This is a genomic window from Arcobacter sp. CECT 8989 (genome assembly GCF_004116715.1).
Lineage (GTDB): Bacteria > Campylobacterota > Campylobacteria > Campylobacterales > Arcobacteraceae > Halarcobacter.
On the sequence record NZ_PDKE01000005.1, the window covers coordinates 57,672 to 173,014 of the forward strand.

Genomic DNA, 115,343 nt, shown 5'->3' on the forward strand with positions numbered 1-115,343 from the left:
TATTGTATTAATAGTAGTACTTGGATTAGTTATTCAAAATAGTCTTTAAGACTATTTTGAACTATTTCTGACAAGATTTACAAAGTCCAGAAAAAACTACATCTACATTTTGAATTTGAAATGCAGACTCTTCTTTAATTGAGCTTTGTAATATTGATGTATCTATTGTAATATCTTCTATCTTTCCACATGAAGAACATACTAAATGAGAATGCTCTTCTTTTGCTAACTCATAAACTGATTTAGCTTCAGGAATTTTTACTTCATTTAAAAATACCTTTTCTACCATAGCATTTACATTTTTGTAAATTGTTGCAAGAGAAATAGAAGGAAATTTTTCTAATAACTTCTTATAAAGTTCATCAATATTCATATGTCCATTAGAGTATAGTTCTTCAACGATTGCAACTCTTTGTGGAGTTACTTTTAAATTATACTCTTTTAATAATAGTGAACTATTCATCATCTTTTCAACCTTTCCTGCTTAGAATAATACTAAAAACTTTTTTAGTTTCTTATTTGCAGAGTTTTATATTGTGAATAATATACAAAAAATGTAAAATAGATTTTATTAATTAATTTTAGTAGAAGATAATAATTTTCCCTTAAGGTTTACTAGACTATAATTATCAAAAGAAAAAAATTATCCATAGGAGAATATTATGAAAAAACAAATTAAACAATTAAAAGTATTACAAGCAAGTTCGCTAGTTATATTCACAAAACTACATAACTATCACTGGAATATCAAAGGTATGCAATTTTTCCCAATCCATGAAATGACAGAAAAAATGTATGAACAATTTAGCACACTATATGATGATTGTGCAGAAAGAGTATTACAATTAGGAGATAAACCTTATGTATTACTAGGTGATTTACAGAAGAACTCATTAATTAAAGAAGATAAAAAAACTGACTTTACTGCTGAATATGTATTAAAAAATATTTTAGCTGATTTTGAAACTCTATTAAAAGAGTTTAAAAAACTATCTAAAATAGCAGATGAAAATGATGACACTACTACAGTTGCTTTTGCAGATGATAATGTTGCTCATTTAGAAAAAAATATTTGGATGATAAAAGCTACTCTATCTTAATATTCATTCTTAAGCTTAGGTGAACTATAATTTTCTCTAATAATAGTTCACCTTATAAATCTATTTAATATTAATATGCAAAGGAAAAAATTAATGAGACAATATGAATCATTCAAATGTAATAAATGTGGTAATGTAGTAGAAGTACAAAAAGTTGGTGGTGGAGAACTTCACTGTTGTGGTGAAAAAATGGAAATGATTACTGAAAACCTAACTGCTGTAAATCTTATGAAAGCCTTTGCTGGTGAGTCTATGGCAAGAAATAAATATGAATATTTTGCAAAAATTGCCCAAAAAGAAGGATACAGAGATATCGCTGCACATTTCCAAAGAGCAGCAGACAATGAAAAAATGCATGCTAAACTTGAATTAAGAGCCTGTAACGAGTTACTTACAGGAAAAGAGTTTGGAGATACAGCTGAAAACCTAAAGGTTGCAATTGCAGGTGAAAGTTATGAAAATGAAACTATGTACCCAGACTTTGCAAAAATTGCTAAAGATGATGGTCACAAACAAATCTCAACTATGTTAAAACTTATTGGAAATATTGAAGTTGAACATGAAAATATGTATAAAGAGCTACTTGCAAGACTTGAAGCTGGTGAAGAATTTGTAAGTGAAGATGAAGAGGAAGAGTGGATTTGTGAAGTTTGTGGACATGTTCATAGAGGTAAAAAAGCTTTAAAAATGTGCCCAGTTTGTAAGCATCCACAAGAGTACCAATCAAGATTAAATAGCAAAAAATAATTATTAAATCAATTCTTTGATAAAATATCTTCTTTTAGGAGATATTTTTGATAAGAGTTTTTACCTTTTTATTTTTCTTACCCATACTACTGTTAGCTAAAGAGTTTTCACTAGCTTCATATAATGTAGAAAACTTTTTTGATTTAAACTATAACAAAACAGAATATAAAGAGTACAAACCCAATACAAACACTAACTGGAATAAAAAAACCTTTCAAATAAAACTAAATAATATTGTAAAAGTTCTAAAGGATTTAGATGCAGATATTATTGCTTTGCAAGAGATTGAAAACAAAGAACTACTAAAAATCCTTCAAAAAAAACTTCCAAGCTATAAATATATATCTTTTAGTAAATATTCAAATGCAAGTGTTGGATTAGGCTTTTTAAGTAAAATTGAAACAGTAGATGAAAAAGCTATTAATATAAAATTTTCTAATAAAACATATAGACCAATTTTAGAAACAACCTTTAAATTAAACAACAATGAGTTCAAAATCTTTAATAATCACTGGCCATCAAAAAGAGTAGCAGAGAGTTTTCGTATAAAGTTTGCAAAAAAACTTTTTGATAGATTAGAAAATCTTCCAAGAGATTATGACTATATTTTATTAGGTGATTTTAACTCAAACTACAATGAATATGAAACAATTTTTTATGAAAAAAGATTAAATAATACAAATGGAGTAACTGGTATAAATCATGTTTTAAACAGCTTTATAAACAATCATTTAGTAACAGTAAATGACATGAAAGACTCTTCAAAGCTACTTCATTATAACCCTTGGCTTGAACTAAATATACCTGAAAGATTTTCAAGTAAATTTAGAGGAAGAAATATCACTGCTGATAATTTTTTACTTCCTTTTTCCATGTTTGATACAAAAGGATTTTCCTACAAAAAAAATAGTTTTAAAGTATTTAAACCAGAATATCTGTATAAAAACAAAAGAATAAACAGATGGCAAGTAAAAAATAGAGTCCATAAAGCAGTTGGCTATTCTGATCATCTTCCTATAATTGCAAAGTTCACTACAAAGGCTCAAGAAAAAACAAAAGCTCATAATATAAAAACCATAAGTGATTTATACAAAATAGAAAAACTCAATGAGTCAATTACTTTAAAAAACTGCATCGTTCTTTTAAAACACCAAGAGTTTGCAATCATCAAACAAAAAAACAATAGAGCAATCTTAATCTATAAAAATATCGAGAACTTAAGTGAAGGTTTTTCCTATGATTTAAAGATAGAACAAATAAAAACCTTTAAAGGATTAAAAGAAGTTATTGATTTTGAAATAGTAAATTATAATGGAAAAGTTTTAGAGTATAAACAACTTTATAAAAAAGACTTAGATTTATTTAATATAAAAAATCAAAATGAGATAGTAACAGATATAAAAGGTACCTACAAAAAAGGCTATTTATATTTTGATAATAAAAAAATAGCAATATATTTCAAAAATAAAAGTTTTATTCCTAAAAATGGCTCTTCTATTATTATAAAAAGAGCACAATTAGGATATTATGTCAACAAAATTCAATTAGTAGTATTTAATAAAAGTGATATAATATATGTTAATTAAGTCAATATTTACAAACAGTAGTGGTATTTTAGTTTCTAGGATTTTAGGATTTATAAGAGATTTACTAACTGCTTCAATCTTAGGTGCAAATATCTATTCAGATATCTTTTTTGTAGCCTTTAAATTACCAAACCTTTTTAGAAGAATATTTGCAGAAGGAGCTTTTACACAAGCTTTTATTCCTTCTTATGCAAAATCAAAATATAAAATTAGATTCTCTTCAATTATATTTTTACAACTGTTCGCATTTTTGATTTTCTTATCCCTTGTAGTAACTTTGTTTTCAACTCTTATTACAAAAGCTATTGCTTTAGGTTTTGATGAACAAACCATAAACCTAGCTGCGCCACTAGTAGCAATAAATTTTTACTATTTACCACTTATTTTTGTAGTAACATTTATGGCTGCACTTTTACAATATAAACACCATTTTGCAACTACAGCTTTTTCAACTGCCCTTTTAAACCTTGCACTTATTGCAGCACTTTTAATATCTAAAGATTTAGAGAAGTATGAAATCACTTTTTACCTTTCTTATGGTGTATTAGCAGGTGGATTTTTACAAGTATTAGTTCATCTTCTTGCTGTAAAAAAATATAATCTATGTAAAATATTCACTTTTAGAAAACACAAGAAAAAAGAAGAGAATAGATTTTATAAAAGCTTCTTTGGGGCAACACTTGGAAGTTCAACTGCTCATATTTCTGCATTTTTAGATACTTGGCTTGCTTCATTCTTAGTTAGTGGTTCAATTTCATATCTATATTATGCAAATAGAGTTTTTCAACTTCCCCTTGCTCTTTTTGCTATTGCAACATCAATTGCCCTATTTCCTATGATTGCAAAAGCAATAAAAAACAAAGATGAAAACAGAGCTTTAAAACTTATGAAAAAATCATCTATCATACTTATAGGACTTCTTTCTCTTGCAACTTTAATAGGAATAGTTTTTGACAATGAAATTATTTGGCTTTTATTTGAAAGAGGAGCTTTTAGTAGTACTGATACAACAAATACTGCACTTATTTTAACAATGTATTTAATTGGTCTTTTACCCTATGGTTTAGCAAAGATTTTTTCATTATGGTTATACTCTCATGAAAAGCAGTTTTTAGCTGCTAAAATCTCTATGAAAGCATTGGCTTTTAATATTGTATTTTCATTACTTCTTATCAAACCATATGGTGCAGCTGGACTTGCTTTTGCCAGTACACTTAGTGGTTTTATTCTTTTAATACTTACATTAAAAGAGTTTGGTTTAAAAAATCTTAAAACATTGTATTTTAGTAAAATTTAGATATAATATTAACTTTTTAAAACAAAATATAGGACTATAATGAAACAATTTTTTAAATATTACTTACCTTATTATAAAAACTACAAATTAAAAATATTTTTTGCTTTAATAGGTATTTTAGGGGTTGCAGGAGGAAGTGCTGGACTTGCTTATATTGTAAAACCTTTACTTGACCAAGTTTTCATTGAAAAAGACCAACAAATGCTTTATATAGTACCAATTTTATTAATTGTGGTACAAACGGCACAAGGTGTTGGTAAATATATTCAAATCTACTATACTTCATATATTGGACAAGATATAATTAGAGTTGTTAGAGATAAACTGCTTGCACATATTTTGACTTTAGATATAGACTTTTTCCAAAAGAAACATGGTGGAGAGCTTATTTCCAGAGTAACCAATGATATTAATAAAATCCAATCTGCAGTTTCAAGTCAAATTGCAGGTATGATTAGGGAAGTTCTTACTGTAATAGCTTTAATTGGTGTTGTTGTTTACCAAAGTGCAGAACTAGCATTTTATGGACTTGTAGTTATGCCTTTAGCTATTTATCCACTTACAATTTTAGCAAAAAAGATGAAAAAACTTTCATTTAGATCTCAAGAAAAAGCTTCTGATATTACATCACATTTAAGTGAGATTTTTAACAATGTTGAAATCATAAAAGCAAATTCAACAGAAAGAACAGAGCTTAATAAATTTGAAAAACACAATAAAAAGTTTTTTGATATCAATATAAAATCAGTTAAAACATCAGAGCTAACTTCTCCACTAATGGAATTTTTAGGTGCTATTGCAGCAGCTATTGTTATAGTTTATGGTGGTAGTTTGGTAATAGAAGGTGAAATGACAACTGGTACATTTATGTCATTCATTGCAGCACTTTTTATGCTTTATGCACCAATTAAAAGATTATCAACAATCTATAATAAACTTCAAAGTGCTATTGCTGCCCATGAAAGAATTCTTTCTGTTTATGAGATTAAACCTACTATTTTAACAGGTGAGAAAAATATTCCTTCAAAGGTTCAAACAATTGAATTTAAAGATGTAGAACTAAAGTATGATGATTTTGTTGCTTTAAAAAATATTAAACTAAATGCTAAAAGAGGTGAAAAAGTTGCCCTTGTTGGAGATAGTGGTGGAGGAAAATCTTCTTTAATCAATCTTCTAATTAGGTTCTATGATACAAGTAAAGGTCAAATTCTATTTAACGATACTTGCCTAAGAGACATCTGTATTAAAGATTTAAGAAAGAATATCTCTGTTGTTACACAAAGGGTTTATATCTTTAATGATACAGTAGCTTCAAATGTTGCATATGGTGAAGAGTTAGATGAAGAAAGAGTAATTGAAGCTTTAAAACAAGCTCATGCCTTTGATTTTGTAGAACAACTTGAAGATGGTATTCACACTACTTTAGATGAGTTTGGTACAAACTTAAGTGGTGGGCAAAGACAAAGAATTGCAATAGCAAGAGCTTTATATAAAAACCCACAAATTCTTATTTTAGATGAAGCAACTTCAGCCTTAGATAATGAGAGTGAATCTATTATTTCTGAAGTTATAGATGAAGTATCACAAGATAGATTTGTTTTTGTTATTGCCCATAGATTAAGTACTATTAAAAACGCTGATAAAATAGCCGTATTTAGAAAAGGTGAAATAGTTTGTGTAGGTAATGAAGAAGAGTTATTAAATAATTGTAAAGAGTATCAAAGACTTTACAATCTTGCAAATATCTAATATCAAGTTTTTTTCAATACTTTTTAGATAAAATGTTGAAATTTCATAAAAAAGGAAATATTTGTTTACCTATAACACATTAAAGAAAATATTATTTTTGTTTCAACCTGAAACTGCTCACCACTTGGGAGAGTATGGATTAAGAGTTTTACCTAACTGTAAATTGCTTAATAATTATATGGTAAAGAAAAATTTTGTGATGAGCCCAAAACTTACACAAGAAGTTTTTGGCATTGAATTTAAAAACCCAGTAGGACTTGCTGCAGGTTTTGATAAAAATGCAACTATGATTAAATCTATGCCTGCACTTGGATTTGGTTTTACTGAAATTGGAACAATGACTCCAAGAGCTCAAGATGGAAATCCTAAGCCTAGAATGTTTAGATACCCTGAGCAAAAATCAGTTCAAAATGCAATGGGATTTAACAATGAAGGTTCTGCAAAAGTATTAGAGAACTTAAAAAAAGTTTATCCTTTTACTATTCCTGTTGGTGCTAATATTGGTAAAAACAAAACAACACCAGAAGAGCATGCTCTTTTAGATTACAAAGCTTTAATTAGAAAGTTTAAAGACACAAGTGATTATTTAGTAATAAATATTTCTAGTCCAAATACTCCTAATTTAAGAGATTTACAAAATGAAAAGTTTATCAATGAGTTATTTGGTATGGCTAAAGAGCTTACAGATAAACCAATATTTCTAAAAATTGCTCCTGATATGGAAGTTGATGTAGCAATTGAATTATGTAATACAGCAGTAAATGCAGGAGCTGCAGGTATTATTGCTACAAATACAACAATTGATTATTCACTTGTACCAAACTGTCAAGACTTTGGTGGTTTAAGTGGTGAGTGCTTAAAAGAAAAATCAAGAGATTTATTTGCTGAAATTGCAAAAGAGTTATATGGAAAAACAGTTCTAATCTCTGTTGGTGGTATTTCAACAGGAGAAGAAGCATATAAAAGATTAAAGCTTGGAGCAACACTTGTTCAAGCTTATTCTGGACTTGTATTTGAAGGTCCTTCAATGGTTAGAAAAATCAATGAAGAGATTTTAGAACTTATGCAAAAAGATGGATTTAATAGCATTTCTGAAGTAATTGGTTCAGATTTAAAATAGAAAAAAATAGGAAAAGATATGAGTATAAAAAAGTTTAGATTATTTATAACATGCTTTTCACTATTCATTATTTTTACGGGAGAGTTAATGGCTAATAGTTTATTAAAATATCATACTAAAACATTAGATAATGGCCTAGAAATTGTTGCTATACCGATGGACAATGGTTCAAACGTAGTTTCTACAAATATTTTCTACAATGTAGGAAGTAGAAATGAAGTTATGGGTAAAAGTGGAATTGCTCATATGCTTGAACACTTAAACTTCAAATCTACAGAAAACCTAAAAGCGGGTGAATTTGATGAAGTTGTAAAAGGTTTTGGTGGAGTTAATAATGCTTCAACATCATTTGATTACACAAAATATTTCATCAAATCAAGTTCAAAAAACATGAACAAATCTTTAGAGCTTTTTGCTGAGTTAATGGAAAACTTAACATTAAAAGATGAAGAGTTTCAACCAGAAAGAGATGTAGTAGCAGAAGAGAGAAGATGGAGAACTGATAATAACCCAATGGGATATTTACAGTATAGACTATTTAATAACACATATATCTATCATCCATATCATTGGACTCCTATTGGATTTACACAAGATATCAAAAACTGGACAATTGAAGATATTAAAGATTTCCATTCTACATATTATCAACCAAAAAATGCAGTTATAGTTGTAGCTGGTGATATTAGTAAAGAAGAAGTTTTTGAATCAAGTGAAAAGTATTTTGCAAATATTAAAAATAAAAAAGAGATTCCTGAGACTATTCATACAGTAGAACCTGTACAAGATGGTGAGAAGAATATTACTATCTATAAAGATAGCCAAGTTGAAATGCTTGCTGTTTCATATCATATTCCAAACTATGAACATGAAGATCAAGTTGCACTAAGTGCATTAAGTGAACTTCTAAGTTCTGGGAAAAGCTCATATTTACAAAAAATACTTGTAGATGAAAAAAGATTAGTTAACTCTGTTTATGCTTATAACTTAGAATTAACAGACCCAGGTGTTTTTCTTTTTGTAGCTGTTTGTAATGAGGGAATCAAAGCAAAAGATGTAAAAAAAGAGATTGATACAATCATTCAAAACATCAAAGATGGAAAAATAACTAAAAAAGAAGTTGAAAGAATTAAGATAAATACAAAAGCCGATTTTATTTTCTCACTTGAAAATTCAAGCTCTGTAGCTTCACTTTATGGTAGTTATTTTGTAAGAGGAAATGTTAAACCTCTTTTTGAATATGAAGAGAATATTGAAAAGTTAAAAAGAAAAGATATTTCAAAAGTTGCAAAAAAATATTTAACAAAGAAAAATTCAACAACAGTTATATTAAAAAAAGAAAAATAATTTACGAAGGGAAGAAATATATGGAAATTATTACTGGTGCAATGACCGCTTTAATAACACCATTTAAAAATGGAAAAGTAGATTTAGAAAAATACGAATCTCTAATTAAAAGACAAATTGAACAAGGTATTGATGTAGTTGTTCCAGTGGGAACAACAGGAGAAAGTGCTACTTTATCACATGCTGAACACAAAGACTGTATCTCTGTAGCAGTTGCAACTTGTAAAGGAACAAACGCTAAGGTTATAGCTGGTGCTGGTTCAAATGCTACACATGAAGCTTGTGATATTGCAAAACACGCACAATCAGTGGGAGCAGATGGACTATTATCTGTTACACCATATTATAATAAACCAACACAAGAAGGTTTATACCAACACTATAAAGCAATTGCAAACTCTGTTGAGATTCCATTTATGCTTTATAATGTACCTGGAAGAACAGGTGTAGAAATTGAGACTGATACAATTGTAAGATTATATGATGATATTTCAAATATTTATGCAATCAAAGAAGCAAGTGGTTCAGTAGAAAAAATCGTTGAGCTACAATCTAAAAGAAAAGATTTAGTAATTGTATCAGGTGAAGATGGTATTGACTTCCCTATTTTAGCAAGTGGTGGTAAAGGTAATATTTCTGTAACAGCTAATATTTTACCTAATTTAAAATCTAAGCTTGTTCACTCTGTTTTTGACGGAGACTTTGCAACTGCAAAAAAAATCAATGAGGATTTATTTCCTCTAAACTCTGTACTTTTCTGTGAAAGTAATCCTATTCCAATTAAAGCAGCAATGTATATTGCAGGATTATTAGATACATTAGAGTATAGACTTCCTTTAACTGCACCAAGTGCAGAAACAATGAAAAAATTAGAAGAAACTTTAAAAAACTATGAGGTGATTAAATAATGAGTAACGAAATGAAAGGTAAAACTTTAGTAATTTCTGGTGGTACAAAAGGTATCGGTAAAGAGTGTGTATATAAATTTGCAAGTAATGGTGTAAATGTAGCTTTTACATATAACTCTAATTCGGAAATTGCTGAAAATATATGCAAAGATGTTGAAGAAAAATTTGGCGTTAAATGTAAAGCATATCCTTTTAATGTTTTAGAACCAGAAAAATATAAAGAATTATTTTTAGAAATTGATAAAGACTTTGATAGAGTTGACTTCTTTATTTCAAATGCAATGATTTATGGTAGAGCTGTTGTTGGTGGATATGGTAAATTTATGAAACTAAAACCTAGAGGATTAAATAATATCTATACTGCAACAGTAAATGCTTTTGTATGTGGTGCACAACAAGCAGCTAAAAGAATGGAAAAAGTTGGTGGAGGAGCTATTGTTTCTTTATCTTCTACTGGAAACTTAGTATATATTGAAAACTATTCAGGTCACGGTACAAATAAAGCAGCTGTAGAAGCTATGGTTAGATATGCTGCAACAGAACTTGGAGAGATGAATATTAGAGTAAATGCAGTATCTGGTGGTCCTATTGATACAGATGCTTTAAAAGCATTTACAAACTATGAAGAAGTTAAAGCTAAAACTGCTGAATATTCTCCATTAAATAGAATTGGTCAACCTGAAGACTTAGCACAATCTTGTTACTTCTTATGTACAAGTGATGCTTCATGGGTTACAGGTCATACACTAATCGTTGATGGTGGGACAACGTTTAAATAATGTCTAAAGCCTTAAACTTACCAAATACTTTGGCTCTTTTCAGAATAGCATTAGCTCCGCTAATGCTATGGTTCTTAGTGGAAAGAGACTTTTCTCTTTTTGCTTCTTGGCACCCTTCTTGGTTTGATTACTTTGCTGGTTTAATTTTTGTAATTGCATCTGTTACTGATTTCTTTGATGGTTTTATTGCTAGAAAATGGGATCAAATGACAAAACTTGGTGCAATTTTAGATCCACTTGCAGACAAAATGTTAATGCTTGCTGGATTTATTGGTCTTATGATTATTGATAGAGCTTCTGCTTGGGCAGTATTTTTAATACTTTCAAGGGAGTTTTTTATCACAGGACTTCGTGTTGTTGCTGTAAGTGAAGGTAAAAGTGTTGCTTCTACAATGGCAGGAAAAATTAAAACTGTTGTTCAAATGATTGCTATAGGGTTCTTAATTATGAACTGGCCATTTGCAACTGCACTTTTATGGATTGCAGTAATTTTAACTTTATATTCTGGATATGAATATTTAAGAGATTACTATAAGATATAACCATAAGGAAAACAATTGGGTACTATAACTTTTTTACTTGTACTTTCATTTTTAGTATTCTTTCATGAGTTAGGACATTTTTTAGCTGCAAGATACTTTGGAGTAACTGTAAATGTTTTTTCAATTGGATTTGGAAAACAAATTTACTCTAAAGTGTGGAGAGGAACAAGATGGCAAATTGCTTTAATTCCTCTTGGTGGTTATGTTCAAATGAAAGGTCAAGATGATACAAAACCTGGTCTTCATGAAGATGGAAGCGACTCATATAACAATAAAAAGCCTTGGCAAAGAATAGTTATACTTTTTGCAGGTCCTTTTGCAAACTTTATTCTTGCTGCTATTTTATACTTTGTAATTGCTCTAGCAGGTGCAAACTCTTTAAGCCCTACTGTAGGGAAAGTTCAAGAAAACTCTCCTGCTCTTAAAGCTGGAATTAAAGCTGGTGATGAAATCATTAGAATTAATGACACTGAAGTTAAAACATGGGAACAAATAGGTGAAACTATCACTTCTACAAATGGTGCCTTACAATTTTATATAAAAAGAGATGGACAACTTATTTCTAAAGTTATTAATCCTCATATCTCTGATGCACAAAATATGTTTAGAGAAAATATCAAAAAAAGAATGATTGGTATCTCTCCTGCTCCAAAAGTAGTAACAATTTACCATGACCCAATAAGTGCTATCTCTTTTGCTTGGGATAAAACAGTTGAGTCATCTAAAATGATTTTCCTAGGAGTTCAAAAACTAATTCAAGGAATAATTCCAAGTAGTGAAATTGGTGGAGTAATTACTATAGGAAAAGTTATTTCAGATGCAAGTGAATCATCAATAATTGCCCTACTTGCAATTACTGCTTTGATTTCTGTTAACCTAGGAGTATTAAACTTACTTCCTATTCCTGCACTTGATGGTGGACATATTATGTTTAACCTATATGAGATTATTGCAAGAAGAAAACCAAGTGATAGAGTATTTATGTATTTAACTATCATGGGATGGGTAATTTTAGCTTCACTAATGCTTCTTGGTATATATAACGATATTAATAGATTATTTTTAGGATAAATAAATGGATAAAACTAAAGCTGTAGAAAATTTAGACAAAGTTATTTCAAAAGTAGAAGCTGCAAGACTTAGAGTATCTGAACACCATATTGTAAAAATCATTGGTATTTCAAAATACTCTACTAGTGAAGATGTAGCAACTTTATATAGTGCTGGTCAAAGAGCTTTTGGGGAAAATAAAGTTCAAGATTTAAAACAAAAATCTACTGACTTAGAAGAACTTCCTCTTGAATGGCATTTTGTAGGAAGATTACAAAAAAATAAAATTAATAACCTTATTGATTTAAACCCTACTTTAGTACAATCACTTGACTCTTTAGAGTTAGCTCAAGAGTTAAATAAAAAACTTGAAGCTAAGAATAAAAAGATGTCATGTCTACTTCAAATAAACTCAGCAAAAGAAGATAGTAAAACAGGTGTTATGCCAGAAGATGCTATTGAAATATATGAGAAGATTTTAAATGAGTGTCCAAATATAAGACTTAAAGGTGTTATGAGTATTGGGGCACACGTTGAGGATAGAAATATTATAAAAGACTCTTTTACTACTACAAAGTCTATTTTCGACGAAGTAAAAAAACATGGAGCAAAATATTGTTCTATGGGAATGAGCTCAGATTTTGAACTAGCTATTGCTTGTGGTTCAAATATGATTAGAGTTGGTTCAACACTATTTAAATAAAAGATTTTTTCTTTTATTTAAATCTCCTTGTTCTAAAAATACATAAGATTCTCAAAATTCTATTGCTTCTTTAATCTTTTTCAAATAAAATCCATCAAAATTACATTTGAAGGAATATAATGAAAAAACTTACACTTTCACTACTATTATCTACTGCAACACTGTTTGCACACCAAATTACTGCACAAAAAGCAGAAAACAACACATATAAAGCAAGTTTCTGGGCTCATGGAGAGTTTCAAGAGTATAAATCAAGTCAACTAAAAAGTGCTTTAGCTTTTGATATTAACAACAAAGAGATTAATACAGGAATTGATTACTCGAAAAAACAACCTGTTTTATTAACTGCTAAAAAACCTGCAATGATGAGTTTAATCTTTGATGCTGGTTATTGGGTTAAAGGTGAAAATGGATATGAAAATGTTGACCCATCAAAATATGATGGTATCGTTTACAATACCCTAAAAAGTATTAAGTATGGAAAAAGATTTTTTGACTGGAACGAAAGTTTTCTAAAACCATCTGGACTTCCTCTTGAGGTTGTACCTTTAATTAATCCACTTACAATAAAAGCTGGTGATAAACTACCTGTACTTGTTATTAAAGATGGAAAAGCTTTAGAAGGTGCTGGTTTTGAAACATCTGATTATGAAGACTTAAATATCAAAACAAACAAATACGGTATTGCAAATATCCCTGTAAAATCAAAAGGTTTACAAATTATTGCAGCCCAATATTATACAAGTGAATTAAGTGACCCAAAAGTAAGTAATATCACTATTCAAAGTAGTATCTCATTTGAAGTTAAGTAATTATGTTGTTTAAAACTCTATTATTTACTTTTATCTTAAATATTTCACTATTTGCCCATGGTGTATTCTATGATATTGTTGATGGTGCAGTAGGAGTTAGAGTAACTGCACCAAACAATATAGCAATTGATAATGCAAAGGTTACTATTTATGCTCCTGAGAGTTCACTTCCATTTACAAAGGGTAAGACAGACCTAAATGGAAACTTTGCATTTATTCCAGATTCACATGGTAAATGGAGAGTTGATATTGATGTTCCTAGTGACCATGGTTCACACCTAAAAAGTTTTCATATTACAGTTGATGAGAACAAAAATGTAAAAGAGTTTGAAAAAACTCCATATGATAGATACCTAAATATGATTTCTGCTTTAGGTTTCTTATTTGGTATTTTTGGACTATTTACATTAATAAAATCAAGAAAAAAAGATACAAATTAATTTTTGTATCTTTTAAAAAATAACTATTTATATAACTTTCTTTTTTATTTATTCTAATTATTATTAAAGAACATTTTTCATATTTTCAGATAGCTCTTATACTCCTATATATAGCCTCTTCAGTAGTATTTTACATTTATAACAAAAAACTTTTAATTTGTAAATAAAAGTGTAAAATAAAATATGGTACAATCTTTATAATTTTAAGAATATTTATAAATATTTTAAAGGCACTTAATGGATAATGTAATTGATGTTAAAAAATGGTTGACTAAAAAAGGAATAGAAAATTTTACTATTTCAGAAGATTTATATATCACTGTTCACGGTAGTGTAAATCTTGAAGGAAAAATTGATGAACCAGAACTTCCTGTAAAATTTGATGTTGTAGATGGATATTTCAATGTGTCAAACAATAAATTAACAAGCCTAAAAGGTTCTCCAAAAAAAGTAGTAAGAGACTTTAACTGTTCACATAATCAATTAACATCACTTTTTGGTGCTCCAAATGAAGTTGGAGACTTTGACTGCTCAAATAATGAAATCAAAAATAACCTTTCATATGGACCAAAAGAAGTTGCTGGATATTATAACTGTTCGAATAATAGGCTAGAGTCTATTGAAGGTGCTCCAAGAAGTATTACAAACTACTTTAATTGTTCAAATAATGTAATTACATCTTTAGAAGGTGGACCAAAATATGTAGAAGGTACTTTTGACTGTTCTAAAAATAGATTAGAACTTTTAAGAGGTGGTCCAATTACTGTTGGCCAAGACTATGTTTGTTATTGGAATCAACTTAAAAACCTAAATGACATCGCAGATGAAATTTCATGGAATCTATTTACTGATATCTCTTTAAACCACATTTCTAGAAACTTTGATGAAGAAAAGAAAATGTGGAAATATAAAGGTGAAGAAGTTATTGGTCACATCTATAAACCACTTCTTGCCTTAACTACAAGAGATGAAGTAGAAAGATGGCTTCATAGAATGGGTATAAAAAAATATCATGTTTTACCAGATAACTCAGTAAGGGTTCATGGAGATGTAAGACTTGCAGGAAAGTTAGAAAACCTTTCAAAACTTCCCCTTAGATTTCATGAAGTTGAAGGTGACTTTGATGTAAGTGATAATGAACTTACAACACTTGAAGGAAGTCCCAAAAGAGTTGATGGAGACTTTTTAGCCTTTAAAAATGAATTAGTTTCACTAAAAGGTGGACCAATTGAAGTAAATAAAAACTTCATTGTATTAAGAAACAACATTACATCTTTAGAGTATGCACCAGTAAGAGTAAAAGAAGACTTTATTTGTTCACACAACCCTGTTAAATCTTTAGTTGGATTAGTTGCAGTTGGTGGATATGTATTTACAAATGTCTATGTTGAAGATGTAAAATCTCAAGAGTTTGTTTATAATACTGTTAAAACTTATAAATATAAAGGTGATAGCCTTATTGCCTATATTGAAAAAGAGTTTAAAGTATTAACAGAAGAAGAGCAAGTATTTGAAAGAACAAGAAAAAACCTTCAAACTGTTATTGGAAAAATGATAAATAACGATACTCTTAAAAAAGAGATGATTAACGATACTTTAATCAACAACCTTACAAAATATAACTTAGATGATTTAAAAGAGATGGTTCTTCTTATTAAAAACCCTCCTAAAACTGAGGTTAAAAAAGAACTTAGTGAAAGTGAAATTCTAAGTAAAGTATTTGAAGAAGAACTTTAATAGTTCTTCTTTTCTTCTAAAATATAACTAAAATAAATATATCTAATAGCTTCTTTTTGATAAAATAATTTCCTAAATCATTTAAAAGGAAATATATGAAAAAGAGTATTCTATATTCTTTAATTCTTTCATTATTAGCTTTACTGTTTGTTGGTTGCGGAATCAATAAAGTATATAATGTTGAGACAAAAAACTTCTCTACAAAACCTCAAAACCAAACTGTTTACAATGCAATTATCCAATCAGGAAAGTTTCTTGGATGGAGTATGAAAAAAACTGATGAAAATACGATTATTGGTAAACTTGTAATCAGAGACCATGTTGCAAAAGTATCTATCTCTTTTGATAAAGACTCTTACTCAATAAAACTTCTAGAAGCAGAAAATTTAAATTATGATAGCTCTAAAAACACTATTCATAAAAACTATAATGGATGGGTAAGAAACTTAGAAAATCAAATTGATGCTAAGTTAACTCCTTTAAAGATGACTTCTTCTTTAATTGCGGCAGAAAAATTATCTAATGAGTATAAGAAAAATCCCTTAGATGCGGGAAATAATAAATACAAACCTATTTATAATGTTGTAAATAAAAAAATTAATAAAAACTATAATTCACTATCGCAAATAGAAGAAAAAATTCTAAATGTAGGAGAAAAGATTAGCTGGGTTATGAGCAAACAAAAAGATGGCTTTATCTTAGCAAAAGTTGTAAGAAGAGTTCATACAGCCTTCGTTAGAATTGATTATAGTTTAGATAGTTATAGTATCACTTATATTACAAGTGAAAAGTTAGGTGCAGATACTCATTATAATATTCATAATAACTACAATATCTGGATTAAAGAACTAGAAGAAGAAATAGACTTCTCTCTACTGTAATATATAACTTGCTTTAGCGTAATCTTACGCTAAAGCATTTTTGAAACTTTTTAGTTCCTCTTCAATACTTGGAACTCTCATAAAGTGTTCCCCAATTAAAAAGGCATCGGCTCCTATTGAATTCAATCTTTTAATAGTCTCAATATTTGAAACCCCTGATTCAGCTACAATAATTTTTCCATTTGGAATCATTGGAATTAGTTCATCACAAAGATTCATATCCATCTCAAATGTTTCAAGATTTCTATGATTGATACCAATAATATTTGCACCACAATGCATAGCTTTTTTTAAGTCTTCTTTATCATGTATTTCAACTAATACTTCTAAACCTAAATGAAGTGCATACTCATAAAGCTCTTTTAAATCTTTTGTACTTAAACTTTTTGCAATAAGTAAAATAAAGTCAGCTCCATAAACTAAAGCTTCTACGATTTGATACTTATCTAAGATAAAATCTTTTCTAAGAACTGGTGTTGGAACATATCTTCTTATTTGAGTTAAATACTCTAAATTTCCTTGAAAATAGTGAGGTTCTGTTAAAACAGAGATTGCATTTGCTCCATTTGCTGAATACTCTTGTGCAATAGCTAAAGGATCAAAATCCTCTTTTATAACACCTTTACTTGGACTTGCTTTTTTAACTTCAGCAATAATTCTAATTGGTTCTTCTTTTGTAGATGTTAAATATGGCTTTACATCTCTTGGAGGAAAAGGATTAGCACTTAAACTTCTTCCTAACCAATCTAGCGAATACTCTTTTTTTCTTCTCTCAACATCTTCTAACGTTCTTCTATTAATTTCATCTAATATCACTTACTACACTCCTTAATTTTTTCCCAGTGAATTCTAATCTCATCATCATTTAATCCAGCACTATCAACAACTTTTTGCATATTGATTTTTGCATTCTTACAATCTTTCAATTTATACTGTCCCCATGCTAAAGAATCAATATATGCCAAATTATTTGGTGCTTTTTCCAAAGCTTTTTCAACTAATTTAAGTCCTTTTTTTACATCAATATCATAGTCAATTAAAATATAACCTAAATAGTTCTGATAAATGTGATTATCCAATACTGCTAAAACATCTTCAAATTTTTTAATAACGCTTTTTAAAACTTTTTCTCTATCTTTGGCAACTTCAAACTCTAACATTGCAACTTGTGCTAGATAGTCTAAATTCCCTGTTCTTTTATATAATTTTTGTACTAATTCATAAGCTTTATTTGACATTCTTGCATTTTGATATAGTGCTAAAAGCTTCTCATCATTTGCTTTTGTCTCTTCTAAGAAAGCAATTGCTTCGTTAATATCTTTCTTTTCTAAATAATACATTAGAAGTTTATAAACTTTGTCTACTGTATATTTATTTTTATCATCTTCTTTAAAACTTATATATGTTCTTTTTAAAACTGAGATAACTCCGTTAATATCTTTTTGTTCTTGATAAAAACCAAGTAGCTTTGAACATACTAAATTATCACATCCATAAACTTTTAAATGAGATTCTAAATAGTTTATTGCATCTTCTTTCTCATTTAAATATGTGTACATTACATCAACAAGATTTAATAAAGTATTTGAAGTTAAAGTTGACTCATAAACCTCTTCAAAAACATCTTTTGCTTTTTCATAATCTTTTTTTAATAAATAGATATTAGCTAATAACTCTTTATTGCTATCAGTATCATATTTTTTTAGTAAATCATCCAGTACAAATTTTGCTTTATCTACTTGTTTTGTTTGCATTAAAGACAAAATATAAATCTTTGAAACTTTATCTTCATTTTTTTTGATATGCTCTTTATTAGCTTCTACTATTGTAATAATATCTTGATAGTTTTTTATAGAAAAAGCTAATCTTGAGTATTCAAATAAATACTCATCATTTAATGTTTTATTAAAAAGATTTAAAAATAGTATACTTGCTTTTTGTCTATTTCCTTGTTTCATATACTCTAAAGCATGTAAAATTAGTTCATTCTCATTTTCATATGCTTTATATTTATACTTTACTAGGTTGCTGGTTTGAGGAACGCAACCAAAGAAAATAAATATAATTGGTAATAAAACTAAAGCTCTTTTATAGCTGGACACTCTTTTATAACCTCTTCTTTATTTGTTTTAAAATATTCCCAAAAAGGAAATGTTCTACACTGAGTAGGTCTTGCTTCGTAAATACCACACTGTTTCTTTTCTAAATCAAAAAAGATACAGGCATAATTGTTTTCTGCAAGTTTTTTCTCTTTGATACTATATCTATAACCTCTTTTTTCAATATACTTTGAAGCTAACTCTTCTATTGAAATATTTAGATGATTTTTTAAATACTCAATCTCTTGTCTTGAAATCCAAATATTTCCACTTTCACCAATACAGCAGTTACCCTCGCAAGAGTCACAACCTTTTGGATTAAATGCAAAATCATAGCCATCTTTTTTTATTAAACTCATACTTCTACTTTTATACTGTGTGTTGAAGACTTTTTATAAATCTCTTGTACTTCTTGGGTAAAATCTTCATCTTCAAAAACTACTACTGGTTTTAAAACACTAAGTAAAGACTTAGAGTTCTTTCTAGCATACACTAAAACCAAAGTAGCATCTTTATCCTTTTTTGGATGAACAAACTGCAATGACTCAATATTTAATTTATACTCTTTTAAATAAAAAATAATCTCATTTAACTGCTTAACATCATAGCAAAAAAAGAACTTACCATTACTTTTTAATATTTTTGAAACTTTTTTAATAAAATCTCTTAAAGGCATATTATCATTGTATCTTGCTATTCTTTTAATCTCATTTTCGCTTTTTATTACATCACTATGATAAAAAGGAGGATTAGAAACACAAATATCAAACTGTTTATCAAAGTTTAACTCTAAAAATGAACCCTTGTGCATCTTAGCTTCTATCTTATTGCAAGCTGCATTTCGTGAAGAAAACTCTTGAAATACATTTTGAATTTCACATTGGTTTAAACTTAATTTTTCATAATCCCTTGAAACTAAAAGACCTAAAATACCACTTCCACTTCCTATATCAAGCAAGTCACCTTTTATATTTTTAAATTTTTCTAAGTTTATTGAAATAAAATTATATAAAAAGTGTGTATCACTATTGTAACAATAACCATTACTAGGCTGATATAAAAGCAAATTTACCCCTAAGTATTTTTCTGAGATTATACCCAATAATAGATTTAATTTTAGTGATATACATCAGGATTGAAAAAATGATTTAAAAATTGAATGTAATTTTTACTTTTTAGCTTGTAACATATGGTAACAAGCCCATAAAATAAGGTTTTTATTGAAAGTTTAATTCTTTTTTATATATGAACTTTAGTTATCATACTTTAATATTAATTTAGGTTAACTAATTATATTTACAAAAAATTTAAAGGAGAGCATATGTCAATAATGAAAGCTCCTGAAAATACTCCTGTTTGGGTAGATGAAAGCAGATGCAAAGCATGTGATGTTTGTGTTTCAGTTTGTCCTGCGGGAGTCCTTGCTATGAGACAAGAACCTCATTCAACATTAGGTGCAATGGTAGAGATTATTGAAAAAGACTCATGTATTGGATGTATGGATTGTGAATTATCATGTCCCGACTTTGCCATTTATGTAGCTGATAAAAAAGAGTTTAAATTTGCAAAACTAACTGATGAAGCAAGGCAAAGAGGCGAAGCAATAAAAAAGAACAATTATAGAAAACTGTAGCCTTTAAGGAGAAATAATGGCAAGAGAATTAATTTCAACTGGTAACGACTTAGCAGCAATAGCAGCAGTTGATGCAGGGTGTGAATTCTTTGGTGGATATCCTATTACACCATCAAGTGAAGTTATGCATACTATTTCAGACCTTTTACCAAAAAATGGTGGTGCTGCAATTCAAATGGAAGATGAAATTGCAGGAATTTGTGCAGCTTTAGGTGCAGCTATGAGTGGTAAAAGATCACTTACTGCAACAAGTGGACCGGGTATTTCATTAAAAGCTGAAAACATTGGACTAGGATATATTGCAGAAGTTCCACTAGTTATTATAGATGTTATGAGAGGTGGACCATCAACTGGACTTCCTACAAGAGTTCAACAAGGTGATATCAACCAAGTAAAAGCTCCAACTCATGGTGACTTTAAATCAATCACTGTTTGTGCATCAACACTTGAAGAGTGTTATACTGAAACTGTAAGAGCGTTTAACCTTGCAGATAGATTTATGCAACCAGTATTTGTATTACTAGATGAAACAATTGGACATATGAGTGGAAAAGCAACTCTTCCAGATTTAGAAGAAGTTAAAAACTCTATTGTACCAAGAAGAGTATTTGAAGGTGATGCTAAAGATTATAGACCATATGATGTTCCAAATGATGAAGCAGCTATTTTAAATCCTATGTTCAAAGGTTATAGATATCACTATACTGGACTTCACCATGATGCAACAGGTCATCCAACAGAAGATGCAGATACATGTCAAAACCTTATGGATAGACTATTTAATAAAGTAGATGCACACTTAGATGAATTAGAATCTTATGAAGAGTATATGCTTGATGATGCAGAAATTATGATTATTGCATATGGTTCTGTTGCACTTTCAGCAAGAGAAGCAATCAACAGATTAAGAAAAGAAGGTGTTAAGATTGGAATGTTTAGACCAATTACACTTTGGCCAAGTCCAGATAAAAAAATCAATGAATGGTGTAGTAAAATTGAAAAGACACTAGTTATTGAACTTAATATGGGTCAATACATTCAAGAGATTGAAAGAGCAAGTGGAAGAAGAGATTTTGCAACTTTATTTAAATCAAATGGTAGACCAATTGCTCCTTTAGAAATCATTGAGAAAGTAAAAGGATTATAAGATGGCTTTTAATTATGATAACTATTTAAGAACTAATAAAATGCCAACTTTATGGTGTTGGGGTTGTGGTGATGGTGTTATTTTAAAAGCACTTATCCGTGCAATTGACAAACTTGGATGGGATATGGACGATGTTTGTGTTGTTTCTGGAATTGGATGTTCTGGAAGATTTTCATCATATATCAACTGTAATACAGTACATACAACTCATGGTAGAGCAATTGCCTATGCAACTGGAATTAAACTAGCAAACCCAGATAAAAAAGTTATCTGTGTAACTGGTGATGGTGATGGTTTAGCAATTGGTGGAAACCATACAATCCATGGTTGTAGAAGAAATATTGATATTAACCATATTGTTATTAACAACTTTATTTATGGATTAACTAACTCTCAAACTTCTCCAACAACTCCTCAAGGAATGTGGACAGTTACAGCAAAAAGAGGAAATATTGACCCTACTTTTAATGCTTGTGATTTAGCAATTGGAGCTGGTGCTTCATTTGTTGCAAGAGAGACAATGTTAGACCCTAAAAAGCTTGAAAGAATCTTTGTAAAAGGTTTTGAGCACAATGGTTATTCATTCTTCGATATTTTCTCTAACTGTCATGTTAACCTTGGTAGAAAAAATAAAATGGCTTCTGCTATGGAAAACTTAGAGTGGATTGATGAAATCACGATGGCTAAAACAAAGTTTGAAAAACTAGAAGAAGGTGAAGAGAAAGAGAAACTTTTCCCTACTGGTATTTTAAAACATGATAAAGAAGCTAGAGAGTATACAGACATGTATAAACTAGTTCAAGAAGCACATCAAAATAATACTAAAGTAGAGTTATAAGGAGACATCATGGCTAAAACATTAATGAGATTTACTGGTGTTGGTGGACAAGGTGTACTTCTTGCAGGTGCTATTTTTGCAGCTGCTAAAATCAAAGCTGGTGGATATGGTTTAAAAACTGCAACTTATACTTCTCAAGTAAGAGGTGGACCAACTGTTGTTGATATTACTTTAGAAGATGAAGAGATTTTATATCCATATGCAAATGATGGGGAAATTGATTTTATGTTATCAGTTGCACAAATTTCATATGATCAGTTTAAAAGTGGTGTAAAACCTGGTGGAACTATTGTTGTTGAACCAAACTTAGTTAAACCAACACAAGAAGATAGAGAGAAATGGAATATCTATGAAATTCCAATTATTACTATCGCAAAAGAAGAAGTAGGAAATGTAATTACTCAATCTGTACTTGCTTTATCTATTGCAAATCATATGACTGGTTATACAGTTGATAATGATACACTAAGACAAACAATGCTTTCTAAAGTTCCTGCAAAAGTACATGATATAAATAATAAGGCTTTTGATTTAGGGATTAAATATGCTAAGGAAGTAGCTATTTAGTATTTATAAGTATAACTTCTAAAATGGAAGTTATACTTTTTTAGATATAATATTTAACATTATAAAAAACAAGGTTAAATATGATTATCTCAAACTCTTTATCTGTAAATAAATCCTTTCAAAACCAAACCTCTCAAGTTAAATCAGAAGATAAAAAAGAAAATTATACTTGTTTTAAAAGTGAATTAGAAAACCACTTAGTAAAAGAGAAAAACACTTTTAATATAAATACAATAAATTATGACGATATCTATAAGCAGATGAAAGAGATTGAAGTAAATCTAAAAGATAGAAATCCAAATAATTTTAATAAAAAACTTTATAATGATATTAAAATAGGTTTAATTAAACCCTACGAAAACTATCATAATCTAAGTGAAGAAAAACAACAAGATATTAAAGAAATAGCAGTAACTATTTTTGGAGCAGAAAAAGCGATAGTAAAACTTATTACATCTACTACTTTATGCGAATTTAAATCTTCATCAGCAAGAAGTGCTTTAGGTGAAGTAATGTCATATATGTCTATGGAAGATAGTATTACTTTTGGGAATAATATTCAAAAATACATTGATAATGAAATGAAAAATAGTACACAAGTAATAAAAAATAAAGAAGGCGTAGTTTCACTAAATTTTAATAATAATCAATTTCTCGACTTTATTCATTCAATTATGAATAAGAACAAGATAGCAGAAGAAACTAAATCTGTAAATAGCCTTTATGATAAAGTATTAAAAGAGTGTGATTATAGAATTAATTTTATAAAAAACCTTACAAATAATGAAGTAAAAAAAGAGCAAGAAATAACATTTCCTCAAGAGAAAAAAAGAAGTGATTATGAAAGAACTCCTTCAACTAATGAAGCAATAATTAGAAGTAATAAAATACAAGAGTATTTTAAAAGTGTTGCAGAAGAGTTTACCTTTGCAAAATTAGAATATTGGGCAAATAAAGATAACCCTGATTATACTCCACCTAAAAAATATGAAAAATTTTTAGTTCAATTAAATGATGTAGATGCTAGAGATATAATCTTAGATGGTAAATTAGAAAGAATAAGTTTAGAGGAACACACTTTACATTATCAATTAAATCATTTAGATCAATTGGAATTTTGGACAGATGAACAATGCAAACAAGAAGAGTGGGCTTTTCAATTGTCTATACAAACACCTGAAAATAAATATGAAAATGCACCAGAGTTTGAAGCATTTGTAAAAAAATGGATGATAAAAGGATTAACAGAACAAGAAGCTCTATGGCGTGCTCAAGCTTATGCTCAAATGGGATTACTAAATTATGGAAATCAACGGGCAATAGATATTGGTGGCTTAAGTTTTTCAGATGAACAAAATCACGGACTACATTTAATTGATAATCCTATTTTAAAAGAAACATTACTAGAAACTGTTGATAAGTTAAATTATGATGAACTTTGGCCTTTTTTAGAAATTTTTACATTTGATTCAGAAAATAATCATTTAATACTAGAAGACCAATTTGATTTAGGAATTGAGAAATTTTTTGAACAGATTTCTTCGTTAAATAAAAAAGATGAAAGTACATCTAATTTAAATAGACTCTTAACTATTTCAAAAGAGATGTATCTTATGCATACAAATTCAATGTTTAATAATATAAATAGCTATTTTGAAGACTTGATTACTTATTTTAAATCACTTGAACCTACAAGTAACGAAGAGAAAGCTTACTTTCAGACAAGAGTAAAACTTATAGAAACCCTTAAAAATAATTTTAAAGATAATTGTGATAAATATAATACTGATTATTTAAATAACTCTTTAAAAAAAGAAATGATAATCAACTATAATCAGAATATCCAACTATTTACTAACCAGTTTAAGTCCTATAATTGAAGCAATCAAAGTAAATAAGAAAAATAGTCTTAAAATACTTGCTGGTTCTTTATAAAGAAGTATTCCTATAATAATTGTACCAAAGGCCCCTATTCCAGTCCATACTGCATAAGCTGTTCCCATTGGTATTTGCTCAACTGCTTTTGTTAGAAAGTAGAAACTCCCACTTGCAAAAACTAAAAATATAATAGTTGGTATTAATCTAGTAAAATTCTCTGTAAGCTTCAACATTGAAGCAAAACCAACCTCTAAAACACCTGCTAAAATTAAATACATCCATGCTGTCATTTTTATCCTTTTAAATATCTTTCCAAGAAAGATAAATGGAAATATAGCACGCAAAAACTTAATTTTATCTTTCCTAGAAAGATAAGTTTAAATCTGTTATAATGACTTATGGATATTAAACAATTTGAAACAAACTTAAAAAATATAAAAACACAAACTCCCCATGTATTTAAAGAATCAATGAATGTAACTATTCCTTTTTTTATACTACATAGAAAGCTTTTTGAACATGGAGATAAAGTCTTAAAAGAGAAGTTTTCCTTAAATCAAAGTGAGCTAGATGTTTTATCTTCTTTATTCTATATGACTAAAGAAACCTATACTATGAGTCCAACAGAACTTTATGATGTTATGGTTTTCTCTTCTGGGGGAATGACAAAAATATTAAAAAAGCTAGAGAGTAAAAACTATATTAAAAGAGTTGAAAACAGTTTAGATAAAAGAAGTAAGTTGGTTCAACTAAGCTCTTTAGGAAAAGAGATAACAGTAAAAGCAATAGAAGAGATTATCTCTTTTGAAGACAACTACTTCTCAAAGCTGGAAAAAGAAGAGCAAGAACTTTTCAAAAAGTTAATTTTTAAAGTTCTTAACTAAGACTTATCTATTTATATAGATAATATATTGATTGATTTTGTCTTCTAATCTTTTTGAAAGATGAATATTACAGTTTTTTAAACATGATAATATAAATTTTGCTTCTTTGTGATAATTTAATATTTTTAGATTATCCCAAGATGCTGGTGGTTCTTGCATATTTACAATTCTATCTGCAAGTTTTACCATCTGAACCTCATATGGCTGTGTTAGCAGGTTATTAATACTAGCTGCCATTTGTTCTTTTTTAGACTCTATTGTCTCATCTTTTGTTAAAGCATCTACAGCTTCAGCTACTTCAGCTCCAAACTCTTTGTAAATATCATCATAAGTAACATCAGTATCTTCAATAGTATCATGTAGCAATGCAACAGTAATCGCTAAATCTGTTTGCTCAAGTTTTAATTCACTCTTTGCACAAGCATGCATTACTTCCATAGCAACTGAGGCTAAATGAGTGATATAAGGAACTTCAGTTGGTGTTTTTTGTTCACCATGAGCTTTTGCTGCAAAGTTCATTGCTTTTTGGTATTTATCTTGTGTAAACATTATTTTTCCACCTTTTGTTTTTCTTCTTTTCTTCCATGATTTACTTTCATTCTAGGCATAACAGGTTTTGCGTTTTTAGAGTATGTAATTAAATCCTCTACTGTTACAACATTGTCATCTAAATGCTTTATAGCTTCTTTTAAAATATATGTTGTACTTAGTGCATCACTATAAGCTCTATGATGATTATCTATATCTATTTGAAGCACTTCTTTTAATGACTTTAGACCATATTTTTCAGCTTTTATTGTTCTTCTAGCTAAATCAATAGTACAAAGCTTTCTATTATGAAGTTTTCCTAAGTTACATTTTTCTAAAGAGTTTGAAATAAAGTTATAATCAAATTTTATATCATGGGCTACAAAAACATCATCTTCTAAAAATATTTTAAACTCTTCTAGTACTTTTTTAAGTAAAGGAGCATCTTCTAGCATAGAAGGAGTTATATTAGTCACTCCTTGAATATACTCAGGAATATCTTTAGCATAAACTAAAGACTCAAAAGAGTCTAAAATCTCTCCGTCTTTATATTTTACTGCCCCAATTTCTATTATTTGATGGCCTTTATTTACATGACCACCATTTGTCTCAATATCAACTATACAAAAAGTTTGTTCGCTTATTTTTGTTTTAGTAGTTTTTAAAAAGACTTTATCATCTTCAATATCAATGGGAAATCCATTTGAAAGTAGTAATTCAAACTCTAACTCTGGATTATCAAAAAACTTCTCTTTATGCCTTGAAAGAATATCTAAAAAATCATCAAATAAAATAGGAGATTTTTTTAGTTTATCTACAAGACTAGAATAGAAATTTTTATTGGATTTCATTTACAGCTTTTACAAAATTTATCATTTTTTGCTTGTCTTTTTTACCCTTGCTTTCTTCTACTCCAGAACTAACATCAACTCCATAAAAAGTATAACCTTTTAATTCAGCGATATTATCTTCTGTTAACCCACCAGCAAGAACAATTTTAGAACAATCAACACGGTTAAACCACTCCAATGCAACTCTTTTACCTGCTCCACCAAAAGAGTCAACAAAAGCATCAACTAAAACATAGTTATTGATGTTTTCAATAATATCTTTTTCGCTTTTTGCTCTTATTACTCTCATAGATTTAAATTTTAAAGCATCAAAATCAGTAAAGCTATCATCATCAATTATTTGTGCAAGTTGCATCTTTGCATTTGTACAAACTTGATTTATAAAACCACTGTTTTCATTTACAAAAAGACCTACAGTTTGAATAAAAGGAGGGATTTCATCTACAATTTTTCTAGCTTCAAAAGGTTCAATATATCTTGGACTTTTATCATAAAAAACAAAACCTAATGCATCAGCTCCTGCTTCAACAGCAGCTAAAGCATCCTCTAAATTTGTTATTCCACAAATCTTAATTTTCATATTAAACCTGAAGGCTCTTTATTGCTTTTGAGTAGTCTTCATTTCCAAAAACATATGACCCAGCAACAACCATATCTACACCAGCTTCTTTTAGTTCGTGAATATTCTTATCATTTACTCCACCGTCTACTTCAATTAAACAGGCAGGATTTCTTTTATTAATAAGTTCTTTTAATTTTTTAGTTTTTTCAACTACACTTGAAATAAACTTTTGACCACCAAAACCTGGATTTACTGACATTAATAAAACCATATCTAAATCTTCAAGTAAGTACTCAATTGCTTCTGGTGGCGTATGAGGATTTAAAACAATTGCAGGTTTAATTCCATAAGATCTAATTTTTTGAATAAGTCTATGAGGGTGTTTTTCACTCTCAATATGAAAAGATATAAACTCAGGTTTTAAAGGAGCAAAAAGCTCTACAAAAAAACTGTTGTTTTCAACCATTAAGTGTACATCTAAAGGTTTTGTTGCAACCTTTGCAACAGGATTAACTACAACTGGTCCAATAGTCATATTTGGAACAAAGTGTCCATCCATCACATCAACATGAATATAATCACAACCACCATCACAAATAGCTGTAATTTCTTCATTTAGTTTTCCAAAGTCTGCCGATAAAATCGAAGGTGCTACAAGCATAAATAATAACCTTTTTTAAATAATTGCGGGATTATACCATTGTTTTTCTTGCAAAAATATTTTAAAATTCCTATAGCTTTTCAAACTTAGGATTCCACTGCAACCACTCCTCTTCCACATCATCATATAAAGGGAACCTCATCATAGGTTTTGCTTTTTCTTTATATTCTGTAGGAGTTACTAAAGAAATTCCACCTGCAAGAAGTGTTTCTAAAGTCTCTGTTGTAACTTTTACTCCTAAAAGACTAATCTCCATTCCAAAGGCTGTTGCATTATAGAAAATTGAATCTTCTCTAACTAGATGTTTAAACTTTTCATCAATATAAAGTTGTAACTCTACTGAAGTTCCATCTTTAGCTAAGTTATATTTTTCTACAACTCCTATTTGAAGTTGTCTATAAAATATTGGAGAATTCTCTTTTAATGAGCTTTTACTCTTTGCAAGAACTACAATTCTTAAACCATTTTCATTAAATCTTTCTTCTTTTAAAATCTCATCTAAACTTTTGTAAAATTCAAACTTATGAAAGCTTTTTACCTCTTTTGCTTTTTCATCTAAAGAAATAAAAGAGATACCACCTTTTACTAGAGTATTTAAAGATTGAGTTTTTATATTTACTTTTTCTAGTGAAAATTCTACATCAAATCCACTTATAGAGTAAAACTTTGTGCTTTCGTTTATATATTTTGCATACTTTTCAAAAACAAAGATTTGAGCGTCAACTTTTTTTGTTTTTTCATTATACTTTTTACTTACTACTTTTCCAGCTTCTATTCCCTTATAATAAATAGAGTTAGACTTTAACACATTATTTGCATTATCAAGTGAAAGAGTATATCTTTCCCCCTTTTGTAAGAAATATTTTTGTTCTAACATCTTCTCATAACTTGGGAATAAGTAAAATCTATTTACTGTTCTTTTTTCTTTTAAATTTTTAGTTTCAAAGGCTATTGAAGAATTTATAAATCCACTTAAAGGAGCAGTTTTAAAAGAGATGTTTTCTAAACTAGCATTTATCTCCACAGGTGATTGAATATAAAAAATAGAACTATCATTTACTAAATAAGAGTACTCTTTAAATATCTCTACCTCAACTCTTAATTCATCAGATTTACTATGAAGTTTTTTGTTTTTTACTTGCCCTACTTTTATATCCTTAAAGAATACTGCTGAATCATTTGATACTTTTAAAGTGTCATCACTTTTTAAAACTATTTCTAATGTTTTTCTTTTGATTGGCTCATTATGTAAAGTATAAATATCTTTAATCTCTTCTTCTTTTGTAGACCTTTTAGTAAGATTTATATATGTACCTTTAATTACATTTGATAACTCATCTAGCTTTTCTAAAGAGATTGTAGGTTTTTTAAGTTCAAAGTATGGATTTTGTTTTAATAAAGATGCAAACTCTTTTTTTATCTTTATAAAAATAAAACTCTGTTTATCTTCAAGAACAAAACTCAAATCATGAACATATCCTATCTCAATTGCATTATAAAAAACTTTACTAAACTCTTTTTCCAAACCATGCTCAACTTCTGTTTTTAAAACTACATAATCAGCTAAATAATCAATATCCTCTTTGCTTGAATATAGATTGAAAATCTTATTTGTATCTTTTAGTGGTTCTTTTAAACTATTTGAATCAAAAGCAATTCCACCAGCTACTAAAGAAGCTAGAGTATTAACTTTAAATTTTATACCGCTTAAAGAGGCTTTTAAATCTATTGAACTTATATTCCAAAAAGAGCTATCTTCTTTTACTAAATCTTTATACTCTTCTTCTATGAATATTGTATAAAAGATACTGTTGTCTTTTAAATTCTTTTTAACAATCTTTCCAACTAAAAAGCTTTTATATAAAATAGGAGCCCCTACTTCTAGTGTCCCATTTGAAGATTTCAAATCTAAAAATAGACCATCTTGTAAATAGTTTATTGGCTTTTCTGATACTGCATTAAATGTATGCTGTTCTTCTAAAGCTTTTATTTGTTCAATATTTTGAGCACTTGGCATTGCTTCAATATAAATACCACTAAAGATTGTATTTAATCCAGATATTTCAGTTAAAGTAGCTTTAGGTTCAACTTTCCAAAACTTTGTACCCTTTTTTGCTACAAGAGTTAAAGCTTTTTTATCAACTGAGACTCTTACTAAAAATCGATTTATATTTTTTTCATCAACTTCGATACTTGATACTATACCTATCTTAATACCTTTGTATTTCAAAGGAGTTTTATCTACTACAAAACCTTCAGCATTATCAAAATATATTTCTATTTCTTCACCTTGTTTTTCAAAGTGTTTATATAACATTGAAGTAGAGATAAGTAATGCAATAAAAGGTAAAAGCCATATTAAAAATACAATTTTTTTACTCTTTTTTACACTTACATGTTCTATCTTTTCATCCATTTATTAATCCTTATCCCATAATAATCTTGTATCAAAACTCTCTGTTGCTAACATAGTAGAAACAACTACTATTGTAAAAGCTATTGCTGCTGGTCCTGCTATGATATTTGAAAGATTCCCAAACTGAACCATTACAATCATCAAGGCAACTACAAATATATCAATCATTGACCATTTACCAATAAATTTAATTATTCTATAATATTTTGTTGCATTTTTTGCTAAATAAGTTTTATTGTATTTTGTTGTATATAACAAATAAATCAATACTACTAATTTAAAAATAGGAACTAAAATACTTGCAACAAAAATAACTAGTGATATTAAATATGACTTTGTCTCAAAAAAATAAACTATCCCATCTAAAATAGTACTTGATTCAACTACACCTAAAGTTGTAACTTCCATCATTGGCAAAATATTTGCTGGAAATAAAAATATAATAGCAACTATTGTAAAACTAAGTGTTTTTACTAGGGAGTATTTATCCCTTTGTTTTAATTCACTCTTGCATTTAGTACATACTTTTTCTTCTGCTTTAAAAATACTATTACAGTGAGTACAAAGAACTAAATCTAAATCTTTATCACTTTTATAATTCATCATCATTCCAAACATCATAAGGATTAAATAAAGCCATTGTTAAAGACATCATTATTAAAAAGCCAAGGAAAAAGTAAAAACCTAATCCTATATCTAAAGTCGCCATTTTTTGTAACTTTATGATTGCAATAACAATACTAATCATATATATTTCACCCATTTGCCACTCTAAAAGATGTTCATAAAGTTTTAAAGGTTTTGAAACATACTTTGCGTTTTTTCCTAATCTTAATGGAATTAGTATTATTAAAATAAGAATTAACATAAATAAAGGAACAACTATCCCAATAAAAGTAATCAAAATAGAAATAGCTGTATAGCCATTTTTAAAGAAAATCAATAAAGTCTCTACTAAAGTTGTACTTTGCTTTAAATCCATAATTTCAAGACTCATTAAAGGCAAAGTAACAGCAGGAACAAAAAGTATAATTGAAGTAAAAACAAAAAGCAGAATTGTTAAATAGTCTTGTCCATATTTATATATTAAAGCATTACACCTTGGGCAATGAAATTGATGGTCATAGTCTAGATGTGGTTTATTTAAAACAAGACCACAATCTTTGCAAATAGTTAACTTTTTCAAGCTTTTGGACAATTTATTTCCTTCTTTTATTAAAACTATATTATAGTATATTATAAATAATTAATTTATCAAAGGCAGAAGTCATGAATTTAAAATCTATTATAGTTACTTGTATTTCAGTATTTACTTTAGTTTTTTTCACTGGTTGTAATGAAAAAAAAGAAGAAAAAAATAATATACCTACTACACAAAAAGTTAAAGTAGACGTACACACAATTAAAAAGCAGACCTACCCTATTTGGGTTAACTTCTCTGGTAAAACTCAAGCTTATAAAAATGTTGCTATTACTTCAAGGGTAACAGGAGAATTGGAGCAAAGACTATTTGAAGCAGGACAACTTGTAAAAAAAGAACAATTACTATTTAAAATAGATGATACAAAATATAAAAACATTGTAGAACAAAGAGAAGCATCTTTAGAAAAAGACAAAGCAAGTTTAAACCTTGCTATTGCAAATGTTAAAAGATATGCACCTTTAGTAGAAAAAGGACTAGCTCCAAAAGAGAAGCTAGACCAATTAGTTGCTGAACAAAAACAACTAAAAGCTGTAGTTGATGCGGATATTGCAGCATTAAATCAAGCAAAATTAGATGTTGAATATACACAAATTAAAGCAACTATTGATGGTGTTATTGGAAAACCTTTAGTTGATATTGGAAATATGATAAATGCTTCGTCTACTGAATTAGCAAAAATAGTTCAATCAAATCCTTTATATACAAACTTTAGTCCAAGTACAAATGAAGTATCACTTATAAAAAAATACAAATCTGAAGAAAAACCAAAGGTTGAAGTTATTCAGTCTCAAAGTGAATACAATACAGTTAAAACAACTGGTCATGTAGACTTTATCGATAATGTTACAAATGAAACAACAGGAACTGTTGCTATGAGAGCCATTATAAACAATGATGATAATCTTTTACTTCCCGGAACTTTTGTTGAGATAAACCTATTTATTACAGATCAAATTCCAGTAATAGCTGTTAGTCCAAATAACTTAGGACAAAACCAACTTGGAGCTTATGTATTAGTTGTAAATGAACAAAACAAAATTGAAACAAGACAATTAGAATTAAACTATAGCAATAATGATTTAGTAATTATCTCTGGTGGTTTACAAGAAGGAGATAAAGTTATTGTTAGTGATATTACAAAACTTAGAAATGGAATGAGTGTAGAGGCTACACAAGTAGCGAACCCAATTAAATTTTAGGAAGAAGATATGTTTTCAATATTTTTTATAAACCGTCCTATTTTTGCAAAAGTTATCTCTATTTTTATTATGATAGTTGGGCTTATTGCACTTTATTTACTTCCCGTAGCTCAGTTTCCACAAATCACACCTCCTACTATTCAAGTAAGTGCTACATATACAGGAGGTAGTGCACAAGTGGTTGAAACTTCTGTTACAACACCTATTGAAGAACAACTAAATGGTATTGAAGGTATGATTTATATGGATTCTACCTCTTCATCAGATGGTAATTCAACTATAAATTTATATTTTGAATCAGGATATGATTTAGATGTTGCAGCTATTGATGTACAAAATAGAGTTGCCCTTGCAACACCAATTTTACCAGATAGCGTAAAACAAAGAGGTGTTACAACAAAGAAAAAATCAACATCTATGGTTCAAATTTTAACTGTTGATTCAACAAACCCTCAACATGATGCACTATTTTTATCAAACTTTGCAAGTATTAATATTGCCGAAGAATTAAAACGAATTGATGGAGTTGGAGACGTTCAAAACTTAGGTGAAAGAAAATACTCTATGAGAATCTGGATAAACCCAGATAAACTATCAAATTTAAATATTAGCATTAATGAAGTTGTAGGAGCAATTAAAGAACAAAATGCCCAAGCAGCTTTAGGTTCTATTGGTTCAAGTCCAAACTCAACATCAAATAAATTTCAATACACACTTACAAGTAAAACAAAACTTGAATCAGCAAAAGAGTTTGAAGATATCATTGTAAGACATAATGACAATGGAAGTAAAGTTAGAATCAAAGATATTGCTAGAGTTGAGTTAGGAGCAGAAAACTATAGTTGGTCAGCAAAACTAAACAATAAACCAACTGCACTATTAGGTATCTATCAACTTCCAGGAGCAAATGCTTTAGAAGTAGCCGAACAAGTTGGTAAGAAAATAGAAGAGTTAAAACAAAGATTTCCAGACGGTGTTGTAGTAAAACCAACTTACGATACAACAAAGTTTGTTGAGATTTCTATTAAAGAAGTTATTGTAACTTTATTTGAAGCTTTACTTTTAGTTCTTCTAGTAGTTTACTTCTTTTTACAATCTTTTAGAACAACAATTATTCCAGCAATTGCAATTCCAGTATCTTTAATAGGTACTTTTGCCCTACTTTTAGCTATGGATTTTTCAATCAATACTTTAACTTTATTTGGTCTTATTCTAGCTATTGGTATTGTTGTTGATGATGCAATTATTGTAGTAGAAAATGTAGAAGCAAACTTAGAAAAGAATCCTGATTTAAGTGTAAAAGAGGCTACAAAAATAGCTATGAAAGAGGTTTTTACACCTGTTATTTCAACAACATTAGTTCTTTTAGCTGTTTTTGTACCAGTTACATTTATTCCTGGTATTTCAGGGGCACTTTACCAACAGTTTGCAACAACAATTGCCTTTGCAGTAATTATTTCTTCAATAAACGCACTTACTCTTTCCCCTGCACTTTGTGCTACTTTATTAAAAAGAAAACAAAAAAATGCACAAAATAAAGAGGAAAAGAAAAATATCATTTTTGAGAAATTTGATAATGCTTTAGAAAGCTTCAAAAAAGTATATAAAAAAGCTTTAGAAAAAATAATCAAATACTGGCAAGTTGCAGCTTTAGTTTACGTTTTACTTCTTGGGGCTACATTCTTTGCTTTTAAAACTTTACCAACAGGATTTATTCCAAATGAAGACCAAGGAACACTTGTGGCTTCAATATCTTTACAAGCAGGAACAACACTTAATAAAACAGAAGATACAACGGATAAAATTGTGGAGCTTATGAAAGAAACAAAAGGTGTTAAAGATGTAATTTCTGTTGCAGGGTTTAACATACTTACAGGAGCTTTAGACTCTTCAGCTGGAACTATTTTCCTAGTATTAGAAGATTGGGAACAAAGAACTACAAAAGATACTTCAGTTGAAGCAATTACAAATAATATAAACCAAAAAGCAAAAGAACAAATACAAACAGCAGATGTAAGAGTATTTAATATGCCTTCTATTCCAGGACTTTCAGCAGTTGGTGGATTTGAAGTAAAACTTCAAAATCTTCGTTCAATGGATATTAAAGATTTTGAGCAAAGAGCAAGTGAGTTTATTCAAAAACTAAATGAAGACAAATCAATTATGATGGCATATACTGGATTTAATAGTAATTATCCACAATACTATATTGATATAAACAGAGATAAAGTTGCTTCTTTAGATTTAAAACTAAATGATGTATTCTCTGTACTTCAAACATATCTTGGTTCTTTATACATCAATGATTTTAATAAATATGGAAAAACATATAGAGTATTTATTCAAGCAGACCAAAACTTTAGAGCAGAAAAGAACTCTATTAATAACTTCTTTGTAAAAAACTCTAAAGGAGATATTGTTCCACTAAGTGCAATTGTTGAAATAAAAAGAACAAGTGGAGTTAGTACAATCACACACTTTAACTCATATCAAAGTATTTCAATAAATGGTGTTCATAATATCAAAGAAGGCTATAGTTCAGGGGATGCAATTACAGCTATTGAAAAAATAGCTAAAGAGACTTTAGGAACTGATGTTGGTTATGAGTTTGCAGGTATGAGTTTACAAGAAAAAGAAGCAGGAAATGCAGCAATGTATATTTTCTTATTATCAATCTTAATGGTGTTTTTATTCCTTTCAGCACAATATGAATCTTGGATGATGCCACTTATGATTATGCTTCCAATTCCAACTGTTATGTTTGGAGCTTTAGGAGCAAATATGCTTGCAGGACTTTTAAACAATACTTATACTCAAATTGGACTTGTACTTTTAATTGGAATGAGTTCAAAAAATGCTATTTTAATTGTGGAGTTTGCAAAAGAGTTAAGAGACAAAGGTCAAAGCATAGTTGAAGCGGCTATAAATGCTTCACTTTTAAGACTTAGAGCTATTTTAATGACTATTTTTTCATTTTTACTTGGTATTTTACCTCTTGTATTTGCAAGTGGAGCAGGAGCTGTATCAAGACAATCTTTAGGTACTGCTGTATTTGGAGGAATGATAATGTCAACATTCTTAACTCTACTTTTAACTCCGGTACTATTTGTAGTACTTCAAAGACTAAGAGAAAAAAAAGGAAAAAACAATGAGTAAACTTTTTATATATTCTATTTGTTTTGTTTTTTTAACTATTAATTTAAATGCAAAAAGCCTAAGCCTAGAAGAACTTATTGAAATTGCATTAGAAAATAATACAAATATACAACTAAGTAAAAATCAAAAAGATGTTAGTGAACAAAGATTAAGACAATCACAAGCATCTTATCTTCCGTATGTAACATCAAGTGCAAATACAGGTGAGTATGACATCAAACAAAGTGGTGTAAAACAAGATGGAAATGCTACAAGTGTAAGTGTTAATGCAAATCAACTTATTTATGATTTTGGAAAAACTACAACAGCAATAAAAGCTTCAAAATATAATGTTGAAGCTAGCCAAGAAGATGTTACTTCTATTGAAAAACAAATCATTCTAGCAGTAAAAAAAGCTTACTTTGATATTTTAAATAGACATCAACAAATAGTAGTATCTAAAGAGGCTGTAAAGTTAGATGAACTTCAACTTTCACAGGCAAAAGAGTATTTTAAAGCAGGAATTAGAACTCAAATAGATATCACAAATGCCCAACTTCAATTATCTAATTCAAACCTAAAACTAATCCAAGCAAATTATGATTTAAAAAAAGCAAAAACAAATCTAATCTCTATTTTAGGTAAAGCCATAAGTGAAGACCTAAAAATACAACTTGATGAAGAAGATATTAAACTTTTAGCACAAAATGCAGAACTAAAGTATAAAAATGTAGAAGAGCTAATTGATATTGCTATAAAAAATAGAGCTGAAATGAAAAAATATGAATCACTAATCAAAGCAAACAAAGAGAGTGTAAAAAATGCAAACTATCAATACCTTCCAACTATTGATGTAAGTGCTTCTTATAATGAAAAAGATTCTGATGATATCTCTACATTAGACTCAAATCAAACAGCAGTTTTATTAAATGTAAAGTGGGATATTTTTACAGGTTTTTCTAGGGATGCAAATAAGAAAATAGCTCTTTCAAATCTTAGTTCATCATACAAACAAAAAGAGCAACAAGAGTTAGCAATAATTGAAGCTGTAACAAATGCACATTTAAATACTAAGCAAAGTTTTGAAAGTATTAAAATAAGTCTTTTATCATTAAATTTAGCTACTAAAAATCTTGATTTAGCATCACAAAGATACCAAGCTGGATTAAATGATTTATTAGAATTAAATGATGCAAAACTACAATATACACAAGCAAAATCAAATCTTGTAAACACTTACTACTCTCACCTTGTAAATAATGCAAATCTAGAGTATACATTAGGACTTATTAAATGAAAAAAATATTAAGTCTATTATCTATTTGTATTTTATTAAATGCACAAGACACACAAGAATTACTAAAACAAGCTAAAGAGTATGAAAAAGCAAATGATTATAAAAATGCAATGCTCATTTATAAAAAGCTTGCAAATGTTGAAACAATAGAGTTTCCAAAAGAAGAAGAGGTAAAAATAGTAAAAGAAAAAAAGATTGTAGAAAAAAAAGAGGTTACACCTTTAAAAAATGGATTAAATAGTTTTGATGATAAAGAGACAAAATCAACTATTGAACAAATGCTAGAATCCTCTTTTGATATCTATGCTTACCAAGAAAACTACTTCTTTCCAATCTCATATGATACAAAATCAAAAGAAGATAGAAAAAGAAATGAAGCTAAATTTCAACTAAGTATAAAAAAACCTATAATTCACGATTTCTTTGGCTTTGATGAAACTTTTTACTTTGGTTATACACAAACATCTTGGTGGCAACTATATGATGATTCATCTCCCTTTAGAGAAACAAACTATAAACCAGAAGTATTTGTAACAGTTCCATATGGAAAAAAAGATGAAACTGCATTAAAAGGTTTTAAAGCAGGTTTTCTACATGAATCAAATGGACAAAGTGAAGAAAAATCAAGGTCATGGAATAGAATCTATTTAGAAACATATTTCCAATATAAACATCTTTTTGTAGTTCCTAAAGTTTGGTATAGACTAAAAGAGGACAAAGATAGTGATGATAACCATGATATAGATGATTATTTAGGTTATGGGGACCTTACATTAATGTATCCATATAAAGATCATACTTTTAAACTATTACTTAGAAATAATCTTAAATCAAGTGATAACAGAAGTTATGGACAACTTGATTGGACTTTCCCTTTCTTTGGTTCAAAAAATACATTTGGGCATATTCAAATTTCAAGTGGATATGGAGAAAGTTTAATTGATTATAATGAAGATATCACAAGAATAAACTTTGGTATCTCTTTATCAAGATAGGAAGAAAAATGATAAATATTAAAAACCTAGACCACTTTGTTTTAACAGTAAAAGATATAGATAAAACAATTGAATTTTATACTAAAGCTTTAGGTATGGAAAAGGAAGTTTTCAAAGGCTCAAGAGTTGCATTAAAATTTGGAAACTCAAAAATAAATCTACATGAACTAGGAAAAGAGTTTGAGCCAAAAGCCTTTAATGTAAAAGAAGGAAGTGCTGATTTATGTTTTATTATTGAAACCTCTTTAGAAGAAGCAAAAAAACATCTTTCTAGTTTAGATATAAAATTAGAACAAGATATTATAAAAAGAACAGGTGCTTTAGGAGAGATTGAATCAATTTATCTAAGAGACCCAGATAAAAATCTTATTGAACTATCAAATTACATAAAAGCTTAGAAATCTAAGCTTTTATTATCGTCTTCTTCTTTTATTTCGTCTTTGGTTTATCTTATCTAGTAAACTACTTGTAAAGATACTTCCAGGGATTGCATAAAAAGCAATTCCTAATATACTAACTATTGTAGTTAAAATTCTACCTACTGTTGTTATTGGGTACATATCTCCATACCCAACAGTTGTAAAAGTTATCACAGCCCACCATAAAGTTGTACCCATACTTGAATACACTTCTGGCTGAGCTTTTGACTCAAAATAGTAAACTAAAGGAGTTAGAGTAAAAAGAAGAATAAAAAGAACTACAACTATATAAAATAACTCCTCTTTTTTCTCTTTTATTATATCTATAATCATTTTATCAAACTCATTAAACTTTGCTAGTCTAAAAAGCTTGAAAATCCTAAGTATTCTTAGTCCTCTTAAAAAACCTAAATCAATATTTAAAAATGATAGATAAAAAGGTATTAAAACTATTAAATCAATAATCATTAAAGGAGTTAACATATATTTTATTCGTTTTCTAGTTTTAGAATAAACTCTTAATAAATACTCAATAGTAAATAAAAATATATTTATCATATTAATAGTTTTAAAAAGTTCAAAATATTCACTTAAAGATTTTTCTGTCTCTAAAAACATCACTCCTATGCTAACTAGAATATTTAGATAAATTAAAACTTGAACATAATATCCATACTTATGCTTTGAAGGGTTTTCAAAGATTACATTTAATTCTTGTGCAAGCTTCATCTAGATTCTATTTTCCATAAACCACATAAATGCAAACATCAATCCAGGAGTTTTTGCTTTTGATTCATCATAAATAAACTCTTTGTACTCATTAAGTGGTAAATACATAAGTTCTATTTGCTCATCATGTATTCCTCCACCTTCATGAATTTTCATGCTGTCATTTATCTTTGAATAATAAAGATGTTGACAACCTCCACTTACTCCAACATTTGTATAAAAAGATGTGATTTTTTCAATACTCTCTACAGGAACATCAAAACCACACTCTTCATCTATCTCTTCTTTTGCAATTTGCTCTAAAGTAGTGTTTTTATCAACAAGTCCTGCACAAAGTTCATAGGTAAACTTCTTGCTTTCATCATTTAAATAAACTGCTGGTCTAAACTGTCTTACTAAAACAAAAGACTCTTTTTCTTCATGATAAAGTAAGATTGCTACTGAATCAAAATTCTTAACAGCTTCCCAAGTTTTATCTTTACCATTTTGTGTATATTTTATTTTTACGGGATGAACATACTCTGGTTCATCTAAAGGTTCTATTTTAAAGTTCTCTATTTTATTATTCATTTTTAGCCTTTGTGTCTAATTTTATATAGATTTAAATAAAATACTAGTAAATTAGTTTAATTATATACACTATAATTATTAAAGGTTTATTATGAAACTTAAGTATACTGGTCCAAAAGAGATTATTTCTCCCCATGGAGTTGATTTCAAGGATGGAAAAGAAGACAAATATGTATACATCTCTTTTGCAATGCAAATATTCTACGCAATTCACCATGAATATGAAAAAGATAGAATCTATACTCATACTATAGAAAGAGAGCTTTTAGAAGATACTCATATTTTAAATAAAATTTGCTCATTAAAACCGGATTTTGAAGAAGTTTGCAAAGAAAAAGTTAAACTTCTTGAAAAAGAGTTAGATAAAGAGATTGAAGAAGTTAAAGAGCATACTGAACTTGTAGAAGAAGAGTTATTAGCTTATAAAAACAATTTAATCATTATGAAAGAGTATAGATTACAAAGAGAAACAAATAAAGTAATCTACCAACAAGTTGTAGAACTAATTGTTGATGAGATTTTTGAACACAGATTAAAACAAATTAGTGCTCCTTTTAATGAAAAGTTTTGGCATGTATTGCAAACAATCCAAGGAGAACTATCTCACCATGAGAAAAGATCAATAGGTTCAACTCTGGATACAACAGAGACTGAACCTATAGTTATAACACTTAGAATCAATCCTATTGGCAAATAACAGATGTAAAATCAATACTAAAGGTTGAACCTTGATTCTCTTTAGAATCTAGGTTTATCTTTAGGTTATAAGATTTGCAAATTCTATTTACAATATCTAAACCTATACCAAAGCCACCCTCAATATTCTTACCTCTTTTAAAACGCTTAAATATCTCTTTTTGTTCATTTTCACTTATTCCAATACCAAAGTCTTTTACTTTAAAGATATTATTCTCTAAAGAGACTTTTATAGTAGAATTGTTTTTACTATATTTAATAGCATTTGATAAAAGATTATTTACAAGTTTTTGAGCCTTTGTTCTATCCATATAAACTTCAAGCTCTTCAATCTTTGCTTCTATATTAATATTTTTTGTAACTGAAATATCATTGAAAAACTCAACACTATCTTCTATTAAACTATTTAAAGCAAACTTCTCTTCCATGCTTTCATTTATATCATTAAAAGCAGAAAAATGAATATCATTGTATATCTGAGAAATCTGTTTTGAACTACTTAATATATACTTCATCATCTTTTCTGGATTTTTACCATTTTTTAGCATTGAAACAGAAGTCATTAGTACTGAAACAGGAGTATTTAACTCATGGGCTGAGTCTTTTATAAAATTATCCATATCAGTAACTTTTTCTCTAACAGGTTTTAATAAGAGTTTTGCAAGGAAAAAGGCTACAAAACCTATAAATACAGAACTTAATATAAAAATAATAGCTAGATAAATCTTTAGATTATTTATACTTTCTACACCACGGCACGTTTCCATAACTATATACCGAATAGGAATATTATTCTCTTGTAATTTTTGTACATAAAAATGTTGTTCAGCTTTTTCATAAAATTTCTTAGTAAAATCTACTGCATCTTTTCTATCTAAATTAGAGAATAAAAACTTTTTATCTTTGTCATATAAAGCATATCTTATTCTTTCATCTTTAAAAGCTTTTGGAACATATTTTTTCTCATGCATATAGGCATTTAAAATATCTGTTTTAATACTCATAGACGCATTAATTAGTTCCATACTACAGCTTTTTTGTAAAGACTTATATTGCTCTTGATAGTAAAAATAAAATAGTACAGCTAATAAAAGCATTGCTGAGCTAATATAAATTGCTAAAAAACTAAGTAGCGCATTTCTCTCATTTTTATTCAAATTTGTACCCTATTCCTCTTATTGTTTGAATTCTATCTTTTCCCAAAGTTTCCCTTAGGTTTTTGATATAAACTCTAATTGTTGCATCAGTTGGCATCTCTTCATATGCCCAAATATTTTGAAGTAACTCTTCACTTGAAACCACTCTATTTCTATGTTTACAAAAATAGCTTAGAATATCTCTCTCTTTTTGAGCAAGATGTTTTACTTCTCCATTTAAATTAATTTGACAAAGTTCTGGTAAAAATAGAATCTCATCACTAATTTTAACTTCACTCTCATTACCTAAATTAAACTGTTTACATAGTTTTTTAATTCTTTGGTCTAACTCTTCTAAATCAAAAGGCTTTTTAATATAATCATCAACTCCACTTTCAAAAGACTCTTTTAAATGTTTCATATCTTGAAAAGCTGTTAGGATTATCACAGGTGTTTGATTTTTATAATCAGTTCTAATTGTTTTTAAAACATCAATACCAGTCATGATTGGGGTATTTATATCAAGTAGTGCAAAATCAAAAACTTCATCAATTAAATACTCTAATGCCTCTTGTCCATTTGTACACAAAGTCACATCAAAGCCTTGGTCACAAAGGTGTTCATTTAATAAATCATTTAGTGCTGGGTCGTCTTCAAGAAGTAGAACTTTCAAATATAATCCTTTTATAAAGTTAAAAAATTATACTGAAAGTTTGTTTATTAAGTGTAAAGACTAATCTACGTAGGTATCTCTGATTTTTAAGAACTCATCTAAATTATCAAAGAATAGTTCAATTAGTTTAGGGTCAAAGTGTTTCCCTTTTTGCTCTTTAAATAGCTCTAGAATCTTATCAAGCTCCCAAGCTTTTTTATAACATCTATCACTTCCTAAAGCATCAAAAACATCAGCAATAGCAGTTATTCTTCCAAAAATATGAATCTCTTCTTCTTTTAATCCTTGAGGGTATCCACTTCCATTCCATTTTTCATGGTGATGATAAGAGATAATTGCAGCAGCTTTTAAAATCTCTCTTTTTGAGTTTTTTAGAATATTATATCCAAGCTCACTATGCTCTTTCATAATTTCCCATTCTTCTTCATTTAATTTTCCTGGTTTATTTAAAACACTATCAGGAATACCAACTTTTCCTATATCATGCATAGGTGAAGCCATAAAGATAATATCAATGTCATTTTGTTTTAAACCACAAAGTTTTCCTAAAAGTTTAGAATACTCTGCAACTCTTTTTACATGGTTTCCAGTCTCTTTTGACCTAGTTTCACCAATTTCACCCATTCTATAGATAATCTCTCGTTGAGTATCTTCTAACTCTTTATGTAACTCTATAATAGAAGTAATATTATGGCAAACAGAGATAAACTCAATAATTTCATTATTTTGATTGAAAATAGGAGAGATAACTGCGTCTAAATGAAAAGTCTTTCCTGTTTTTGACTTATTCATTAGTTTTCCACTCCAAGTCTTACCACTTTTTATAGTTTTCCACATTTGTCTTGAAGTTTCAATATTAGTCTTTTCATGTCTTATTAGTTTAAAAGTTTGACCAATAAGCTCATCTTTTGTGTACTCAATCAGCTGACAAAACCTATCATTTACATAAGTAATTTTACCTTGTAAATTAAATCTTGAAACTATATTTATTTGATTAATTACATTTTCATACTGCTCTTGATTTTTTAGAGCATCATTTAAGTTAGAGATTTTTTGAACATTTTGTTTTTGTAAAAACTTTCTTGTTTTTTCTTGGGGAGTGATGTCTTGTCTTATTGCAATATACTCAATAATATCACCGTTCATATCTAAAATTGGTTTTATCGTTGAACGTACATAATAAGACTTTCCTTGTTTAGAAAGGTTTTTTACAACCCCTTGCCATACCTTTTTCTTTTCAGAGATTGTTATCCACATTTTCTTAAAAATTTTTTCAGGAGTATCGGGATGTCTAATAATATTATGGTGTTGCCCAATTAACTCTTCTTTTGTGTATCCAGAAATATCAACAAATCTATCATTTACATAAGTTATTATTCCATGCTTATTTGTTTTAGAAACAATTGAATCTGCATCAACAATATTCTTATACTGTTCTAAAAGATTTGAGACACTATCTTTTTCACTCTTATTACAAATATTTTCTGCAAACTGCGTAATAACTTGTATTAAATCAGATATATTTAATGGTTTTAAAATAAATCTACTAATTCCTATTTCAATAGCTTCAATTAAAATATTGCTATCATTATGAGCACTAATTACTATAATTGGAATATCTCTATTATTTTTTCGTACATGTTTGGAAAATTCAATTCCACTCATGTTTGGCATAGTAATATCTGTAATAATAATATCGACACTGTTATTATCATAAAGTTCTACTGCTTCTTGTCCACAATTTGCTACATGAACTTTTTTTACTAAGTTCTGAAGTATGCCAAGTGTTTGTTTTTGAATTACTAAGTCATCTTCCGCATAAAGTATTGTAATTTGTTTTAAACACTCTAAATTTAAATTTTCCACTCTTTTCCCAAAATACTTTATTGATAATTGTAACAAAATTTTTTAAATATATTATATATTTTAGTAATAAAAAGATAGATTTTAAAAAGTTTTTTTCTTTGAAAATAGCTTTAAAATAGCAATTAGAGAGATTATTTATTATAGTACTCAAAAGAGTACTATTTGAAGTTATCATAAACTAAAGGAGACTTTAACTCTAAAGATTTTAAGTGTTTCATTATTGTTTGTAAATCATCAATATTTTTTCCAGTAACTCTAATTTCATCACCTTGATTTACAGCTTTTACTTTTAGCTTTAGTTTTTTGATTTCAACTTGAATCTGTTTTGCTTCATCTGCTTTTATAGAATCAACAATTGAATATACAAATCTTCTATTAGCACCAGAACTATCCTCTTTTCTTAACTCTTCTAAAGAGTTAATTGATAATCCTCGTTTATTCATCTTAGAGATTAAAATATCATACATTGCATCTATTTTATTATCACTTGAACTAACTAGTGTTAAAGTTTTTGCACCTTGATTAAAATCTATCTCTTTTTCGATACCTTTAAAGTCGTATCTATTATCTATCTCTTTTTGTGCTTGGATTACTGCATTTTTCATCTCTTGCATGTCTAATTTTGCAGAGATATCAAAACTATGTTCTTTTGCCATATCTAAGAACTCCTATTATTTTAAAATTTATGATTTATTATAAGAAATTTTTGATGTAGAAATAATTAAAAATTATTATATAGCTAGATTTCTCTAACTATATAATATGATCTTCTTTTCGTGGTTGAGGTAAAACTAAATTTAATAAAATACCAGTAATTGCACCAAGACCAATTCCTGAAAAAGGAACCCCACCAAAGTTAAATGTCATTCCACCAATTGAGAATACTAAAATCATTGATACAATGATTAAGTTTCTAGGACAGTTGAAATCTATATTTGCTCTTGTAAGTGTAGAAATACCAATACTTGCAATAATACCAAATAGTAAAAGCATAATTCCACCCATTACAGGAACTGGAATAGTTGCTAATAAACCACCTAACTTACCAATAAAGGCTAATAATATAGCTGCAATAGCTGCCCACGTCATGATTGCTGGGTTATATGCTTTTGTAACTGTAACTGCTCCTGTAACTTCTGAGTAAGTTGTATTTGGTGGACCACCAAATAGTGAAGCAACTGAAGTAGCTAAACCATCACCTAACAGTGTATTTTTAAGTCCTGGCTTTTTTAAATAGTCTTGTTTTGTAACATTTGAAATTGCTAACATATCACCAATATGTTCAATAGCAGGAGCAATTGCAATTGGTAAAATAAATAATATAGCTTGCCAGTTAAACTCTGGTGCTGTAAAACTAGGAATTGCAAACCAAGCTGCTTTTTCAACAGAAGAGAAGTCAACTACTCCATAAAAAAGTGCTGCAATATATCCTGCAATAATACCACCTAAAATAGGAACTAATTTAAAAATCCCTTTTCCTAAAAGTGAAATAAATACCATTGTAAATAGTGCTATCATTGAAATAACAATTGCTTTATCAAATGCAATTAACTCTATTGCACCATCACCTGTTTTTCCCATTGCCATATTTACTGCAACTGGTGAAAGAATAAGACCAATAGACATAATCACTGGACCTACTACAACTGGTGGTAAAAGTTTATGTAAAAACCCATCACCTTTTAGTCTAATTAAAAAGCTTAGAAAAATATATAATAAACCTGCTGCTACAAGTCCTGACATAGTAGCTGCAATACCCCAAGTTTTTACACCATGTGCAATTGGAGCAATAAATGCAAAAGATGATGCTAAGAAAATTGGAGGAATAGCACCTCTATTTACAAATTGAAAAACTAGTGTACCAATACCTGCTGTAAATAGTGCAACATTTGGGTCAAGTCCAGTTAGAATAGGAACTAAAACTAAAGCACCAAAAGCAACAAACAGAAACTGAATACCTAAAACTGAGTCTTTTACTCGAAAGTTATAATCCGTGGGTTTCATAAGTCCTCTTTAGTAGAAAATTAAGTTAATTATAATATCTAAGAATAGGTTAATTTTTAGTAAACTTATGTGCAACTTATAAGTAATTTTTAGCTATTATTAAACTTGAAAAACAAAAATAATCAGGAATTATATTATGTACAAAGAAAGCTCAAATGTGGTTGTAAAACACCTAGTAAATAGACTAAGAGATGTTAAAACTGCTTCAAATGAATTTAGACTTACAATAGAAGAAATCTCAAGAATTATTGCAGCTGAAGCTTTAGAAGATTTTGAAACTAAAACTACAAGTATTGAAACATGGCAAGGACCATTAGATGTTGAAATGCTTGAGGTTAATAAACTTGTTTTAGTTCCAATCTTAAGAGCTGGTGAACCAATGTTAACAGGTATTTTAAGAACTTTACCATATGCAAAAAGTGGATTTTTAGCAATGAAAAGAGATGAAGAAACTGCTTTATCTAAACTATTTTATGAAAATATTCCAAACTTAGATGGAAGAACTGTTTTATTATTAGACCCGATGATTGCTACAGGTGGTTCTTTAATTGATGGAATTGATTACTTAAAAGAAAAAGGTGCAAAAAGAATTATCTCTTTAAATATTTTAGGGGCTCCTGAAGGTGTTGAAGCAGTTCAAAATGCTCATCCTGATGTTGATATCTATATTGCTCAAATTGATGAGAGACTTGATGAAAATAAATATATTAGACCAGGTCTTGGAGATGCGGGAGATAGAGCATTTAACACTAACGGTTAATAATACTCATACTCCAAAGGGTTTGAATACTTATATTTAAACCCTTCTCTTTCAATTTTACTTCCATCTATTAGACGTTCTTTATACTCTTTTTTATTTTTAAAAATAGGTTTATCAAAACCAAACTTTGAAGCATTTTTAAAATATATCTCTTTTCTTGTTGGATGTTCACAGCTACAAAGATTATAAGTACCTTTTAAATCATTTTCTAGGGCAAATATTGTTGCACCAATTACATCATCAAGATGAACATAGTTTATCTTCACATCTTCACTATCAAGCTCTTTTCCTGCAAAGTATCTTCCAGAAATTCGACTAGCTCCCATAAGTCCAGCACATCTAAAAATAACATGTGTTTTCTCTTTTATTAACTTCTCTATATCATAAATTTTTTGTGATTTAGGCTTTGTAAACTCTTCATCTTCATTGAAAGTTTTTTCTTCATCTGGATAAATCGAAGTTGAACTAATAAATATGATTTTTTCTATGTTTTTTATATTTTCATGGGAATATATTTTTTCTAAAAAGGCTTTGAAGTCTTTAAATTTTGAGGGAGGAAAGTTTATAAATAAATAGTTTGTATCTAAAAGTTCATCTAAACCTTCTAATGAAGTTTCATTTAAAACAAAAGGAAGTAAGCCTTCTTTTTTAAAAGCTTCTTCCTTTTCTTTTGTTCTAATAGAGACCTTTACTTTATAGTTTTCTTTTAAACTTAGAGCTAAAGGGTGACCTAACCACCCTGTTCCTAAGATTGAAACTGTTTTTTTCATAGTTACTCTTTTTTCTTTAAGTCTTTTACTTCTTCTCTTAAAGTTTTAATCTCTTCTAATAAAATATCTAATTTTTTACTATCTTCATGTACTTCTTCATGGAAGTCTGCTTCTTGAATTTTTTGCATTTCACCAATAATAACTGCAACAAAAAGGTTAAAGAATACAAATGCTGCAATAATTACGAATGATACAAAATAAATCCAAGCCATAGGATATACTTCCATTGCCTCATACATAACATCTGTCCAGTCTTCAAAAGTAAGAACCCTAAACAGTGTAAGCATTGAAATTAAGAAGTCTTTCCATAATCCAGACTGTAAATCTTGGAAATAGAAGTTTCCAATAATTGCATAAATATAGAAAATAATAAACATTAAAATCACAATATCAATGATTGCTGGGATAGCCTTGATTAGCATATCAATAATTGCTTTTAGTTCAGGTCGAGCTGTAAACAATCGTAAAACTCTAAATACCCTTAACATCCTTGCAATAGCTGCAAAACCTGATTGCTCCAGTGGTAAAAGTGTAATTACAACAATAATAAAATCAAAAAGATTCCATCCTGATTTAAAGAAATTAATAAACTTCTTTTCTGCTACCATTTTAATAGCTATTTCAAAGATAAAATATATAGTTACAAAAATATCTGCAAACTGTAAAAATATTGCATAATTAGTCTCTACTTCATCAATTGTTTTAAATCCTAAAACTGAAGCATATGCTAAAATAATAAAAGTTGTAAGGTTAGAAAACCATTTTGCATCTCTAATATGCTCAATTCTCTCAATTACGTTCATCTACTATTTTTCCTTATAAAATGAAATTGCTAACATTATCCATGCGATAATTAATAGTGTTCCTCCAATAGGAGTGATTGCACCTAAAATAGGCATATTTAATAAAACTAAAGCGTATAATGAAAATGAAAAAATTATCATTCCAATTAAAATTAGCCAAGCTGCTATTTTTACACCTTTTGAGTCAGGCTTTAAATACATCATAAATGTTGCTGCAAAAAGCCCTAGTGTGTTATAAAAATGATATTCAACACCAGTATTATAAGTTACTAGTAACTGTGCTGAAACAATTGCTTTTAGACCGTGTGCTCCAAAAGCTCCAATTGCAATGGCAAGTGCCATCATAATAGAAGAAACTGTTAGAAAAAATCTAACGTTTTTATTTAGTGTCATTTACTTTTCCCAAAATTTTTTGGGAAGTATAGCTAAAAAAGATTAATCGTTTTCTTTATTTTTTTTATCTTTCTTTTTTGAAGAAAAACCAGCGCCTTTTTTCTCTTTTTTTGTTAAATCAAGGTCATTTATTAAAGTCTTATAATCCATACCTTCTTGATTCATTTTTGCAAAACAAGCTGCTACTGCTGCAATTGCATTTGGTACTTGTTCTTTTTTTTTGTAAGATTGAATGTTCTTTTCACTAACTTTAATTAAAGCTGTAAATTTAGGTATTGTAAGTTCTGCATCTAGTAAAAGTTTTTTAAATTCAATAAAAGTCATCTCGTCCTATTCCATAATTTAAATTTGTGAAAACATTATACAATAAAATGACTTGAAAGTTATCTGAAATAGTAAAGATTTATATAGAAAGTATATAATTTATAGAGAACAACAGTTTAGAATAATCTAAACTGTTATTTTACGTCAACTTCCCAAAAGAAGTCAATCCATTTGTCAGCTTCTTTTACAGAATAATCAGGTTGTAAAACAGCTGTTTCTTTTCTAAAAATTGTTGCTAATTTGAACTCTACTTCAGGAAATTTTTCGTGTAATACTTTTAAAATTTCTCTCATAGTTTCACCAGAGTCGACAATATCATCAATAATTAATACTCTTTTTGCATGAGATACATCAGGAATATTAAAAATATTGAATGTATCAAGTTTTAATTCACCTTCATAGTGAATAGAGTTTAATGCATATAGATTTCTCATATCCATAGCTTGCGCCATTAAGTGAGAAAGTGTTAAACCACCTCTTGCAACTGCTAAAAGAATGTCTGGCTCAAAACCTCTACATTTGTCAACTAAAACTTGAGTATCTTCTTTAAACTCTTCGTAACTGTAATAATATTTTTCCAAATAAAAACCCTTATAAAATAAATGCTAATAAACTTATGAATGTAATTACTAAAATTCCTAAGTTTAAGTCTTTGTATTCATTTCTAGCTAATTTAATAATAGTAAAAACTAGAAATCCTGCAGCAATACCATTTGTAATAGAAAAAGTTAATGGCATTAAAACTACAATGAAAAATGCACCTGCACTTGTTGCTAAATCTGTGTCTTCAAAGTTGATTTTACCTAACTCTGTAAACATTAATACGCCAACAACAACTAAAACAGGATAGATTGCATTTCCTGGAATTGATTTAAATAATGGTAGCATAAAAAGTGTACAAACGAAAAATGCCGCTGTAAATACAGCTGTTAAACCTGTTCTTCCACCCTCTTCTACTCCTGATGCACTTTCAATAAATGCAGTTGTTGTAGATACTCCAAGAAGTGATCCAGCAGTAGTTGCCATTGCATCAGCTTCTAATGTTTTTTGTAAAGATTTATCATCTTTATTATTCTCTTGGAATAATTTTGCTCTTGTTCCAACACCAGTTAAAGTACCTAAAGTATCGAACATATCAGTAATTAAGAATGTGATAATTACAGGTAATAAAGAAAGTGTTAGTGCACTTGCAATATCAAGCTCAAAAGCAATTGGTGCAATTGAAGCAGGAGCACTTAAAAGTTCAGTAGGTAATTCACCAAGTCCTGTTGACCAAGCAACAACAGATGTGATTCCAATAGAAAGAACAAAAGCTCCTTTTACTTTATATGAATAAAAAGCAAAAGATAAAACTAATCCTAGAACTCCAAGTAAAACATTTGAGTTAGAGAAGTCTCCTAAAGCAACTAATGTTGCTTCATTATCAACAATCATTCCCATTTGTTTTAAACCAATAAAGGCAATAAAAGTACCAATACCAGCAGAAATTGCACGTCTTAGGTTCATTGGAATTGAAGTCATAATCCAAACCCTAAAGTTTGTAAAAGATAAAATCACAAATAAAATACCTGATAGAAATACGATTCCTAAAGCTGTTTGCCATGGTATGTTCATACCTAATACTAATCCGTAAGAGAAGTATGCATTTAATCCCATACCAACTGACATTGCAATTGGAGTATTTGACCATAAACCACTAAATAGTGTTGCTAAAATAGTAATTAACGCAGTTGCTGTGATTACTGCTTCCATTGGAAGTCCCGCATCGGCTAAAATAAAACCATTTACAGGAACAATATACATCATTGTTAAAAATGTTGTAAATCCAGCAGATAATTCAGTAAAAACATTTGTTTTATGTTCGTTTAGCTTAAACATAAATATGTCCTTAAAATTTAAAATTAAGGGATAATTATACAAAAATTAAGCTCTATTTCTACTAAAAAAATGTATAAAATATGCAACTTACATATATAAAATAATTTTAGTCTTTATTTAGTATTTTTGCTATTGTTTTAATCCCTGCTTTCATCTGTGATTTAGAACTGTTTGTAAAATTGAATCTTGCATGTGTAGATTTTTCTTCATTTATATCAAATACACAAGAAGGAACAAAAGCTACATTTTTTTCTAAAGCTTTTTTTGCTAATTCTAAACTATCTTCTTCAAATTTTCCGTAGATAAACATTCCACCCTTTGGTTTTTCAAACTTAAAAGAAGGTAGATACTCTTCCATACATTTAGCCATATAATTCATCTTTGATTTATACTCTTTTCTAATCAATTTTATATGCTCAAATAAATCATTATCCTCTAAATATTGATTTATAATCATTTGACTTAAAGTAGAAGTATGTAAATCTAAAGACTCTTTTGCGATTAAAAGCTTTTCGATATTCTCTTTAGATGTTCTAATCCAACCAACTCTAAGCCCTGGTGCTACTATTTTTGAAAAAGAACCTAAATGAAAACTCTTTTCATATAATGAAGCGATTGGCTTTCTTGTTTTACCATTAAAACTTAATAAACCATATGCACCATCTTCAATTAAATATGCATCACTTTGTTTTAGTAAACTTGCAAAAATTAACCTTTCTTTTAATGACATACATTTAGATGTTGGGTTTGAAAAATCACTCATTAAATATAAAGTATCATCTTCACTCAGTTTATCCTTTAAATTCTGTGTATCAGTAAAGTCATTTAAACTTTTATTTAAAATTTTAAAAGCTCCTAATGCTCCAATATAAGTTGGTTTTTGAACAAATAGTTCTTTATGAATAAAAGTTTTACTAATGATGTCAAATGATTGTTGAGAACCAGTTGTTATTAATATTTCATCAGCTTGTGTTGGAAAATCAAACTTTTGAGTATATATTTTTGCAATCTTTTTTCTTAAAGCTTCATCTCCAATTGATTTACTATATTGCAAAGCATCAACTTTTTTTAAAACTTTGTTTGTTGCTTTTTTAATCTGTTTTAATGGAAATAGTTTTTCATTTGGTAATCCACCTGCAAATGAGATTGTATCTTCATTTGTAGCATCAAGAATTTCTCTTATATATGACCTTTTTAAATTGCTCATTTCTTTTCCTAATATTTTATTATTAGAACTTTACTATTTTTTTTAATTTTATTCTTTATCCTAAATTTCATTTTTTTTGTTCTATATTGCTATTTTTGATATAATAATCCTATGAAAAAAGATACAAAGATGATTCGCTCTAAAATTGTAAATGACACAATTTTTTATATCAATAAAAATATTGAATTAAACATTACATTAGATGAACTAGCAAAAAATAACTCTGTAAGTAAATATCACTTTCATAGAATCTTTAAAGAAGAGACAGGAATGAATCTTTTTGAGATGATTACTTCAATAAGACTACAAAAAGCTGCAAACCTTTTAATTGTAAATAAATATTCTACTATTAGTGAAATAGCAAATGCTTGTGGCTTTAACTCTCACTCTTCCTTTATAAAAGCTTTTAAAAAGAAGTTTAACTACACTCCTAAAGAGTGGAAAAAAGATGGTTATAAAAAATTTTCCCAAGAGATTATTAAAAGTTATGAAAGCTTAGAAATAAAAGAAAAAATAGAACCAACAATCAAATTCTGTGAAACAATCAAGTGTCTTTATATCAGACATAAAGGTTATGGAAAAAACATCACAAACACTTGGCAAAGACTTTTATCACTAAGCTTTGAATTAGGGATTAAAAACCCTATTCAAATAGGAATTCAACATGATAATCCAACTATTACTTTAAAAGAAGAAGCTTCATATATAGCTTGTATAAAAGTAGATGAAGAGAAGTTTCCAAACCTTCCTATTTTAGAACTTCCAAGTAGTATTTGTGCTGTATTTACTTTAAAGGGCAAATATGGTGATGTACTAAAATACATGGCTTATATATACAATGAATGGCTTCCTAACTCAGGATATGAAGCAAAAACAATCCCTTCTTATTCTATTTATAAGAAAAACCATTTTGTTGATAATAATGAATTTTTTGAACTAGACTTCTATCTTCCAATAAAAGTAATATATTAACATGTCACAAAAGTCATGTTTGTAATAAATGATAATGGCTATCAAATGCCTGTTATAGGGCATTTTATAAACACAACTTTATTTTAAATATAATTAAAAAATAGTATAATTATTTTGATAAAAGAAGAAAATAAAGGATAAATGATGATAAAAAATACTTCTATAAAAGTTAAACTTTTATCTACAGTAATTATTGCTATTTTAGTAGTAGCTCTTTATATGCTATTTGAGGTTGTTTCATCTTTAAAGAATGCTTCGACTTTAGTAGTTAATCAAACTGAAAAAACTGCCTATGCAAATAAAGAGAAGGAGCTTAAAAACTATGTTTCTTTAGCTTTTGAAACAGTTGAATCATATTATGAGAGAACTTCAAAAGACAAAGTAAAAAGTGAAGTTGAAGACTATATTACAGAACAGTCTGGATTTTTATTTTCTATTATTGAAGCAGAATATGAGAAAAATAAAAATATCTTAAGTGAACAAGCACTTAAAGAAAGAATCAAGTCAATCGTTGAAAATACTAGATATGGAACATCTGGATATTTTTGGATAAATGATTTTAACTATAAGATGGTTATGCATCCAATCAAAAAAGAATTAAGTGGGCAATACTTTAAAAATACTCCAAAAGTTCCTTTTGTTGAATTAGGTGTAGAAGCATTAAATAAAGATAAAAAAGATGTATCTTTTATCGAATACTCATTTTATAATCCAACTAGTAAAAAAACTGTATTTAAAGCATCTATTGTAAAAGTTTTTAAACCATATAACTGGATTATTGGTACTGGTGCTTATATTGATGATATTAGTGAAAAGATGAAACAAGAAGCATTAAAAGCTATTGGAACTATGAAGTATGGAAAAACTGGATACTTCTGGGTTAATGATTCTAATCATGTTGTTTTAGCTCATGGAGCAAAAGATTCATTAGTTGGAAAAGATATGACAGATTTACAAGATAAAAAAGGGAAATACCTTTATCAAGAAATTGTAAAAACTGCAAATACTTCTGAAAATGGTGGTTTAGTTAAATACTTCTGGTCAATTCCTGGAAAAACTGGTGACTTTGAAAAATTCTCTTATGTACAAAGATTTGAACCATGGGATATGATTATAGGAACTGGTGCATATATTATTGATACAGAAGAAGAGTTAAAAAAGCTAAATGACTTAACTGAAGAGAATATTGCATCTTCTATTGTTAGTTCAATTGTTGCTGTTTTAATTTTAATCATAATCTTAACAATTGCCGTTGTTATTATTCTTAATAGAGTTGTATTTAATCCATTAGAGTATTTCCAACATGGGTTACTTGACTTCTTTAAGTATGTAAATAAAGAGAAAGAAGATATTAATCCAATTGAAGTTACTGCAAATGATGAGATTGGAAAAATGGCTTCTCTTATCAATGAAAATATTGATAAAACAAAAGCAATTATAGAACAAGACAACAAAGTTATTTCAGAAGTAAAAGATATTGTTAACAGAGTTAGTGATGGATTATTAGATGAAAGAATTTCAACTTCAACAAATAATGAATCACTTGAAGAGTTGAAAAACTTACTTAACAATATGCTTGATAACTTAGAAAAACTTGTAGGTAAAAATATCAATAACCTAAGTGAAGTACTAGAACACTATGCAAGTAGAGACTTTACTAAATCACTTGATGAAGCAAGTAGCGGTAAAATTGGAAATGACATTCTAAACTTAAATAGAATGATAACAATTATGCTTCAAGACAATAAAGAAGATGGAGAGACTTTACAAGAGAAATCTTTAGAGTTAACAACTAATGTTAAAACATTAAGTGAAAATGCTACAAGTCAAGCTGCATCTTTAGAAGAGACTGCTGCTTCAATTGAAGAGATTACTGGTAATATTAGACAAACAAATGATAAAGCACAACAGATGTTAAAAATCTCTTCTGAGACTCAAAACTCTGCACATAAAGGTAAAGATTTAGCAACTAGAACTTCTGTTTCAATGGAAGAGATAAATGAGAAAGTAACTATGATTAATGAAGCAATTACAGTAATTGATCAAATTGCCTTCCAAACAAATATTCTGTCTCTTAATGCAGCTGTTGAGGCAGCTACTGCAGGTGAAGCTGGTAAAGGTTTCGCAGTTGTTGCAGCTGAAGTTAGAAACTTAGCATCTAGATCTGCTGAAGCGGCTAAAGAGATTAAAGACTTAGTTGAAGATGCAACAATTAAAGCAAATGATGGTAAAAATATTAGTTCTGAGATGATTGATGGTTTCCAAGAACTTGAAGAAAATATCAAACAAACTAATAATCTAATCAATGATGTTACAAATGCAGCTAATGAACAAAGTTCAGGAATGAATCAAATTAGTGATGCAGTAAATCAATTAGATAGATTTACTCAAGAGAATGCCTCAATTGCAGATAAAACAAACTTCATTGCACAAGAGACAAATTCTATTGCAAATGATATTGTAGAAGCAACAAATAAAAATAAGTTTACTCAAAAATAAAAAATGTCAAACTAGATGATTTTTTTCATTCTAGTTTGATTTCTAAACAAATTTAAACCTTAAGACTCTTTAGTTTTTTTTGGATAATATTCATCCATGAGACTTTTAGAACCAATAGAAAAAATATACCTCCTTGATGAAGATAATTTTGATTTTCCTACTTTAGAAATGATGAATAATGACCTAGTTGCAGTAGGAGGAGACTTTCATCCCCAAAGATTATTAAATGCCTATGAAAATGGACTTTTCCCTTGGTTCATGGATGAATACAATCACATACATTGGTTCTCACCTCAACAAAGAATGGTTTTATACCCAGATGAAATGAAGGTATCAAAAAGCCTTAGAAAAACAATCAAAAACAAAGGTTTCGTTGTAAAAACGAATGAAAACTTTGAAGAGGTTATGAAGAACTGTGCAAGTATCAAAAGAAAACATGAAGATGATACATGGATAAATGAGCACTTTATTCAAGCCTATATAAATCTACATAAACTAGGATATGCATACTCTATCGAAACATACTTAGATGATGAATTAGTTGGTGGTCTTTATGGAGTTTTGATTGATGATATCTTTTGTGGTGAAAGTATGTTTGCTAAAGTTAGTGATGCCTCTAAAGTTGCATTTTATCACCTTTGTAAACAAGCAAAAGAGAATGGTATAAACCTAATTGATTGTCAAGTACATAATGAGCATTTAGAAAGTTTAGGTGCAAAAGAGATTCCAAGAGAAAAGTACTTCAAGATACTAAAAAAGAAATAGCATTCAAAATGTCAAGAAAACGTAAAGAAAATATACCTTTCTAAATTGATAAATTTTAATTAAAATTTCGTTGACTTAATAAAATGACTCTAAGTACATGATATAGAACCTAAAACCAACTTCTATATCTTTATGTACTTAAAGTACGTTCACTAAACTAAAATCAAAGAACACTTTAAACTAAAAAACCATCTCTTTAAGATATTCACTTATTTTTGGTAGATAATCTTTTCTACATACCATACAAGTAGGAAAATATGCTATTGTTTTATCTAGCTTTGTAACTTTTAGTTCTTCTTTATATCCTAATTTGTCAACTAGTTTTAAAGGCAAAAGTGTTTTTCCCATACCAGCTTTTACACATGCAAGTATAGTTTCTAGGCTTCCAAAAGCTATTGATTTTTCTACTTCTATTCCATTTTTTTCATAATATTTTCTTAAGAAGTCATCGAAGATACTTCCCTCTTTGAAGGTTAGTAAAACATTTTGTGATTTATCATTTTTTTCTTCTAATATTGCAAGTTCTTCATCATATCTTTTTAATACTATAAGTTCATCATGGGTTGGTTCACCACTTATAAATGCCACATTTACTTTATATTCTAAAACCATTTTAGTAATTTCTTTTGTTGTTCCTGTTAAAAACTCTAATTGAATATTAGGATAATCCTCATGTAGCTTTGTAATAAAGGAAGAAATTCTTACTACTGCATTACAATCTGTTGAACCAATAATAAGTTTCTTTTGCTCTTGTTCATTTTGAACATCTAAGATAGCATCTTCTACTTTTCTTACAATCTGTATTGAATGTTTATAAAGCCTTTTACCTTCATCTGTTAAAACCACACCTTTTGGTATACGATGAAATAATGAACATTTCAAATTCTTTTCAAGTTGTTTTATTCTAAGTGTTACATTTGATTGAGTAAACCCGAGTTCATTTGCAGCTAAAGTTATACTTTCTTTATCTGCAACAGCAATAAATATTTTTAGAAGATTTGTATCCATTATTTTCCTTATTATGGCTAATAAATTATTCTACTATATTACCAAAAACAATATTACATATGATTATTAGTTATTTGACATACATAACTATCAGTTATATAATTCTAAAAAATATTATCTCTATAATCTAGTTAAAGAAAGAAGTAAAAATGAACTTATTAAATAAAAATAACAACATATCAATACTAATCGCAGGAATTATTGCTGTAATAATTGGACTTGGAATAACTAGATTTGCTTTTACTTCACTTCTTCCTCCTATGATTGAAGGCTTTCTTACAGTTAGTTTTGCAGGGATATTAGCATCTTTTAATTATATAGGTTATTTAAGTGGTTCAATTTTTTCTATGTTTATAAAGGACATAAATAAAAAAGTGATATTTTTTAGAATTGGAATTATTTTATGTTTACTAACAACTATTATTCTTGGTATCACAGAAAATCAAACTATCTGGTTTATAGCTAGACTTACTGCAGGAGTTTCAGGAGCTTTAGCATTTGTAGTAGGTTCAGCTATTGTTATGTGTAAATTAAACTTTCAAAATAAAACAAAAGCTATGGGAATACACTTTTCAGGAATTGGCTTTTCGATTTTTGTAACTGATATTATTGCAAGAGCAGTTCAAAACAGTGGTGGAAGCTGGAAAGATTCGTGGATAGTATTAACTATAGTTACAACTATTCTTGCATTATACTCTATGTATATTTTGTCATTTGATAAAAGTATTAAAGTAAAAAAAACATCAACAAACTTTGATAAATCTTTATTTACACCTTTTACTATTATCATAATCATTAGCTACTTTACTATGGGTATAGGATTTGTAGTACAAGCTACGTTTTTACCAGATATTATCAATTCTATAAAAGAGTTAGAAGGATATGGAAGTATGACTTGGACAATAGTTGGTTTAGCTGGTATTCCTTCTTGTATTATATGGATGAGTTTAGCTTCTAAGTACGGAAGTGTAAATATAATCATCATCACTATGAGTTTACTTGGTATAAGTATTTTAATACCAACTGTTACATCAAATATATATTTAAATCTTTTGTCAGGTGTACTTTATGGAGGAACTTTTATTGCTCTTGTGGGATTGTTTATGAATCTTGGAGGGAAATTAGCAGGGAAAAGCCCTGTAGTTTTAATGGGTGCATTTACAATAGCTAATGGCATAGGTCAAGTAATAGCTCCCCTTTATTCTGTCTATTTTATTGAAAAATTCTCATCATATAATTATGCTCTTTATCTTACTTCATTTATCGTTTATTGTGGTATTTTACTTTTGTTTTTTTCTAAAACAATTATGACAGAAGAACAAAAAAAGATTTAATAATGAAATATGTTTATTTCATAAAACTAAATCAATATCTCAGCTTGGCTTACAATACACTTACCACCATATTTATTAATAAATCTCTTTATTTCATCTTTTATTTCAGTAAATTTTTCTTCAGTACAAATAGTAAATATATAGTTATTACTAAATACATCAGTAATATCATCACTTGATTTTAAACCATGTCCCCCACAGCCTTCAATATCTTTTATTAAAGTATAACTAGTTATTTCATTTTTTTTCAAAACATCTAATAACCTATTAGTATATGTTGACTCAATAATAATTTCGACTTTTTTCAAAAATCACCCCCAAAATGTGTTTATTATAAAATAGTATAAAGGTATTCCCAGTGAAATATTAAAGGGGAATGTTATTGCTAAACTTAATGGTAAATAAAGTCCCGGATTTGCTTGTGGAACAGATAGTCTCATTGCGGCAGGAACAGCTATATATGAAGCACTACCACTTAAAAGAGCAAGTAAGAAAGCATCTCCTTTTGATAATTCAAAGATATATGCTAATAATATTCCTAATGAAGCATTAAAGATAGGCATTACTAGAGCAAAGGCTATTAAAAAAAATCCAACTTTTTTTAATTCATAAATTTTTCTTGCAGCCACTAATCCCATATCTAAGAGGAAAAATGCTAAAAAACCTTTAAACAAAGTTCCAAATAATGGCTCCATAGAATGCCAACCTTTTTCACCTGTACTCATTCCAATAATAAGTGCACCAATAAGTAAAAATACAGAAGGATTTAAAAAAGCTTCCCTTAAAATCTCTTTCCAATCAGTTTTTTCTTCCTTGGAGTCCTTTGCAAATAAAGCAGCAAATATTAGTCCTATAACAATTGCAGGAGATTCCATAAGGGTCATTGCAGCAACCATATAACCACCATATTCAACACCTATATTTTGTAAATATGTGATACCAGTAATAAATGTAACCGCACTAATTGAACCAAAAGTTGCTGCAATTGCAACTGCATTGTATGTATCAAGTTTTATTTTTAATATAAAGTAACTATATATTGGAACAATAACTGCCATTGCTATAGCTAATAATAAAGCTTTTAGTACACCTATATCCAAACCACTTTTAGAGAGTTCATAACCTCCATGTAGTCCAATAGCAATTAGTAAATACAATGAAAATAATTTTGGTAAAGGCTGGGGAATAGATAAATCAGATTTTAAAAATACTGCAAGCATTCCTAAAAAGAAAAACAAAATGGGTGGATTTAAAATATTTTGTAATACTAAATCAAAACTCATAAAAATTCCTAAGTTTTGATTTGGATTATACTTTGAGAGAAATAAAGTTGTTCTTAAAACTAAACTATAAATATGATTTCTAATTTTAAATGCAACTAAGTTGCATTTAAAAATCTTTAGTTAAGATTATTACTCAAAATATTATTGGATTCTTTTTTGAACAGACTTAACTTTATTTTTATCTTTATCATATTTATCTGTATAATTCTACTTTCAAGAGTTTATAGCTTGAGTATTAAGTCAAATAACTACTATGAAGAACTATCAAAAGAAAATTACATTAAAAAAATCTATTTAACTCCAAACAGAGGAATTATCAAAGATAGAAATGGTGAAATATTAGCCATGAATAAACTTGGTTTTTCAATAAATATTGAACCACATTTAAGTTTATCTAATAAAAAGAAAACATTAAACTCTATAATACAATTAGTGAATAAGTATTATCCTAAATTAGAAAAAGATACTTTATATAATAAATATATAAAGTATGATTCTAATTACAATCATGATTTTGTAAAAATAGTTGAATTTATACCTTATGAAGATTTTATCGATAAATATACAATTTTTAATTCCAATGAAAGTATTCAAATTAAATCAGAAGTTAAAAGAGTATATCCTCATGGAAAAAATGCTGCACATATAATAGGATATATAGGAAAAGCTTCTAAAGAGGATATAAAAAATAATAGATTTTCTAAATTTAGTAAAGTAATAGGTAAAAATGGTTTAGAAAAATTTTATAATGAGAGACTACAAGGTCATTTAGGATATAAAAAAGTTAAAGTAAATGCACTAAATAAAGAAATTGAAATTTTAGAAAAAAAAGAACCTTTCACTGAAAATAATTTAGATATTACAATAGATATAAACTTACAAAAATATGTTCAAAAACTATTTAAGAATAAAAGTGGTGCCGTTATAGTTATGGATGCACAAAATGGTGAGCTTTTAGTTGCTGGGTCATATCCTGAGTTTGATAATAATATTTTTGTTGATGGAGTATCAACAGAAAATTGGAATAAACTAAAAAATGACTTCAATCATCCTTTTACAAATAAATTAATTCAAGGTAAATATCCTCCTGGTTCAATTATAAAAATGGGTGTTGCTTTATCATTTTTAGAAAATGGATTAAGTCCAAAATATAAGGTTAACTCTATAGGAGCAATTAAAATTGGAAATAGAAGTTTTAGAGATTGGAAAAAAGACGGACATGGTATTGTTGGTTTTGAAAGAGCCTTAAGAGTTAGTAGTGATGAGTTTTTTTATCAAGGAAGTTTAGAAGTAGGTATAAACAAAATTTCTAAGACACTGTCAAAATATGGAATTGGTAAAAAAACAGGTATTGATTTATATAATGAACACTATGGAACAAATCCAAATAAAGAATGGAAATTAAAAAAGCATAATCTTCCGTGGTATGTAGGGGAAACAGTTATTACGGCAATAGGTCAAGGAGAGATGTTAGTTACACCAATGCAAATGGCTAGATATACTGCATTTCTAGCTACAGGGGAATTACCTTTCCCACACTTAGCAAAAGATGCCTATATTAAACCTATAGAAATTAAGACAGATAAAAAACATATAAATATTATTAGAAAAGGTATGAGACAAGTAGTTACTAAAAAGGAAGGAACTGCACATAAACACACGAAAAATAGTAAAATAGCAATTGCTGCAAAGACTGGTACTGCACAAGTTATTGCTATTCCTCAGACTGAAAAAGAAAGAATGAAAGAGAGTGAACTTGAATATTACCATAGGTCTCATGCTTGGCTTACAACTTATGGTCCATATAATGCCAACAAAAAATATGTAGTTACAGTTCTAGTAGAACATGGTGGACATGGAGGTAGTGCGGCAGGTGAAATTGTTAGTAAGATTTATAATAAACTTTTAGAAAAAGGCTATATAGAAAATAAATAAAACTATACATAGTTAATTAAAAAAAGTAAACAGCCTAAACCTAAAATAAGTACCCCTCCAATTATTTCTAAGATAAAACTCTTTTCCTCTAAGAAACCATTTGCTCTTTTATTAAGAACAATTGACAATATCCCAACTATAGAAATAGTAAGTCCCATACCTAAACTCATAGTAACAGCAGCTAATACACCTAAAAAATAGTTTTTAAGCATAGTACAAAATAGTACAATAGTCATTACACCAGGACAAGGAACAATACCTGCACTAAAAGCTAATGCAAACTTACTTCTGTTTTTATTAAGTTTTTCTTCCTTTTTTTTTCGAGAAAGATAAGAAGACACAATTATATATATACCTACACAAACTATCATAAAGGCACTTATCTGCATTGTTATTTTAGAAAAATGATCAAAATTTTGTCGAAACATAGTCTCTAATAAAAAAAAGATACCAAAAGTTAAAGTAAGTGCAGAGATTGCATGAATAATAGAGATTAAATAGCCTATTTTAAAAGCCTCTGTATAATCATTTTTATTTGTTGCAAAATAAAAACCTACTATTGCTTTACCATGTCCAGGTCCAGCTGCATGTATTAATCCATAAAGAAATGAAATTGCTAAAACAAAAAGTGAACTTGTAATCATATTTTCATCATTGATACTTTTTATTGTAGAAGAGATATAACTATTAAATTTAAACTGATATTGAATCAAACTATTTAAAAAACTTTCATATAAGCTCATACTATTTTACTCCAAAAATTTGTTTTTTTAATTGATTAACTTCTTTAGAATCAATACCTTCAATAGTGATATACTCTTTATCTATCATCATTCCAACAAACAATTCTTTATCAAAAAAAGAGATTTTTAACTCTTTTATCTCAAGTGTTTTATTGATATCAAAAGCATAAATTAATTTTCCATTTTTAATTGAAGCTTGAAAGTTTTGAGGAAAAAAAGAAAGCTTTTTTTTGTTATTTAGAATTTGCATATAAAAATCATATTTTGAAAGTGACAAAAAATAGTTTTCATAAATAAAAGCATTTTCATCTTCTTCAAATTTTCCATTTCCATTTGTGTCAAGTTCCATAATAAGTAACATTGATGTCATTTCATCAAGTACCCAATTAATACGCATTTTATTGATTTTAGAATCATTTATTTCGACTATTGGTTTAACTTCAATAAATGTATGGGGATGAGAAAAGCTAATAGTATAAAAAAGCAAAAGCAATATAAATAGTCTCATTTTAGAAAAAACTGAAATACTTCCAAAGTATTATTCCCCTCGATATATTATTTGAAGTCAATCATTTTTGCAACTAAGTTGCATTTTGCTATCATACCAAATGAATTTTAAATGCGACTTAGTTGCATTTATATACAAATAAGGAAATAAATTGAATAATAAAAATAGTTTTATAATTGATTCCCCACTTGATATGCATTTACATTTACGAGATGATGATATGCTAAAATTAGTTGCTCCATTAACTTCAAAATATTTTTCAGCTGCATTAGTTATGCCTAATATTGTTCCACCAATTACAACAAAAGAAGCACTGCTCTCTTATAAACAAAGAATCAAAGATGCCTGTAAAAATGATAGTTTTAGTCCTCAAGTTACTATATTTTTTCAAACAGATTACTCATATGAGTTTTTAAAAGATATTAAAGATGAGATTATTGCAGTTAAACTATATCCTTTTGGAGTAACTACAAACTCTGAAACAGGTGTAGCTTCAATGGATGTAGATATATTAAGACCAGTATTAGAATCAATGGAAAAGTTAGATATCCCTTTATGTGTTCATGGAGAGACAAAAGGCTTTATAATGGAGAGAGAAAAAGAGTTTTTGCCTATTTATGAATCCTTAGCTATAAACTTTCCAAAATTGAAGATAATTATGGAGCACATATCAAGTGAAGAATCTATTGCGTTATTAGAAAAATATGATAACTTATATGCAACAATTACAGTTCATCATCTTATGCTTACGTTAGATGATGTATTAGGAGGAATGTTAAATCCTCATACTTTTTGTAAACCCGTAGTTAAAAAGCCTACAGATAAAGAAGCTCTTAGAAAACTGGCCTTATCTGCTCATCCTAAAGTAATGTTTGGCTCAGATTCTGCTCCCCACCAAAAAGAGGCTAAAGAGTGCCATGATGGAGCAGCTGGTGTTTTTACTTCACCTATTGCACTTCAAGTATTAACTCAACTTTTTGAAGAGAATGGAAAACTTGAAAATTTAAATGCTTTTGTTAGTTTAAATGCTCAAAAAATATATAACTTAATACCCACAAAAAAACAAATTGAATTAAAAAAAGAAGAATTTCAAGTACCTCAATCATACCAATACAAAAATGAAGAAGTAGTACCTTTATTTGCAGGACAAACTCTTTCATGGAGCATAAAAAACGTTAAGGTTAAAGATGATTATTAGGAAAAAGTTTAAATTTGAAGGTGCACATATTGTAAGAAACTGCACAACTAATAGATGTAAAAAGTCCATTCATGGACACTCCTATGAAGTTGAAGTATTTTTCTCTTCAAATAAACTAGATAATGGATATATGGTTTTAGATTTTGGCTTAACAAAAAAACATATTAAAAATATAATAGACTCTTTTGATCATGCTTATTCACTTTGGTCAGAAGAGTCTGAAGAGTTCAAAAACTTCTTCAAAAAAAATAGTGAAAGATGGATAGAGATGCCTGTATCCCCAAGTGCAGAATCATATAGTCTATTGTTTTTAAAATTCATAAATCATATTTTAAAAAATACAGTTTTAGAAAATGCAGAAGGAGATGTAAAAGTATCTTCTGTAAGAGTTCATGAAACACAAACAGGTTATGCAGAGGCTTTTTTAGATGATATTGACATAATTGAGTTAGATTTAAAAAAAGTTAAATTCTCAAAACAAATTATTAATGAGTGGAAAGAAAAAGAAGAATTAAAAAAGATATTATCATCTTTATAAAGTTTTGCCTAACTTTATAAATAGATTAAAATTAAAACTTTATCAAATAATTTTTATTTTAATTAACTAACACTTAGGTAAATTTAAGAAGTAAGATTGCTATTCAGTCATATGAAGGAGTTAGCATGTTTTCTTTACTTCACTTACATATTATCGCTTTTTTTATAATTTTCATCAACGCATTAATCTTTAATAAAAATATATCAAACAATTTAGGCTCTAAATATTTTTTGATAAACTATATTTATCATCACCATAAACGAGTCAGTTGTTTTATTATAATCTACCCTTTTTTAATCATATTAATTTATTTTCTAGTTGAAAATATATTTCCTATAACTACTTTTTTTATTTCAATACTTCATGTTTATTTTTTACATGAAATTATTTCTAAAAAAGATATTGTAAAAAGAGAAGCTTATATACACTGGTACAAAAACAATGTAAAACATAGCTTCTCTATACATGCTCATGATATGCTAAAAAAAGACTTTAATTTTTTAAATGAAAGAATAAATAGAACTATTTTATTTAAATTTGAAATTATCTTCTTTATATCTCTTGTAATAGAAAGTGAAGTTTTATACGAACTTTTTATGATGCTTAACAAAATTTAATATCCTTTAGTCTTGACATTTATTTCATATGATGATAATATCATATGAAATATTTATCATATATAAAGGATTATCTTATGAAAAAAACATTTAAAGCAAACAATATAGCTTGTGGTAGTTGTTCAAATCTTATTAAAGGTTCATTAGAAGAAGAGTTTGGAGAGATTATTATAAATTTAAATACAGAACCAAAAGAAGTAACAGTTGAAATCAAAGATGAAATACAAGAAGTAAAGTTCAAAGATGAAATGAAAGAACTTGGATTTGAAATCATAGAAGAGTAATATGTGTGCTTGTGAAGAAAAAAAATTAATCAGGTCTTGTTGTGAAGATATTAGTTATATCTCTGATATAAATAAAATTCTTCCTTCACAGGAAACTTTAGTTGATATCTCAAATGTATTTAAAGCTCTTGCTGACCCAACTAGAGCAAAAATGTTATATGCACTAATAGATTATGAAATATGTGTAGGAGAGATGACAAACCTACTTGAGATACCTCAGTCTCATGTATCACACCAATTAAGAACACTAAAAAAATACGGAATAGTTGATTTTAAAAAAGATAAAAAAATGTCTTTTTATTATATAAAAGATGAGTATATAAAAGATTTACTCAAAGCAATCCTAAAAGAAAAGGAGTAGTCTTATGTCAAAAGAGAAAATAAATCTAAACATCTCAGGAATGACTTGTGTTAACTGCTCAAATGGAATTGAAAAGTTTTTAAACAAACAAAAAGGTGTACAAAGTACTAAAGTAAGCTTCGCTTCTAGTGAAGGAGAGTTTACTATTGATACTGAAAATATGTCAAAAGATACTCTTATAAAAAAAATTGAACTTCTTGGGTATAAAGTTGAAGAAGACTTTTCTCACCTAGAAAAAGCTCAAGAAAAAGAGTTCAAAAACCTTAAAAACCTTTTCTCTATTTCTATGACTATAACTGCATTTATGTTTGTAATCATGTTTTCAAGCATAGTTGATGTATCAGTTAAACAATATGCTATCTTCGCCCTTGCAACAGTCGTACAGTTCTTTTGTGGTGCTAGATTTTATAAATTAGCATATAAGGCTTTAAGTAACAAAAACTATGATATGAATGTTTTAGTTGCCCTAGGAACTAGTGCTGCATACTTTTATTCTACTTTTGTTGTATTCTTCCCAAGCTTATTTCCAGAGCATTTAAAATTCCTATATTTTGATGGGGCAGCTGTTATTATCTCTTTTGTTTTATTAGGAAGATTTTTAGAAGAACGTTCAAAACAAAAAGCTAGTGACTTTTTAAAGAGACTAATGACATTGGCTCCTAGCCTTGCAAATTTAATTGATGAAAAAGATAATATAAAAGAAGTACTTGCAAGCGAACTTAAAATAGACGATAAGATTTTAGTTAAAACGGGTGAAAAGATACCTGCTGATGGAGAGATTATAAAAGGTCGTGCAGATATAGATACTTCAATGATTACAGGTGAGTCGATGCCTGTTTTTAAAGAAGTAGGAGATGAAGTATTATCAGGAACATTAAACACAAATGGTGTAATCACAGTAAAAGTGACAAAACTAGCAAGTGATACAACTTTATCAAAGATAATCAACCTTCTAAAATCAGCTCAAAGTAAACAAATACCTATTAGTAGATTTGCAGATAAAATTGCAAATATCTTTGTACCTTCTGTAATTGTTATAGCTATCGCTACTTTTATTATATGGGCTTTAGTTGGAGATATGCAAAATGCTATTTTAGCAAGTATTTCTGTACTTATTATCTCTTGTCCTTGTGCTTTAGGACTTGCTACTCCAATTGCTATTGTAAGTTCTGTAAGTAAAGGAGCTAAAGAAGGTATTTTAATCAAAAACCCTGAAGTACTAGAGGTTATCAAAGACATACAATACGCAGTTTTTGATAAAACAGGAACTTTAACAAAAGGTGAAATAGCTGTAACTAAAACAGATATAGATGAAAAATATTTCTCTAAAATATTAGCTGTTGAGAGTTTAAGTGAGCACCCTATTTCTAAAGCTGTAGTAAACTATTTAAAAGATATAAAAAAACAAAACTATGAAATAGAAGACTTAGAAATCCTTGCAGGAAGAGGAATAAAAGCTAAAATAGATAAGCAACTAATTTTACTTGGAAACAAACAACTATTAGAAGAGAATAATATAGAAATCAAAACCTCTCACTTAGAGTTTTATAATGAAAGGTTAGAGTTAGCAAATGGTGTTATTTTAGCTTCTATTGAGAATGAAAGTATTGGTTCTTTTGCCCTTGAAGATGAACTAAAAGAGAATGCAAAAGAACTGATTGAAAATCTAAAAAAACAAAATATAAAGCCTATTTTATTAACAGGAGATAATAAAATCACTGCTTCTAAAATAGCCTCTAAGATTGGTATCGATGAAGTTTATAGTGAAGTTATTCCAACTGAGAAATATGATGTAATTAAAAAAGTTCAAGAAAAAGGTAAAGTTATGTTTGTAGGAGATGGAATAAATGATGCTCCATCAATCAAACAAGCAAACATTGGAGTAACTTTAAACTCAGGAGCTGATATTAGTAAAGATGCGGGAGATATAATTTTAGTAAATAATGAGCTTAACTCTATTTCTAAAAGTATTAAGCTATCAATTGAAACAATGAAAATTATAAAACAAAATCTTTTCTGGGCATTTATTTATAATGCAATAGGAATTCCACTGGCAGCAGGTGTTTTATATCCATTCTTTGGACTTATGTTATCACCAATGTACGCAGGTATAGCTATGAGTTTTAGTTCTGTGACAGTTGTTCTAAACTCTCTTAGATTAAAACTAAAAAAGCTTTAGATAGTAGTTTAAATAAAAGAGAAGAAAACTTCTCTTTTATTCTAGTTTGACTTAGTGTAAGTCAGCGTTTAATTTAACTTCTCTAGTTGATCTCATTGCAATTGTTTGACCAGTTTGAGAATTAACTCTAAAGTGTACTCCATTAACACCTAAGAAATCCATACCTTTCATAACAGTAGAAATCTCTTTACCTGGGTTAATCTCTTTTAATTGCTCAACAGCTTTTTCAGAAAGAGTGATTTTAGTACCTGGTAAGATTGTTACACCTGCATCTAAGATACAAGAGTCACCAATAGCAGTACCAGTACAAGAGTTAGCACCTAATAATGTGTTATCACCAATAGTTACAGGAACACCATCAGTACCAGAAAGAACACCAAGAATTGAAGCTCCTCCACCAACATCAGAACCAGCACCAACTTTAGCTGAAGAAGAAATTCTACCTTCAACCATTACAGCACCTTCAGTTCCAGCATTGAAGTTGATATATGCAGCACCAGGCATTACAGTAGTTCCAGCTGCTAATTGTGCACCCATTCTTACTTTGTTTGTATCTAAAATTCTTGTGTTATCAGCAGGGATTACATGGTCTAAGAATTGAGGGAATTTATCAACTTTTGTGATACTTGGGAATTTACCAGATAATTTTAATGAAATTTCATTCTCTCTTAACCAGTCTAATTCAATTGGTTGATTTCCAACCCAAGCACTGTTGTGTAATTGACCAAATGCACCATCAAGGTTTAAGCTTCTTAAAGCTGCTTTTCCAGTTGATAAAGCATAAAGTTTTAAATATACAGACTCTGCACTTGCTGGGTTTGTATCTTCAAAAATAAATACAACTCTATAATCATCAGCAGTAAGTCCTGAATCAATTGGTAATGAAGCTAAAGTAGAAATAACTTGAACATTTTTGTGCTCTTGTCCTTTTGCTTCTGGGATATATGGTCTAAAAGACTCAATACAAGTTGTTAAAAATTTGTCACTGATATTAAATACTAATTCTGATTTAGAAGTATCAATATTTTCACCTGCTTCTTTTAATGCATTTAAGAAAATTGCAGCACTACCATAGTTCTCTTCCCAGTTTACTACAGGATATGATGCTTGTAAAATTTTTTCAGGGTTTAATTGTCCTCTATCTACTTTTGCGATACCAAAACCAATTGGGTTTTTGTACCAGTCTTGAGATTGGATATTTGATACTAGTTCTTTAAAATCATCTTTTGTAAAAGCCATTATTTTTCCTTATTATTTTTAGGGGCGATTATACAATAAGAAGTCTAAAGATTAATTAATAAACTGTATCCATATCAATAGAAGCCATAGGAGAATCAATACTATGAAGGGCTTGAAGTAAGGCTTTTACATTTGAAGAACGTAAAATTATTTCATATCTATATTTATTTGCAACTTTAAATATTGCACACTGTCCGAAACCTACTACTTGAATATTCTCTTTTTGTTTTAAAAGCTTTACATATCTATCAAGTTCATCTTTTACTTTAAGTCCATTTGCATGGGCAAACATTACCTTTGCCATTTTCAAAAATGGAGGATAAAGTCCTTCTCTAAACTCTAATTCCTCTTGTAAAAACTCCCCATAATCATACTCTTGCAAATATTCTGCAAAGAAATCTTGGTTTTGGGTTTGAACAATAACTTCACCATCACCTTTTCTTCCACTTCTTCCTGCTATTTGAATAAGTAAAGATAGAGCTTTTTCCCTTGCTTTATAAGAGTTCATATTTAGGATTGAATCAATTCCAAGAACAACTGCAAGTTTTACATTATGGTAATCATGCCCTTTTGATAGCATTTGAGTACCAACTAAAATATCAATTTTATTGTTGTTAAAATCATTTAAAATAGTTTTTAATTTACTATCAGTTTTGATTTCATCCCTATCAAATCTTTTTACTACTTTATTAGGGAACATCTCATTTAGTTGTTCTTCAATTTGTGCTGTTCCAACTCTTAGGTTATGAATCACTCCATTATTACATGAAGGACAAGTTTCTGGTATCTTTTGAGCATATCCACAATAATGGCACTTTAAGGCTAAATCATTTTTATGTAAACTCATTGAAACAGAACAATAAGGACACTCTACTGACTTTCCACATGAAGTACAAATTTGGTATTTGTAGTTTGCCCTTGTAGGTAAAAATACAATTACTTGATTTTGATTATCTAAAGTTTGTTTTATTTTATTTAATACTTTTAAAGAGATATCTAAAGAAGAATCATCAAACTCTATTTTCTTTCTTGTATCATAAAAAGTCTGCTTTAATCTATAAAAAGGCAACTTTGAAAAAGAAGAGATAGAAGCTGTTGCACTTCCTAGAATCAATCTAATATCGTACTTTTTTGCAATATAAATACTTAAATCTTTTGCATGATATCTTGGTTTTGAATCACTTTTATAAGACTCATCATGCTCTTCATCTACAACTATTAACTGTAAGTTTTCAAAGGGTAAAAAAAGTGCTGACCTAGCCCCTGCTACAAGTTTGATACTTCCTTCTTGTAGGCCTTGAAGAATTGTCTCTTTTTTCTTTTTAGTAATTTTAGAGTGCCAAATAGCTACAGAAGTAGAAAAAACTTTTTCCAATCTTTTTTGCATTTGAGGAGTTAAAGAAATTTCAGGCATCAATAAAACTGCTTGCCCACCTTTATTTAATACCTCTTCAATAGTTTTAATATAAACTTCTGTTTTACCACTTCCAGTATTTGCAAAAAGTAAGGCTTGTTTTTTATCTTTACAAAAATCAAATGCCTCTTGCTGCTTAGGTGATAATTCTATTTGTGAGTCAAACTCTAGTTTTATATTTTTGTTTTCATACTCTTTATTAAAAGGAATAAAAATAGAAAGAGCCTCTCCAAAAGAGCACACATAATATTGAGAGATAAATTTTGCAATTTCAAGCATTTTATTATCATAAAAAGATTCTGTAATAACTTTTATATCACTACATTTAAAGCTTGGTTCTTCTACTTTTTTTACAACAACTGCATCACTATAGTTTTTTCTATTTCGTAAAGGAACTTCAACTTTTGTTCCAAGTTCTAAATCTTCTTCACTTTGAAAAGTTAAAGGCTCTAAGGGTGATTTTAAAAGTGAAACTTCATAATAGTTCATTATTCAAACTCTTTACAAAGTTTTAAATCACTAATACAAGAGAAACTATCATCTTTGAATCTATACTCTAAATACTCTTTTTTAGAGATATAAACTCTATATTTATCACTTGCAACTTTAATCCACTTACCAAGCTCTTTTTCTAACATATTCGTTGAAAGCAATGGTACTTGTAAAATATTATCAAAAATCTCTAATCCTTTTTGATTTGTTATTGCATTATCTAAATAAGTAATTTTTGATTTCTGTAGCAATATATTTTTTGAGTTTTTCTTTGATATAGCACTATTAATCAGTGCGATATCAGCTTTTACAGTAGTTTTTACTGTACTATTTATTGAAGTGGCATATTTACTTATTAGAAAACTCGCAATTATAGAGATAACTACAATTACAATAATAATTTCTATAAGTGAAAATGCCTTTTTCATAAGATTTATAGATTTGGTAATTTTTCTGTTACAGCCTCAACATCATCTTTTAGTCGTACATATTGCTGGGAAACTCTTATATAAGCCGCTAGCAACTCTTTTGTATCTAAATTCTTATCGGTAGATAGATATCTTGTAATCTCATCTTTGAGTTTATCATCTACTGTGATGGTATAAGCCATGTTATTTATATGAAATGTCACTTTATTTTCCACTACTCTTTGCCTCAACAAAAGTCAATGTACTATCGATTTTTAAAAGCATATCTTGGTTGTTTCTTTCCAATTCATCATTCTCATTTTTTAAATCATCAAGGTCACGTTTTAATATTTCATTCTCTTTTTTAAGAAGTTCATATTCATGTATAAGTTTTTCTATTTTTCCATTTAAGTTTTTGATGATATCCATAGCGATTATTTTATCCAAATAAACCAATTAAATTATTTAAAATGAAGAAAGTTTCATTTTAACTAGTCTATAAACAGCTTCCCTTGGGTATATAGTGCAGCTGCAGCTTTTCCCCATTGAGAATAAAACTCTATATCTTTTTGAGATAAATTGAAAATTTCATTTATTTGGAAGATAAGAGTTCTCTCTTCAAAATCAAATTTATCATCAGCATGAATTAAAATCATTAACTCCAAAATAACTATCTTCTTACTTCTTAAACTTTTAAAATCTTTTAAAGTAGCATGTAAATCAAAACTTTCTAACTCAAAGTCATCATCATTTTCAATTCCCATTTCTGCACAATATTCTAGAATAACCTCTTGTTCTTTTTCACCATAATCATTATCAATTCTCGCTAAATAGTGTGCTAATTGTAAGAATGAGAATTTTTCTTTTGTTTCTAATTTCATTAAAAGCATATTAATCCTAATAAAAATATTTGTATTTATAATTTAAAAATTGAATTGTAGTAAATAAAAGTTAATAATAGTTAAATAAAGTGTGTACTAAGTGGGTTTTACCCACCTAAGTACTTCTCTCTAATCTCATCAGAGTCGATAAGTTCAGCCCCAGTTCCTTCTAAAGCAATTTCTCCATTTTCTAAAACATAAGCATAATCAGAAATTTCTAAAGCAGCAAAAGCATTTTGCTCTACTAGTAAAATAGTAATTCCTTCATCTCTTAATCTTTCAATTGTTTTGAAAAGTTCACCAACTATCTTAGGAGCAAGACCTAATGAAGGTTCATCAAGCATAAGAAGTTTTGGAGAACTCATTAAAGCTCTTGCAATAGCAAGCATTTGTTGCTCTCCACCAGACATAGTTCCTGCTAATTGACCTTTTTTTGTAACAAGTCTTGGAAATAGTTCAAACATATGTTCTTGAAGTTTTTCATAGTTTTCATCATTATTAAAAGCACCCATTCTAAGGTTTTCTTCAATTGTTAAGTTCTGAAAACATCTTCTTCCTTCAGGAACTAAAGCAATATTACTCTTAATAATCTTATGAGTTTTCATTTTTGAAATATCATCATCTTTGAAAATAATCTCACCAGTTTTTTTAACATCATTTACAATTGACTGTAAAGTTGAAGTTTTTCCTGCACCATTACTTCCAATTAATGAAACAATTTGTCCCTCACCTACTTCAAACTCAACACCTTTTACAGCATTGATTAGTCCATAATAAACTTTTAAATCTTTTACTTTAAGCATGTTTAAAATCTCCAAGGTAAGCTTTAATTACTTCTTCATCTTTAATTGCATCTTTAATATGACCCTCAAAGATTGTTTTTCCATAGTCTAAAACCATAACTCTGTCACAAAGTTTATTTACAAACTTCATATCATGTTCAATTAATAAAATCGTTACATCAAACTCATCTCTAATTTTAAAGAAAAGTTCTGCTAACTCATGTGTCTCTTGTGGATTCATACCTGCTGCTGGTTCATCAAGAAGTAAAAGTTGAGGAGAAGCAGCTAATGCTCTTGCAATCTCAACTTTTCTTTGCTGTCCATAAGATAAGGCTGTAGCCATTTCATCTGCAAACTCAGCAATTCCTAAAACTTCCATAATCTCAAAAGCTCTTTTTTTAACTCTTTTTTCTTCTTTAAAAAACCTTGGCAATCTAAAAATTGCTTCAAGATATGAGTACTCTGCTTGATAATCAAAACCAATTAAAATATTATCTAATACAGACATAGAGTTAAAAAGTCTAATATTTTGGAATGTTCTTGCTATTCCTCTATGTACAATTTTATAAGGCTTTATTCCATCAATTCTTTGTCCATGAAACTTAACTGCACCTTCCGTTGGCTCATAATTTCCAGTAATAATATTAAACATTGTAGTTTTACCAGCACCATTTGGACCAATTAAACCATATATCTCTTTTGCATTTACATGGAAAGTTGTATCTTTTATAGCAGTAACTCCACCAAATTTTTTAGTTACATTTTGTACTTCTAAAATCATTTGTTACCACCTTTTTTCTTTTTAAACAACTTAAAGTCAAATAGCTCTTTTTTACCAACTAAACCTTCTCTTGCAAATAACATTACAATAATTAAGATTAGTGAGAATACAACCATTCTCATACCAGGTGTTCCTTCTGTTTCGAAACCAAATAGGTTCATTGGTTCGTCTAAGAATCTCATCCATTCTAGTCCTGCCATTACAAAGATTGTTCCTAAAATTGCTCCTGTTGTAGAACCAAGTCCGCCAAGAACAATAATAATTAACAGTTGGAATGTTAAGAAGAATGTAAATAAATCAGGACTAATAGATGTTAATAATGCAGCTAATAATCCACCACCTACACCTTCAAAGAATGCAGAAGTTGTAAAAGCATAAGTTTTAATTTTAAAAGTATTTACACCCATAGCCGTTGCAGCATCTTCATCATCTCTAACTGCTTTCATAGCACGTCCATATTTAGAATAAATAATATTTAAAATAGCAAGAACTGTGAAAATAGCAATACCACCAGTCCAATATAGGTTTGAATACTCAGGAATATCATTCATTCCTAAAGAACCATTTGTAATTTGTGGATTATTAATTGCTAAGATTTTAATAATGAAACCAAAACCAAGCGTAACAATTGCAAGATAATCCCCTCTTACTCTAAATACAGGAAATGAAAGAGCTAATGCAACTAAAGCAGTAAAACAACCAGCTATCAATAAAGCCCAAGCAAAATCAGCTTGTAAAGCTAAAACCCATTCAGATGGATCTTCAATATCATATTGATAAAGCATAGTATCAGCATCAACAATTAAAATAGCTGTAACATATGCACCAATTGCAACAAATCCATTTGGTTCTAGTGAAAACTGTCCAGTTACACCATTAATTAAGTTATATGAAACTGCCAATATTATAAAAATTGCAACATTGTTGATAATTCTTACTGTATAAGGGTCGAAAGTAACTTGTGCAAAATGAGTAAACCATATTGCAACAACTATTAAAGCTAAATTTATTAATCTTTGTTTTGTAAAAATTGAATCTTGTACCATGATTAAAACCTACTCTTTTCTAAGTCTTCACCCATAATACCTGTTGGTTTAAAGATTAATACAAAAATTAAGAAAATAAATGCAAAAGCATCTTTATATCCACCAAGTTCAGGCCAAAATGCAATAACTACAACCTCAGTAAATCCAATAATAAATCCACCTAAAACAGCACCTGTAACAGAACCAATCCCTCCTACAACAGCTGCAGCAAAGGCTTTAAGTCCTACTAAAACTCCCATCATAGGTTCAACAGAAGGATAATTTACAACCCAGAAAATCCCTCCAACTGCTGCAAGTGCAGAACCAAGTGCAAAAACAATAGAGATAATCATATTTGCATCAATTCCCATCAGGTTTACTGTTTTGATATCAAAAGATAAAGCTCTAATTGCCATACCATATTTTGTTCTATATAATACATATAAGATACCCAATAATAAAATTAAAGTTACAACTGGAACCATGATAGAAGAAACAGTAAATGTAATTTGAGCTACATTAAATACATGTTCCATATACTCAGGAACAGGGAAAGCTCTAGGTACTCCTCCTGCAAAAACAGTAAAGGCATTTTCTAAGAAAAATGAAATACCAATTGCTGTAATAAGTAATGAGATTCTTGGCGCATCTCTTAAAGGTTTATAGGCAATTTTATCTGTTAAAATACCTGCAAGTGCTGATAAAGAAACAGCAATAAGTACTGCAATAGGAAATGGTAATCCTAAAACTGCAATACAAGTATAACCTAAAAAGGCACCTACCATCATAATATCTCCGTGTGCAAAGTTGATAAGCCTTAGCACACCATAAACCATTGTATAACCAATTGCAATAAGGGCATACATACTACCCAAACTGAAACCGTTAACCATCTGCTGTATAAACGTTGTTATGTCCATTCTTTTCCCCGATTAATTTTCATAAATACAATAAAAAAAGCAATCCTACTATTACTTTTTAATTACTTTTTTTATTCTAAAAAAAAAGCCTAGCAATTGCTAGACTTTTTAATTATTTTGATTATGGATTTACAGTAGCTTTAAACCCTGCTTGACCATTTCTAATCTCTTTGATAACTGCTGATCTTGTAGCGTTACCTTCACCATTGATAGTGATTTTCCCCGATACACCATCAAAGTTAGTAGTCTTTTTAATTTCATTGTTAACACAAATTGAATCAGATGGATCTTCACATCTGTTCATTGCATCAATTAAAATATTATATGTATCTGCTCCAAGTGCTGTAAATGAGTTAACCTCTTTTTTGTTAGTCTCTTTTTCATGAAACTTAATAAAGTCAGCTGAAGTTTGTGATGGAGGGTTTGTATAGTCAAAGAAGTCAGTAAACATATAACCTTCAACAGACTCACCACCTAAATCAATAAATGTTTGATTTGCAACACCATCACCAGAGAACATTGGTTTATTTAAACCTAATTGCTTAGATTGTCTTGCAATCATAGAAGCTTCTGGGTGGTATAAAGGTAAGAACATAAAGTCAGGATTTAAGTTCTTGATTTGTGATACTACAGCTTTAAAATCTTTGTCACCTGATGTAACTCTAATTTTTTTAAGTAGTTTTCCACCATTGTCTTTAAATGCTTTTTGGAATGCTTTTGCTAAACCTAAAGAGTAAACTTGCGCTTGGTCAACAATAACTACAGCTGTTTTGTAACCTTGCTCTTTTGCATAGTTTGCAACAACTTCACCTTGGAAAGAGTCAGTAAAACAAACTCTATTTGCAAAAGTTCTTCTTGCAGTTAATTTGTCATTTGTAGCAACTGAAGCAATAACTGGTACTTTTTTCTTATCAGCAATTGCAATAGTTTGAGCAGTATTTGTAGAAGTTAATGCACCTAAGATTGCAACAACTTTATCAGAAGCGATAAGTCTTGTAGTAGCATTTGCTGTCTCTACTTTATCACCTTTGTTATCAATTAATACTAATTTAACAGTATCCCCATTTTTTAATTTAGGCTGTAATTTGTGTGCTAATTCAACACCTAAATTTGTTACTTGTCCATAAGCAGCTAATGGACCAGACATAGGCATTACTGCACCAACTTTAATCTCCTTTGCCATTGCAATTCCAGCAGTTAACGCTGAAGCAAGAGCTAAACTAATTACTTTTTTCATACACTCTCCTTAAAAAAATTACTTAATACCTTAGCATAAAAAACCAAAAAGTTTTTGATAAAGTGTATAAAAAGTGTATAAATTATATAAAAATTGTTAAATTACTTAACTCATCTCCAAACTCATTAAATACATATCCTCTCCATCTATCACTTTTACCTGTGTTGAGTTACATTTTGGACAGGCAAATTCGTTCTTTTCTAGAGTTGATTCTTCATCACAGGATAAGCAAGCAATGACCACTTTTTGGTGATTTATAATAAACTGTGCATTTTCACAAACAGTCTTTTCTTTAAAAGTATCAAAAGCAGTTTGTAATAAATCAGGTTCAACCCCTGATAATACTCCAATTTTTACTATAACTTTTGTTACATTTTCAGACTCATTTTGTCTTGCATGCTCTTCACAAGACTCTAATAATGATTGAACAATTGAATACTCATGCATTTTATAATTCCTTTAATCTTTTTAAACTATCTTCATGTTCTTTTTTATATATAAACTCTTTTCGTAAATTATGAAAAGAGCTTTCTTCATCCCAAAACTCTAGATACATTCTTTTTAGTTCTTCTTCTTTTAACTTTTCTATTGATGTTTCATTCTCATATAAAAAGTCTTTTTTCTTATCAATAAACTCTTCAAAACTATCTTCATCACTTAACAAGTTTTCACAAAACTCTTCAAGACTTTTATCATAGTTTTCACTTTCAAAGACCTCATCAATCATTCCAATACTTTTTGCTTTTCTACTACCTACAGGAATACATTTTTCTAAAATATTAGAAGCTATTTCTTTATCAACTCTTTTATAAAAACTAAAGGTGTGATATTCACTTCCACTTAAGCCCATTGTTTTATAGTGTGGATTAAAAACTACACCTTCTCTTGCAAGAACATAATCACAAGCAAGACCTAAAAATACTCCCCCTGCTCCTGCATTTTTAGAAAATGAAGCAACGGTTATAATATCTTCTGCAAATAAAACTGACTTAACAACATCATTCATAGCATTGATATTACTCCATCCATCTTCTCCTTGTTTTTTACTATCTTCAAGGATATTTAGATGTATTCCATTTGAAAAGAACTCTTCCCCACCCATTAAAACTAAAACTTTACACTCTTCTTTTAAGTAGTCAACAGCATATTTAAGTCTTATAGCTTGTTCAGAATTCATTGCTCCATTGTGAAAATCAAAATGTAAATATGCCACTTCATCTTTTCTTTCTACAAAGATTTCATGAAAAGTCTCTCTTTTTTCTTCTAAAATAAGTGGAATTCTTTGCTCTTTTACACCCTTGATTTTATCTTTTAAAACATAAGTAGCAGGAAGTTTAAAACTATCTTTTTGCTTTAAATGACTTACCCAAATAGCTCCATCAATAGTACCTACACAAATAGCTCCATCTCTTTTTGCAATTATCTCTTTAGGTTTTCCTCTTAGAGTATTTTCTTTACAAACTCCATACATATAACAAGTAATACCAAAAAACTCTTCCTCAACTCCAGGGTAAGAGTCACTCATATTGATTTTTTTGATTATTACATCTACACTATCTTTTTGCCAATCTATTTTTCTATTGCTTTGATTTAGTCTTTGATGTATTTCATTTTTTATTTGAGGAGTTGCTTTAAAACTTTGATTAGAGAAGTTTTCAAGAAGCTCTTTTAAAGCCTTTGAAGTAGCATTACAAACTTCATTTCTATAAATAGACCCTTTACTTGCTTTTCTCATAGGGAAAGTAGCAGATGCATAAATATCTCCAGCATCTAACTCTTCATTTGCTTTAAGTATCACTACTCCCCATTGCTCTTTTTCATCATTTATCGCATGGTCTAAAGATTGATGACCTCTATCTCCAATAACTCCAGGGTGCAAGATAAATGTAGGATAATTTAAAGTTATTTCATTTGAAAGATACTCTTTTAAAAAAGGAGAAAAGATAAGTATTGGATTAAACTCTTTTATTTCTTCTAGTAGGTTTTTTTGAGAAGATAAACAAATAGCTACTTCATAGTTCAACTCTTTTAATTCAGTATATACTCTTTGAGACAAAGAATTAAAAGAGCTAATAAGAAGTAGTATTTTCATTTATTCTCTTAGCAAATTCTTGGTAGTAACTCACCAGTTGGTAACTCTAAAAATCTTTTTGTTCCCCAAGCAGAGTTTAATACAACTTTTCCAATATGCTCAGCTGATACAGAACCTATGATTGAAGCAGTTTCATTTGTTTGTTTTAAAACTTCTAAAGCTTTTTGTGCATCTTCATTTTTGATAGCAAGTACAAATGTTCCTTCATTTGCTAAAGCCATTGCTTCAAAACCAAGTAATTCACAAATACCATTTACCTCATCAGAAACTGGAATAGAAGCTTCTTCTACTTCGATACAGATATTTGATTGTTTTGCCCACTCATTTAAAACAGCACTAACTCCACCTCTTGTAGCATCTCTTAAAGCAGTAATTTTAATACCTGCATCAATTAAAGCTTTTACTTGTGGATAAAGTGAAGCACAATCAGACTTTAGGTTTGTATTCATATCAATACCTTCTCTGCTTGCAAAAATAGTTGCGCCATGAGCTCCTATATCACGACTAACTAAAATTGTATCTTCACTTGTGATATTGTTTGAAGAGATTCCTTTGTATTCAATCTCTCCAATACCTGTTGTGTTTATAAAAATTTTATCTACACTTCCTTTTGGAACTACCTTTGTATCACCACTTACAACAACAGCACCATTTACTTCAAGCTCTTCTTTCATACTTCTTACTATCTTATCTAGGACTCTTTTATCAAGTCCCTCTTCAATAATAACAGAGCAAGTTAAGTATTTAGGTTTTGCACCCATCATAGCTAGGTCATTGCATGTTCCACAAATAGCAAGTTTCCCTATATCTGCTCCATTGAAGAAAAGTGGACTAACTGTAAAAGAGTCAGTAGAAAAAGCTAAGTTACCATTTTCAATAACTGCTGCATCTTCACTTTTGTCTAAAATATCATTTTTAAAGGCTTTATAAAAAACTTTTGAAATAAGTTCGTTGTTTTCTTGTCCACCGTTTCCATGGGCTAAAGTTATTGTTTTCATTTTTTTCCTTATTTCAAGAGATTACCATATTTGTAGTATGCCGCACATGCACCTTCACTACTCACCATACAAGAACCAATTGGACTGCTTGGTTTACAGGCAGTACCAAAGATAGTACACTCAGGAGGACTAGCCATCCCCCTTAAAATATCTCCACAAATACAAAGTTTATGGTCTTCTATTTCCCCTATAGGTAAAATATCTTTATAAATAACCTCTGCATCATATTTAGAGTATTCATCTCTTAATTTAAGTCCAGAATCTTTGATATTTCCTAAACCTCTCCATTTAAAAAGACTTATCTTTTCAAAGTATTTATTGATTAACTCTTGAGCTTTGATATTTCCATCATAAGAAACTAATCTTTTATACTCAATTTCAAGCTCACATCTTTTTTCAATAAACTGCTTAACAATCATAGAAATTGACTGCATAACATCTACTGGTTCAAAACCTGCAACTACTACTGGCTTATTATAATCTCTTGGGAACTCTTCATAGATTTTACTACCACTTATAACAGAAACATGAGAAGGTCCTAAGAAAGCATCGATTTGATGATTATATGAATCTACATGCTCATCTCTACTATCAATTAACTCTCTCATTACTTCAGGAACTGTTACATGATTTATATGAAAGAATATATTTTCGATATTTTGTTTTACAACTGTATCAATTAAAGCAGCAGTCATAGGCGTAGTTGTTTCAAAACCTATTGCAAAAAATATTACTTTTTTACTAGGATTTTCTTGTGCTATTTTTATGCACTCAAGTGGTGAATATACAAACCTTACATCAGCACCTTTACTTCTTGCATCTTGTAAACTTCCATTACTTCCTGGAACTTTTATCATATCACCTAAAGTTACTAAAATAACATCTTCTTGTAATGATAAAATATATGCATGGTCTATTCTTTCCTTTGGCATAATACAAACTGGACAACCTGGACCATGAATAAAGTTAATATTTTCTGGAAGTAATTGAGGTATTCCATACTTCATTATTGTATGAGTATGTCCACCACATACTTCCATAATATTTATTGGCTTTTCTAATTTTTTAGCATCTTCTTCAATGATTTTTTTGTAAGCTTTTATTGTATCAGGGTCTCTAAACCCATCGTATAAATCTTTTAGCTTTAATTCACTCATTTTAGCCTCTATTTGGACAGGCATCATCTTCTAAAATTGCTTGCCTACGCTCTTCTTCTTCCATCTTTTCAATTATCTCTTTATAAACTTCCAAGGAAGCTAAAGCATCTTCTTCATCGATTTTATTCATTGCAAAACCGATGTGTATTAAAACATAATCTCCAACTTCAACTGGCTGGTCAACTAACTCTAAAGAAGCTTGTCTTTCAACACCCATAGTATCTACAGTTGCTACATTATTCTCTTTATCTATCTTTGTGATTTTTGATGGTATTGATAAACACATATTTCTATCTCATTTTTCTTTTAAAATTAATCCACTCAACTACTGCTTTTAAGCTATCTTCATCTTTTGTAGAAACTTCTAAGATATCAACATTTGGTTTTAGTTTTCTAGCTACTTCTTTCTCTTTTTCTAAGTCATACTCAAAATAAGGAAGTAAATCTACTTTTGTGAAAAGGATTAAATCAGCAGCTCTAAACATCACTGGATATTTAGCAATTTTATCTTCACCTTCTGGAACTGAAACAAGTACAATATTTAAGTGTGTTCCCACATCATAAGATGCTGGACAAACTAAGTTTCCTACATTTTCTACAAAACATACATCTAAATCATCTAAAGGCATATCATGTAAACCTTTATGAACCATAAATGCATCTAAGTGACAGGCACTTCCAGTTTGTATTTGTACTGCTTTAATTCCCTTGGCTTCTAATCTTTCAGCATCTTTATTTGTCTCTAAATCACCTTCAACAACTGCAAAATTAAAATCTGTAAGAGGTGCTAAGTGCTCAAGTAAAGTTGTTTTTCCACTTCCTGGACTTGACATAAGATTGATACCTAAAACATTTTGCTTATCAAAGTGTGCTCTATTATGAGCTGCTTCATGGTCATTTTTATCTAAAATCTTTTTAATAACTGCTACTGTTTTACTATCATTTAACTGTGGATTATGATGTAAAGTATCATGGGCAGCTTGGTGAGAAGCTGAATCTGAATGATGATGATCGTGTGAGTGATCATGGTCATGATGGTGGTGGTCTGTTATGCTACATCCGCAATCTGTACACATTTTTATTCCTTTTTAATGAACGTTCATTTATTATTCTTTTAGCAGTTTATTTATAGCAAACTGAAATTTAGCTAACGAGTATGTTCACTTATGTACTTTTAGGACAAAAATAGTAGAATTGTTACCATGATAAAAAGATGCCCATATTGCAATAACAAACATTTATATGATTTACAAGACAATTACAAGAAATGCTCTTCTTGCAAAAGAAAGTTTTCCCTAAAAAAACTTCAAACAGATATAACTGTAATCGAGTTTTTCTGTAACCAAGTTAGTGCAAATAGATGTGCCAAACTTTTAAATGTAAACTATAGAACAATCAAAAATAGATACAATCTTTTTAGACAACTTATTGCAACCCACCTTGAAGATGTTTATCAATCTTCTATCAAAGATAATAGTTCTTATGAAGAGTTTTATTACTTTACAGATAAACAAAAAAAAGATAAACAAAAATCTTTATACAATGCTATAAATATTATTGGCTTTTATTCAAATGATAGAATTTATACTCTTCTTATGCCTAAACTTCCTATTTATAATAGTGAACATGATAATAAAACCTTTGAAAACTATCTAAGATGGCATAGAATATTCTCTATAGATTCATACTGCACTCCTCTAAATATCTTTTGGAAATACTTAGAAAAAAACTTACGAAAATACAAAGGTGTAAATGAAGAAAACTTTTTTTACTATTTAAAAGAGTGTGAGTTCAAGTTTAATTATTTGCAAAATGAGCAGATTAAGATACTAAAAAAACTATATTTTAATTAGTACACTTAATTTCCACTATAAACAAAGTATAATTAAAAAACTATATAATTTCACAAAATAAAAAAGGAAAATAAATGCTTAGTAGTGCTTTAGGGCGATTTAGAGTAATTTCAGCTATTGAAGGTCTATCATTTTTAGTTTTAGTATTTATAGCAATGCCTATTAAATATATTGGTGGTGATCCAATTCCAGTTAAGATTGTAGGAATGACTCACGGAATATTATTTATCATTTTTATGATTTCACTTTTTGAAGCTAAAATAAAACAAGAATGGGATACTGGATTTGTATTTCAACTGTTTGTTTTATCATTAATTCCATTTGGTGCTCTTCTAATTGAAAGAAAAGTAAAACCCCTTCAAATCAATAATTAACCTACATAATTATTACATAATAAAGCCATTTTAAAAGTGGTTTTATTATTTATTTGTTATTTTTATAATATATTTTAATATTTAATATAAATACTACTTATTTTTAAGCTTCTTCTATCTTCTTTTAATTATTATTTCATTTTTTTATTAACTAATTTGATATTCATTATCAATTAAATACTGGAGTAAAAATGAATAATTTTTCAATCAAAAGAAAACTTACTATCTCTTTTTCAATTATTGCACTTCTTGTAATACTTGTTAGTTCATATAGTATTTTTGGAATTGACAAATCTATTAATGGTTTTAGAGATTATAGAGCTATGTCAAAAGAGACTCAAATTGTAAGTCAAGTTCAATCAAATATGCTTATTTTGAAAATGAATGTAAAAGAGTTTATAAATACTGGCTCTCAAAAAAATATTGATGAGTTTATGGATTACTATACTATAAATGAAAAGTTTGTAAAACAAACAAAAGCCTTTGTGCTAAACAAAGAGAGAAAAGCTTTAATAAGCAAAATAGAAGAAGACTTAGCAAACTACAAAAATCACTTTGCAGATGTAACTATTTATATGAGTCTAAGGGATGAATTATTTTCAAACTTAGGTGCTTATGGTAAAAATATTGAGTCTTTATTAACTTCAATAATTACTGATATGAAAAATATTTCTAATGAAAAAGTAGCCTTTGAAGTAGCGCAAGATATTAGAATTTTATTATTAGCAAGACTTCATACAACTAAGTTTTTAATTTCAAGTAGTGAAAAAGACAACTTAAATGCAAGAAAAGAGTTTGCAACTTTAAAAAAAGAGATTGCTTTACTTAGAACACAAATTTCAAACACTAAGCAAAAAGAGAAACTAGAAGAAGCTATTAAGTTTATCAATTTTTATGTAAGTGATTTAAAAAATATTATAGAAGCAATTAAAACTACAAATAGTTTTATTGCAAAGATGGATATTTTAGAACCTTCAATTGCAAATAATGTAGAAAAAATAAAAGAGCTAGTAAAAAATGAACAAACATTAGTTGAAAAAGATGTTTCTTCAAATAACAGCTTAGTTCAAATTGTTTTAATTATTGTTTCTATTTTAGTCTTAATTTTCATTTCTACAATATCTATTTTTATTCCAAAAAATATTAGTAATGAATTATCACAATTTCAAGAAGGACTATTAAACTTCTTTAAATATGTAAATAGAGAGATTTCTGATATTGAATTATTTAAAAGTAACTCAAAAACAGAGATTGGTGCTATGAGTCAACTTGTTAATGAAAATATCATCAAAACTAAAAAAAGCCTTGATGAAGACAATAGAATTATCCAAGAAACAGTTGCTGTATTAGGAGAGTTTGAACAAGGTGACTTATGCCAAAGAATTACAACAGAAGTTTCTAACCCATCATTAAACAAACTAAAAGATGTTTTAAATAACATGGGAGATACTTTAGAACATAATATTGATAATATTTTAAATGTATTAGAAGAGTTCTCCAACTATAACTATCTTAAAAAAATAGATACTCATGGAATCAAAGAACACTTAGAAAAACTTTCTGGTGGGGTAAATGAGCTTGGTGTATCTATTACAAAAATGCTAATTGAAAATAAAAAGAATGGGCTTATCTTAGACGATAGTTCAAAAACTCTTTTAGAAAATGTAGAGATTTTAAATATAAGTTCAAATGAAGCGGCAGCATCACTAGAAGAGACTGCTTCATCATTAGAAGAGATTACAAGTAATATAACACTTACAACAAATAAAATCTCGCAAATGAATGACTTAACTACAAGTGTAACTGCTTCTGCAAATCAAGGTGAAAGTTTAGCACTTAAAACAAATCAGGCTATGAGTGAGATTGATGAGCAAGTAAACTCAATCAATGAAGCGATTTCAGTGATTGACCAAATTGCATTCCAAACAAATATTCTTTCACTAAACGCAGCGGTTGAAGCTGCAACTGCTGGTGAAGCTGGAAAAGGTTTTGCAGTTGTTGCAGGGGAAGTTAGAAACTTAGCAAATAGATCTGCTGAAGCTGCTAAAGAGATAAAAACTTTAGTTGAAAATGCAACACTTAAAGCAAATGAAGGGAAAGATATTTCAAATCAAATGCAAGAGGGTTATGTAAATTTAAAAGAGAATATTACTCAAACAGTTGAACTTATAGAAGATATTTCAAATGCCTCAAAAGAGCAACAAATTGGAATACTTCAAATTAACTCTGCTATTAATTCTTTAGATGAACAAACACAAAAGAATACTTCTATAGCTAATAAAACAAAAGATATAGCACTAAATACTTCAAATATTGCAAATACTGTAGTGAAAAATGCAGATGAAAAAGAGTTTGAAGGTAAAGATGAAATAAAAAAAGATATAAATAGTTAGAGAGTCTAACTATTTATATTAAAATACAAAAGAGATATCTGTAATTGAGATATTATAGATATTTACTTTTACACCTGCATTATCTAAAATACTATATGAAATAATTAACTCAGAAGGATTCGCAATCTCTTCGTTTAACGCAACAAACTCTTTATACTTTTCAAAATCAATAATTGAGTAAATAAACATTGCTTTTTCTTTAAACTTTTCATTGTTTATATATCTGTCATATACTTCTTTATATGCAGTCTCATCATATTTATCATAGAAGTTTTGTTTATACATGTTTTCACAGTACTCTGCTCTATCAAACTCTTCTGTTCCATATTTTTGATAATCTTTGTGAATAATAGCTTCTAAGTCAGGATGAATTTCAAAAAAATTATATCTTGAGTATCCATCTTCTTTTGAGATTTCATTTGTTGTTTTTATCATTTTATTTCCCAGTTTTACTTATAAAAAAAGCAGAGACCTAAGCCTCTGCTTTTTATTTTTGTTATTGTACATTCTTTTAGATTAGAATTTAAAAATTCCTGTCTCATTTAAGATAACAATAATTAAAGCGAATGGAATAACAAATCTTACCATGAAGAACCAGAACTTAGTTAAAAACTCTCCCATTAAAGGAACAAGTTCATTTTCAATCTCTTTTCTATCCATGTAGTGTCCAATGAAGATAACAACTAAGATTCCACCAATTGGAACTAAGATAGTTGAACAAACAAAGTCTAACCAATCAAATAGACCTTTTTCTCCAATTTTTAGAACTTCTGAATATCCTTCGATATTTGATAATAATGCTGCAATACCTAATACATAGAAGAAGATACTACAAATAACTGCTGCTTTGATTCTTGAATAATTAAATCTATTTTCAAAGTACTCAACCATCGGCTCAAGCATTGAAATAGCAGAAGTAATACCAGCAAATGCAATTGCAATAAAGAACAGTAATGCTAAGAATGAACCAATTGAACCAAACTCATAGAATACTGATGGTAATGAAATAAATACTAATCCAGCACCTTTTGTTGACTCTGCACCTTTATCAAATAACAGAGTAAAGATAATAAGACCTGCAACAATTGCAACCATAGTATCAATAATAGAGATTAAAATAGATGATTTAACAACGTTACTATCTTTTGGTAATGAAGCTGCATAAGTTAAAATAATACCCATACCTAATGATAGAGTATAAAATGCTTGTCCAATTGCAACAACAACTGCTTCAGATGATAACTTAGAAAAATCAGGGTTAAACATAAAAGTAAATGCTTTTGAGAAGCTATCTACATTGATTGAATACACAAGTAAAATTGCTAAAATAATCCCTAATAATGGCATTAAAATCTTATTGATTTTCTCGATACCATCTTTAATACCTCTTAAAATAATTGCAGTAACTAATACAAATACAACAGTATGATACATAAGTTGAGTTTGAATATCTGTTGTTAATAAAGACATGAAAATTTCTGTAGACTGCTCAACTGTTGAAGGTAAGCCTTGTACAGAAATTGCGATATAGTGGAAAATCCAACCAATTACAACTGAATAATAAGCAAGAATAATTAATGGTACAATAATAATAAAACCAGCATATTTCCACAACTTCTTATGCTTTGTTGCTAAAGTTTCAAACATAGTTACAGCATCACTTCTTCCAAGCTTACCAATAACTAACTCAGAAATAAGAACAAATACACCAATAAAAAGTGCTGTAATTAAATATACAAGTACAAATGCACCACCACCGTACTCACCTGTTACGTATGGGAATTTCCAAATATTCCCTAAACCAACTGCTGAACCAACTGCAGCTAAAATAAATCCTAGTTTACTAAATCTTGAACTAATCAATAGCCTCTCCTTAATCAAAGCAAAGATTCTATCAAAACTTAAGTTAAATAAACTTGTGACTTTTATGTAATTTTTTGAAACTTTTTGGAATTTTACAATAAATTGTAAATTTGACCAATTGAAATACCACCATCATTTAAAGGTACTTCTTTAGAATAAAAGTATTTTATCTTCTCTTTTTTTAGTTTTTTACAAACTAACTCTAGTAATGTTTTATTTTGAAAAACACCACCACTAAGAACTACTGGTAGTTCTTTATGTTTTTTACTTATAAATAAAATGATTTCAACAAGAGTATTTATAAACTTAGAACAAATAGTTTTTATATCTTTTTCTTCTAATATTTGTTTTATCATAAGTGATAAATCTATCTCTTTATCAATAACTTCAAAATCAAAACTATCAATTATAGTTTCATCATAGTTTTGTTCAATTGTAAGTCCAGTCTCACCTTCAAAACTCTGAATATGAATAAGATTAGCTAAAGAGGCAACCGCATCAAAAACTCTTCCCATAGAACTTGTAAGAGGAGTATTTAAACCTTTTGTCCAAACCATATGAAGCATTTTTATTTCTTGTTCACTAAACTGCTTTATAACACTAGTTTCTAAAGATAAAACCTCTTCTAGACTAAACTTCTCAAATAGTAGTGATAAAGCAACTCTTTTAGGCTCTTTTACTGCTTTTTCACCACCTAAAAGCTTAAAATACTTTAGATGATAAGCTCTTTCATAGCTTTTGTTATTACAAACAAAAACTTCTCCACCCCAAATATTTCCATCATCTCCATATCCAGTTCCATCAAAAGAGAAACCAAGAACTTTTTCTTTTAACTTATATTCTGCCATTGTAGATAAAATATGAGCATAATGGTGTTGCACAAAAACAAGCTCTTTGTTTAAACTCTTTGCAAACTTTGTGCTCTCATAATTTGGATGTTTATCACAAACTATTACATCAGGTTCAAAATCATAAAAGTTTTTAAATGTCTCTATAGTCCTTGTAAAATACTCCATTGACTCAATTGAGTTTAAATCTCCAATATGAGGAGATAAAATAAGATTATCTTCAAAAGCTAAAGCAATGGTTGATTTTTGATTTGCTCCAAGGGCTAATATTTTTTTAGAAACTTTTTTCTCTAACTTTAAAGAAGTAGGAGCATAGCCTCTAGCATTTCTAAGTTTAGAAATCTCATCATTTACAACTTGAATAACAGAGTCATCACAAGCATTTACAATATCTCTATTAAAATCCAGTACAAAATCTACAACATTTCCAAGCTTTTCTAAAACTTCATCTTTATATCTTATGATTGGCTCATCTTTTAAATTTGCACTTGTTGCAACTATTGGCTTATGTAAAAACCTAAAAAGAAGATGATGCAAAGGAGTATATGCAATAAAACACCCTAGCCTATTTATATTTGGTGCAACACTATTTGATAAATTACTTTTAGTTTGTTTTTTAACTAAAACTATTGGTTTCTCTTTTAAAGTTAAAAGCTCTTCCTCTTTTTTTGTTAAAGAGGTATATTCTTTTATTTGCTCTATACTTTTAAACATCACTGCAAAAGGTTTTGAAGGTCTATTTTTTCTTTGCCTTAAAGAATCTACAGCTTCATCATTTGTTCCATCACAAATTAAGTGAAAACCTCCTAGACCTTTTATAGCTACTATCTTTCCATTGTTTATTAAACTTGCTACTTCTTTTATAGCTTCCAAAGAAAAAGAGACTTCTTTATTGTTTTTATCATAAAGTTTAACTTGTGGTCCACACTTTTCACAAGCAACAGGTTGAGCATGGTACCTTCTATTTGTTGGGTCATCATACTCTTTTTTACAAGCTTCACAAAGGATAAATTCTGCCATTGAAGTATTACATCTGTCATAAGGAACTGTTTTAATTATAGAGTATCTTGGTCCACAATTTGTACAGTTTGTCAAAGCATAGTCTGCTCTAAAATTTGACTCATTGTTTATGTCATCAATACAATCTTGACAAACTGCAATATCAGGACTTATGATTGTTGATTTGTTATTACTTGTTTCACTTTTTTTGATTTCAAATTTTGTATATATGTTTTTTGAGTTTAGTTCTTCTATTTCGATAGAGTCTATTTTTGAAAGAGGTGGCGGGGTTTCTTTTAACTCTTTTATAAAGTTTTCAATATTCTCTTTTGATGAGTAAAGAAGTATATTTACTCCTTTTTCATCATTATTTACCCAACCATGAATAGAGTATTTTAAGGCTAAATTAAAAACAAAAGGTCTAAATCCAACTCCTTGAACAATACCTTTTACTCTTATCTTATATATTTGCATCTAACCTCTTTATTTATCTATTACAAACTCCCTATTAAAATGGATTTTGTAGTTCTTTGTAATATTTTTAAAAACTAATTTAGTAAATATATCATATGTAAACATATCACCACATAAACTTACACCTTCAACTTCATAAAGGTCATTTACCGTATCAACTTCACTTGCTATAAAACTTGCTAAACTATCTATAAAACCTAAAGATAAAGTAACTTCATCAACTCCAGCAAGTTTAAAACTCATAGCTGATTTAAACATAGAAACATAATCAAACTCTCTTAATGAAAGCTTCTCATTCTCTATCATTTTAAAATCAACTCTTGGTCCTTTTTCTAAATGACAATTTTGTGCGTTTGTTAAAATATCATTTTTAAAACCTAAAATCTCTTTTGCTACTTTAAAATATGATAAAAATGATTTTGTTTCAATTGACTCTAAATCAAAAGATAAAGAGTTTTCATACTCAAGTGAGAACTTCTCTTTATAGTTTTCTAAAAGTCTATCTCCACTTTTTGATTCACTTATTTGTTTATATAATTCATTCATATCTGTAGGTAAAGAAAAGTTTGTTGAAATATCAACAAAACCATTTAACTCTTCAGAATAAAAAGTAAACCTATCATCATTTTTTGTTGAGATATAAAAGTTTAAAATAGCTTTATCAAAAAGCATATTTTCAGATAATACAGTCATAAACTGAGCTTTATTTTTCTCTTCAAATCTATTATAAATAACATCAAGATTTTTTGAGTAAGTATTTGAAGAAAGAATAAATTTTCTATTTTCACAATACATTATTTTAGGAATATCAATATTTACACTATCTTCAGTTTTTATATCTAAAAAAGAATCATAAGAAGCGTTTTCTTCTTCTATTTGTAAAAAGTCTATTTCATATTTTTCAAGCTCTTTTGAAAGTAAATAAAGAGTTAAATCATTTGCAACTCTTATATCTATATACTCTTTAGAGATTTTTTCTTTCATCTTATAGATTTCATTTACCCTAAAAGTTATAAGAGGTTTTTCAATACTTGCTAATGCTACTATTGATTGTTTTTCTTCAACAACTAAAGATGAGATATTTTTTAAGTTTGTACATAAAACTGTTTTACTCTCATCCAAAGAATTAAGTCTTTGAAAAACAAATGTCCCACTAATTGTTTTTATTTTGATTTTTTTATTATCATTTATTAAAGAGGCTAATTTTTCAAAAAGCTCTTTTGAAGAGTTCTCTTCTTTTTCATCTAATAAAAATGTTGCATTTTCAAATGTCTTACAGTCCTTGCAGAACTTAAAAGCATTATAATAGTTAGCATTTGTTTCATCCTCAACTTGTTCTAAACAAGTAGGACAAAAAGAGTTTAATGCTTGCTCTTCAGCTTTTACACTTTCAAGCTTTGGCATAGTTTTTACAACGTCAACTTCAAGTCCTTCATAGTAGATTGACATTGGTAGATATTTAGATAGATTATTTGATAACTCTTCTAAAACTTCCTCTTTTGCTTCAACTAATAAATAAACATGCTCCAAATCCTGCAAGATTTTATATTCACACTCATAGTTTTCTATAAACGAGTGTAAAATATTTACGTAAGTTTTATTTGTAGCTTTATATTTAAACTTAAATTTTAGGACCATTTATAATATCTCTTTTAAAAGAAACTTGAGCAATATGCTCTATTGTTGTTTCATTTTTTATTTTTGTTTTAATATCTAAAGTATCAAGGTGTTTGACTACCACATCCTCCATTAGCTTGACGGCACTAATTATCTCTTTACTTAACTCAAACGTAGTATCATCAGCTACTCTTTTAGGAATAACTCCCAATACATTTGTTTGTGGTAAATCTTTATTCATATCAATCATATTTAGTGTTTGAAGCATCTCTACTTCATGGGCACTTCCTTGCCAATTGATATGTGATGGAGCCTTGTGATAGTCAAAGAAATAAACATCTCCTGGTTTTGAGTTATCTGCATCAATACAATCAACTACAATAACCTCATCATACTTTACAATTTCAGGAATAAGCCTTTGAGCCAAAGTTCCACCATCAACAATACTAACAGTAGAATCTTTTGATTCAAACTCATATTTTTCATCTAAATAGTGAATAAAGTGAGCCCCTATTCCTTCATCTTGGAATAGGATATTTCCTATTCCTAATATTAAAACATTCATTTGTGATCATCTTCCCATTTATATCCAGAAATAATAGAATCCATCGCACCACTTTTCCCATATACAGAGTTAAAGATTGCAAGATAGATATGCACTGGTAAAAAGATTATAAAAAACCACATTGCTATATGATGAAGTTCTCTAACCCAAGCTAGACCTCCCATCATAACCTCTAAAGGTCTTAAATAGTCATATAAAAACCCACCTAAACCTTCATGGTAAACATGAATATGTAGAATTAAACCTGTAACACAAATTACAATTAATGTAATATAAACACCTAAATAAGCAACAAATTGTAAAGGATTATATACCCCTTTTAATCTTGCGTGTTTACCTATTAACATATAATATTTAACTTGTTTTACCCAAACCTTTGGATTTATAAAATCCCAAAAAGAGACTCTTTCTATCTTACTTTGTTTATCAAATAAAAATAGATAAAACTTTCCAATTGTAACTGCAATTAAAAGGAAGCCAAAAATAATATGCCATGATCTCATTAAAGCATATAAATAGTTATTTGGTTCTCCTTGATTTAAAGCTGGTGCTATAAAAGGAATAGCAATATAAAACCCAGTGAAAGTAAGAACCACAATAGCAATAGCTCTTACCCAGTGAGTAACTCTAACCCAAAATGAGAACTCATAATGTTTTTTAATCATGACTACTCCTTAACAAGATAGTCCATAAATTGGATCTACTTTGTATGTTCCTAAATCATTACCTTTTTTATCCATTACATGAACTGCACAAGCAATACACGGGTCAAAAGAGTGAATTACTCTAATAATTTCTAAAGGTTGAGATAAGTCTTGAACTTTTAGTCCAACTAAATTTGCTTCATATGGTCCAATTTGTCCTAATGAATCAATTGGTCCTGCATTCCAAGTTGAAGGAACAACTGCTTGGTAGTTTTCAACAACTCCATTTTTAATTCTAATCCAGTGAGAAAGCATACCCCTTGGAACATCTCCAATAAACCTTCCTCTATACTCTTTATCTTTGTCAATTTTATATGAAGTATAAGTATCTTGGTCTACTTTTAAGTTTTCAATTAAAGTATTAAATGCTTCTAATCCATGTTTAGCAATTGCTCGTGATTGAATCATTCTAGCTGCTGTTCTTCCTAAAGTTGTAAATAAAGCTGCTTTTGGAAGACCTGTTTTAGCTAAGAAGTCATCTACAAGTGGAACAATCTTTTCATTTCCTTTGGCATAAGAGATTAAAATACAAGCTAAAGGACCAACTTCCATTGGTTTACCATCATATCTTGGTGATTTAATCCAAGAGTATTTACCATTTTCATCAATTACTTTTGAATGAATCATTTTACCATCTGGTCCAACTGTATCCATATCTTTAAACCCTGTATAATTAGGGTTTGTTTTTCCATCATATGGATGTAAGGCTTCATTATCAGCATACCAAGAGTGAGTTGCTTCTTCTGTAATTAAATCTTCATTGATATCAAATACTTTTGATAAATCACCATTTTCAATAATACCTGTATCAAATAAGAACTCTGTTCTATTTAATTGCATCTCTTGATGAGCCATAAAGTTCATTACACCAGCTTGTTCAGTTACTGATGCTTCATCTTTATACATTTGACCTGCCATGATAACATCAGCTTGGTATGCATTTTCAATAAACTCTGCACCAACTTTAAATAAAGTTAAGTACTCACCCATTCTACTTGGGTCCATTAAATCCATTACACAAGTTACACCACCAACAGTTAAACTTTGCGGGTGTGGTTGTTTACCACCAAACATAGCCATAAGTTTTGCTAAGTCCCTTTGTACTTCTAAAGCTTTTAAATAGTGTGATAGTAAAATTAAGTTTTGCTCAGGAGTTAATCTATACGTTTTATGTCCCCAATAAGCATTTGCAAAAGGTCCTAATTGTCCTTTATCTACAAACTCTTTTACTCTTTTTTTAACTTTTTTTAAGTCATTTTCACCTGTTGCAATTGGTAGTTCTGCATATTTAAATGCCTCTTTACTAGCTTTTGCAGGGTCTGCATCAAGTGCTGAAACAACATCAACCCAATCAAGTCCATGTAAATGATAGAAGTGAACAACATGGTCATGCATAAATAGAGCCATATTCATTAAAGACCTAGTTAATTTTGCATTTAAAGGAGGAACGATACCAAGTGCATCTTCAACTGCTTCAATCCCTGCTCTATAGTGAGAAAAAGTACAAACACCACAGATTCTTTGCATTAAAAAACCTGCATCTCTTGGGTCTCTATTTTTAACAATAGTTTCTAAACCTCTCCAAAGTGTTGATGTAGAGTAAGCATTTTGAATAACATTGTTTTCATCAACTTCAACCTCAATTCTTAAGTGTCCTTCAATCCTTGTAATTGGGTCTACTACTACTCTTTTATTTGCCATATTTTACTCCTCACCATCTTTTGGATTTTTAAATTTAGAAATAGCTGCATGTGCTGCAATACCGATACCTGTAACTGTTAATAATCCAACACCAATCTTATCTGCTGTTGCATCTGCACCAAGACCTTTAAATACTGTGTTATATAATCTATTTGCAACTGGTTCTTCAAATGGTCCCATAGTATCCCAAAAATCAGGTTCAGAACATCCAATACAACCATGACCTGCTTGAATAGGCCAAGACATATGTGAATTAAACTTATTTTTTGAACAGTTATTAAAAGTATAAGGTCCTTTACAACCTACTTTATATAAACAGTAACCTTTTTTAGCACCTTCATCTCCAAACTCTTCTACAAACTCACCTGCATCAAAGTGACCTCTTCTTTCACATAAGTCATGTACTCTTTTTGCATAAGCCCATTTTGGTCTATTGTATGCATCAAGTGCAGGAAGTGTTCCATAAAGAATATAGTGTAATAACGTTCCAACAATATTTTTCTCACTTGGTGGACAACCTGGAACATTTATAACTGGTTTATCAGTAACTTTAGAAAGAGCAACTGCTCCTGTAGGGTTTGGAATAGCAGCTTGAACACCACCATAAGAAGAACATGTACCAATAGCAAAAATTGCTGCAGCATTTTTAGATGCTTTTTGAGCAGAATATTCACCAGTGTGTCCATGACCACCAATAGTTAAATAGTGAGCACTATTTCCTGAAGGAATTCCACCTTCTACCATTAAAATATATTGCCCTTTATAAGCCTCAATTGCATGTTCTAAATTATGCTCAGCTTGCCAACCTGCTGCTGCCATTAATGTCTCGTGATACTCTAATGAAATATAATCAAAAATCAATGAGTCAATTGTAGGGGCATCTGTTCTTAAAAGTGATTCACTACATCCTGTACACTCAGCCATGTGTAACCAGATAATAGGAAGTCTATCACTTAATTTAGCAGCTTTTGCAACTAATGGTGTAAAAGAACCAGGAAGTGCAAGCATTGCAGTAATAGCTGTAGCCCACTTCATAAAATCTCTTCTTGAAACACCATTCTCATCTAAGTGACTCTCAATAGATTTATTATCCTTAAGTCTAGGAAGTTTCTCTAAATCACTTAATCTTTTAGTTAGTTTTTCGTATAGTCTTTGCTCTTGCAAAATCCATCCTTCGCTTAATGAATGAATATTCATTTTATTGATTTAATGAAATTCTATACTATAAAAGGTTAAAGTTTCTTGACCGAAATCAAAAATATTGAATGATTATTCATTTTTATTAAAAATTGGCTCATTTTGTAACTTAGAGCCAATTTATTGTAAATTTTTTAGTAATCTAGAGGATACTCTTTTGGAATAAGAGCAGTGATAGTATTTAGTTTTTTCTTTAGTTTAGAAAGTAGAATTGAGTTTGCAAACATATCACCACAAAGGATAATATCTTTTGCATTAAAATCACTTTGGATTTCAGTTACATTATCTGCTATAAAATCACATAAAGATTCATAAAAAGAGTATGCAAGTAAAGTATCTTCTACTCCTGCTACTTTGTAACTCATTGTACTTTGAATAATTCTTCTATAATCTAAGTAGTTTTTGCCATCAATTTGCATAACTTTCATATCTATTTGAAGTCCACTTTTTCCACCAAACATTAAAGCTGTATCTTCAAACTGCTTATAATCTTTCATTCCTAAACAGTAAGCTAACATATTTAAAATAGCTTCAAAACCATCGGCATCTTTATCTACAAACTCTTTTTCAAAATATTTTGGGAAACTTTTTTTATAATTATCTATTAGCCTACTTGTATTCTCATCAATACTTCTAATATCATCAAAACATTTTTCAATATCATTAACAACATTTGGAACTAATACAATATCTTTTTCACCATGTTCTGCACTATTTATTTTAATAGCTGATTCATCACTTGTATATGAAAAATATGCTCCAATTGTAGGTACTAATCTTTTATTAAACTGTGCAAGGCTAGCTTTAAAAACAGACCCATACTCATCAAAGTAGTCTTCACTTGAATTAACTCTTCTTTTTAAATCATAATCATATTTAGGGAAAAGTCCCTTTTCACCATGGATTATAATATTTTGATCTTCACTATATGTAACTTTTAAACCATCTTGGTAAACATCATCATTTACATAAAGTAAATAATCAATTCCTTTTTCTTTTAAAGCTTGTGAAAATAGTAAAGTCTCTTTATCATCTGCAATTTTTGCATAGATAAATCTTGTATTTGAAAATTCACCCTTTGCATTTTGTAGAAGTTTAAATTTCAGCTTTATAAGTGGTCTTTCAATGGAACATAATAGTTGTAAATCTTTTTGTGAAATATCAACAAGCTTTGAGATATTATTTATATTTGTGATTAGAAGTTTTACTTCATAACCTTTTGATTCAAACTCTTCCCTTAATTTTGTAGATGGTAAAAACAGGTCTTTTAGTCCATTGTGAGTTTCAAACCTTGATACTCCACCAGACTTTATCTTTTCAATATCATTTGTAAAGTCAATATTATTTTCATTTATAGTTTTAGTAATCTCATCATTTGTAAGTAATGAAAGATTTAACTTTACATCTTGTTCTTCTAACTCAGTAAAGGCATCAAAATCAAAGTTTTCTACAACTTGTGCATTTGAAATAAATATTGATAAAGGTAGGTTTTCTTCAAGTACTTTAAAAAACTCTTCTATTTTTTCAGGTTCATCCTCACAAACTAAAAGAATAAAACCTCTGTACATTTTACATGTAGCTTTTACTTTTGAATCTTCTATTAAATCATCAATAATATGCTTAAAATAAAAGTTTGTTGTATTAAAATCTATTTTATAAACTAGTTCCATGTTGTATCTTCCTCGTTAGGAATTCTTGTTAAATGTTCACCATTATAACTTCCAATTAACTCTTGTGCAATTGTCTTCAAATCTTTATTATCAACTTTCTCTACTTTTACACCAATATTCTCAATCTCTTGGATAGCTTGAGAAATAAATCCATCAAACTTCTCTTCTAAAGTAGAAGTTAATCCTATTTCAACAGCTTCAATATCTTCAGGAATAATACCTAAAATAGTAACTGTAGCATGCTTATCTAAAACAGAACAAATCTCAAGCATCTCTACAATCTCTACTTCATGAGCTGTTTTTCTATACTGCCCCATTCCAAGTAAAACCTCAGAAGGAAGTCTATAAATAGAACCTGGCTCATCTTCTACTGAAACAGTATCTAAAATAATAACATTGTCATACTCTTGAAAATATGTCATTAATTTAAATCCTAAAGTACCACCATCAATTATCTCTAAACTATCATCAAACTTATAATTTTGCTGTAAAAACTTTGAAGCATAAATCCCTACTCCCTCATCTTTAAACAGTACATTTCCAACCCCAACTACTATATTTCTCATAAAAAATCCTATTAAATTTAAAAACTCATAAAAATCAAAACTATTGATTTTAATAAATCTTCATAAAAAAAGGCTATGGCATTTTAGCCATAGCCCCTTGAAGTAAAAATAAAACTATCTTAGTCTTTTTTTTCTACTTCACCTTTTTCATTAACAATATTTTTGTTAACAAATTTAGTTCCACCAAATACAATATTGATGTCCCCTTCTCTCCAGAAGATTGTTCTCCATACTTGATAATAAATATGACACATAACCCACATTAGTATTAAATACATAGCCGTGTGGTGAGCAATTCTAACTCCCATATTTCCACCAAATACACCTAAAGTCCAATCTGTCGCAAAATGCAACATCCAAGGCCACCAAGCACCAATAGAACTATGTCCTGATGCTAAACCATGAACATACAGTTGAAGTCCTGTTAAAAGCATAAACACTAATAGAATATGAAAAAGAGTAAAGAACATAATGTTATATGAATCACTATGTGTTGAATCAAACTTTTTTCTTCTATTAAATGTAACTAAGTTAAAGAACACTTCACAAAACTCAATAAAGTTTTTCTTTGTAGGTAAAATCTTTTTATATGGTTTTTCAAACCTTGAGAAAAGATATAAATACCCAATTAAGATTGCTGTAACATCAAAGATAATTGCAGCAATAAAGTGCCCCCATCTATTCCATGCCATCACATATTTATCAACTGCTGGGTCAGCAATTAATGTTTGATAGTATGGGTATCCGATATATAGCCCGGTTGCAACCGCAACAATCATACAAATAGCATTCATCCAGTGAATGATTCGCATGATTGGGGTCATTCTTTCAACCCGCTTCATTTTAGGCACGGCATCCTCCTACAGGATCTACTTTATAAACTGCCAATTCTTTTCCATTTGTATCTACAATATGAACTGCACAAGCGATACAAGGGTCAAAACTATGTACTGTTCTAATAATTTCTAAAGGCTCATCAGGATTAACAACTTTAGTTCCTACTAAAGAAGCTTCATAAGCTCCTAATCTTCCTTTATAATCTTTTGGTGCTGCATTCCAAGTTGATGGTACAACTGCTTGGTAGTTTACAACTTTTCCATCTTTGATTTTAACCCAGTGACCTAAACCACCTCTTGGAGCTTCTGCCATACCAAAACCTTGAGCATCTTTTGCAACTTTGTCAAAATCAAACTCAGTCCAAGTAGATAAATCACCACTTGCAACATTTGCAGCTAACTCATCACACCAGTTAATAACTTCTTCACACATTAACTCAGTTTCAATAGCACGTGCTGCTGTTCTTCCTACAGTTGAAAAAAGAACTTTTGTTGGTAGGTTTCCATTTTTTAGGAACTTAGTTACATACTTAGTAATTCTTTCATCACCTTTTGCAACACCTACAACCATTCTTGCTAATGGTCCTACTTCCATTCTCTCATCATCATATAATGGTGATTTAATCCAAGAGTATTTATTGTCAGTATCTAAATAAGCAATACCATCTTTTTTCTCTCTAAATCCAGTATATTTAGGGTCTGTAACACCATCATATGGGTGTTTATTTGTTGTACCTTCATACCAAGCATGAGTTACATCTTCTGTAATTTTTGTTTGATCTAATTCATATACTTTTGATAAGTCTTTGTTCATAACTACACCTGAAGGGAATAGTTTTGAAGCTTTATAGAATGGTAAATCATCTAAATTGAAGTCACCATATGACATAAAATTACCAAGACCAGCACCAACACCAGCAAGTGCTTCATCAGCATACATTGTTCCAGCCATATAAACATCTGGTAAATATGCTTGCTTAGTAAATTTAAGAGCTTTTTGAATGATATCTTTAAACTCTGCAACTCTTACAGGGTTTTTAATATCTTGAACACAAGTTACACCACCAACTACAATTGATTGTGGGTGTGGGTTTTTACCACCAAAAATAGCTTGAGCTTTTGCTACTTCTCTTTGTAACTCTAAGGCATCTAAATAGTGAGAAAGACCAATTAGGTTTTGCTCAGGAGTTAATTTATATGCTTTACTTCCCCAATATGCATTTCCAAAAATTCCAAGTCTACCTTGTTTTACATACTTAGTAACTCTTTCTTGAACTGCTGCATAGTTATCTTCACTTGCATTCCATGGTCTTTGACCTGAAAGTTTAGCCCACTTTTGTGCTTCTTCTACAGTTTTCTTTGGGTCTGCTTCTAAAGCTTTTGTAATATCTACCCAATCAAGAGCATGTAAGTGATAGAAGTGAACAATATGATCGTGAATATATAATCCACCTTGCATAAGATTTCTTACAAGTCTAGCATTTTTTGGAATAGTTACATCAAATGCATGTTCAACAGCTTCAATACTTCTTTGATAGTGAGTTCCTGTACATACACCACAAATTCTCATAGCTAAAAGACCACAGTCTCTAGGGTCTCTACCTTTTAAAATTTCTTCAATACCTCTGAACATTGTTGAAGAACTATAAGCTTCTTGAATAACATTGTTATCATCAATTACAGCTTCAATTCTAAGATGTCCTTCGATTCTTGTTATTGGATCTATTACTACGTGTTTACTCATTTATTATTCCTCATCTTCACTATGAACTGTTCTTTTTCCTGCAACTGCACTTGCAACTGCATGTACACCAATACCAATTGATGTTGCTGTTAATAATCCTAAACCAAACTCATCAACAGTTTTTTCTACTCCACCAGTTGGAGCTTTGATATTTGCATCAGCCATTGGTCTTTCATACGCATATTTATCCCAGAAGTCTGGCTCTGAACAACCAATACAACCACGTCCAACACCAATTGGCCAGTTTGCACCTTCGTTATATCTGATAATTGAACAGTTATTAAATGTCATAGGACCTTTACAACCAACCTTGTAAAGACACCAGTTATTCTCAGCACCAATATCACCCCACTCTTCTACGAATTCACCAGCATCAAAGTGTGCTCTTCTTTCACAGTTATCGTGGATTCTATATCCAAATGCAAATTTAGGTCTTAATAAAGAGTCTAACTCAGGAACTTGACCTGTTAATACATAATGTAAAACTACACCAACCATATTTGCAGGATTTGCAGGACAGGCAGGAATATTAATAATTGGCTTACCTTTTACAATATCCATAACACCAACAGCACCTGTAGGGTTTGGAGCAGCAGCAGGAATACCACCAAATGTTGCACATGTACCAACAGCTACAACAGCAGCAGCATCTTTTGATAACCTTTTTAAATTCTCTTCAAAAGTTTCACCAGCAGGTCCAATTGTTCCATATTGACCATTCATTGCTGTAGGAATAGAACCTTCAACAAATAGTAAATATTTTCCTTTGAACGTGTGAATTGCATCTTCTAACTGATGTTCAGCTTGATGACCAGATGCAGCTTGTAAAGTATGGTGGAATTCTAATGAAAGTACATCAAAAAGTAAATCATCTACTGTAGGAGTAGCTGACCTTAAAATAGCTTCAGAGTTACCAGCACAGTCTTGAAGCTCAATCCATACAACAGGAACTCTATTCATAAGTTCTGTTGCTTCGGCAACTAAAGGAGTAAACATAGGAGGTAACATAAGTGTTGCAGTTGTAGCACTTGCCCACTTCATGAAATCTCTTCTGTTTACACCTTCACTCTCTACAACCTCCATCATATCGACATCTTTAAGTGCAGGTTGTTTTCTTAATGCTTCTAATCTACTTTTTGCCTTTTCAAAAAGTGAATTATAATAAGCATCACCTTTATTCGTATCAATTCTAGCGGAATTTTGGGTAAAAACTTTTTTTACCATCTCTTGAGAATCAATCATCCCCTTCTCCTTTTTGCTTTTAAATGAATGTTCATTTATTATCATTCTAAAATTAACTATTTCTTACTTAATGTCAAATTATTAAAAATAGTTATTTTTATTACATTAGTAGCATGAGCATAGCATCGATAAAATGAATGTTCATTTATAAGGGCAATTGAGAAAACAAGGTTCTAAAAATACATAAGAATTATAACGATTAAAGTTTTTTTTATTTTTTTCTAAGGTGTTTCAAAGTGAAACAAAAATTTAGTGTGTTGTACAAACTGAACAAACATCAAAACTTCGTAGAATTAATTTTGCTTTTTCTAATGAATTACTTCCTACTATTGCTTTTTGAGAAGTAGATAACTTCCCATCTACACCAGGTCCTAAGTTCCATACAGTAGGTGTTATTACATCATATTTTGAGATTTTACCATTTTCTATTTCTACATCGTGATATAAAGAACCTCTACATGCTTCTACAGAGCTTTGTCCAACTCCATACTTAAAATCGCTAAGGGAAACTTTTGGCTTAATATATGACTCTTCGTTTATATCTATTTGTTTTATTAATTGTTTTGTTTTATGAAGTAAAAAACCTAACTCATCCATACGAGCTAAAACTCTTGTAAACATTGAGTCTTTATAGTGTTTATGAACATCACTTACAAAGCTTCTATTTTGAACAACTGCTCTTGCTAATGGTCCTGTTTCATAGAAGTTATTTGCATAAAGAGCAGTCTTTGACCAAGTATATGCTTCTTTTGAAACCTTTGATTTGTCAATATCAAAACTATTTATACTTAGTTCTTCAATATTTTCATAATCGATATTTTTGATTAGTTTTCTATTGACTTTTCCTTTTTCAAAAGATAAAGAATCACCTAGAACTAATTGTCTATTATATGATTTACCAATCTTTTCAAACTCATTTTCAAAGGAGATTGTTATAAAGTCTTTTAAGTCACCCTTCACTTTATATAAATCTTCACTCTTCTTAAAATCAAGATAATTATCAAGTTCAATACCAACTAAACTATCTTCATAAAATCTAATAGCTTGGTCCATATAGTTTTGCATTGATACTAAATCTAATAAAGTTGGGTCAGAGATTACTCCACCTGGAATCATATAAGAAGTATGTGGCCACTGTCCTCCTATAATCGCTAAAGACTTAATAGTTTCACTAGCAACACTTGAAGACTCTAGCCATTTCTTACCTTTTAAGGGTGAATATTCATCTAAACTATTTTGTGAGAACTTAACAATATCAGGCATAATAAACATATAAAACCATTTTATATGAGAATCAATAATTTCTATATTTAAGCCTATTTCTCTAAGAAGTTTTGCTTTATTTGTTAAAGTCAACTCTTCATTATGATTTTTATAGATATTTTCTAAGGCTTCAACTGTAGCTTTTAAGTGGGCTTGTCCACAAATTCCACAAATTCTAGGGGTATAAACTAAAGCATCTAAAATAGGCTTATCTTTTAAAATGAATTCAAAACCTCTAAAATTTAAAAACTGTATTTTTACATCAGATATTTTTTTCTTATCCCATTGGCAAACTAATTTAGCTTCACCCTCTATTCTTTCTACTATATCTACAGTTTTCATTTAATTATCTTTTCATTTAATCTATCTATCTTGAAAGTTTTTGCAACACCAGCTAAAGAAAGGTATGCTCTTTTACTAACTCCTAGTGGAACTTCATCGGGGATTCCAATATTCTTTTTTGTTTCAAGCATATTATTTCTTGGAAAATCAAACTCAGTACAACCAATACATGGCATACCAGCTCTTGTTTTTGTATTTACATCATTCCATAATATTTTATTACAGTTTGAGTGAGTCATAGGACCTCGACACCCTTGTCCATAAAAAAGACACCCTTCTTTTAATCCAAAAGATTTTGCTTCTACTTTCCACTCAAAATACTCATTTCTAGTACATCCATGGTGGGCTAAATAAGAGTAAATCTCTTTAGGTCTTCCTTTTTCATCTAAAGGCATTTGTTTATACTCTTTTAAAGAAAATAGTGTTTGAAGTATCCATTCAGGATGAACAGGACAACCTGTAAGATTTACAATAGGATGAACTAAAGATGAAATATCTTTTTTATCTAAAGCTTCTTCTAAACCAAAGATATCACTATTTTGCTCAAACTTTTTATGAACTCCTCCATAAGAAGCACAAGAGCCAACAGCAATTAAATATTTTGATTTTAAAACAAGCTTTTTAAGAACTTTACTTGTAGTTTGGTCTGATATTTGAAAGAACTCTTTATTTGAAGTGATTGCACCTTCAACAAGTAAAAAGTCTATATCTTCTTCTTTTTTTAGTAAGTCATCAAGTAAAATATCAGTAGTTAAAGAAGGATGGTAAACTAAGTCAAAACTACCTAAAAATAGTTTTAATCTATTTGCATTTGCACTAAGAAGTGAGTGAGTATTTCCATTACAAGTTATCGCTTGAAGCCAAACAATTTTGGGTTTTTTAATTTTACTATTCATTGCTAGAAAACTACTTCCTAAAAACAAAGATAGTTTTTATATAAACTATCTTCTTTTAATTAATTTTATTAATCTTCATACTTTAAAGCTCTGTAGATATTTTCAGCAACATCATCAGAGTAAGTTGAAATATCTTTCTCTAAAACCTTTTCTCCTGCAAGAAAAGCAAAGCCACCTAAAGCTCCCATAATCATAGCAAAAGCTGGAAAAAAATCTTGCTGTCTAAACTCATTTTTAGCAGCTCCCTCATCAAGTAAAATCATAACCTCTGTTACAAATTCACTTACGCATAAAAAACCTTCACAATCTTTGTTAAAAACCTCTCTATTTGATAAGTAAACTCTTAAAAAATATTCAATTACCTCTGGTGACTTTTGAACATTTTCTAAATATTTTCTTGTAAATAGAAATACTTTATCTTTAGATGAAGTTTCCATTTGATTAATTTCTCTTAAATCATTTGCTAGGATATTAGTTGAGTATTTAATAGCAAACTTTGCTAACTCTTCTTTTGATTTAAAATAGTTATACATATTTCCAACACTCATACTCATAGCTTTTGCTATATCAGGAATTGTTGTATTATAAAAACCTTTTTTAGAGAACAGTAGTAAAGATTTTTCAATAATTGAATTTTTCTTTTCTTCTTTTAAAGACACATTGTTCCTTAGTTTAAATTTTTGTTATTTTGATTATATTATTAAATTGGTTAATAGTAAATGAATGTTCATAAAACTATTTTATTGGCATTAATTATAAATAGCTTTATAACAGAGTATTTATGTTAATATTTAATAGTTCTTATTTTTAAAGGCAAACTTTGAATAATATAGATATTATATTTTTTTTATTAACATTTTTTTTAATGTCTGTAACTTTATTACCATTACTTAAGCATAGACATTGGACTATAAGACTTTGGGAATTTCCTAGATTAAACTTTATTATTTTTGCTTTTTTACTATTAAGTTTAGAAATCATTTTTTTAGATTTATCAAAAATATTTTCTATATTTTTAATTGGCATTACTTTTTTTATTTTATTATATCAGTCCATACAAATTATTCCTTACACTATTTTTTATCCTAAAGAAGTGGAAGATATAAAAGAAAGAAATAATCCAATAGATATAATGACAGCAAATGTATTAATGCACAATAAAAATGTAGAAGGATTTATAGAACTTGTAAATAAATATAATCCCGATATTATTATCACATTAGAAACAAATACTTGGTGGGAAAAAAAGCTAAGCATACTGGAACAAAAATACAAATATAATGTAAAATGCCCCTTAGAAAATCTTTATGGCATGCATCTTTATTCAAAGTTTAAAATAGAGTGTTCAGAAATAAAATATTTAGTTGAAGATAAAGTACCTTCAATACATACTAAAATACAATTACCTTCAAAGCAAAAAATCAAAGCACATTTTTTACACCCTAAACCTCCAAGTCCAACTGAAAATGAAAAATCAACAAATAGAGACATTGAACTAATTATGTTAGCAAAAAGTCTAAAAGAAAAAGAGTTGCCAACTATTGTTACAGGGGATTTAAATGATGTAGCTTGGTCAAAATCTACTAAAACCTTCAAAGAAATTAGCAAACTCTTAGATCCAAGAGTAGGAAGAGGTATCTATAGTACGTACAATGCAAAATACTGGTTTTTTAGATGGCCTTTAGATCATCTTTTTCATAGTAGTCATTTTAAAGTAAATAAAATACAAAGATTACCCTATTATGGTTCTGATCATTTTGCTATATTAACAAGTTTAGATCTATGTGAAACTCAAGAAAAAAAATAAACCAATAAATATAGGAGATAAAATGAATATAGATAAGAAATATATAAAATATATCCCAATTATTACAAGTTTTATTTTTATGATACTAATGATAATTTTATATTTTATAAATGATAGTTTTAAGAATAATATAAATGAATTATGGGAAGTTTTTAATACAGGAAATAAAGAAGAAATTTCAAATCATATAAAATCTTATGGTATTTGGGGTGCTGTTATTTTAATACTAATCATGGTCTTTCAACTATTCCTAGTTGTCTTTCCATCTTGGCTTCCTATGATAATAGCTGCCTTAGTTTATGGTTTTATACCTTCTGTTCTAATAAGCTTAACAGGGGTATTTTTAGCTTCAACTCTAGCTTATGTTATAGGAAACTCACTTAGTGAAAATACTCTAAAAAAATATATTAGTGAAAAAAGTTTTGATAAATTAGACTTTTGGGTAAATAACTATGGTTTTTTTAGTGTAGTTATTTTTAGAATATCACCATTTTTATCAAACGATGGAGTAAGTTTAATAGCAGGTGTTTTAGATATGAAGTACTTAAAATTTATTTCTGCAACCATTCTTGGAATAGCCCCCTTAGCTATAACTATTTCATTTTTTTCTAGTAATATTGATGAATTAGAAGAAGGCTTATACTATATAAGTGCTTTAGGAATATTAATTTATGCAGTGTTTATATATTTTGATTATAAAAAAAGAAGAACTAAATAAAAGAAGATATAAATATCTTCTTTTATTTTTAGCCTTTTGGACCAAGAAAATACCAAGCAATTAAACCTATAAAAGGTAAGAATAAAATTATTAAAACCCATATTGCTTTTCTCATTGTTGAAGCACTACTATTTACTATTTTTATTATTGCTATAATATCTAAAAACAGTAAGATAAACCCTAAAATACCATTTACTTGTAAATTCAATTTTTATCCTTTTTAAGTGTTTTATCATACAAATATTTATACTATAATAAATATTATTAAATAATATAAAAATAAAAAAGTAATTGTTGTTATTTTAAAAGAGTAATAGTTTTTTAAGACAAACAAAGAGGATATTTCCTCTTTGTTTTAATTTAAGATTATCTTGAAGTAACTAATGTAGTTAAATGCTCTTTAGATACTTGGTTGAAGTTTAAGTATTTATAAACTCCATCTTTGTTTTGCTCAGTGATTTTCTTAGGTACAATTTCCATATACTCTTCTTTAGATGGAAGTCTTCCAAGAAGTGCTGTAACTGCTGCAACTTCTGCTGATCCTAAGTAAACTTGAGAACCTTTTCCAAGTCTGTTATCGAAGTTTCTTGTAGAAGTAGAGAATACTGCTGCACCTTCAGATACTTGTGCTTGGTTACCCATACATAAAGAACATCCTGGAATCTCTAATCTAGCACCTGCTGCTGCAAATGTAGCATAGTATCCTTCTTCTGTTAATTGAGCTTCATCCATTTTTGTTGGAGGAGCAACCCATAGTTTAGTAGGAACTTCACCCTCACCTTTAAGAACTTCACCTAAAGCTCTGAATAATCCGATGTTAGTCATACAAGAACCAACAAATACTTCGTCGATTTTGTGGATTCTGTTTTCATCAGCTAAGATGTTTGTTAAAGTGTCAACATCATCTGGATCGTTTGGACAAGCTAAAATTGGCTCAGTAATTTCATTTAAGTCGATTTCGATAACAGCTTTATATTCTGCATCTGCATCTGGAGTTAATAACTCAGGGTTAGCTAACCATTCTTTCATCTTATCAGCTCTTCTTTGAAGAGTTCTTGCATCTTCGTAACCTTCTTCAATCATTTTTTCGATTAAAGCAATGTTAGACTCTAAGTACTCAATAATTGGTTCTTTGTCTAATTGTACAGAACAAGCTGCTGCTGATCTCTCTGCTGCTGAATCTGATAATTCGAATGCTTGCTCAACTTTAAGATCTGGTAAACCTTGAATCTCAATAATTGTACCAGCGAATACATTCTTTTTGTTTTTCTTCGGAACTGTTAATAGTCCATCTTGAATAGCTTGATATGGAATAGCATTTACTAAATCTCTTAAAGTAATTCCTGGTTGCATTTCACCTTTGAATTTAACTAACACAGACTCTGGCATAGTTAATGGCATCATACCAGTAACACCTGCGAATGCAATAAGACCAGAACCAGCTGGGAATGAAATACCAATTGGGAATCTAGTATGAGAATCTCCACCAGTACCTACTGTATCTGGTAAACATAATCTATTTAACCAAGAGTGAATAACACCATCACCTGGCTTAAGTGTAACACCACCTCTTGAGTTGATAAAATCTGGTAAAGTATGTCTTAATTTAATATCTGCTGGCTTTGGATAAGCTGCAGTGTGACAGAATGATTGCATAACCATATCAGCACCAAAAGATAATGCTGCAAGTTCTTTAATCTCATCTCTTGTCATTGGTCCAGTTGTATCTTGAGATCCAACAGTTGTAGCGATTGGCTCAACGTACATACCTGGTCTAACACCTTCAATACCACAAGCTCTACCAACCATTTTTTGTGCTTGAGAGAAACCTTTTCCAGAATCAGCTGGTTGCTCAGGAGCTAAGAATAAATCAGAAACACCTAATCCTAATACTTCTCTAGCTTTTGCAGTTAAACCTTTACCAATAATTAAAGGAATTCTACCACCTGCTCTCATTTCGTCAGTCATTGTGTTTGGAGCTAATTTGAATTCAGAAACTACTTCACCGTTTTTAGTAATTTGTCCTGCGTATGGCTTAACAACAATTTCATCACCAGTTTCTAAGTTATCAACTGGAGCTTCAATTGGTAAACATCCTGAATCTTCTGCAGTATTGAAGAAAATTGGAGCAATAATAGAACCAATTACAACACCACCTGTTCTTTTGTTTGGAACACCTGGAATATCTCTACCCATGTGCCATTGAACAGAGTTAATACCTGATTTTCTTGAAGAACCAGTACCAACAACATCACCAACGTATGCTAATGGGTTACCTTTTTGTCTTAATTCTTCCATTTTTTCTAATGGTTTTTCCATTCTTGATTGTAACATCGCAGTTGCGTGTAATGGAATATCAGGTCTTGTAAATGCAACAGTTGCAGGAGATAAATCATCTGTATTTGTTTCACCTGGAATTTTATAAACAGTTAATTTGATTTCTTCTTCTAATGCTGGTTTATTAGTGAACCACTCAGCGTTTGCCCATGACTCAATAACTTCTTTTGCTTTAGCATTTCCAGCATCCATTAAATCTTTTACATCATTAAATGCATCATATACTAAAATAGTGTTTTTTAATTGAGTAGCAGCAATCTCTGCAACTTCTTCAACTTTAAGAGCTTCAATAAGTGGAGTAACATTGAACCCACCCATCATTGTTCCTAAAATCTCAACAGCTTCAGTTTTAGAAATAACAGAACATGTAACATTTCCTTGTACAATATCATTTAAAAATGCAGCTTTAACATATGCAGCATCATCAACACCTGGGTTAATTTTGTTTTTAAATAATTCTAAGCAATACTCTGCTTCTTCTACTGGATTAGCTTTTAATAATTCAACTAATTCTGCAGTTTGTTCAGCAGTTAATGCTAATGGTGGTAATCCACCTTCATTTAATCTTTCTTCAGTATGCGCTTTATAAGTAGCTAATAAACTCATATAGATCTCCTAATAAATTTGTAGCACTAGTATAGCATAATGTTTATTTCCTTTGATGTACAATTTCTGCTAACTATTCTACAATTTTTTATTCTTAGAAAAAAAGTTACAAAAAGTAATAAAAAAGACACTAAAATGGCTATTTTATTGATAATTCAAATAGCATTGAAACTATAACTTCAAATAAAAAAGCGTTAAAATGCTAATCTATGCTAATTTAAGGTACATTGATGTACAATTATTGTACATATAGTTTTCAATATATAGATATTTAATAAGACTTAAATAATCACAATAATATATAATTTTAATAAATTTTATTTATACATAAAGGACGAAATTGCTTAAAAAATTAAAAGAAAAACTTCACAAAGAGATTCCACTTACAAAATATATGCAAATAAATCCAAAAGAGATAAAAGAGAACAAACTAATTACAACAGCACCGATAGAACCAAATATCAATGATAAACAAACAGGTTTTGCAGGAAGTTTAAGTACTCTTGTTACCATTTCAGCTTGGAGTGCTTGTTATTTACTTGTAGAAGAAGACTTAGGATTTAAAAACACAATGATAGCAGTAATTAAAAGTGATACCTCATATAGAGCTCCCGTAACAAAAGAGTTATATTCTGAAACTACTCTTCCAAGCAAAGAAGAGATAGAAAGATTAAAACAAAAACTTGATTCTAAAGGAAGTGGTTCTTTAAGAATCAAGTCACAAATTATAGAAGATGAAAAAGTATGCGTTGATTTTGAAGGTATTTACGTAATCAAGATTTAAAAATATAGTTTGTAATAAGTTTTAAATACTGCTTTGAACTAACTATTGAACCTAATACAATCAAGATACAAGCTAAAGCTATAGTTGTTGTCATACTTGAAATTCCAACTGCTACTAAAATAAGAGTTGACAGCAACGGAGCTAAATAAGCAAGGGAACCTAAAATCTTAATATCACCATTTTTTAAAGCAAAATCCCAAAGATAAAAAGCGCCTCCAACAGGACCAAGACCTAACATAATTGCTGAAATAAATTCAACAAAACTTGGAAGATAAACTTGCTCAAAAATTAAATGTGAAATAAAAGAAAATATAGCAGTCAAAAGACAAAAACCAGTAACTGCAAAAGTTGGTACGTGGGTTAATGTTTTTGAAATTACAGAATAACTTGACCATAGAAGTGCTGCAATTAAAGCAAAGCTATAACCTAAAGTATATTTTGAATCAAACTCTAAACTTCCATCTTTTAGTACTAATAAAAAAGCTCCACTAAGAGCCAAGATTGTTCCTACTATATGAAACCATTTTAACTTTTCATTTGGTAAAAAAGCTGAAAAAACAACAATTAGTAAAGGCCATAAATAGTTAATTAGATTTGCTTCAACTGCTGGTGCATTTTTAATTGCTAAAAAATAAAAAAAGTGATAACCAAACAAACCTATAACACCTATAAAATAAGCTTTTAAAGGAATTCTAAATAACTCGCTTATTGCTCTTTTTTGTTTTTTTAACATTAATAAACCAATTATTGAAGCCACTGAAAAAGAGATTGTTAATAATAAAAATGCAGGTATTTTTCCTGAGTAAACTGTAAAAAGTGCAAGGGATGACCATAAAAGAATGGTTATAAGACCTAAGATATTTCCTTTTGTATTATCCATTTAATAAATATCTCCTAAATAAAAAAAGATTTTACTCTAATTTTCTTAAAATAATTTTTTTTTTGATAAAATTAGAAACCAAAGGAGCTAAAGTGAAAATCAGACAAATACTTTCAATACTTTTCTTAGCATTATTAATTGCTGGTTGTACTCATAAAACACCATATACAAACAGAAGTCAAATGATTTTGATTTCAGATGAAAAAGAGTTAGCACTAGGAGAACAAAGTTATGAAAAGACTTTAAAAGAATCAAAAGTTATAACAAATACAAAAGAGTCTTTAAAAGTAAAAGAGATTGGCAAAAGAATAGCAAAGGTTGCAAATACAAATTATAAATGGGAATTTAATCTTATAGAAAACAAAGCAAAAAATGCCTTTTGTCTTCCTGGAGGTAAAGTTGTAGTTTATACAGGTATTTTAGAAGTTGCAAAAAATGACGACCAACTTGCAACGGTAATCTCTCACGAAATTGCCCATGCACTAGCTAGACATGGAGCGGAGAGAATAAGTACAAGCATGATTTCACAAGGAATCCAAATATTAGGAAATATAGCAATTTCAAGTCAAGCCCCTGAATATACAAAGACTTTTAATATTGCATATGGTCTTGGTTCACAATATGGAGTTTTAATGCCATATGGTAGAATGCAAGAGAGTGAAGCAGATGAAATAGGTATTTATCTTATGCATAAAGCAGGTTATGATTTAAATGAAGCTATAAAATTTTGGGAAAATATGAATGAAGATAAAAAGAAAACTATAGAGTTTCTTTCTACTCACCCTAACTCAGAAACTAGAATTGCAAGAATCAAAAATATAATAAAAAATATAGAAAAGAAAAAATAACACAGTTAAACTGTGCTATTTTTTATTCCATGTTTGTAAAGATTGCTTGAACGTCATCATCTTCTTCAAGTTTTTCTAATAACTTTCCAATCTCTTCTTGTTGTTCTTCTGTAAACTCTTGTGGATTATTTGAGATTCTTTTTAACTCAGCTTTTTTAAGCTCAAGTCCAAGCTCTTCAAATTTTGTATTCATATTACCAAAGTCAGTATAGTCTGCAAGTGCTATACATAAACCTTCTTCTTCTTCAAGCTCTTCTAATCCTGCATCAATAAGTTCTAATTCTAACTCTTCTAAATCCATATCTGGTTTATCAAACTCAAAAATAGCTTTTCTATCAAACATAAACTCTAAAGAACCAGTTGGAACAACTTGACCACCATTTTTGTTAAAGTGCATTTTTACATTTGCAACAGTTCTTGTATTGTTATCAGTTGCACACTCAACAAATACTAATACTCCATGAGGACCTTTTCCTTCAAAGTTAACATCAGTATAGTTTTTTGCATCTTTTCCTGTTGCTCTTTTAATAGCCGCTTCAATATTTGCTTTTGGTAAGTTTTGTGCTTTAGCATTAAGAATAGCTGTTCTTAAAACTGGGTTCATTTCAGGATCACCACCTCCAGCTTTTGCTGCAATTTCGATTGCTTTTGCTAGTTTTGGGAAAACTCTTGACATATTTCCCCATCTTTTCATTTTTGCTGCTTTTCGATATTCAAAGGCTCTACCCATAAAAACTCCATAAACTTTAATTTTTGCGTAGTATACCCTTTTTGATATAATAGCTTTATAAGATAGTAATAATATTTTTTGGATAAGATTCCATCATGAAAAAAATATTTATACTTTTATTTATTATTAATCAACTTATATTTGCACTTGAAATATCTTCTAAAAAGGTAGAAAATGCAAATACTTTATTTCTTAAAATTGTTAAAGAAAATATCAAAGAACCAAAACTTACTTTAGATAATCACAACATCAACTTTTTTAAATTCCCAAACAAAAAAGATAGTTATTATGCTTTAGTTCCTATCTCTTACTACAAGGATTTAAAAAAGTATAAAATCATCATCTCTTATATTGAAAATGAGGAAAAAGTCTTCAAAGGTATTCCTATTGAGGTTATTGATGGAAAATACAAAAGTGAAGTTATAAATGTAGATAGCTCAAAAGTTACATTAAGTGAAAAAAACAAAAAACGTGTTTCAAAAGAGTATAAAGAAGCTATGAAAATCTACAATACTACAAGTAAAACTCTTTATATCAATGATAAATTCATATATCCTCTTGAAACTAAAATAACTAGTGATTTTGGGAGAAAAAGAGTTTATAACGGAAGTCTAAAATCATACCATAGTGGAACAGATTATAGAGCTAAAGTTGGTACTAAAATAAAAGCAATCAACAATGGAAAAGTTGTTATTGCAAAAGATAGATTTTATGCTGGGAACTCTATTGTTCTTGACCATGGAAATGGTATCTATTCTGGCTACTATCACTTAAGTAAAATGAACTATAAAGAAGGTGACCTTGTAAAAAAAGGTGATATCATTGGTCTAAGTGGTAGCACAGGTAGAGTTACGGGACCTCACTTACATTTCTCATTTAGAATACATGGTATACAAGTAGATCCGTTACAGGCTATT

General features: G+C 29.0%; 118 protein-coding genes (2 of these 118 cut by a window edge). 49 read left to right on the forward strand and 69 right to left on the reverse strand.

The features are described 5' to 3' along the window. On the forward strand, positions 1-49 hold the final stretch of the coding sequence (locus CRV02_RS06200) for a calcium/sodium antiporter (RefSeq protein WP_129089606.1). It extends 869 nt beyond the left edge of the window; the window shows 49 of its 918 coding nt (coding positions 870-918); its start codon lies off the left edge, out of view; its stop codon occupies positions 47-49. Between the two features lie 12 nt (positions 50-61). Here the strand turns inward: CRV02_RS06200 and CRV02_RS06205 are convergent, their stop codons facing one another. Next, positions 62-463 carry a Fur family transcriptional regulator gene (locus CRV02_RS06205; protein WP_258239243.1) on the reverse strand — a complete coding sequence of 134 codons (402 nt, stop codon included), beginning with the start codon at positions 461-463 and terminating at the stop codon, positions 62-64. 199 nt (positions 464-662) lie between these two features. On the opposite strand from CRV02_RS06205, the gene CRV02_RS06210 reads away from it, so the two are divergent. From CRV02_RS06210 to CRV02_RS06285, 16 genes are all read left to right on the forward strand, one after another. Continuing rightward, positions 663-1,100, forward strand: a complete 438-nt coding sequence (locus tag CRV02_RS06210) for a DNA starvation/stationary phase protection protein (protein ID WP_129089607.1) — start codon at positions 663-665, stop codon at positions 1,098-1,100. A 93-nt stretch (positions 1,101-1,193) separates the two neighbouring features. Further along, complete coding sequence (locus CRV02_RS06215) at positions 1,194-1,847, forward strand: ferritin family protein (RefSeq protein WP_129089608.1); 654 nt, start codon at positions 1,194-1,196, stop codon at positions 1,845-1,847. A gap of 47 nt (positions 1,848-1,894) precedes the next feature. Continuing rightward, positions 1,895-3,433 carry an endonuclease/exonuclease/phosphatase family protein gene (locus CRV02_RS06220; protein WP_129089609.1) on the forward strand — a complete coding sequence of 513 codons (1,539 nt, stop codon included), beginning with the start codon at positions 1,895-1,897 and terminating at the stop codon, positions 3,431-3,433. Beyond that, positions 3,423-4,730, forward strand: coding sequence for a murein biosynthesis integral membrane protein MurJ (gene murJ / locus CRV02_RS06225; RefSeq protein ID WP_129089610.1), 1,308 nt, complete (start codon positions 3,423-3,425; stop codon positions 4,728-4,730). Before CRV02_RS06220 ends, murJ begins: the two co-directional genes overlap by 11 nt. 39 nt (positions 4,731-4,769) lie before the next feature. After that, positions 4,770-6,479 carry an ABC transporter ATP-binding protein gene (locus tag CRV02_RS06230; RefSeq protein WP_129089611.1) on the forward strand — a complete coding sequence of 570 codons (1,710 nt, stop codon included), beginning with the start codon at positions 4,770-4,772 and terminating at the stop codon, positions 6,477-6,479. 61 nt (positions 6,480-6,540) lie between these two features. Further along, positions 6,541-7,599: a quinone-dependent dihydroorotate dehydrogenase gene (locus CRV02_RS06235; RefSeq protein ID WP_129083236.1), complete on the forward strand. Its 1,059-nt coding sequence runs from the start codon at positions 6,541-6,543 to the stop codon at positions 7,597-7,599. A gap of 87 nt (positions 7,600-7,686) precedes the next feature. Next, on the forward strand, positions 7,687-8,946 hold the full coding sequence (locus CRV02_RS06240; RefSeq protein ID WP_258239244.1) for a pitrilysin family protein: 1,260 nt from the start codon (positions 7,687-7,689) through the stop codon (positions 8,944-8,946). Positions 8,947-8,966: 20 nt separating this feature from the next. Beyond that, the gene (dapA, locus tag CRV02_RS06245) at positions 8,967-9,854 is read left to right on the forward strand and encodes a 4-hydroxy-tetrahydrodipicolinate synthase (RefSeq protein ID WP_129089613.1); all 888 of its coding nucleotides are present in this window, start codon (positions 8,967-8,969) and stop codon (positions 9,852-9,854) included. Beyond that, positions 9,854-10,633: an enoyl-ACP reductase gene (locus CRV02_RS06250; RefSeq protein WP_129089614.1), complete on the forward strand. Its 780-nt coding sequence runs from the start codon at positions 9,854-9,856 to the stop codon at positions 10,631-10,633. Before dapA ends, CRV02_RS06250 begins: the two co-directional genes overlap by 1 nt. Beyond that, positions 10,633-11,175, forward strand: a complete 543-nt coding sequence (gene pgsA, locus CRV02_RS06255; RefSeq protein ID WP_129089615.1) for a CDP-diacylglycerol--glycerol-3-phosphate 3-phosphatidyltransferase — start codon at positions 10,633-10,635, stop codon at positions 11,173-11,175. The genes CRV02_RS06250 and pgsA overlap by 1 nt, the downstream gene beginning before the upstream one ends. A gap of 15 nt (positions 11,176-11,190) precedes the next feature. Further along, a complete protein-coding gene (rseP, locus tag CRV02_RS06260; RefSeq protein ID WP_129083231.1) occupies positions 11,191-12,246 on the forward strand; it encodes an RIP metalloprotease RseP in 1,056 nt (351 codons plus the stop codon). 4 nt (positions 12,247-12,250) lie between these two features. Continuing rightward, positions 12,251-12,928: a YggS family pyridoxal phosphate-dependent enzyme gene (locus CRV02_RS06265; protein ID WP_129089616.1), complete on the forward strand. Its 678-nt coding sequence runs from the start codon at positions 12,251-12,253 to the stop codon at positions 12,926-12,928. Between the two features lie 119 nt (positions 12,929-13,047). Next, entirely contained in the window at positions 13,048-13,740 is a 693-nt protein-coding gene (locus tag CRV02_RS06270) for a DUF4198 domain-containing protein (protein ID WP_129089617.1), read from the forward strand. Between the two features lie 5 nt (positions 13,741-13,745). Then, the gene (locus CRV02_RS06275) at positions 13,746-14,180 is read left to right on the forward strand and encodes a carboxypeptidase-like regulatory domain-containing protein (RefSeq protein ID WP_129089618.1); all 435 of its coding nucleotides are present in this window, start codon (positions 13,746-13,748) and stop codon (positions 14,178-14,180) included. 237 nt (positions 14,181-14,417) lie between these two features. Continuing rightward, positions 14,418-15,917, forward strand: coding sequence for a hypothetical protein (locus CRV02_RS06280; protein WP_129089619.1), 1,500 nt, complete (start codon positions 14,418-14,420; stop codon positions 15,915-15,917). A gap of 95 nt (positions 15,918-16,012) precedes the next feature. Next, entirely contained in the window at positions 16,013-16,798 is a 786-nt protein-coding gene (locus tag CRV02_RS06285; protein WP_129089620.1) for a hypothetical protein, read from the forward strand. A 24-nt stretch (positions 16,799-16,822) separates the two neighbouring features. On the opposite strand, the gene trpC is transcribed toward CRV02_RS06285, so the two are convergent. Genes trpC through CRV02_RS06305 form a run of 4 tightly spaced genes read right to left on the reverse strand, consistent with a single transcriptional unit; the run spans position 16,823 to position 19,963 of the window. After that, the gene (gene trpC, locus CRV02_RS06290; protein WP_129008105.1) at positions 16,823-17,614 is read right to left on the reverse strand and encodes an indole-3-glycerol phosphate synthase TrpC; all 792 of its coding nucleotides are present in this window, start codon (positions 17,612-17,614) and stop codon (positions 16,823-16,825) included. Further along, positions 17,611-18,900, reverse strand: a complete 1,290-nt coding sequence (locus CRV02_RS06295; RefSeq protein WP_129089621.1) for a hypothetical protein — start codon at positions 18,898-18,900, stop codon at positions 17,611-17,613. Before CRV02_RS06295 ends, trpC begins: the two co-directional genes overlap by 4 nt. Beyond that, the gene (locus CRV02_RS06300; protein WP_129089622.1) at positions 18,876-19,256 is read right to left on the reverse strand and encodes a YkgJ family cysteine cluster protein; all 381 of its coding nucleotides are present in this window, start codon (positions 19,254-19,256) and stop codon (positions 18,876-18,878) included. The genes CRV02_RS06295 and CRV02_RS06300 overlap by 25 nt, the downstream gene beginning before the upstream one ends. Then, positions 19,253-19,963 carry a tRNA1(Val) (adenine(37)-N6)-methyltransferase gene (locus CRV02_RS06305; protein WP_129089623.1) on the reverse strand — a complete coding sequence of 237 codons (711 nt, stop codon included), beginning with the start codon at positions 19,961-19,963 and terminating at the stop codon, positions 19,253-19,255. The genes CRV02_RS06300 and CRV02_RS06305 overlap by 4 nt, the downstream gene beginning before the upstream one ends. Before the next feature lie 255 nt (positions 19,964-20,218). On the opposite strand from CRV02_RS06305, the gene CRV02_RS06310 reads away from it, so the two are divergent. The 5 genes from CRV02_RS06310 (at position 20,219) to CRV02_RS06330 (ending at position 24,962) form a co-directional block, all read left to right on the forward strand. Next, positions 20,219-20,530 (forward strand): 4Fe-4S dicluster domain-containing protein, encoded by a 312-nt coding sequence (locus CRV02_RS06310; RefSeq protein WP_129083221.1) that lies wholly within the window; start codon positions 20,219-20,221, stop codon positions 20,528-20,530. Positions 20,531-20,546: 16 nt separating this feature from the next. Beyond that, entirely contained in the window at positions 20,547-21,677 is a 1,131-nt protein-coding gene (locus CRV02_RS06315; RefSeq protein WP_129083220.1) for a 2-oxoglutarate synthase subunit alpha, read from the forward strand. A gap of 1 nt (position 21,678) precedes the next feature. Further along, the gene (locus CRV02_RS06320; RefSeq protein ID WP_129083219.1) at positions 21,679-22,515 is read left to right on the forward strand and encodes a 2-oxoglutarate ferredoxin oxidoreductase subunit beta; all 837 of its coding nucleotides are present in this window, start codon (positions 21,679-21,681) and stop codon (positions 22,513-22,515) included. A gap of 9 nt (positions 22,516-22,524) precedes the next feature. Continuing rightward, positions 22,525-23,082, forward strand: coding sequence for a 2-oxoacid:acceptor oxidoreductase family protein (locus tag CRV02_RS06325; protein ID WP_129089624.1), 558 nt, complete (start codon positions 22,525-22,527; stop codon positions 23,080-23,082). A gap of 80 nt (positions 23,083-23,162) precedes the next feature. After that, entirely contained in the window at positions 23,163-24,962 is a 1,800-nt protein-coding gene (locus CRV02_RS06330) for a hypothetical protein (RefSeq protein ID WP_129089625.1), read from the forward strand. Here CRV02_RS06330 and CRV02_RS06335 read toward each other — a convergent pair. Then, on the reverse strand, positions 24,930-25,250 hold the full coding sequence (locus CRV02_RS06335) for a multidrug efflux SMR transporter (RefSeq protein WP_129089626.1): 321 nt from the start codon (positions 25,248-25,250) through the stop codon (positions 24,930-24,932). The two genes, CRV02_RS06330 and CRV02_RS06335, sit on opposite strands and share 33 nt — an antisense overlap. 108 nt (positions 25,251-25,358) lie before the next feature. Between CRV02_RS06335 and CRV02_RS06340 the strand changes: the two genes are divergently transcribed. After that, positions 25,359-25,844 (forward strand): MarR family winged helix-turn-helix transcriptional regulator, encoded by a 486-nt coding sequence (locus CRV02_RS06340; RefSeq protein ID WP_129089627.1) that lies wholly within the window; start codon positions 25,359-25,361, stop codon positions 25,842-25,844. A 3-nt stretch (positions 25,845-25,847) separates the two neighbouring features. Here the strand turns inward: CRV02_RS06340 and CRV02_RS06345 are convergent, their stop codons facing one another. The 7 genes from CRV02_RS06345 to CRV02_RS06375 form a co-directional block, all read right to left on the reverse strand. Next, the gene (locus CRV02_RS06345; protein ID WP_129083217.1) at positions 25,848-26,393 is read right to left on the reverse strand and encodes an HD domain-containing protein; all 546 of its coding nucleotides are present in this window, start codon (positions 26,391-26,393) and stop codon (positions 25,848-25,850) included. Next, a complete protein-coding gene (locus CRV02_RS06350) occupies positions 26,393-27,223 on the reverse strand; it encodes a 3'-5' exonuclease (RefSeq protein WP_129089628.1) in 831 nt (276 codons plus the stop codon). The genes CRV02_RS06345 and CRV02_RS06350 overlap by 1 nt, the downstream gene beginning before the upstream one ends. Then, positions 27,210-27,803: a phosphoribosylanthranilate isomerase gene (locus CRV02_RS06355; RefSeq protein WP_129083215.1), complete on the reverse strand. Its 594-nt coding sequence runs from the start codon at positions 27,801-27,803 to the stop codon at positions 27,210-27,212. The genes CRV02_RS06350 and CRV02_RS06355 overlap by 14 nt, the downstream gene beginning before the upstream one ends. Before the next feature lies 1 nt (position 27,804). Further along, on the reverse strand, positions 27,805-28,446 hold the full coding sequence (gene rpe, locus CRV02_RS06360; RefSeq protein WP_129083214.1) for a ribulose-phosphate 3-epimerase: 642 nt from the start codon (positions 28,444-28,446) through the stop codon (positions 27,805-27,807). A 70-nt stretch (positions 28,447-28,516) separates the two neighbouring features. Beyond that, complete coding sequence (locus CRV02_RS06365) at positions 28,517-30,862, reverse strand: MlaD family protein (RefSeq protein ID WP_129089629.1); 2,346 nt, start codon at positions 30,860-30,862, stop codon at positions 28,517-28,519. Between the two features lie 3 nt (positions 30,863-30,865). Beyond that, positions 30,866-31,465 carry a paraquat-inducible protein A gene (locus CRV02_RS06370; RefSeq protein ID WP_164968967.1) on the reverse strand — a complete coding sequence of 200 codons (600 nt, stop codon included), beginning with the start codon at positions 31,463-31,465 and terminating at the stop codon, positions 30,866-30,868. Further along, positions 31,455-32,060: a paraquat-inducible protein A gene (locus CRV02_RS06375; RefSeq protein ID WP_164968586.1), complete on the reverse strand. Its 606-nt coding sequence runs from the start codon at positions 32,058-32,060 to the stop codon at positions 31,455-31,457. The genes CRV02_RS06370 and CRV02_RS06375 overlap by 11 nt, the downstream gene beginning before the upstream one ends. Before the next feature lie 71 nt (positions 32,061-32,131). Between CRV02_RS06375 and CRV02_RS06380 the strand changes: the two genes are divergently transcribed. The 5 genes from CRV02_RS06380 to CRV02_RS06400 are packed head-to-tail and all read left to right on the forward strand — an operon-like array spanning position 32,132 to position 39,090. After that, the gene (locus CRV02_RS06380) at positions 32,132-33,265 is read left to right on the forward strand and encodes an efflux RND transporter periplasmic adaptor subunit (RefSeq protein ID WP_129089631.1); all 1,134 of its coding nucleotides are present in this window, start codon (positions 32,132-32,134) and stop codon (positions 33,263-33,265) included. A 9-nt stretch (positions 33,266-33,274) separates the two neighbouring features. After that, entirely contained in the window at positions 33,275-36,421 is a 3,147-nt protein-coding gene (locus CRV02_RS06385; RefSeq protein ID WP_129089632.1) for an efflux RND transporter permease subunit, read from the forward strand. After that, positions 36,414-37,697, forward strand: a complete 1,284-nt coding sequence (locus CRV02_RS06390; RefSeq protein WP_129089633.1) for a TolC family protein — start codon at positions 36,414-36,416, stop codon at positions 37,695-37,697. The genes CRV02_RS06385 and CRV02_RS06390 overlap by 8 nt, the downstream gene beginning before the upstream one ends. Then, the gene (locus tag CRV02_RS06395) at positions 37,694-38,692 is read left to right on the forward strand and encodes a phospholipase A (RefSeq protein WP_129089634.1); all 999 of its coding nucleotides are present in this window, start codon (positions 37,694-37,696) and stop codon (positions 38,690-38,692) included. The genes CRV02_RS06390 and CRV02_RS06395 overlap by 4 nt, the downstream gene beginning before the upstream one ends. 8 nt (positions 38,693-38,700) lie before the next feature. Beyond that, a complete protein-coding gene (locus CRV02_RS06400; RefSeq protein WP_129089635.1) occupies positions 38,701-39,090 on the forward strand; it encodes a VOC family protein in 390 nt (129 codons plus the stop codon). Positions 39,091-39,105: 15 nt separating this feature from the next. Here CRV02_RS06400 and CRV02_RS06405 read toward each other — a convergent pair whose 3' ends face one another. Together CRV02_RS06405 and CRV02_RS06410 are read right to left on the reverse strand one after the other, a co-directional pair. Further along, positions 39,106-39,840 carry an ion transporter gene (locus CRV02_RS06405; RefSeq protein ID WP_129089636.1) on the reverse strand — a complete coding sequence of 245 codons (735 nt, stop codon included), beginning with the start codon at positions 39,838-39,840 and terminating at the stop codon, positions 39,106-39,108. After that, positions 39,841-40,410, reverse strand: coding sequence for an NUDIX hydrolase (locus tag CRV02_RS06410; protein ID WP_129089637.1), 570 nt, complete (start codon positions 40,408-40,410; stop codon positions 39,841-39,843). Between the two features lie 91 nt (positions 40,411-40,501). Between CRV02_RS06410 and CRV02_RS06415 the strand changes: the two genes are divergently transcribed. Continuing rightward, positions 40,502-41,107 carry a hypothetical protein gene (locus tag CRV02_RS06415; protein ID WP_129089638.1) on the forward strand — a complete coding sequence of 202 codons (606 nt, stop codon included), beginning with the start codon at positions 40,502-40,504 and terminating at the stop codon, positions 41,105-41,107. Here CRV02_RS06415 and CRV02_RS06420 read toward each other — a convergent pair. The 5 genes from CRV02_RS06420 to CRV02_RS06440 all read right to left on the reverse strand — a co-directional run bounded on the left by CRV02_RS06420 (position 41,094) and on the right by CRV02_RS06440 (position 46,785). Next, positions 41,094-42,263: a HAMP domain-containing sensor histidine kinase gene (locus CRV02_RS06420; protein ID WP_129089639.1), complete on the reverse strand. Its 1,170-nt coding sequence runs from the start codon at positions 42,261-42,263 to the stop codon at positions 41,094-41,096. The genes CRV02_RS06415 and CRV02_RS06420 overlap by 14 nt on opposite strands. Then, positions 42,256-42,915 carry a response regulator transcription factor gene (locus CRV02_RS06425; protein WP_129083184.1) on the reverse strand — a complete coding sequence of 220 codons (660 nt, stop codon included), beginning with the start codon at positions 42,913-42,915 and terminating at the stop codon, positions 42,256-42,258. The genes CRV02_RS06420 and CRV02_RS06425 overlap by 8 nt, the downstream gene beginning before the upstream one ends. A 60-nt stretch (positions 42,916-42,975) precedes the next feature. Further along, positions 42,976-44,781 carry a PAS domain S-box protein gene (locus tag CRV02_RS06430; protein ID WP_129089640.1) on the reverse strand — a complete coding sequence of 602 codons (1,806 nt, stop codon included), beginning with the start codon at positions 44,779-44,781 and terminating at the stop codon, positions 42,976-42,978. A gap of 158 nt (positions 44,782-44,939) precedes the next feature. Next, positions 44,940-45,437 carry a YajQ family cyclic di-GMP-binding protein gene (locus tag CRV02_RS06435; RefSeq protein ID WP_129083182.1) on the reverse strand — a complete coding sequence of 166 codons (498 nt, stop codon included), beginning with the start codon at positions 45,435-45,437 and terminating at the stop codon, positions 44,940-44,942. A gap of 97 nt (positions 45,438-45,534) precedes the next feature. Then, positions 45,535-46,785, reverse strand: coding sequence for a uracil-xanthine permease family protein (locus CRV02_RS06440; RefSeq protein WP_129083181.1), 1,251 nt, complete (start codon positions 46,783-46,785; stop codon positions 45,535-45,537). Positions 46,786-46,921: 136 nt separating this feature from the next. On the opposite strand from CRV02_RS06440, the gene upp reads away from it, so the two are divergent. Further along, the gene (upp, locus tag CRV02_RS06445; protein ID WP_129083180.1) at positions 46,922-47,545 is read left to right on the forward strand and encodes a uracil phosphoribosyltransferase; all 624 of its coding nucleotides are present in this window, start codon (positions 46,922-46,924) and stop codon (positions 47,543-47,545) included. On the opposite strand, the gene CRV02_RS06450 is transcribed toward upp, so the two are convergent. The 7 genes from CRV02_RS06450 to CRV02_RS06480 all read right to left on the reverse strand — a co-directional run bounded on the left by CRV02_RS06450 (position 47,542) and on the right by CRV02_RS06480 (position 52,920). Beyond that, positions 47,542-48,315, reverse strand: coding sequence for an NAD-dependent epimerase/dehydratase family protein (locus CRV02_RS06450; protein WP_129089641.1), 774 nt, complete (start codon positions 48,313-48,315; stop codon positions 47,542-47,544). The two genes, upp and CRV02_RS06450, sit on opposite strands and share 4 nt — an antisense overlap. A gap of 2 nt (positions 48,316-48,317) precedes the next feature. Next, complete coding sequence (locus tag CRV02_RS06455; protein ID WP_129089642.1) at positions 48,318-49,118, reverse strand: ion transporter; 801 nt, start codon at positions 49,116-49,118, stop codon at positions 48,318-48,320. A 3-nt stretch (positions 49,119-49,121) separates the two neighbouring features. Next, positions 49,122-49,511 (reverse strand): DUF423 domain-containing protein, encoded by a 390-nt coding sequence (locus CRV02_RS06460; protein WP_129083177.1) that lies wholly within the window; start codon positions 49,509-49,511, stop codon positions 49,122-49,124. Between the two features lie 42 nt (positions 49,512-49,553). Beyond that, positions 49,554-49,835, reverse strand: coding sequence for a hypothetical protein (locus CRV02_RS06465; RefSeq protein WP_129083176.1), 282 nt, complete (start codon positions 49,833-49,835; stop codon positions 49,554-49,556). A gap of 134 nt (positions 49,836-49,969) precedes the next feature. Next, on the reverse strand, positions 49,970-50,416 hold the full coding sequence (locus CRV02_RS06470) for a phosphoribosyltransferase (protein WP_129089643.1): 447 nt from the start codon (positions 50,414-50,416) through the stop codon (positions 49,970-49,972). A 10-nt stretch (positions 50,417-50,426) separates the two neighbouring features. Continuing rightward, positions 50,427-51,719: an NCS2 family permease gene (locus CRV02_RS06475; RefSeq protein ID WP_129089718.1), complete on the reverse strand. Its 1,293-nt coding sequence runs from the start codon at positions 51,717-51,719 to the stop codon at positions 50,427-50,429. 100 nt (positions 51,720-51,819) lie between these two features. Continuing rightward, positions 51,820-52,920 (reverse strand): PLP-dependent aminotransferase family protein, encoded by a 1,101-nt coding sequence (locus CRV02_RS06480; protein WP_129089644.1) that lies wholly within the window; start codon positions 52,918-52,920, stop codon positions 51,820-51,822. Between the two features lie 129 nt (positions 52,921-53,049). Here CRV02_RS06480 and CRV02_RS06485 point away from each other — a divergent pair, with 129 nt between their 5' ends. The 3 genes from CRV02_RS06485 (at position 53,050) to aat (ending at position 57,156) form a co-directional block, all read left to right on the forward strand. Then, positions 53,050-53,892 (forward strand): GyrI-like domain-containing protein, encoded by an 843-nt coding sequence (locus CRV02_RS06485; protein WP_258239245.1) that lies wholly within the window; start codon positions 53,050-53,052, stop codon positions 53,890-53,892. Between the two features lie 144 nt (positions 53,893-54,036). Continuing rightward, positions 54,037-56,391, forward strand: coding sequence for a methyl-accepting chemotaxis protein (locus CRV02_RS06490; RefSeq protein WP_164968968.1), 2,355 nt, complete (start codon positions 54,037-54,039; stop codon positions 56,389-56,391). 96 nt (positions 56,392-56,487) lie between these two features. Continuing rightward, a complete protein-coding gene (aat, locus tag CRV02_RS06495; protein ID WP_129089647.1) occupies positions 56,488-57,156 on the forward strand; it encodes a leucyl/phenylalanyl-tRNA--protein transferase in 669 nt (222 codons plus the stop codon). A 180-nt stretch (positions 57,157-57,336) separates the two neighbouring features. On the opposite strand, the gene CRV02_RS06500 is transcribed toward aat, so the two are convergent. After that, entirely contained in the window at positions 57,337-58,164 is an 828-nt protein-coding gene (locus CRV02_RS06500) for a LysR family transcriptional regulator (RefSeq protein WP_129089648.1), read from the reverse strand. A 149-nt stretch (positions 58,165-58,313) separates the two neighbouring features. Between CRV02_RS06500 and CRV02_RS06505 the strand changes: the two genes are divergently transcribed. Continuing rightward, on the forward strand, positions 58,314-59,498 hold the full coding sequence (locus CRV02_RS06505) for a YbfB/YjiJ family MFS transporter (protein WP_129089649.1): 1,185 nt from the start codon (positions 58,314-58,316) through the stop codon (positions 59,496-59,498). Positions 59,499-59,524: 26 nt separating this feature from the next. Here CRV02_RS06505 and CRV02_RS06510 read toward each other — a convergent pair whose 3' ends face one another. After that, positions 59,525-59,806, reverse strand: a complete 282-nt coding sequence (locus CRV02_RS06510; RefSeq protein ID WP_129089650.1) for a P-II family nitrogen regulator — start codon at positions 59,804-59,806, stop codon at positions 59,525-59,527. A 3-nt stretch (positions 59,807-59,809) separates the two neighbouring features. After that, complete coding sequence (locus tag CRV02_RS06515; protein WP_129089651.1) at positions 59,810-60,781, reverse strand: sodium-dependent bicarbonate transport family permease; 972 nt, start codon at positions 60,779-60,781, stop codon at positions 59,810-59,812. Between the two features lie 156 nt (positions 60,782-60,937). Between CRV02_RS06515 and mrdA the strand changes: the two genes are divergently transcribed. Further along, positions 60,938-62,716 (forward strand): penicillin-binding protein 2, encoded by a 1,779-nt coding sequence (mrdA, locus tag CRV02_RS06520; RefSeq protein WP_129089652.1) that lies wholly within the window; start codon positions 60,938-60,940, stop codon positions 62,714-62,716. A 2-nt stretch (positions 62,717-62,718) separates the two neighbouring features. Here mrdA and CRV02_RS06525 read toward each other — a convergent pair whose 3' ends face one another. Both CRV02_RS06525 and CRV02_RS06530 read right to left on the reverse strand, forming a co-directional pair. Continuing rightward, on the reverse strand, positions 62,719-63,459 hold the full coding sequence (locus tag CRV02_RS06525) for a nickel/cobalt transporter (RefSeq protein ID WP_129089653.1): 741 nt from the start codon (positions 63,457-63,459) through the stop codon (positions 62,719-62,721). Between the two features lies 1 nt (position 63,460). Next, positions 63,461-63,952: a DUF1007 family protein gene (locus tag CRV02_RS06530; RefSeq protein WP_164968969.1), complete on the reverse strand. Its 492-nt coding sequence runs from the start codon at positions 63,950-63,952 to the stop codon at positions 63,461-63,463. 166 nt (positions 63,953-64,118) lie between these two features. On the opposite strand from CRV02_RS06530, the gene pyrC reads away from it, so the two are divergent. From pyrC to CRV02_RS06560, 6 genes are all read left to right on the forward strand, one after another. Beyond that, positions 64,119-65,165, forward strand: a complete 1,047-nt coding sequence (gene pyrC / locus CRV02_RS06535) for a dihydroorotase (protein WP_129089655.1) — start codon at positions 64,119-64,121, stop codon at positions 65,163-65,165. After that, positions 65,155-65,703 (forward strand): 6-carboxytetrahydropterin synthase, encoded by a 549-nt coding sequence (locus tag CRV02_RS06540; protein WP_129089656.1) that lies wholly within the window; start codon positions 65,155-65,157, stop codon positions 65,701-65,703. The genes pyrC and CRV02_RS06540 overlap by 11 nt, the downstream gene beginning before the upstream one ends. A gap of 125 nt (positions 65,704-65,828) precedes the next feature. Beyond that, on the forward strand, positions 65,829-66,320 hold the full coding sequence (locus CRV02_RS06545; protein ID WP_129089657.1) for a hypothetical protein: 492 nt from the start codon (positions 65,829-65,831) through the stop codon (positions 66,318-66,320). Between the two features lie 77 nt (positions 66,321-66,397). Next, on the forward strand, positions 66,398-66,604 hold the full coding sequence (locus CRV02_RS06550; protein WP_129089658.1) for a heavy-metal-associated domain-containing protein: 207 nt from the start codon (positions 66,398-66,400) through the stop codon (positions 66,602-66,604). Between the two features lies 1 nt (position 66,605). After that, positions 66,606-66,965, forward strand: a complete 360-nt coding sequence (locus CRV02_RS06555) for a helix-turn-helix transcriptional regulator (protein ID WP_129083164.1) — start codon at positions 66,606-66,608, stop codon at positions 66,963-66,965. Positions 66,966-66,969: 4 nt separating this feature from the next. Next, positions 66,970-69,144, forward strand: coding sequence for a cation-translocating P-type ATPase (locus tag CRV02_RS06560; protein ID WP_129089659.1), 2,175 nt, complete (start codon positions 66,970-66,972; stop codon positions 69,142-69,144). 51 nt (positions 69,145-69,195) lie between these two features. Here the strand turns inward: CRV02_RS06560 and CRV02_RS06565 are convergent, their stop codons facing one another. The 17 genes from CRV02_RS06565 to hypB all read right to left on the reverse strand — a co-directional run bounded on the left by CRV02_RS06565 (position 69,196) and on the right by hypB (position 83,645). After that, positions 69,196-70,383, reverse strand: a complete 1,188-nt coding sequence (locus CRV02_RS06565; protein WP_129089660.1) for a tetrahydrodipicolinate N-succinyltransferase N-terminal domain-containing protein — start codon at positions 70,381-70,383, stop codon at positions 69,196-69,198. A 55-nt stretch (positions 70,384-70,438) separates the two neighbouring features. Beyond that, positions 70,439-72,286 carry a primosomal protein N' gene (locus CRV02_RS06570; RefSeq protein WP_129089661.1) on the reverse strand — a complete coding sequence of 616 codons (1,848 nt, stop codon included), beginning with the start codon at positions 72,284-72,286 and terminating at the stop codon, positions 70,439-70,441. After that, on the reverse strand, positions 72,286-72,717 hold the full coding sequence (locus CRV02_RS06575) for a prepilin-type N-terminal cleavage/methylation domain-containing protein (protein WP_129083160.1): 432 nt from the start codon (positions 72,715-72,717) through the stop codon (positions 72,286-72,288). The genes CRV02_RS06570 and CRV02_RS06575 overlap by 1 nt, the downstream gene beginning before the upstream one ends. Before the next feature lie 5 nt (positions 72,718-72,722). After that, positions 72,723-72,932, reverse strand: coding sequence for a hypothetical protein (locus CRV02_RS06580; RefSeq protein ID WP_129008064.1), 210 nt, complete (start codon positions 72,930-72,932; stop codon positions 72,723-72,725). After that, on the reverse strand, positions 72,922-73,143 hold the full coding sequence (locus CRV02_RS06585) for a hypothetical protein (protein WP_258238955.1): 222 nt from the start codon (positions 73,141-73,143) through the stop codon (positions 72,922-72,924). Before CRV02_RS06585 ends, CRV02_RS06580 begins: the two co-directional genes overlap by 11 nt. A 44-nt stretch (positions 73,144-73,187) precedes the next feature. Next, positions 73,188-73,586 (reverse strand): TerB family tellurite resistance protein, encoded by a 399-nt coding sequence (locus tag CRV02_RS06590; protein WP_129089662.1) that lies wholly within the window; start codon positions 73,584-73,586, stop codon positions 73,188-73,190. Between the two features lie 98 nt (positions 73,587-73,684). Beyond that, a complete protein-coding gene (locus tag CRV02_RS06595; RefSeq protein ID WP_129089663.1) occupies positions 73,685-74,380 on the reverse strand; it encodes an ABC transporter ATP-binding protein in 696 nt (231 codons plus the stop codon). Further along, positions 74,373-75,140: an ABC transporter ATP-binding protein gene (locus CRV02_RS06600; RefSeq protein WP_129089664.1), complete on the reverse strand. Its 768-nt coding sequence runs from the start codon at positions 75,138-75,140 to the stop codon at positions 74,373-74,375. Before CRV02_RS06600 ends, CRV02_RS06595 begins: the two co-directional genes overlap by 8 nt. Beyond that, positions 75,137-76,186 (reverse strand): branched-chain amino acid ABC transporter permease, encoded by a 1,050-nt coding sequence (locus CRV02_RS06605; RefSeq protein ID WP_129089665.1) that lies wholly within the window; start codon positions 76,184-76,186, stop codon positions 75,137-75,139. Before CRV02_RS06605 ends, CRV02_RS06600 begins: the two co-directional genes overlap by 4 nt. A gap of 2 nt (positions 76,187-76,188) precedes the next feature. After that, the gene (locus CRV02_RS06610; RefSeq protein WP_129089666.1) at positions 76,189-77,085 is read right to left on the reverse strand and encodes a branched-chain amino acid ABC transporter permease; all 897 of its coding nucleotides are present in this window, start codon (positions 77,083-77,085) and stop codon (positions 76,189-76,191) included. Between the two features lie 121 nt (positions 77,086-77,206). Beyond that, the gene (locus tag CRV02_RS06615; protein WP_129083154.1) at positions 77,207-78,322 is read right to left on the reverse strand and encodes an ABC transporter substrate-binding protein; all 1,116 of its coding nucleotides are present in this window, start codon (positions 78,320-78,322) and stop codon (positions 77,207-77,209) included. A 105-nt stretch (positions 78,323-78,427) separates the two neighbouring features. After that, complete coding sequence (gene hypA, locus CRV02_RS06620; RefSeq protein ID WP_129089667.1) at positions 78,428-78,769, reverse strand: hydrogenase maturation nickel metallochaperone HypA; 342 nt, start codon at positions 78,767-78,769, stop codon at positions 78,428-78,430. Between the two features lies 1 nt (position 78,770). Continuing rightward, positions 78,771-80,414 (reverse strand): enoyl-CoA hydratase-related protein, encoded by a 1,644-nt coding sequence (locus CRV02_RS06625; RefSeq protein WP_129089668.1) that lies wholly within the window; start codon positions 80,412-80,414, stop codon positions 78,771-78,773. A gap of 8 nt (positions 80,415-80,422) precedes the next feature. Further along, entirely contained in the window at positions 80,423-81,412 is a 990-nt protein-coding gene (gene hypE, locus CRV02_RS06630) for a hydrogenase expression/formation protein HypE (RefSeq protein WP_129089669.1), read from the reverse strand. 8 nt (positions 81,413-81,420) lie between these two features. Beyond that, positions 81,421-82,569: a hydrogenase formation protein HypD gene (gene hypD, locus CRV02_RS06635; RefSeq protein ID WP_129089670.1), complete on the reverse strand. Its 1,149-nt coding sequence runs from the start codon at positions 82,567-82,569 to the stop codon at positions 81,421-81,423. A gap of 1 nt (position 82,570) precedes the next feature. After that, a complete protein-coding gene (locus CRV02_RS06640) occupies positions 82,571-82,855 on the reverse strand; it encodes a HypC/HybG/HupF family hydrogenase formation chaperone (protein ID WP_129008052.1) in 285 nt (94 codons plus the stop codon). 4 nt (positions 82,856-82,859) lie between these two features. Beyond that, a complete protein-coding gene (gene hypB, locus CRV02_RS06645) occupies positions 82,860-83,645 on the reverse strand; it encodes a hydrogenase nickel incorporation protein HypB (RefSeq protein WP_129089671.1) in 786 nt (261 codons plus the stop codon). A gap of 126 nt (positions 83,646-83,771) precedes the next feature. On the opposite strand from hypB, the gene CRV02_RS06650 reads away from it, so the two are divergent. From CRV02_RS06650 to CRV02_RS06660, 3 genes are all read left to right on the forward strand, one after another. Beyond that, positions 83,772-84,422 (forward strand): hypothetical protein, encoded by a 651-nt coding sequence (locus CRV02_RS06650; protein WP_129083148.1) that lies wholly within the window; start codon positions 83,772-83,774, stop codon positions 84,420-84,422. Positions 84,423-84,496: 74 nt separating this feature from the next. Then, positions 84,497-84,796, forward strand: a complete 300-nt coding sequence (locus tag CRV02_RS06655) for a DUF3817 domain-containing protein (RefSeq protein WP_129089672.1) — start codon at positions 84,497-84,499, stop codon at positions 84,794-84,796. 191 nt (positions 84,797-84,987) lie between these two features. Then, positions 84,988-87,189, forward strand: coding sequence for a methyl-accepting chemotaxis protein (locus CRV02_RS06660; RefSeq protein WP_129089673.1), 2,202 nt, complete (start codon positions 84,988-84,990; stop codon positions 87,187-87,189). Between the two features lie 18 nt (positions 87,190-87,207). On the opposite strand, the gene CRV02_RS06665 is transcribed toward CRV02_RS06660, so the two are convergent. The 16 genes from CRV02_RS06665 to CRV02_RS06740 form a co-directional block, all read right to left on the reverse strand. Then, positions 87,208-87,624 carry a hypothetical protein gene (locus CRV02_RS06665; protein ID WP_129089674.1) on the reverse strand — a complete coding sequence of 139 codons (417 nt, stop codon included), beginning with the start codon at positions 87,622-87,624 and terminating at the stop codon, positions 87,208-87,210. 81 nt (positions 87,625-87,705) lie between these two features. Then, entirely contained in the window at positions 87,706-89,052 is a 1,347-nt protein-coding gene (locus CRV02_RS06670) for a sodium-dependent transporter (protein ID WP_129089675.1), read from the reverse strand. 92 nt (positions 89,053-89,144) lie between these two features. Then, on the reverse strand, positions 89,145-91,373 hold the full coding sequence (gene hypF / locus CRV02_RS06675; protein ID WP_129089676.1) for a carbamoyltransferase HypF: 2,229 nt from the start codon (positions 91,371-91,373) through the stop codon (positions 89,145-89,147). A 9-nt stretch (positions 91,374-91,382) separates the two neighbouring features. Continuing rightward, positions 91,383-93,011 (reverse strand): hypothetical protein, encoded by a 1,629-nt coding sequence (locus CRV02_RS06680; RefSeq protein ID WP_129089677.1) that lies wholly within the window; start codon positions 93,009-93,011, stop codon positions 91,383-91,385. Then, on the reverse strand, positions 92,995-93,555 hold the full coding sequence (locus tag CRV02_RS06685; protein ID WP_129089678.1) for a HyaD/HybD family hydrogenase maturation endopeptidase: 561 nt from the start codon (positions 93,553-93,555) through the stop codon (positions 92,995-92,997). Before CRV02_RS06685 ends, CRV02_RS06680 begins: the two co-directional genes overlap by 17 nt. Continuing rightward, complete coding sequence (gene cybH / locus CRV02_RS06690) at positions 93,552-94,220, reverse strand: Ni/Fe-hydrogenase, b-type cytochrome subunit (protein WP_129083140.1); 669 nt, start codon at positions 94,218-94,220, stop codon at positions 93,552-93,554. The genes CRV02_RS06685 and cybH overlap by 4 nt, the downstream gene beginning before the upstream one ends. Before the next feature lie 9 nt (positions 94,221-94,229). Beyond that, the gene (locus tag CRV02_RS06695) at positions 94,230-95,960 is read right to left on the reverse strand and encodes a nickel-dependent hydrogenase large subunit (RefSeq protein WP_129089679.1); all 1,731 of its coding nucleotides are present in this window, start codon (positions 95,958-95,960) and stop codon (positions 94,230-94,232) included. 3 nt (positions 95,961-95,963) lie between these two features. After that, positions 95,964-97,124, reverse strand: coding sequence for a hydrogenase small subunit (locus CRV02_RS06700; RefSeq protein WP_129083138.1), 1,161 nt, complete (start codon positions 97,122-97,124; stop codon positions 95,964-95,966). Between the two features lie 167 nt (positions 97,125-97,291). Beyond that, complete coding sequence (locus tag CRV02_RS06705; protein ID WP_129089680.1) at positions 97,292-98,827, reverse strand: hypothetical protein; 1,536 nt, start codon at positions 98,825-98,827, stop codon at positions 97,292-97,294. Further along, positions 98,818-99,393, reverse strand: coding sequence for a HyaD/HybD family hydrogenase maturation endopeptidase (locus CRV02_RS06710; protein WP_129089681.1), 576 nt, complete (start codon positions 99,391-99,393; stop codon positions 98,818-98,820). Before CRV02_RS06710 ends, CRV02_RS06705 begins: the two co-directional genes overlap by 10 nt. Before the next feature lie 119 nt (positions 99,394-99,512). Further along, positions 99,513-100,235, reverse strand: coding sequence for a cytochrome b/b6 domain-containing protein (locus CRV02_RS06715; RefSeq protein WP_129089682.1), 723 nt, complete (start codon positions 100,233-100,235; stop codon positions 99,513-99,515). 1 nt (position 100,236) lies between these two features. Further along, positions 100,237-101,973, reverse strand: coding sequence for a nickel-dependent hydrogenase large subunit (locus tag CRV02_RS06720; RefSeq protein ID WP_129083134.1), 1,737 nt, complete (start codon positions 101,971-101,973; stop codon positions 100,237-100,239). A gap of 3 nt (positions 101,974-101,976) precedes the next feature. Continuing rightward, positions 101,977-103,215: a hydrogenase small subunit gene (locus tag CRV02_RS06725; RefSeq protein ID WP_129083133.1), complete on the reverse strand. Its 1,239-nt coding sequence runs from the start codon at positions 103,213-103,215 to the stop codon at positions 101,977-101,979. Positions 103,216-103,464: 249 nt separating this feature from the next. Further along, on the reverse strand, positions 103,465-104,820 hold the full coding sequence (locus CRV02_RS06730; protein WP_129089683.1) for a nickel-dependent hydrogenase large subunit: 1,356 nt from the start codon (positions 104,818-104,820) through the stop codon (positions 103,465-103,467). Next, positions 104,817-105,716 (reverse strand): Ni/Fe hydrogenase, encoded by a 900-nt coding sequence (locus CRV02_RS06735; RefSeq protein ID WP_129089684.1) that lies wholly within the window; start codon positions 105,714-105,716, stop codon positions 104,817-104,819. The genes CRV02_RS06730 and CRV02_RS06735 overlap by 4 nt, the downstream gene beginning before the upstream one ends. Before the next feature lie 68 nt (positions 105,717-105,784). Beyond that, a complete protein-coding gene (locus CRV02_RS06740; RefSeq protein WP_129083130.1) occupies positions 105,785-106,375 on the reverse strand; it encodes a TetR/AcrR family transcriptional regulator in 591 nt (196 codons plus the stop codon). 161 nt (positions 106,376-106,536) lie between these two features. Between CRV02_RS06740 and CRV02_RS06745 the strand changes: the two genes are divergently transcribed. Together CRV02_RS06745 and CRV02_RS06750 are read left to right on the forward strand one after the other, a co-directional pair. Then, positions 106,537-107,523, forward strand: a complete 987-nt coding sequence (locus tag CRV02_RS06745; RefSeq protein ID WP_129089685.1) for an endonuclease/exonuclease/phosphatase family protein — start codon at positions 106,537-106,539, stop codon at positions 107,521-107,523. Between the two features lie 22 nt (positions 107,524-107,545). Continuing rightward, complete coding sequence (locus CRV02_RS06750; RefSeq protein ID WP_129089686.1) at positions 107,546-108,241, forward strand: TVP38/TMEM64 family protein; 696 nt, start codon at positions 107,546-107,548, stop codon at positions 108,239-108,241. 28 nt (positions 108,242-108,269) lie between these two features. Here CRV02_RS06750 and CRV02_RS06755 read toward each other — a convergent pair whose 3' ends face one another. Both CRV02_RS06755 and CRV02_RS06760 read right to left on the reverse strand, forming a co-directional pair. Continuing rightward, entirely contained in the window at positions 108,270-108,449 is a 180-nt protein-coding gene (locus CRV02_RS06755; RefSeq protein WP_129089687.1) for a PLDc N-terminal domain-containing protein, read from the reverse strand. A gap of 158 nt (positions 108,450-108,607) precedes the next feature. Further along, a complete protein-coding gene (locus tag CRV02_RS06760) occupies positions 108,608-111,184 on the reverse strand; it encodes a bifunctional aconitate hydratase 2/2-methylisocitrate dehydratase (protein ID WP_129089688.1) in 2,577 nt (858 codons plus the stop codon). A 340-nt stretch (positions 111,185-111,524) separates the two neighbouring features. Between CRV02_RS06760 and CRV02_RS06765 the strand changes: the two genes are divergently transcribed. Then, positions 111,525-111,968, forward strand: a complete 444-nt coding sequence (locus tag CRV02_RS06765) for a YiiD C-terminal domain-containing protein (protein ID WP_129089689.1) — start codon at positions 111,525-111,527, stop codon at positions 111,966-111,968. On the opposite strand, the gene CRV02_RS06770 is transcribed toward CRV02_RS06765, so the two are convergent. Further along, positions 111,958-112,848 (reverse strand): DMT family transporter, encoded by an 891-nt coding sequence (locus CRV02_RS06770; protein ID WP_129089690.1) that lies wholly within the window; start codon positions 112,846-112,848, stop codon positions 111,958-111,960. The genes CRV02_RS06765 and CRV02_RS06770 overlap by 11 nt on opposite strands. A 92-nt stretch (positions 112,849-112,940) precedes the next feature. Here CRV02_RS06770 and CRV02_RS06775 point away from each other — a divergent pair, with 92 nt between their 5' ends. Continuing rightward, on the forward strand, positions 112,941-113,696 hold the full coding sequence (locus CRV02_RS06775) for a M48 family metallopeptidase (protein ID WP_258239246.1): 756 nt from the start codon (positions 112,941-112,943) through the stop codon (positions 113,694-113,696). A gap of 22 nt (positions 113,697-113,718) precedes the next feature. On the opposite strand, the gene CRV02_RS06780 is transcribed toward CRV02_RS06775, so the two are convergent. Next, positions 113,719-114,426 carry a YebC/PmpR family DNA-binding transcriptional regulator gene (locus CRV02_RS06780; RefSeq protein WP_129089691.1) on the reverse strand — a complete coding sequence of 236 codons (708 nt, stop codon included), beginning with the start codon at positions 114,424-114,426 and terminating at the stop codon, positions 113,719-113,721. Positions 114,427-114,521: 95 nt separating this feature from the next. Here CRV02_RS06780 and CRV02_RS06785 point away from each other — a divergent pair, with 95 nt between their 5' ends. Beyond that, a protein-coding gene (locus CRV02_RS06785) for a M23 family metallopeptidase (RefSeq protein WP_129089692.1) crosses the window boundary here: on the forward strand, positions 114,522-115,343 show its 5' portion. It continues 30 nt past the right edge of the window; 822 of the gene's 852 nt are visible here — the first part of the coding sequence; its start codon is at positions 114,522-114,524; its stop codon lies off the right edge, out of view.

Coding starts and splice junctions, on each gene's coding strand:
- CRV02_RS06695 (WP_129089679.1), bottom strand. CDS start 95,960: ATGGCAAATAAAAGAGTAGTAGTAGACCCAATTACAAGGATTGAAGGA.
- CRV02_RS06500 (WP_129089648.1), bottom strand. CDS start 58,164: ATGGATACAAATCTTCTAAAAATATTTATTGCTGTTGCAGATAAAGAA.
- CRV02_RS06315 (WP_129083220.1), top strand. CDS start 20,547: ATGGCAAGAGAATTAATTTCAACTGGTAACGACTTAGCAGCAATAGCA.
- CRV02_RS06450 (WP_129089641.1), bottom strand. CDS start 48,315: ATGAAAAAAACAGTTTCAATCTTAGGAACAGGGTGGTTAGGTCACCCT.
- CRV02_RS06320 (WP_129083219.1), top strand. CDS start 21,679: ATGGCTTTTAATTATGATAACTATTTAAGAACTAATAAAATGCCAACT.
- CRV02_RS06480 (WP_129089644.1), bottom strand. CDS start 52,920: ATGAGCAATTTAAAAAGGTCATATATAAGAGAAATTCTTGATGCTACA.
- CRV02_RS06515 (WP_129089651.1), bottom strand. CDS start 60,781: ATGAGTTTTGATTTAGTATTACAAAATATTTTAAATCCACCCATTTTG.
- CRV02_RS06435 (WP_129083182.1), bottom strand. CDS start 45,437: ATGGCAAAAGAACATAGTTTTGATATCTCTGCAAAATTAGACATGCAA.
- CRV02_RS06455 (WP_129089642.1), bottom strand. CDS start 49,118: ATGAACGTAATTGAGAGAATTGAGCATATTAGAGATGCAAAATGGTTT.
- murJ (WP_129089610.1), top strand. CDS start 3,423: ATGTTAATTAAGTCAATATTTACAAACAGTAGTGGTATTTTAGTTTCT.
- CRV02_RS06410 (WP_129089637.1), bottom strand. CDS start 40,410: ATGAATAATAAAATAGAGAACTTTAAAATAGAACCTTTAGATGAACCA.
- CRV02_RS06625 (WP_129089668.1), bottom strand. CDS start 80,414: ATGAAAATACTACTTCTTATTAGCTCTTTTAATTCTTTGTCTCAAAGA.
- CRV02_RS06395 (WP_129089634.1), top strand. CDS start 37,694: ATGAAAAAAATATTAAGTCTATTATCTATTTGTATTTTATTAAATGCA.
- CRV02_RS06540 (WP_129089656.1), top strand. CDS start 65,155: ATGATTATTAGGAAAAAGTTTAAATTTGAAGGTGCACATATTGTAAGA.
- CRV02_RS06595 (WP_129089663.1), bottom strand. CDS start 74,380: ATGCTTAAAGTAAAAGATTTAAAAGTTTATTATGGACTAATCAATGCT.
- CRV02_RS06725 (WP_129083133.1), bottom strand. CDS start 103,215: ATGATTGATTCTCAAGAGATGGTAAAAAAAGTTTTTACCCAAAATTCC.
- CRV02_RS06465 (WP_129083176.1), bottom strand. CDS start 49,835: ATGACTTTTATTGAATTTAAAAAACTTTTACTAGATGCAGAACTTACA.
- aat (WP_129089647.1), top strand. CDS start 56,488: ATGAGACTTTTAGAACCAATAGAAAAAATATACCTCCTTGATGAAGAT.
- CRV02_RS06490 (WP_164968968.1), top strand. CDS start 54,037: ATGATAAAAAATACTTCTATAAAAGTTAAACTTTTATCTACAGTAATT.
- CRV02_RS06705 (WP_129089680.1), bottom strand. CDS start 98,827: ATGGAACTAGTTTATAAAATAGATTTTAATACAACAAACTTTTATTTT.
- CRV02_RS06365 (WP_129089629.1), bottom strand. CDS start 30,862: ATGGATGAAAAGATAGAACATGTAAGTGTAAAAAAGAGTAAAAAAATT.
- upp (WP_129083180.1), top strand. CDS start 46,922: ATGTACAAAGAAAGCTCAAATGTGGTTGTAAAACACCTAGTAAATAGA.
- CRV02_RS06340 (WP_129089627.1), top strand. CDS start 25,359: ATGGATATTAAACAATTTGAAACAAACTTAAAAAATATAAAAACACAA.
- CRV02_RS06460 (WP_129083177.1), bottom strand. CDS start 49,511: ATGACACTAAATAAAAACGTTAGATTTTTTCTAACAGTTTCTTCTATT.
- CRV02_RS06345 (WP_129083217.1), bottom strand. CDS start 26,393: ATGTTTACACAAGATAAATACCAAAAAGCAATGAACTTTGCAGCAAAA.
- pgsA (WP_129089615.1), top strand. CDS start 10,633: ATGTCTAAAGCCTTAAACTTACCAAATACTTTGGCTCTTTTCAGAATA.
- CRV02_RS06650 (WP_129083148.1), top strand. CDS start 83,772: ATGATAAAAAGATGCCCATATTGCAATAACAAACATTTATATGATTTA.
- CRV02_RS06205 (WP_258239243.1), bottom strand. CDS start 463: ATGAATAGTTCACTATTATTAAAAGAGTATAATTTAAAAGTAACTCCA.
- CRV02_RS06415 (WP_129089638.1), top strand. CDS start 40,502: ATGAAACTTAAGTATACTGGTCCAAAAGAGATTATTTCTCCCCATGGA.
- CRV02_RS06300 (WP_129089622.1), bottom strand. CDS start 19,256: ATGAGTTTAATAAAAAAAGATGGCTATGATTTTGCATTTAATCCAAAA.
- CRV02_RS06575 (WP_129083160.1), bottom strand. CDS start 72,717: ATGAAAAAGGCATTTTCACTTATAGAAATTATTATTGTAATTGTAGTT.
- CRV02_RS06610 (WP_129089666.1), bottom strand. CDS start 77,085: ATGGACATAACAACGTTTATACAGCAGATGGTTAACGGTTTCAGTTTG.
- hypA (WP_129089667.1), bottom strand. CDS start 78,769: ATGCATGAGTATTCAATTGTTCAATCATTATTAGAGTCTTGTGAAGAG.
- CRV02_RS06325 (WP_129089624.1), top strand. CDS start 22,525: ATGGCTAAAACATTAATGAGATTTACTGGTGTTGGTGGACAAGGTGTA.
- CRV02_RS06385 (WP_129089632.1), top strand. CDS start 33,275: ATGTTTTCAATATTTTTTATAAACCGTCCTATTTTTGCAAAAGTTATC.
- CRV02_RS06355 (WP_129083215.1), bottom strand. CDS start 27,803: ATGAAAATTAAGATTTGTGGAATAACAAATTTAGAGGATGCTTTAGCT.
- hypF (WP_129089676.1), bottom strand. CDS start 91,373: ATGCAAATATATAAGATAAGAGTAAAAGGTATTGTTCAAGGAGTTGGA.
- CRV02_RS06720 (WP_129083134.1), bottom strand. CDS start 101,973: ATGAGTAAACACGTAGTAATAGATCCAATAACAAGAATCGAAGGACAT.
- CRV02_RS06760 (WP_129089688.1), bottom strand. CDS start 111,184: ATGAGTTTATTAGCTACTTATAAAGCGCATACTGAAGAAAGATTAAAT.
- hypB (WP_129089671.1), bottom strand. CDS start 83,645: ATGTGTACAGATTGCGGATGTAGCATAACAGACCACCACCATCATGAC.
- CRV02_RS06605 (WP_129089665.1), bottom strand. CDS start 76,186: ATGGTACAAGATTCAATTTTTACAAAACAAAGATTAATAAATTTAGCT.
- CRV02_RS06440 (WP_129083181.1), bottom strand. CDS start 46,785: ATGAAACCCACGGATTATAACTTTCGAGTAAAAGACTCAGTTTTAGGT.
- CRV02_RS06250 (WP_129089614.1), top strand. CDS start 9,854: ATGAGTAACGAAATGAAAGGTAAAACTTTAGTAATTTCTGGTGGTACA.
- CRV02_RS06240 (WP_258239244.1), top strand. CDS start 7,687: ATGGCTAATAGTTTATTAAAATATCATACTAAAACATTAGATAATGGC.
- CRV02_RS06210 (WP_129089607.1), top strand. CDS start 663: ATGAAAAAACAAATTAAACAATTAAAAGTATTACAAGCAAGTTCGCTA.
- CRV02_RS06735 (WP_129089684.1), bottom strand. CDS start 105,716: ATGAATAGTAAAATTAAAAAACCCAAAATTGTTTGGCTTCAAGCGATA.
- CRV02_RS06270 (WP_129089617.1), top strand. CDS start 13,048: ATGAAAAAACTTACACTTTCACTACTATTATCTACTGCAACACTGTTT.
- CRV02_RS06780 (WP_129089691.1), bottom strand. CDS start 114,426: ATGGGTAGAGCCTTTGAATATCGAAAAGCAGCAAAAATGAAAAGATGG.
- CRV02_RS06265 (WP_129089616.1), top strand. CDS start 12,251: ATGGATAAAACTAAAGCTGTAGAAAATTTAGACAAAGTTATTTCAAAA.
- CRV02_RS06655 (WP_129089672.1), top strand. CDS start 84,497: ATGCTTAGTAGTGCTTTAGGGCGATTTAGAGTAATTTCAGCTATTGAA.
- hypE (WP_129089669.1), bottom strand. CDS start 81,412: ATGAAAACAATAACTTTAGCCCATGGAAACGGTGGACAAGAAAACAAC.
- CRV02_RS06405 (WP_129089636.1), bottom strand. CDS start 39,840: ATGAAGCTTGCACAAGAATTAAATGTAATCTTTGAAAACCCTTCAAAG.
- CRV02_RS06750 (WP_129089686.1), top strand. CDS start 107,546: ATGAATATAGATAAGAAATATATAAAATATATCCCAATTATTACAAGT.
- CRV02_RS06370 (WP_164968967.1), bottom strand. CDS start 31,465: ATGAATTATAAAAGTGATAAAGATTTAGATTTAGTTCTTTGTACTCAC.
- cybH (WP_129083140.1), bottom strand. CDS start 94,220: ATGATTAAAAAACATTATGAGTTCTCATTTTGGGTTAGAGTTACTCAC.
- CRV02_RS06525 (WP_129089653.1), bottom strand. CDS start 63,459: ATGAGCTTATATGAAAGTTTTTTAAATAGTTTGATTCAATATCAGTTT.
- CRV02_RS06485 (WP_258239245.1), top strand. CDS start 53,050: ATGATTCGCTCTAAAATTGTAAATGACACAATTTTTTATATCAATAAA.
- CRV02_RS06565 (WP_129089660.1), bottom strand. CDS start 70,383: ATGGCTTTTACAAAAGATGATTTTAAAGAACTAGTATCAAATATCCAA.
- CRV02_RS06590 (WP_129089662.1), bottom strand. CDS start 73,586: ATGCTTTTAATGAAATTAGAAACAAAAGAAAAATTCTCATTCTTACAA.
- CRV02_RS06215 (WP_129089608.1), top strand. CDS start 1,194: ATGAGACAATATGAATCATTCAAATGTAATAAATGTGGTAATGTAGTA.
- CRV02_RS06770 (WP_129089690.1), bottom strand. CDS start 112,848: ATGGATAATACAAAAGGAAATATCTTAGGTCTTATAACCATTCTTTTA.
- CRV02_RS06715 (WP_129089682.1), bottom strand. CDS start 100,235: ATGAAGCGGGTTGAAAGAATGACCCCAATCATGCGAATCATTCACTGG.
- CRV02_RS06550 (WP_129089658.1), top strand. CDS start 66,398: ATGAAAAAAACATTTAAAGCAAACAATATAGCTTGTGGTAGTTGTTCA.
- dapA (WP_129089613.1), top strand. CDS start 8,967: ATGGAAATTATTACTGGTGCAATGACCGCTTTAATAACACCATTTAAA.
- CRV02_RS06710 (WP_129089681.1), bottom strand. CDS start 99,393: ATGAGAAATATAGTAGTTGGGGTTGGAAATGTACTGTTTAAAGATGAG.
- rpe (WP_129083214.1), bottom strand. CDS start 28,446: ATGCTTGTAGCACCTTCGATTTTATCGGCAGACTTTGGAAAACTAAAT.
- CRV02_RS06560 (WP_129089659.1), top strand. CDS start 66,970: ATGTCAAAAGAGAAAATAAATCTAAACATCTCAGGAATGACTTGTGTT.
- CRV02_RS06555 (WP_129083164.1), top strand. CDS start 66,606: ATGTGTGCTTGTGAAGAAAAAAAATTAATCAGGTCTTGTTGTGAAGAT.
- CRV02_RS06230 (WP_129089611.1), top strand. CDS start 4,770: ATGAAACAATTTTTTAAATATTACTTACCTTATTATAAAAACTACAAA.
- CRV02_RS06390 (WP_129089633.1), top strand. CDS start 36,414: ATGAGTAAACTTTTTATATATTCTATTTGTTTTGTTTTTTTAACTATT.
- CRV02_RS06570 (WP_129089661.1), bottom strand. CDS start 72,286: ATGAACTATTATGAAGTTTCACTTTTAAAATCACCCTTAGAGCCTTTA.
- CRV02_RS06310 (WP_129083221.1), top strand. CDS start 20,219: ATGTCAATAATGAAAGCTCCTGAAAATACTCCTGTTTGGGTAGATGAA.
- CRV02_RS06640 (WP_129008052.1), bottom strand. CDS start 82,855: ATGTGTTTATCAATACCATCAAAAATCACAAAGATAGATAAAGAGAAT.
- CRV02_RS06285 (WP_129089620.1), top strand. CDS start 16,013: ATGAAAAAGAGTATTCTATATTCTTTAATTCTTTCATTATTAGCTTTA.
- CRV02_RS06400 (WP_129089635.1), top strand. CDS start 38,701: ATGATAAATATTAAAAACCTAGACCACTTTGTTTTAACAGTAAAAGAT.
- CRV02_RS06335 (WP_129089626.1), bottom strand. CDS start 25,250: ATGACAGCATGGATGTATTTAATTTTAGCAGGTGTTTTAGAGGTTGGT.
- CRV02_RS06545 (WP_129089657.1), top strand. CDS start 65,829: ATGTTTTCTTTACTTCACTTACATATTATCGCTTTTTTTATAATTTTC.
- CRV02_RS06280 (WP_129089619.1), top strand. CDS start 14,418: ATGGATAATGTAATTGATGTTAAAAAATGGTTGACTAAAAAAGGAATA.
- CRV02_RS06380 (WP_129089631.1), top strand. CDS start 32,132: ATGAATTTAAAATCTATTATAGTTACTTGTATTTCAGTATTTACTTTA.
- hypD (WP_129089670.1), bottom strand. CDS start 82,569: ATGAGTGAATTAAAGCTAAAAGATTTATACGATGGGTTTAGAGACCCT.
- CRV02_RS06660 (WP_129089673.1), top strand. CDS start 84,988: ATGAATAATTTTTCAATCAAAAGAAAACTTACTATCTCTTTTTCAATT.
- CRV02_RS06505 (WP_129089649.1), top strand. CDS start 58,314: ATGAACTTATTAAATAAAAATAACAACATATCAATACTAATCGCAGGA.
- CRV02_RS06350 (WP_129089628.1), bottom strand. CDS start 27,223: ATGAAATCCAATAAAAATTTCTATTCTAGTCTTGTAGATAAACTAAAA.
- CRV02_RS06330 (WP_129089625.1), top strand. CDS start 23,163: ATGATTATCTCAAACTCTTTATCTGTAAATAAATCCTTTCAAAACCAA.
- CRV02_RS06600 (WP_129089664.1), bottom strand. CDS start 75,140: ATGATTTTAGAAGTACAAAATGTAACTAAAAAATTTGGTGGAGTTACT.
- CRV02_RS06665 (WP_129089674.1), bottom strand. CDS start 87,624: ATGATAAAAACAACAAATGAAATCTCAAAAGAAGATGGATACTCAAGA.
- CRV02_RS06685 (WP_129089678.1), bottom strand. CDS start 93,555: ATGAATGTTTTAATATTAGGAATAGGAAATATCCTATTCCAAGATGAA.
- CRV02_RS06730 (WP_129089683.1), bottom strand. CDS start 104,820: ATGAAAACTGTAGATATAGTAGAAAGAATAGAGGGTGAAGCTAAATTA.
- CRV02_RS06680 (WP_129089677.1), bottom strand. CDS start 93,011: ATGGTCCTAAAATTTAAGTTTAAATATAAAGCTACAAATAAAACTTAC.
- CRV02_RS06615 (WP_129083154.1), bottom strand. CDS start 78,322: ATGAAAAAAGTAATTAGTTTAGCTCTTGCTTCAGCGTTAACTGCTGGA.